81 protein-coding genes, 1 tRNA gene, 1 pseudogene and 1 riboswitch are annotated in these 98,077 nt (G+C 72.5%); of the genes and pseudogenes, 43 read left to right on the forward strand and 40 right to left on the reverse strand.

All coding sequences use genetic code 11. From position 1 onward, the window contains the following. Positions 1 to 361 precede the first annotated feature (361 nt). Positions 362 to 1,189 (forward strand): EI24 domain-containing protein, encoded by an 828-nt coding sequence (locus tag ABEE00_RS32365; RefSeq protein WP_345749340.1) that lies wholly within the window; start codon positions 362 to 364, stop codon positions 1,187 to 1,189. 81 nt (positions 1,190 to 1,270) lie between these two features. On the opposite strand, the gene ABEE00_RS32370 is transcribed toward ABEE00_RS32365, so the two are convergent. Both ABEE00_RS32370 and ABEE00_RS32375 read right to left on the reverse strand, forming a co-directional pair. Next, complete coding sequence (locus ABEE00_RS32370) at positions 1,271 to 1,723, reverse strand: acyl-CoA thioesterase (RefSeq protein WP_345749341.1); 453 nt, start codon at positions 1,721 to 1,723, stop codon at positions 1,271 to 1,273. 19 nt (positions 1,724 to 1,742) lie between these two features. Next, entirely contained in the window at positions 1,743 to 3,605 is a 1,863-nt protein-coding gene (locus tag ABEE00_RS32375; protein ID WP_345749342.1) for an endonuclease/exonuclease/phosphatase family protein, read from the reverse strand. A gap of 478 nt (positions 3,606 to 4,083) precedes the next feature. On the opposite strand from ABEE00_RS32375, the gene ABEE00_RS32380 reads away from it, so the two are divergent. Continuing rightward, the gene (locus tag ABEE00_RS32380; RefSeq protein WP_345749343.1) at positions 4,084 to 5,628 is read left to right on the forward strand and encodes a hypothetical protein; all 1,545 of its coding nucleotides are present in this window, start codon (positions 4,084 to 4,086) and stop codon (positions 5,626 to 5,628) included. Between the two features lie 272 nt (positions 5,629 to 5,900). Then, positions 5,901 to 7,343 (forward strand): alkaline phosphatase PhoX, encoded by a 1,443-nt coding sequence (locus ABEE00_RS32385; protein ID WP_345749344.1) that lies wholly within the window; start codon positions 5,901 to 5,903, stop codon positions 7,341 to 7,343. 75 nt (positions 7,344 to 7,418) lie between these two features. Here the strand turns inward: ABEE00_RS32385 and ABEE00_RS32390 are convergent, their stop codons facing one another. The 3 genes from ABEE00_RS32390 to ABEE00_RS32400 all read right to left on the reverse strand — a co-directional run bounded on the left by ABEE00_RS32390 (position 7,419) and on the right by ABEE00_RS32400 (position 10,745). Next, on the reverse strand, positions 7,419 to 7,997 hold the full coding sequence (locus ABEE00_RS32390) for a chorismate mutase (protein ID WP_345749345.1): 579 nt from the start codon (positions 7,995 to 7,997) through the stop codon (positions 7,419 to 7,421). Positions 7,998 to 8,085: 88 nt separating this feature from the next. Further along, positions 8,086 to 9,780 (reverse strand): amidohydrolase, encoded by a 1,695-nt coding sequence (locus ABEE00_RS32395; protein WP_345749346.1) that lies wholly within the window; start codon positions 9,778 to 9,780, stop codon positions 8,086 to 8,088. Between the two features lie 179 nt (positions 9,781 to 9,959). Further along, positions 9,960 to 10,745, reverse strand: coding sequence for a crotonase/enoyl-CoA hydratase family protein (locus tag ABEE00_RS32400; RefSeq protein WP_345749347.1), 786 nt, complete (start codon positions 10,743 to 10,745; stop codon positions 9,960 to 9,962). A 377-nt stretch (positions 10,746 to 11,122) separates the two neighbouring features. Between ABEE00_RS32400 and ABEE00_RS32405 the strand changes: the two genes are divergently transcribed. Beyond that, on the forward strand, positions 11,123 to 12,427 hold the full coding sequence (locus ABEE00_RS32405; protein ID WP_345749348.1) for a YeeE/YedE family protein: 1,305 nt from the start codon (positions 11,123 to 11,125) through the stop codon (positions 12,425 to 12,427). A 249-nt stretch (positions 12,428 to 12,676) separates the two neighbouring features. Here ABEE00_RS32405 and ABEE00_RS32410 read toward each other — a convergent pair whose 3' ends face one another. From ABEE00_RS32410 to ABEE00_RS32420, 3 genes are all read right to left on the reverse strand, one after another. Then, complete coding sequence (locus tag ABEE00_RS32410) at positions 12,677 to 12,946, reverse strand: hypothetical protein (protein WP_345749349.1); 270 nt, start codon at positions 12,944 to 12,946, stop codon at positions 12,677 to 12,679. Between the two features lie 4 nt (positions 12,947 to 12,950). Continuing rightward, positions 12,951 to 13,871 carry a 5-dehydro-4-deoxyglucarate dehydratase gene (kdgD, locus tag ABEE00_RS32415; protein WP_345749350.1) on the reverse strand — a complete coding sequence of 307 codons (921 nt, stop codon included), beginning with the start codon at positions 13,869 to 13,871 and terminating at the stop codon, positions 12,951 to 12,953. A gap of 112 nt (positions 13,872 to 13,983) precedes the next feature. Further along, positions 13,984 to 15,168, reverse strand: coding sequence for an L-talarate/galactarate dehydratase (locus ABEE00_RS32420; protein ID WP_345749351.1), 1,185 nt, complete (start codon positions 15,166 to 15,168; stop codon positions 13,984 to 13,986). 144 nt (positions 15,169 to 15,312) lie between these two features. Here ABEE00_RS32420 and ABEE00_RS32425 point away from each other — a divergent pair, with 144 nt between their 5' ends. Next, entirely contained in the window at positions 15,313 to 16,188 is an 876-nt protein-coding gene (locus ABEE00_RS32425; RefSeq protein ID WP_345749352.1) for a LysR substrate-binding domain-containing protein, read from the forward strand. A gap of 169 nt (positions 16,189 to 16,357) precedes the next feature. Further along, complete coding sequence (locus ABEE00_RS32430; protein WP_451918720.1) at positions 16,358 to 17,761, forward strand: MFS transporter; 1,404 nt, start codon at positions 16,358 to 16,360, stop codon at positions 17,759 to 17,761. A 46-nt stretch (positions 17,762 to 17,807) separates the two neighbouring features. Here ABEE00_RS32430 and ABEE00_RS32435 read toward each other — a convergent pair whose 3' ends face one another. The 4 genes from ABEE00_RS32435 to ABEE00_RS32450 form a co-directional block, all read right to left on the reverse strand. Beyond that, positions 17,808 to 19,190: a TerD family protein gene (locus tag ABEE00_RS32435; protein WP_345749413.1), complete on the reverse strand. Its 1,383-nt coding sequence runs from the start codon at positions 19,188 to 19,190 to the stop codon at positions 17,808 to 17,810. Between the two features lie 371 nt (positions 19,191 to 19,561). Further along, entirely contained in the window at positions 19,562 to 19,918 is a 357-nt protein-coding gene (locus ABEE00_RS32440) for a GlsB/YeaQ/YmgE family stress response membrane protein (protein ID WP_451918721.1), read from the reverse strand. 57 nt (positions 19,919 to 19,975) lie between these two features. Then, the gene (locus ABEE00_RS32445; protein ID WP_345749353.1) at positions 19,976 to 21,082 is read right to left on the reverse strand and encodes a sulfotransferase family protein; all 1,107 of its coding nucleotides are present in this window, start codon (positions 21,080 to 21,082) and stop codon (positions 19,976 to 19,978) included. A 54-nt stretch (positions 21,083 to 21,136) separates the two neighbouring features. Next, a complete protein-coding gene (locus ABEE00_RS32450) occupies positions 21,137 to 21,976 on the reverse strand; it encodes an NAD-dependent epimerase/dehydratase family protein (RefSeq protein ID WP_345749354.1) in 840 nt (279 codons plus the stop codon). A gap of 288 nt (positions 21,977 to 22,264) precedes the next feature. Here ABEE00_RS32450 and ABEE00_RS32455 point away from each other — a divergent pair, with 288 nt between their 5' ends. Continuing rightward, a complete protein-coding gene (locus tag ABEE00_RS32455) occupies positions 22,265 to 23,491 on the forward strand; it encodes a hypothetical protein (protein WP_345749415.1) in 1,227 nt (408 codons plus the stop codon). A 127-nt stretch (positions 23,492 to 23,618) separates the two neighbouring features. Here ABEE00_RS32455 and ABEE00_RS32460 read toward each other — a convergent pair whose 3' ends face one another. Further along, complete coding sequence (locus tag ABEE00_RS32460; protein WP_345749355.1) at positions 23,619 to 25,067, reverse strand: penicillin-binding transpeptidase domain-containing protein; 1,449 nt, start codon at positions 25,065 to 25,067, stop codon at positions 23,619 to 23,621. A 65-nt stretch (positions 25,068 to 25,132) separates the two neighbouring features. After that, positions 25,133 to 26,041: an alpha/beta fold hydrolase gene (locus tag ABEE00_RS32465; protein ID WP_345749356.1), complete on the reverse strand. Its 909-nt coding sequence runs from the start codon at positions 26,039 to 26,041 to the stop codon at positions 25,133 to 25,135. A 97-nt stretch (positions 26,042 to 26,138) separates the two neighbouring features. Here ABEE00_RS32465 and ABEE00_RS32470 point away from each other — a divergent pair, with 97 nt between their 5' ends. The 3 genes from ABEE00_RS32470 to ABEE00_RS32480 all read left to right on the forward strand — a co-directional run bounded on the left by ABEE00_RS32470 (position 26,139) and on the right by ABEE00_RS32480 (position 27,447). After that, the gene (locus tag ABEE00_RS32470) at positions 26,139 to 26,747 is read left to right on the forward strand and encodes a carboxymuconolactone decarboxylase family protein (RefSeq protein WP_345749357.1); all 609 of its coding nucleotides are present in this window, start codon (positions 26,139 to 26,141) and stop codon (positions 26,745 to 26,747) included. Positions 26,748 to 26,820: 73 nt separating this feature from the next. Then, the gene (locus ABEE00_RS32475; RefSeq protein ID WP_345749358.1) at positions 26,821 to 27,294 is read left to right on the forward strand and encodes a VOC family protein; all 474 of its coding nucleotides are present in this window, start codon (positions 26,821 to 26,823) and stop codon (positions 27,292 to 27,294) included. A 79-nt stretch (positions 27,295 to 27,373) separates the two neighbouring features. Continuing rightward, positions 27,374 to 27,447, forward strand: a tRNA-Met gene (locus ABEE00_RS32480). Between the two features lie 90 nt (positions 27,448 to 27,537). On the opposite strand, the gene ABEE00_RS32485 is transcribed toward ABEE00_RS32480, so the two are convergent. Then, positions 27,538 to 28,344, reverse strand: a complete 807-nt coding sequence (locus ABEE00_RS32485; protein ID WP_345749359.1) for an IclR family transcriptional regulator — start codon at positions 28,342 to 28,344, stop codon at positions 27,538 to 27,540. Positions 28,345 to 28,553: 209 nt separating this feature from the next. Here ABEE00_RS32485 and ABEE00_RS32490 point away from each other — a divergent pair, with 209 nt between their 5' ends. Then, positions 28,554 to 30,089 (forward strand): aldehyde dehydrogenase (NADP(+)), encoded by a 1,536-nt coding sequence (locus ABEE00_RS32490; RefSeq protein ID WP_345749360.1) that lies wholly within the window; start codon positions 28,554 to 28,556, stop codon positions 30,087 to 30,089. A 143-nt stretch (positions 30,090 to 30,232) separates the two neighbouring features. Continuing rightward, the gene (locus ABEE00_RS32495; RefSeq protein WP_345749361.1) at positions 30,233 to 31,294 is read left to right on the forward strand and encodes an aminotransferase class V-fold PLP-dependent enzyme; all 1,062 of its coding nucleotides are present in this window, start codon (positions 30,233 to 30,235) and stop codon (positions 31,292 to 31,294) included. A 102-nt stretch (positions 31,295 to 31,396) separates the two neighbouring features. Here ABEE00_RS32495 and thpD read toward each other — a convergent pair whose 3' ends face one another. The 4 genes from thpD to ectA form a co-directional block, all read right to left on the reverse strand. Then, complete coding sequence (gene thpD, locus ABEE00_RS32500; RefSeq protein ID WP_345749362.1) at positions 31,397 to 32,296, reverse strand: ectoine hydroxylase; 900 nt, start codon at positions 32,294 to 32,296, stop codon at positions 31,397 to 31,399. Positions 32,297 to 32,408: 112 nt separating this feature from the next. After that, entirely contained in the window at positions 32,409 to 32,813 is a 405-nt protein-coding gene (locus ABEE00_RS32505; RefSeq protein ID WP_345749363.1) for an ectoine synthase, read from the reverse strand. A 188-nt stretch (positions 32,814 to 33,001) separates the two neighbouring features. Next, positions 33,002 to 34,273, reverse strand: a complete 1,272-nt coding sequence (gene ectB, locus ABEE00_RS32510; RefSeq protein ID WP_345749364.1) for a diaminobutyrate--2-oxoglutarate transaminase — start codon at positions 34,271 to 34,273, stop codon at positions 33,002 to 33,004. A gap of 297 nt (positions 34,274 to 34,570) precedes the next feature. Continuing rightward, complete coding sequence (gene ectA / locus ABEE00_RS32515; RefSeq protein ID WP_345749365.1) at positions 34,571 to 35,083, reverse strand: diaminobutyrate acetyltransferase; 513 nt, start codon at positions 35,081 to 35,083, stop codon at positions 34,571 to 34,573. Positions 35,084 to 35,680: 597 nt separating this feature from the next. Here ectA and ABEE00_RS32520 point away from each other — a divergent pair. From ABEE00_RS32520 to ABEE00_RS32540, 5 genes are read left to right on the forward strand one after another with little or no spacing between them, the layout of a single operon-like run. Further along, the gene (locus ABEE00_RS32520) at positions 35,681 to 36,172 is read left to right on the forward strand and encodes a hypothetical protein (RefSeq protein ID WP_345749366.1); all 492 of its coding nucleotides are present in this window, start codon (positions 35,681 to 35,683) and stop codon (positions 36,170 to 36,172) included. After that, entirely contained in the window at positions 36,169 to 36,849 is a 681-nt protein-coding gene (locus tag ABEE00_RS32525) for a hypothetical protein (RefSeq protein WP_345749367.1), read from the forward strand. Before ABEE00_RS32520 ends, ABEE00_RS32525 begins: the two co-directional genes overlap by 4 nt. Then, positions 36,849 to 41,516, forward strand: a complete 4,668-nt coding sequence (locus ABEE00_RS32530) for a putative T7SS-secreted protein (RefSeq protein ID WP_345749368.1) — start codon at positions 36,849 to 36,851, stop codon at positions 41,514 to 41,516. The genes ABEE00_RS32525 and ABEE00_RS32530 overlap by 1 nt, the downstream gene beginning before the upstream one ends. Positions 41,517 to 41,528: 12 nt before the next feature. After that, entirely contained in the window at positions 41,529 to 41,915 is a 387-nt protein-coding gene (locus ABEE00_RS32535) for an Imm50 family immunity protein (RefSeq protein ID WP_345749369.1), read from the forward strand. Between the two features lie 23 nt (positions 41,916 to 41,938). Then, positions 41,939 to 43,024, forward strand: coding sequence for an amidohydrolase family protein (locus tag ABEE00_RS32540; protein ID WP_345749370.1), 1,086 nt, complete (start codon positions 41,939 to 41,941; stop codon positions 43,022 to 43,024). A gap of 85 nt (positions 43,025 to 43,109) precedes the next feature. Here the strand turns inward: ABEE00_RS32540 and ABEE00_RS32545 are convergent, their stop codons facing one another. From ABEE00_RS32545 to ABEE00_RS32585, 9 genes are all read right to left on the reverse strand, one after another. Next, entirely contained in the window at positions 43,110 to 44,450 is a 1,341-nt protein-coding gene (locus ABEE00_RS32545; protein ID WP_345749371.1) for an alpha/beta fold hydrolase, read from the reverse strand. A gap of 151 nt (positions 44,451 to 44,601) precedes the next feature. Further along, the gene (gene cobC, locus ABEE00_RS32550; protein WP_451918722.1) at positions 44,602 to 46,281 is read right to left on the reverse strand and encodes an Rv2231c family histidinol phosphate aminotransferase CobC; all 1,680 of its coding nucleotides are present in this window, start codon (positions 46,279 to 46,281) and stop codon (positions 44,602 to 44,604) included. A gap of 242 nt (positions 46,282 to 46,523) precedes the next feature. Then, a complete protein-coding gene (locus tag ABEE00_RS32555) occupies positions 46,524 to 47,939 on the reverse strand; it encodes a cobyrinic acid a,c-diamide synthase CobB (protein WP_345749372.1) in 1,416 nt (471 codons plus the stop codon). A gap of 64 nt (positions 47,940 to 48,003) precedes the next feature. Next, a complete protein-coding gene (cobO, locus tag ABEE00_RS32560; protein WP_345749373.1) occupies positions 48,004 to 48,603 on the reverse strand; it encodes a cob(I)yrinic acid a,c-diamide adenosyltransferase in 600 nt (199 codons plus the stop codon). After that, positions 48,603 to 50,810, reverse strand: a complete 2,208-nt coding sequence (locus ABEE00_RS32565; RefSeq protein WP_345749374.1) for a putative cobaltochelatase — start codon at positions 50,808 to 50,810, stop codon at positions 48,603 to 48,605. Before ABEE00_RS32565 ends, cobO begins: the two co-directional genes overlap by 1 nt. 136 nt (positions 50,811 to 50,946) lie before the next feature. After that, the gene (locus ABEE00_RS32570) at positions 50,947 to 52,566 is read right to left on the reverse strand and encodes a cobyric acid synthase (protein ID WP_345749375.1); all 1,620 of its coding nucleotides are present in this window, start codon (positions 52,564 to 52,566) and stop codon (positions 50,947 to 50,949) included. Further along, positions 52,563 to 53,519 carry a cobalamin biosynthesis protein gene (locus ABEE00_RS32575; protein ID WP_345749376.1) on the reverse strand — a complete coding sequence of 319 codons (957 nt, stop codon included), beginning with the start codon at positions 53,517 to 53,519 and terminating at the stop codon, positions 52,563 to 52,565. The genes ABEE00_RS32570 and ABEE00_RS32575 overlap by 4 nt, the downstream gene beginning before the upstream one ends. 130 nt (positions 53,520 to 53,649) lie before the next feature. Then, positions 53,650 to 53,805, reverse strand: a riboswitch (cobalamin riboswitch). A gap of 225 nt (positions 53,806 to 54,030) precedes the next feature. After that, positions 54,031 to 54,255: a hypothetical protein gene (locus tag ABEE00_RS32580; RefSeq protein ID WP_345749377.1), complete on the reverse strand. Its 225-nt coding sequence runs from the start codon at positions 54,253 to 54,255 to the stop codon at positions 54,031 to 54,033. 34 nt (positions 54,256 to 54,289) lie between these two features. Continuing rightward, on the reverse strand, positions 54,290 to 55,573 hold the full coding sequence (locus tag ABEE00_RS32585) for an inorganic phosphate transporter (protein WP_345749378.1): 1,284 nt from the start codon (positions 55,571 to 55,573) through the stop codon (positions 54,290 to 54,292). A 256-nt stretch (positions 55,574 to 55,829) separates the two neighbouring features. On the opposite strand from ABEE00_RS32585, the gene ABEE00_RS32590 reads away from it, so the two are divergent. From ABEE00_RS32590 to amaP, 11 genes are all read left to right on the forward strand, one after another. Then, positions 55,830 to 56,486, forward strand: a complete 657-nt coding sequence (locus ABEE00_RS32590; RefSeq protein ID WP_345749379.1) for a class II aldolase/adducin family protein — start codon at positions 55,830 to 55,832, stop codon at positions 56,484 to 56,486. A 242-nt stretch (positions 56,487 to 56,728) separates the two neighbouring features. Then, positions 56,729 to 57,877, forward strand: a complete 1,149-nt coding sequence (locus tag ABEE00_RS32595) for an alpha/beta hydrolase (protein WP_345749380.1) — start codon at positions 56,729 to 56,731, stop codon at positions 57,875 to 57,877. 232 nt (positions 57,878 to 58,109) lie between these two features. Beyond that, positions 58,110 to 59,483, forward strand: coding sequence for a hypothetical protein (locus tag ABEE00_RS32600; RefSeq protein WP_345749381.1), 1,374 nt, complete (start codon positions 58,110 to 58,112; stop codon positions 59,481 to 59,483). A gap of 185 nt (positions 59,484 to 59,668) precedes the next feature. After that, positions 59,669 to 61,267 (forward strand): ABC-F family ATP-binding cassette domain-containing protein, encoded by a 1,599-nt coding sequence (locus ABEE00_RS32605; protein WP_345749382.1) that lies wholly within the window; start codon positions 59,669 to 59,671, stop codon positions 61,265 to 61,267. 375 nt (positions 61,268 to 61,642) lie between these two features. After that, the gene (locus ABEE00_RS32610; RefSeq protein WP_019358282.1) at positions 61,643 to 61,864 is read left to right on the forward strand and encodes a helix-turn-helix domain-containing protein; all 222 of its coding nucleotides are present in this window, start codon (positions 61,643 to 61,645) and stop codon (positions 61,862 to 61,864) included. Positions 61,865 to 61,949: 85 nt separating this feature from the next. Further along, the gene (locus ABEE00_RS32615) at positions 61,950 to 62,738 is read left to right on the forward strand and encodes an enoyl-CoA hydratase/isomerase family protein (protein ID WP_345749383.1); all 789 of its coding nucleotides are present in this window, start codon (positions 61,950 to 61,952) and stop codon (positions 62,736 to 62,738) included. 159 nt (positions 62,739 to 62,897) lie between these two features. Continuing rightward, the gene (locus tag ABEE00_RS32620) at positions 62,898 to 63,413 is read left to right on the forward strand and encodes an Asp23/Gls24 family envelope stress response protein (RefSeq protein ID WP_345749384.1); all 516 of its coding nucleotides are present in this window, start codon (positions 62,898 to 62,900) and stop codon (positions 63,411 to 63,413) included. A gap of 49 nt (positions 63,414 to 63,462) precedes the next feature. Beyond that, positions 63,463 to 63,651 (forward strand): hypothetical protein, encoded by a 189-nt coding sequence (locus ABEE00_RS32625; protein ID WP_345749385.1) that lies wholly within the window; start codon positions 63,463 to 63,465, stop codon positions 63,649 to 63,651. Positions 63,652 to 63,654: 3 nt separating this feature from the next. Then, positions 63,655 to 64,107 (forward strand): Asp23/Gls24 family envelope stress response protein, encoded by a 453-nt coding sequence (locus ABEE00_RS32630; protein WP_345749386.1) that lies wholly within the window; start codon positions 63,655 to 63,657, stop codon positions 64,105 to 64,107. Continuing rightward, positions 64,104 to 64,808, forward strand: a complete 705-nt coding sequence (locus ABEE00_RS32635; protein WP_345749387.1) for a DUF6286 domain-containing protein — start codon at positions 64,104 to 64,106, stop codon at positions 64,806 to 64,808. The genes ABEE00_RS32630 and ABEE00_RS32635 overlap by 4 nt, the downstream gene beginning before the upstream one ends. A gap of 36 nt (positions 64,809 to 64,844) precedes the next feature. Further along, a complete protein-coding gene (gene amaP, locus ABEE00_RS32640; RefSeq protein ID WP_345749388.1) occupies positions 64,845 to 65,444 on the forward strand; it encodes an alkaline shock response membrane anchor protein AmaP in 600 nt (199 codons plus the stop codon). A gap of 110 nt (positions 65,445 to 65,554) precedes the next feature. Here the strand turns inward: amaP and ABEE00_RS32645 are convergent, their stop codons facing one another. The 3 genes and pseudogenes from ABEE00_RS32645 to ABEE00_RS32655 form a co-directional block, all read right to left on the reverse strand. Continuing rightward, positions 65,555 to 66,322 (reverse strand): SDR family oxidoreductase, encoded by a 768-nt coding sequence (locus tag ABEE00_RS32645; protein WP_345749389.1) that lies wholly within the window; start codon positions 66,320 to 66,322, stop codon positions 65,555 to 65,557. Positions 66,323 to 66,730: 408 nt separating this feature from the next. Next, positions 66,731 to 67,502, reverse strand: a pseudogene (locus tag ABEE00_RS32650) (SURF1 family cytochrome oxidase biogenesis protein); the annotation flags it as partial. Between the two features lie 44 nt (positions 67,503 to 67,546). After that, positions 67,547 to 68,638: a DEDDh family exonuclease gene (locus tag ABEE00_RS32655; protein WP_345749390.1), complete on the reverse strand. Its 1,092-nt coding sequence runs from the start codon at positions 68,636 to 68,638 to the stop codon at positions 67,547 to 67,549. Between the two features lie 288 nt (positions 68,639 to 68,926). Here ABEE00_RS32655 and ABEE00_RS32660 point away from each other — a divergent pair, with 288 nt between their 5' ends. From ABEE00_RS32660 to ABEE00_RS32680, 5 genes are all read left to right on the forward strand, one after another. Continuing rightward, positions 68,927 to 69,757 (forward strand): acetoacetate decarboxylase family protein, encoded by an 831-nt coding sequence (locus ABEE00_RS32660; RefSeq protein ID WP_345749391.1) that lies wholly within the window; start codon positions 68,927 to 68,929, stop codon positions 69,755 to 69,757. After that, on the forward strand, positions 69,757 to 70,641 hold the full coding sequence (locus ABEE00_RS32665; RefSeq protein ID WP_345749392.1) for an SDR family NAD(P)-dependent oxidoreductase: 885 nt from the start codon (positions 69,757 to 69,759) through the stop codon (positions 70,639 to 70,641). Before ABEE00_RS32660 ends, ABEE00_RS32665 begins: the two co-directional genes overlap by 1 nt. 38 nt (positions 70,642 to 70,679) lie before the next feature. Next, complete coding sequence (locus ABEE00_RS32670; protein ID WP_345749393.1) at positions 70,680 to 71,969, forward strand: amidohydrolase family protein; 1,290 nt, start codon at positions 70,680 to 70,682, stop codon at positions 71,967 to 71,969. After that, entirely contained in the window at positions 71,962 to 73,296 is a 1,335-nt protein-coding gene (locus tag ABEE00_RS32675; RefSeq protein WP_345749394.1) for an amidohydrolase family protein, read from the forward strand. The genes ABEE00_RS32670 and ABEE00_RS32675 overlap by 8 nt, the downstream gene beginning before the upstream one ends. Before the next feature lie 110 nt (positions 73,297 to 73,406). Further along, on the forward strand, positions 73,407 to 74,387 hold the full coding sequence (locus ABEE00_RS32680) for a sterol desaturase family protein (protein WP_345749395.1): 981 nt from the start codon (positions 73,407 to 73,409) through the stop codon (positions 74,385 to 74,387). A gap of 15 nt (positions 74,388 to 74,402) precedes the next feature. Here the strand turns inward: ABEE00_RS32680 and ABEE00_RS32685 are convergent, their stop codons facing one another. After that, entirely contained in the window at positions 74,403 to 75,953 is a 1,551-nt protein-coding gene (locus ABEE00_RS32685; RefSeq protein WP_345749396.1) for a S8 family peptidase, read from the reverse strand. Positions 75,954 to 76,233: 280 nt separating this feature from the next. Between ABEE00_RS32685 and ABEE00_RS32690 the strand changes: the two genes are divergently transcribed. The 3 genes from ABEE00_RS32690 to moaA all read left to right on the forward strand — a co-directional run bounded on the left by ABEE00_RS32690 (position 76,234) and on the right by moaA (position 79,420). After that, on the forward strand, positions 76,234 to 76,614 hold the full coding sequence (locus ABEE00_RS32690) for a DUF485 domain-containing protein (protein ID WP_451918723.1): 381 nt from the start codon (positions 76,234 to 76,236) through the stop codon (positions 76,612 to 76,614). Then, positions 76,611 to 78,233, forward strand: coding sequence for a solute symporter family protein (locus ABEE00_RS32695; RefSeq protein WP_345749397.1), 1,623 nt, complete (start codon positions 76,611 to 76,613; stop codon positions 78,231 to 78,233). The genes ABEE00_RS32690 and ABEE00_RS32695 overlap by 4 nt, the downstream gene beginning before the upstream one ends. Positions 78,234 to 78,430: 197 nt before the next feature. Beyond that, positions 78,431 to 79,420: a GTP 3',8-cyclase MoaA gene (gene moaA, locus ABEE00_RS32700; RefSeq protein ID WP_345749398.1), complete on the forward strand. Its 990-nt coding sequence runs from the start codon at positions 78,431 to 78,433 to the stop codon at positions 79,418 to 79,420. A gap of 59 nt (positions 79,421 to 79,479) precedes the next feature. Here moaA and ABEE00_RS32705 read toward each other — a convergent pair whose 3' ends face one another. From ABEE00_RS32705 to ABEE00_RS32725, 5 genes are all read right to left on the reverse strand, one after another. Further along, entirely contained in the window at positions 79,480 to 79,728 is a 249-nt protein-coding gene (locus ABEE00_RS32705; protein ID WP_345749418.1) for a hypothetical protein, read from the reverse strand. A 319-nt stretch (positions 79,729 to 80,047) separates the two neighbouring features. Next, a complete protein-coding gene (locus tag ABEE00_RS32710) occupies positions 80,048 to 80,422 on the reverse strand; it encodes a DUF3099 domain-containing protein (protein ID WP_345749399.1) in 375 nt (124 codons plus the stop codon). Between the two features lie 231 nt (positions 80,423 to 80,653). Then, a complete protein-coding gene (gene tyrS, locus ABEE00_RS32715; RefSeq protein ID WP_345749400.1) occupies positions 80,654 to 82,069 on the reverse strand; it encodes a tyrosine--tRNA ligase in 1,416 nt (471 codons plus the stop codon). Between the two features lie 109 nt (positions 82,070 to 82,178). Next, positions 82,179 to 83,669, reverse strand: coding sequence for a metallopeptidase TldD-related protein (locus ABEE00_RS32720; RefSeq protein WP_345749401.1), 1,491 nt, complete (start codon positions 83,667 to 83,669; stop codon positions 82,179 to 82,181). Further along, positions 83,666 to 85,219 carry a TldD/PmbA family protein gene (locus ABEE00_RS32725; RefSeq protein ID WP_345749419.1) on the reverse strand — a complete coding sequence of 518 codons (1,554 nt, stop codon included), beginning with the start codon at positions 85,217 to 85,219 and terminating at the stop codon, positions 83,666 to 83,668. Before ABEE00_RS32725 ends, ABEE00_RS32720 begins: the two co-directional genes overlap by 4 nt. Positions 85,220 to 85,526: 307 nt before the next feature. On the opposite strand from ABEE00_RS32725, the gene fabG reads away from it, so the two are divergent. Together fabG and fabI are read left to right on the forward strand one after the other, a co-directional pair. Continuing rightward, on the forward strand, positions 85,527 to 86,231 hold the full coding sequence (gene fabG / locus ABEE00_RS32730; protein WP_345749402.1) for a 3-oxoacyl-[acyl-carrier-protein] reductase: 705 nt from the start codon (positions 85,527 to 85,529) through the stop codon (positions 86,229 to 86,231). A 2-nt stretch (positions 86,232 to 86,233) separates the two neighbouring features. Then, a complete protein-coding gene (gene fabI / locus ABEE00_RS32735) occupies positions 86,234 to 87,004 on the forward strand; it encodes an enoyl-ACP reductase FabI (RefSeq protein ID WP_345749403.1) in 771 nt (256 codons plus the stop codon). A 139-nt stretch (positions 87,005 to 87,143) separates the two neighbouring features. Here fabI and ABEE00_RS32740 read toward each other — a convergent pair whose 3' ends face one another. Beyond that, on the reverse strand, positions 87,144 to 87,866 hold the full coding sequence (locus ABEE00_RS32740) for a FadR/GntR family transcriptional regulator (protein ID WP_345749404.1): 723 nt from the start codon (positions 87,864 to 87,866) through the stop codon (positions 87,144 to 87,146). A 161-nt stretch (positions 87,867 to 88,027) separates the two neighbouring features. Between ABEE00_RS32740 and ABEE00_RS32745 the strand changes: the two genes are divergently transcribed. The 4 genes from ABEE00_RS32745 to ABEE00_RS32760 all read left to right on the forward strand — a co-directional run bounded on the left by ABEE00_RS32745 (position 88,028) and on the right by ABEE00_RS32760 (position 90,870). Then, the gene (locus ABEE00_RS32745; protein WP_345749405.1) at positions 88,028 to 89,488 is read left to right on the forward strand and encodes a CynX/NimT family MFS transporter; all 1,461 of its coding nucleotides are present in this window, start codon (positions 88,028 to 88,030) and stop codon (positions 89,486 to 89,488) included. A gap of 168 nt (positions 89,489 to 89,656) precedes the next feature. Beyond that, the gene (locus tag ABEE00_RS32750; protein ID WP_345749406.1) at positions 89,657 to 89,773 is read left to right on the forward strand and encodes an SGM_5486 family transporter-associated protein; all 117 of its coding nucleotides are present in this window, start codon (positions 89,657 to 89,659) and stop codon (positions 89,771 to 89,773) included. 186 nt (positions 89,774 to 89,959) lie between these two features. After that, positions 89,960 to 90,280, forward strand: a complete 321-nt coding sequence (locus tag ABEE00_RS32755) for a hypothetical protein (RefSeq protein ID WP_345749407.1) — start codon at positions 89,960 to 89,962, stop codon at positions 90,278 to 90,280. Positions 90,281 to 90,351: 71 nt separating this feature from the next. Continuing rightward, complete coding sequence (locus tag ABEE00_RS32760) at positions 90,352 to 90,870, forward strand: SixA phosphatase family protein (RefSeq protein WP_345749408.1); 519 nt, start codon at positions 90,352 to 90,354, stop codon at positions 90,868 to 90,870. Between the two features lie 247 nt (positions 90,871 to 91,117). On the opposite strand, the gene serB is transcribed toward ABEE00_RS32760, so the two are convergent. Continuing rightward, a complete protein-coding gene (serB, locus tag ABEE00_RS32765; RefSeq protein ID WP_345749409.1) occupies positions 91,118 to 92,380 on the reverse strand; it encodes a phosphoserine phosphatase SerB in 1,263 nt (420 codons plus the stop codon). 312 nt (positions 92,381 to 92,692) lie between these two features. Next, positions 92,693 to 95,098, reverse strand: a complete 2,406-nt coding sequence (locus ABEE00_RS32770; RefSeq protein ID WP_345749410.1) for a streptophobe family protein — start codon at positions 95,096 to 95,098, stop codon at positions 92,693 to 92,695. A gap of 247 nt (positions 95,099 to 95,345) precedes the next feature. On the opposite strand from ABEE00_RS32770, the gene ABEE00_RS32775 reads away from it, so the two are divergent. Beyond that, entirely contained in the window at positions 95,346 to 97,961 is a 2,616-nt protein-coding gene (locus tag ABEE00_RS32775) for an ABC transporter ATP-binding protein/permease (protein ID WP_345749411.1), read from the forward strand. The last annotated feature ends 116 nt before the right edge of the window (positions 97,962 to 98,077 follow it).

The following is a 98,077-nucleotide window of genomic DNA, read 5'->3' on the forward strand; positions in this document are numbered from 1 at the left end:
CGCTTCCCCTCCCCGTACGGGGCTGTGGGCTGCGGTCCGTGTCCTCGCTTGCGAGGTTATGGGCAGTCGTTCCGTCGGGGCGGAACGGGGGGGGCACAACCGGACTTGCGCCCCCCCGGCCTCCCGCAACCACGTTGTCAACGGGGCCCGGGGCGCAGCCCCGTGAACGCTCGCGGCGAGCGCGGGACTTGGGTGCGTGGGGGACGGGGCCTCGCGGCTGGCGGTTCCGGTGTGCCCGCCCGTTCCGCCCCAGCGGAACGCACGCCCACACCTCAGTGGGGAGGGCTCGCGGCGCGCAGCGAGCAAAGCGGCCACGTGCATCGGCCGTACTTGAGCGGGGAGGGCCGACTAGGCTGCGGGTATGGGTGATCTTGTTGCTGGGGTGGGGTACTTCGGGCGAGGGCAACGGTGGGTGTTCTCGCATACGCGGTGGTTCGGGTTCGGGCTGTTGCCCGCGCTGCTGACACTCGTGCTGTATGCCGCCGCCTTCACCACCCTCGGCTTCTTCACCGGCGACCTCGCCGCCTGGGCCGAGTCGCTGGCCCGCGGCTGGGGCCTGCCCCTGGAGACCGCGTTCGGCGTCCTCTTCGCCGTACTGCTGTGGGCCGCCGCGCTCGCCCTCGCGGTCGTCGCCTTCGCCGCGATCACGCTGCTGATCGGCGACCCCTTCTACGAGAAGCTCTCCGAGGAGGTCGAGAAGGCGGAGGGGCATTGCCCCGAGGGCCCGGACCTGCCGCTGTGGCGCGAGCTGTGGAACGCGGTGCGCGACAGCCTCTTCGTGCTCTCGCGGATGCTGCTGTTCACGGTGCCGCTGTTCCTCCTCGGCTTCGTCCCCGTGATCGGCCAGAGCGTGATCCCCGCCCTCGGCTTCTGCGTCGCCGGCTTCTTCCTCACCCTGGAACTGAGCTCCGTAGCCCTGCAACGGCGCGGCATCCCCGTACGGGAGCGCCTGCGGATGCTGCGTGCGCGGAAGGGCCTCGGCATCGGCTTCGGGCTGCCGCTGGTGGTGTTCCCGCCGCTGATGGTGCTCCTGATGCCCGGCGCGGTGGCAGGCGCCGCGCTCCTCGCCCGCGACCTGGTGGGTGCGGGTGAGGAGCGCGACGCGGGCGCGGGCGACGAACGGCAGCCCGCGCAAGGGGAGTTCAGGACTCCCGGGGGAAGTCCTCCGTGGACAGCTCGAAACCCATGAGGGTCTTGGTCATGTCGACGGGGTGGCCGAAGACGACGGTTGCCGTAGTGACCCGCCGCGCGCCGCGGGTCCGTACGCGGCTCACTCCGCCCGTACGCCCATCAGCCCCGGCCGCGTCGCGTACTTGCGCCACACCGACGCGGGGTCGGGGACCAGGCGGCGGGACTCGAGGTCGAGGATGCCGCCCACGCTGGCGACCGTAGCGCAGAGCTCGCCGTCGGAGGTGCGGCGGAGCTCCTGCTCCACGCGGGAGGTCTTGCCCTCGCCGTAGTGGAAGACGCAGGAGATCTCGATCTCCTCGCCCGCGCGCAGCTCGCGGTGGAAGCGGACCGTGGTCTCCAGGTTGACCGGGCCGAGCCGCGCGGCCGCGAGCTCGTCGGTGGAGATGCCGGCCTCCCGTACGCACTCCCACCGCGCCTGGTCCGCGTACTCCACGTAGGCCGAACCGCGCACATGGCCGTTGGTGTCCTCGTCGGTGCTGCGCATGGTGAGACGGGTGCGGAACGGGCCGTCTTCTGGGGCGTGTTGGGACATGGGTGACATGCTACGGCCCTCAGTGCAGCCTGGTGCGGGTGACCGACGGGTCGTGGTCGCTGGACTGGTCGTGGAACTCGGCGTTGATGTGCACGATGTCGTACTCCACGCGGCCCGTACCCGGGCTGGTGAGGATGTGGTCGAGGGTCTGCGAGTTGCCCTGGAAGACATAGCCGTAGCGCTCGGCGGCCGGCAGCTCGTTCATGGGGCTGGTCAGCGCGTTGCCGGAGCGCAGCGTCTTGAGCGCGGGCGAGAAGGCGAAGTCGTTGAAGTCGCCAGCGGCGAAGACCGCGGCCTTCGGGTCGGCCGAACGCAGCTCCCGCGCGAAGGAGTTGACCAGCTTCGCCTGCTCGACGCGCTGCGGCTCGGAGTGGCGGGCCGGCGGCTGGTGCACGCCGTCCATCGGCTGGTCGCCGTCCAGGTCGCCGCCGCCCTTGGAGCTGAAGTGGTTGGCGATCACGAAGAACGGGCGGCCGCGGAAGCGGAATTCGCCGGCCAGCGGCTTGCGGCTGGCCTTCCATGCCTCGTCCTGCGGGGCGATCCGGCCGGGGTTCGCGGAGAGCGCGGGCTTGCCGCCGCGCTTCTCGACCTTGACCGGGGTGGTGGCGTCGCCGCCCTTGCGGTCGGCGAAGGAGACGCGCTCCGGGTTGTAGAGGAAGGCGACCCGGATGTTGCCGCCGGGCTGGCCGCCGTCCGCGCCGTCCTCGGGGCTGATCTGCCGGTACGCGTAGCGCGGCCCGCCCGCCTTGGCGACCGCGTCGGTGAGCTGCTTGAGCGTCTTGTCCGCGCCGACCGTTCCGTCGTCCGCCGGGCCCGAGTCGTCCTGCACCTCCTCGACGGCGACGACGTCGGGCGAGGCCAGGTTGTGCACCAACGCCTCGGCGAGGCGCTCGAACTTGGCGGGCTCGCTCTTGGGGGAGAGGTTCTCCACGTTGTACGTGGCCACGGACAGCTCGTCGCCGCGCGCCTTGCGGGTCTTCTCGCGCGCGAGCTTGTTGTCCTCGTGCGCGCCCAGGGCGGTCGCCCGGACCGCGTACCCGCCGAAGTTGTCGTAGTCCAGCGGGCCCTCGGTGGTGCCGCGCAGCTCGTCGCCGACGTTCGCCTCGGGGAACTTCCGCTCCTCGAAGGGGATGAGCGAGGAGACCTTCACGCGCGCACCGTTCTGGTGGGAGTACGCGTCGTACAGGGTGCCGCCGCGCGGGGTGGGCCGCTGCTTCGGGTCGGTGGTGACCCACAGGTCGTGGTACTTCGAGGTGGGGCCGGTGACCCGCGCGTCCCGCACCGAGGTGCGCATGCCCTCCAGGGACTCGTAGGCGTCGAGCGCGTACGAGGAGGGGCGCAGCTTCCTGTCCTCGATGCTCTTGCCGCCCACGTCCGGCGCGTACGTCTCCGGTATTCGGTCGGGAGTGAGGCGCACCGCGCGGGGCAGCGGGCGGTTCTTCGCGACGGTCTTCCAGGTGGCGCCGGTGAGCTGGGTGACGGACTGGAAGCCGCCCTTCTGGCCGCCCGGGTAGAACTCGGCGACCTTGCCGGTGACCCGCACCTCGTCGCCCGCCTTGACCTGCGGCGTCTTCTCGCCGGTGAAAACGAAGATCCCCTCACTGGTCGACGGGTCGCCGTCCGGTGAGGGGTCCTGGAACCAGAAGCCGCGTGCCGAGCCGAAGCCGCGTATCGCGGTCACGACGCCGGGCACCTCGGCGACCTGTCTCCCGGCGAGCGGGGAGACCCTGGTGGTGCCCTGGATGTCGTGGATGCGCTGGCCGGTGAGCGCGGCCTGCGCGGCGGGCGTCGCCGAGGACACGGCGGGCAGCAGGAGCAGCGAGGAGCAGAGCGCCGCCGCGGTGAGCGCGGTGGTGCGGGCGAGACGGGAGCGGGTCGGCAACGGGGCCTCCGGTGGGGGTGGGGAAGGTGTCGCACGTGCTCGGTGTACGTGGTCTGTGCGGTGTACGCGGTGTACGTGCCGTTCGTGGTGCGTCGGGCGCGCGACGTTGACGGCGGAGGCCGCCGGGCGCTCCGCGGGGCACCCCGCGCCCTCTGCGCCACAGGTCTGCGCGGCACATTTTCTACGCGGGTAAAGCCTGGCGGGGAAACGGCGGTTGTCAAGGAGTTTGCTGGATCAAGTCGGCTCGTGGTGCGGCGAGTTGGACGCGCGGGCGCGGCAGTGGTGCAGTGGTGCGCACAGAGCGGCGCGGTACGGAGCACGACCGCCGTCCCGGGGGCGCCGGGGCGTGCACGCGGTGCGGCTCCGGTGCCAAGCACACGATTCGGGCAGCGCGGTACACATCCCGTCTACGCTGGGGCCTGCACCGTCCGCCCCGGTAGGTCGCACCCCGTAGGACCAGTAGGAGATGAACGCGCAGATGTCCGGAGACGACCGTCCCACCATGCCGCCCGTGCGGCTGCCGTCCGAAGCCGAGCTGGCCAGGGACGCGCTCGCCGCGCCGCTGTTCACCCGGGCCGCGAAGCTGGCGCGGTGGTCGGGCGAGGGCGCCGGCGTCCCGGTCGGCGCCGGGGGCGAACTCCTCGCCCCCCAGCTCAAGGAGGCCGTCGAGCGTCTCGGCCTGGGCGAGGACGAGAACGGCCCGGTGTACGCGGCCGAGGCGTGGAACCTCGCCGTGGAGACCGGCCTGCTGGAGGTCGAGGAGCACGAGGAGGAGGCCGGAGGGGACGGGGACTCCGGGCCGGAGAACGACGAGCCGGTGGGCGCGGCCACCCCCGGCGAGGAGCTGGAGCGGCTGACCGGCAGCCCCTCCGACGTGCTGGGCGTGTGGCAGGACGGTCTTGAGACGGTCCTGATGGACGCGGCGACGCCCAGCTTCGAGGACCTGCTCGGCGACCTGGAGGGCGCGGTCGGCGAGGACGGGCAGATCGACCCGGACTCCATCGACCTGGACGCGCTGGACTGGAACCCGGAGCAGGAGTCGGAGTTCCTCGACGGCGCCCTCGGCAACCTGTATCTGCTCTCCGTCACGGACGGCGCCGTCGGCAACGAGGAGAGCGTGCCGCTCCCGATGCTGGCCGCCTCCATGGTGGTGCCGGACGAGATGGAGCAGCCGGACGCCGAGGTGCTGGAGCAGGTGTCCTCGGTGCTGATGCGGCTCGACGACATGTTCCGGGTGCTGGAGCCCACCGGGCTGATCGAATACCACCCCGTGGACGAGGCGTTGATGGTCGACGTCGACGACGCGGAGGCCGCCGGGCTGCCGGAGCTGCCCGAGGGCGAGGAGGAGGACATCACCCGGTACGGGATGGTGCGCCTGACCACGCTCGGCCTGTACGGGGTACGGGAGCGGATGCTCTCCGCCGGTGTGGACGCGCCGCGGGTCGGCGACCTGGCCGGGGCGGGGGCCGACAAGCTGCTGGCCGCGCTGCCCTCGTACTCCGAGCCCAACGCGCAGACCGAGGTGGAGGGCTGGCTCGCGGGCCGGGACACCGTGGACGCGGCGCGGCAGCTCCTGGCGGCGGCGCGCGGCGCGGACGACAGCGCGCCGATGCGGCGGCTGGCCTGCCAGCAGGCGCTCGCGGTGGCGGGTCCTGAGGCCGAGCCGGCGCTGCGCGAGGTGCTGGACGACCGCGAACTGGGCGGTCTCGCCCGGGTGTGGCTCGCCGAGCGCGGCGCGCAGGACGTGCCGCAGCCCGACGAGGACATGGTGTTCTGGCTGACCATCGACACGATCGCCGCGCACCTGGGGCAGGCGGGGGACGAGCCGGAGGACGCGGAGCACGACGAACTGCGGGGTCTCGTCGAGAGCCTGGTGGGGCAGCACACGGGGTTCTTCGACAAGGCGTGGCGCGCGGACCACCCGGCGACCGGCGACGTGCTGGAGGCCATGGGGCGGGTCCACCCGGACAAGGGGGCGGCCAAGGAGGCGCGGAAGGCGGCGTTCAAGGCGCGGAGCCGCTGACGCGGCGGATGTGCGCGGGGGCCCAGCCCCCGTTGCCTTTGGGAGCGGGGAGCTTTTGGCTTCCCGCTCCCTTTGTGTGTGGGGTTGCGATATCGGGGCTTCGCCCCGAGCCCCGGGCCTGATGCGCTTTTACCGCCGGGCCGTCGGCCTGGGGGCGCTTTCCGCTGCGGCGGATTCTCTCTCCGGTTTTCGTCTGGTGTTCAGCGGGGGTTCCCCGTTGGGCGGCAGGGTGTGGTGCGCCTGATACGGCGTATGCCAGCTAGGAGTTGACCATGTCGCGCAGTCCGCTCAGCCGGAGAGACTTCGCCAAGCGTTCCGCCGTCGCCGGTGCCGGGGTCGCGCTCGTCGGGAGCGCGGGGGTGCTGACCACGGCTCCCGGCGGGCTGACCGGCGCGTCCGCCGGGGTTCCCGCGGGCGGTCCCGGGTACGGGCCGCTGGTGCCCGACCCCGAGGGACTGCTCGCGCTCCCCGAGGGGTTCACCTACCGGGTCCTCACGCACAGCGGCAGGACCAAGCTGGAGTCGGGCGAGCCCACCCCCTCCAACCACGACGGCACCGCCGCCTTCGCCGGGCCGCGCGGCAGCACGCTGCTGGTCAACAACCACGAGCTCAAGGGCCCCAGGAGCAAGTGGGAGCATCCGGTGCCGCTCGCCGAGGGGCTGGTGTACGACCCGGCGGCCTCCGGCGGGTGCACCGTCGTCGAGGTCTCGGGCGGCGAGGGCGAGCACGTCGCCGAGTGGGTCGGCATCGCCGGCACCTCCACCAACTGCGCGGGCGGCGCGACCCCCTGGGGTACGTGGCTGACCTGCGAGGAGAACACCGACAAGGCCGGCCAGAACGGCATGACCAAGGACCACGGCTACGTCTTCGAGGTGGACCCGCACGACAAGCGGGCCAACCGGAACCCGAAGCCGGTGAAGGCGCTGGGGCGGTTCGACCACGAGGCCGTGGTGGTGGATCCGCGGCGCGGGCATCTGTATCTGACCGAGGACGCCTCCAAGCCCAACGGCCTCTTCTACCGCTGGACCCCGCCGCGCGGCTTCACCCACGGCCGCGGAAAGCTGCGCACGCTGGCCGGCGACGCGGGGGTGCTCCAGGCCATGAAGTGCTACGACGCGGGCGGGAAGTTCGTGGACGACCTCGCGCGCGCCGCGAAGCCCGGCACGGTGTACGGGGTGGACTGGATCGAGGTGCCGGAGCGCGACGCGCAGGAGAAGCCGGTGCGGCAGCAGTTCGGCGCGCAGGACGTGACCCGCGGGCGGAAGCTGGAGGGCATGTGGTGGGCCGACGGGGGCGCGTACGTGGTGTCCTCGTACGCGCACGAGGGCGACAGCCCCGGCACTCCGCACGACGGGCAGGTCTGGTTCTACGATCCGCGGCACCGCACCCTGACGCTCAAGGTGCTCCTCGGCGTGAACAGGGACCCGGACAAGCCGGACACCCTCGACGGCCCCGACAACATCACGGTGTCCCCGCACGGCGGGCTGATCCTCGCGGAGGACGGCGAGGGGCTGCAGCACCTGTTCGGGGTGACGGAGAAGGGGGTCACGTACCCGCTGGTCCGCAACCAGCTCAACAACGGGACCGGGGACGAGCCCGAGTACAGCGAGTTCACCGGCGTGTGCTTCTCCGCCGACGGCGGCACGCTGTTCGCCAACATCCAGGAGCCGGGCATCATGTTCGCGATCACCGGCCCCTGGCGCCGCGAGGGCTGAGCGGGGCGGCGTACGGGTGCTGTCTGTGTACGGGGAGGTCGGCGCTGGTCAGCGGCGCCTGCGTACGGCTGCCGCTCAGTGCCGGTCCGCGCACACCGAGCGCACGGCGCGTTCCAGGCCCGCGGCGTGCAGCGCGTCGAAGTGGTGCGCGTGCGCGGTGCGCAGCGTGCCGTGGGCGACGCGCGCCGTGCACGTGGGGCTGTGCCGGGCCTCCTCGGTGCCGCGGAGCGCGGCGAGCAGGCGGTCGGTGAGGCGGTCCAGCGCGGGGCGCACCTCCTTGGCCAGGTCGGGGCGGCGGTCGGGGCGCTCGTCCGGGTGCGCGTCCCACCGCGCGAACAGGCCGCGCTGCACCTTCTTGTTGGCCTCGATCTGGTCGCGGAAGACGGCGGTCGCCTCGTCCGGGTCGAGGCCCATGCCGGCGGACCTCTGGGCCACGTCCTCCAGCAGCGCCTGTTCGCGCGCCGGGTCGTCGATGGGCTTGTCCGTGCCCCATTTCGCGGCGGCTACTTTGTCGGCCAACTCCACGCGCTGAGCGGAGAGTTCGGCGATGCCCGGTGTACGGGGAGAGGGCGCGGCGGCCGCGGGGGAGGCGGCGAGCATTCCCACGGCGGCGACGGTGAGGAGGGGGAGCGCGAGGCGGCGGGAGAGCGGCATGCCGTAGATCTACCGCACGCCGCCCCGCCGCACACGGCTCATGTCGCTCCCAGGGCGGGCATTCCCCCTCACGGGGCCCGCCGGGTTCCTACTTCTGGGGCTCCAGTTCCGGGCCCAGGGAGGAGAACTTCTCGCGGCTCACCACCCGGTGCGGGGGCCAGGTGATGTTGTCCGGCGGCCACTTCTGCTTCGTCTTCTCCAGGAACCAGGCGGGCGGCTCGTACATCGGCGGCTCGTAGCCCTCGGGGAGCGAGGTCTTCCAGTCCACGCCCTTGCGCCGCTCCTCGAACTCCTTCCTGATCGCCTTGAGCCGCTCCGGCTGGGTGATCAGGTCGACGGCGGTCGCCGCGAGGTACTTGGCCGCCGACAGCAGTGCCGCGTGGCCCGGCGCCGCGGCGGTGCAGGCGGCGGTCGACCACGTGTGCATCTTGGTGCCGACGGGGGCCAGCGCGGTGCCCATGGACACGGTCGGCACCTGCCAGCTTATGTCGGCCACATCCGTCGAACCGCCGCCCAGGAAGAGCGGGTTGGGCGGCTTGAGCGGGGTGAGGTCCTTCTGCAGGCCCTTCTCCGGGAGACCGAGCGACTTCTGCAGGTCCTTGGCGAGCTGCTGCGCCTCGGCGGAGAACTTCGGCGGACCGATCCGCCGCATGTTCTCGTGCATGAGCTCGGCGAAGGAGCGGGAGGGGAGCTGGTTCCAGCAGGCCGAGGTGATGCGGTGCGAGACGGTGGTGCGGCTCGCCTTGGCCGCCGCCTCGGAGACCGCGATCACCTTCTCCAGCAGCGACTGCACCCGCTCGGGGCTGCCCTCGCGCACGTAGTACGCGATCTGCGCGATCTCCGGCGTGACGTTGGGGATGTCCCCGCCGTTGCTGATCACCCAGTGCAGCCGCGCCGAGGGCGCCATGCTCTCCTCGCGCAGGAACTCCGACATGGTCGCCATCATCACGGCCGCGTCGCTCGCGCTCTTGTTGCCCAGCGGGGTGCCGCCGTGGCCCGCCACCCCGAGGAAGGTGAAGGTCACCGCCGTCATGGCGTTGGTGGTCTCCCAGCCGGTCGCGTTGCCGGTGGAGGGGTGCCAGTCGAGGAAGGCGTCGAGGCCGTCGTACACGCCCTTGCTGACCGCGTAGGTCTTGCCGATGATCTGCTCCTCGGCGGTCGAGCCGAAGAACTTCACCGTGACGTCCAGCCTGTGCCGCTCGGCCGCGCGGGCGACCGCCGCCGCGGCTGCCGCTGCCGCCGTGCCGAGCGCCGCGTGGCCGCAGCCGTGTCCGGCGCCGTAGCCGGGGTGGAAGGGGTCGTGCTCGTAGACCAGCGGGTCGTGGTGGCCGACGCCCTTCTTCTGGGAGAGCCCCGGCAGCGCGTCGTACTCGCCGCTGAAGCCGAGCACCGGGCCGCCCGAGCCGCGGGTGAAGGTCGCGGTGAACGCGGTGGGGAAGCCGGCGGTGCCGAACTCCACATGGAATCCCGCGCGTTCCAGGAATTCCGCCTGGGCGAGCGAGGACTTCCACTCCTTGAGGCTGAGTTCCGCGTTCTCCCAGATCTCGTCGTTGAGACCGAGGATGGATTCCTCCTGCTGCTGAATCCACGCGAGCGCCGACTTCTTCGCCGCCGAGTCCTCGGCGAGCCCGTGCGGCGGCTTGTAGTCGTCCCCCGCCTCCATGCCCGCGGGTTCCGTCGCGGCCGCGGCCACCGCCGGATCCGCACCGGCGACGGCTCCACCGGCGGCCGTCGTGGCCACTCCCGCTGCGCCGAGCATCTGCATGATCTGACGTCTGCTCATGCCGCTTCGGGCTATCGCTTCGTGTGAATGCTCATTGTGGTCATGCAGATCGCACACGGGCGCCTCCGGAGTTCGTGGGCCGTACACGCACAGTCGTCCGAGCGGCAACCCTCGCCCGTGGTCGTGGTCACGTCAATAGTTGTGATCAACGCCGTGTGCTGCGGTGTGCACGCGCCGCGTCAGGGCGCTCCGTGCCGCCCCGCACCCTCGGCGAACCGGGCCGCGCCCTCCAGTGCCTCCTCCAACGAGGCGGCCCCGTACCGCAGTTCGGCCTCCATCGCCTCCCGCTCGGGCAGCCCCTCCTGCGCGCGCAGCGAGGCGAGATCCCCGCGCAGGCAGGTCTGCGGGAAGCGGGCCAGCTCGGCGGCCAGCTCCTCCGCTGCCTTGCGCGCGGTGCCCGGCGGTACGAGGCGATTGGCGAGCCCCATGTCGTACGCCTCGCCGGCCCGCACGGTGCGCCCTGTGAGGATCATGTCGGCCGCGCGGCCCGAGCCCACGACGCGCGGCAGCCGCACCGTGCCGCCGTCGATCAGCGGCACGCCCCAGCGCCGGCAGTACACGCCGAACACGGCGGACTCCTCCACCACCCGCAGGTCGCACCAGAGCGCCAGCTCCAGGCCGCCCGCGACGGCGTGCCCGGCGACCGCGGCGATCACGGGTTTGGACAGCCGCATGCGGGTCGGGCCCATCGGCCCGTCGCCGTCCTCGGCGACCCGGTTCGCGCGGTCCGTGCCCAGGGCCTTCAGATCGGCGCCCGCGCAGAACGTGCCGCCCTCGCCCCACAGCACCGCGGCCCGCGTCTCCGGGTCGGCCTCGATCTCCCGGAAGGCGCCGGCCAGCGCCGCGGCGGTCGGCCCGTCCACGGCGTTCCTGGACTCGGGGCGCGCGAGCACGACGGTGGCCACCTGGCCCGCGCGCTCGACGCGCACGGTGGGTCCTGCGCCGGCATGAGACGTGGGGGTCAACTGCGGCCTCCTGTGGGGGAGTTCGGCGGGTCCGGGCAACCTACGCGCGCTGCGCCCGGCCGGTCCAGGGTCCCGCCACGCGCACATCCGTCCCCCATTCGCCCCTCCTCCGTCTCACGCCCGTGTCTCGCAAAATGAGACATTCTGCCGTGTGCATGCCTCGCTGCCTTACCGTGGCACGCATGTTCGGACCCGCACGCGAGCTCGCGCTCACGCTCTTCGCGGCCACCGCGTGGAGCGTCGACGACGCACTCTGTCTCCGCTGAGACCCCTTTCCCGGAACTCCCGGGGCTCCCCACGCCCGTTCCGTGCCCTCCCCGCGCCCCGTTCCGGGCCCCCGCATCCGAACCCCCACCTGCTCTTCTCCGGAGACACCTGTGACCTCCGCCCCTCCCGCCCCCTCCGGGACCGGATCCCCTGAGACGGCGGCGCCCCGCCGCTCCCTGCTCACGCCCTCGCCGACCAGCTCGCCCGCGCCGGAACCCGCTCCGCTGCCCGCGGTGCGCCGGGTGCCGCTCGCCGTCGCGGGGGTGCTCGGGGCCGGGCTCACCGCGTACGTGTGGAGCGCGCACGGCGCCAAGCCCGGCGTCCTGCTGCTGCTCGGCATCGGCCTGGGCATCGGCCTCTTCCACTCGCGCTTCGGCTTCACCTCCGCCTGGCGGCAGTTGATCGCCGTCGGCAACGGGACCGGGCTGCGCGCCCACACCCTGCTGCTCGGCACCACGGCCACGCTGTTCGCGCTCGTGATCGGCACCGGCACGGGCCTCTTCGGCTCGGCACCCGAACCCAGCGCGGGCCCGCTCGGCATCGCGCTGCTGGTCGGCGCCTTCCTGTTCGCGATCGGGATGCAGCTCGGCGGCGCCTGCGCCTCGGGCACGCTCTTCGCGGTCGGCTCGGGGCAGAGCGCGATCGTGCTGACCCTCGGCGGCTTCGTCCTCGGGTCGACGCTCGCCGCCTGGCAGTTCTCCCTCTGGAACGGGCTGCCCGCGCTCGACCCCGTACTCCTCTCCGACCACGTCGGCTGGTTCGGCTCCTGGGCGGTCACGATCGCCGCGCTCGCCCTCGTGTACGTGATCGCCCGGCGCGTGCAGGCCCGCCGCAACCCGCCGCCGGTCGGCGCACCGCCCTCCGCGCGCGGCGCGGCGGCCCGGGTGCTGCGCGGCTCCTGGCCGCTGGCCGCCGGCGCGATCGTGCTCGCCGTGCTCGGCGCGGGCGTGCTCCTGGTGTCCGGCGGCGCATGGGGTGTGACCAGCGCCTTCGCGCTCTGGGGGAGCAAGCTGGTGGGCGTGCTCGGCGGTTCGCCCGAGACCTGGGCCTTCTGGAAGCAGCCCGAGAACGCGGCGCAGTTCTCGGGCCCGGTGCTCGCGGACAAGACCAGCCTCACGAACCTCGGCATCATGATCGGCGCCGCCGTGGCCGCCGCCGCTGGCGGTGTGTGGACGCTGCACCGCGGCATCCCGTGGCGCACCGCCGTGGCCGCCGTGCTCGGCGGCGTACTGATGGGCATCGGCGCCCGGATGGCCGGGGGCTGCAACATCGGCGCGTACCTCGCGGGCATCGCCTCCGGCAGCCTGCACGGCTGGATCTGGGGCGCGGTCGCGCTGCTGGGCACCTGGGCCGGGCTCAGGCTGCGGCCGCTGTTCGGCCTGGGCAACCCCAAGCCGGGCGACGGCGTCTGCTGAGGGCGGCCGTACGGAGAGGTCGTACGGCGAGGTCGTACGGGGAGATCCGTACGCGGGGATTCGTCAGCAGGAATCCGTACGGAATGGGGGAGGGGGCGGAGGGGCGTCCGGAAGTTCTCATTGGAGATTAAGCCGAGGCCCCTGCCGCCCCGTTCGTTCTCTGCCACAATGGTGAGCCGGGCCCCGCTGCTCCCCCGTCGGCGGGGCCCTCTTAGTGCCCTGACGCTGTTGTGCTGCTGTTTCCGCAGGTCAGGAGGGTTCTGGTCCGTCTCCCGCGACCTGTACGGGGCCGAAGCCCGAGCCCTGGATGAGGACCGAGCCCTCGCGCCCGTCCGGCAGCCGGATCCTCGCGGTGTCGCCCTCCAGCTCCACCCAGAGCGGTGTCTCGGGGTCGACGGACCGCAGGGTCCCCGACCAGGTGGACTCCGGGCCCCTGTCGTGCGTGTAGAGGGCGGCCTCGACCGGGATGCGGACTCCCTCGCTGATCAGCGTCGCTTCTCCGCGGTAGATGCTCGACATGCGATCAGTGTGGCAGCGAGGCGAGGAGAGTGCCGAGTTCCCCGCGCTCTTCCGGGGTCAGATCGGTCAGCGGCGGCCGCACCGGGCCCGCGTGGTGCCCCGTCGCGGTCATCCCGGCCTTCACGATGCTCACCGCGTAGCCGGGGCGGCGCGCGCGGATCGCGGTGTAGGGGAGCACGAAGCCGTTGAGCATCCGCCGCACGTCCTCGTGCCGCCGCTCCCGTACCGCCTCGTAGAAGGCGAGGGCGAACTCCGGCAGGAAGTTGAAGATCGCCGAGGAGTAGGTGGTGACGCCCAGCTCCAGATACGGCAGCGCGTAGGTCTCCGCCGTGGGCAGCCCGCCGATGTACGTGAGCCGGTCGCCGAGCCTGGCGTGGATGCGGGTCATGGCGTCGATGTCGCCCGCGCCGTCCTTGTACCCGATGAGGTTGGGGCAGGACTCGGCGAGGCGGGCCAGGGTCACGTCCGTGTAGACCGCGTTGGCCCGGCTGTAGACGACGACGCCCAGCGAGGTGGCGCGGCAGACCGCCTCCACGTGCCGGGCGAGGCCCTCCTGGCTCGCCTCGGTGAGGTACGGCGGGAAGAGCAGCACGCCGTCGGCGCCCGCCCGTTCGGCCTCGGCGGCGAACTCGGCGGCCATCGCGGTGCCGTAGCCGGCCGGCGCCACGATCGGGGTGCCCTCGGGGGCGCTCCGCACGGCCGCGGCGACGACCTCGCGCACCTCCGCGGGCGTGAGCGAGAAGAACTCGCCGGTGCCGCCCGCCGCGAAGAGCCCGCCGACGTCGTGTTTGGAGAGCCGGGCGATGTTCTCGCGGTACGCGGGCCCGTCGAAGGAGAGGTCGTCGTCCTTGAAGTGGGTGACCGGGAAGGACAGCAGCCCTGAGCCGAGGCGGCGCCCGAGTTCTGCCGGGGTGAGGGAGGCCATGCGGTGTCTGCTCCTGGGGGTCGTGAGGTCAACGTACGCCGTGGCTGTGACAGTTGAGCGGGTGCGGGCGTGAGCGCGTGCGGGTGTCCCGGTGTGTGCGGGCGCGTGCGCGTTACGGGCGTGCCCCCTCCTCGTGGGTGGCGACCGTCCAGGCGCGCGCCTGCTCGCTGAGGGTGAAGCCGAGTCCTGGGCGCGCCGGTACCAGCATGCGCCCGCCCTCCGTTTCCAGCCGCTCCTCGAAGAGCGGATTCAGCCAGTCGAAGTGCTCGACCCACGTCTCGCTCGGGTAGGCCGCCGCCAGGTGCAGGTGGATCTCCATCGCGAAGTGCGGGGCCAGTTGCAGGTGGTGGTGCTCGGCGAGCGCCGCGAGCTTGAGGAACTGCGTGATGCCGCCGATGCGGGGCGCGTCGGGCTGGAGCACGTCGGCCGCGCCGTGCCGGATCAGCTCGGCGTGCTCGGCCACGCTCGCCAGCATCTCGCCGGTGGCGATGGGGGTGTCGAGGGAGGCGGCGAGCGCCGCGTGCCCCTGCGCGTCGTACGCGTCGAGCGGCTCCTCCAGCCACACGAGCCCGAACTCCTCCATCGCCCGGCCCATGCGGCGCGCCGTCGGCCGGTCCCACTGCTGGTTGGCGTCGGCCATCAGCGGTACGCCGTCTCCTATGCGCTCGCGCACCGCGGCCAGCCGCTCCAGGTCACGCGCGCCCTCCGGGTGCCCCACCTTGATCTTCACGCCGCCGATGCCCTCGGCGAGCGCGGCCTCCGCGTTGTCCAGCACCTCTTCGGTGGGCGTGTGCAGGAAGCCGCCCGAGGTGTTGTAGCAGCGCACCGCGTCGCGGTGGGCGCCGAGCAGCTTGGCGAGGGGGAGCCCGGCGCGCTTGGCCTTCAGATCCCACAGGGCCACGTCGAAGGCGGCGATCGCCTGGGTGGCCAGCCCGCTGCGGCCCACCGAGGCGCCGGCCCAGACGAGCTTCGTCCAGAGCTTCCCGATGTCGCTGGGGTCCTCGCCGATCACCGCCTCGGCGATCTCCTTGGCGTGCGCGAACTGCCCCGGGCCTCCCGCGCGCTTGGAGTAGCCGAAGCCGACGCCCTCGTACCCCTGCTCGGTGGCGATCTCCACGAAGAGGAACGCCACCTCCGTCATGGGCTTCTGACGTCCCGTCAGCACCTTGGCGTCGCTGACCGGGACGGCCAGCGGGAGGAGTACGGAGGAGAGGCGGAGCCGGCGGATCATGTCGGACGCGGTCCCCCTCGCGGAGTCGGCGGAGTGTGCGGCCCTGAGCGTGTGCGTCGTGGTCATCGCATCTGTCCCTGAAGTGAGGCGGTGTGCGGAGGCGCGGCGGTGCTGCGCAAGGGGTCGCCGTTCGCTTCTGGGGACGCTACGGTCGCCGATTGATCCACGTCCAACATAGATTTTGCATTCACGGATACCGGAAGAGCATCGATGTTCACCTTGGCTCAGCTCACGAGCTTCGTCGCCGTCGCGGAGGAACTGCACTTCACCCGCGCCGCCGAACGGCTCAGCATGACCCAGCCGCCCCTGAGCCGCCAGATACAGCTCCTGGAGAACGAGTTGCGGGTGCAGTTGCTGGACCGCACCAACCGCTCCGTGCGGCTCACCCCCGCGGGCCGCGCCTTCCTCTCCGAGGCGCGCCGGATCCTGCGCCAGACCGAGGACGCCACCCTCGCCGTGCGCCGCGTGTCCACCGGGGAGGCGGGGGCGATCGCGCTCGGGTTCACCGCGGCGGGCGCCTACTCCGCGCTCGGGGACCTGCTGGGGACCGCGCGCTCGGCGGCGCCCGATGTGGAGATCATGCTCCATGAGCTGGTCACCCGGGACCAGTTGGAGGCGCTCGGCGAAGGGGCGCTCGATCTGGGGCTGATACGGCCCTCCGCGATCAGCGCCGAGCTGACCACCCGGCCCGCCGTGCGCGAGGGGCTGGTCGCCGCGCTCCCCGAGGGGCACCGGCTGGCCGCGTGCGAAGGGCCGCTCGGGGTGGGGGACCTCGACGGGGAGAGCCTGCTGATGTACTCGCCGATCGAGGCCAGGTACTTCCACGAGCTGCTGATCGGGATCTTCCGCGCGGCGCACGTGCGGCCCGTGTTCACCCAGTACCTGAGCCAGATCCACAGCATGCTCGCGCTCGTGGACACCGGCTGGGCCGCGGCCCTGGTCCCCGAGTCGGCCACCCGCATCCGGTACGGCGGCCTCGTCTACCGCGCCTTGGACCTGCCCGACCCCCGCCCTGTCGAACTCGACCTGGTCTGGCGGAGGAACAACGACAACCCGGCGCTGGACGCGCTGCTGCGGCACCTGTGAGGCGTACCGCCCCTCCCGGGACGTCCGGTGATGCCCAACGCGCATCACAACCAACAAAATTCGACATGGACGCGCATCGGAACGGTCCCTACGGTCAACGCAGCCACCGGCGATGTGGCCCGGACCACACGCGGCAGTGCCGCCGCCCCCAGTTCCAGGGAGACCGAACGTGTCCGACACCGACAGGCAGGACGAGCCCGCGACCACCACCGCCCCGCATCCACCGCGTACCCCGCGCGAAAAGGCCGCAGCGCACGCCGGGCGGCTGCGCTATCTGATCCTGGCGATGCTCTTCGCCGTCACCACGGTCAACTACGCCGACCGCTCCACGCTCTCCATCGCGGGCGACGCGATGCAGCGCGAATTGCACATCAGCTCCGCCGAGTTGGGGCTGCTCTTCTCCGCCTTCTCCTGGTCGTACCTGGTGGCGCAGATACCCGGCGGCTGGCTGCTGGACCGGTACGGATCGAAGCGGGTGTACGGGGCCGCGATCTTCCTGTGGTCGCTGTTCACCATGCTGCAGGGGGCCATCGGCTTCTTCGCGGGCGCGGCCGTCGTGCTGCTCTTCGCGCTGCGCTTCGCCGTCGGCGTCGCGGAGGCGCCCTCGTTCCCCGGCAACTCCCGCATCGTGGCGGCCTGGTTCCCCACGAGGGAGCGGGGCTTCGCCTCGGCGCTCTTCAACTCGGCGCAGTACTTCGCCACCGTCGCCTTCGCGCCGCTGATGGGCTGGCTGGTCACCGCGCTGGGCTGGCAGCACGTGTTCACCGTGGTCGGGGGCGTCGGCGTCGTACTGGCCCTGGTGTGGACGCGGGTCATCCACCCGCCGCGCAGCCATCCGCGGCTGGGCGAGGGCGAGTTGCGGCACCTCCAGGACGGGGGCGCGCTCGTGGACCTGGACGCGCCCACCGCGGAGGAGGACGCCCGCGCGAAGGCTGTCACCGCGGGCCGGGAGAACCTGCGGCACATGGCCTTCCTGCTGCGGAACCGCACGACGCTGGGCACCTTCGTGGGCCAGTACTTCATCAACACGATCACGTGGTTCTTCCTGACCTGGTTCCCCGTCTACCTGGTGCAGGAGCGCGGCATGGACATCCTGGAGGCGGGCTTCGTCTCCTCGCTGCCCGCGCTGTGCGGCTTCGTGGGCGGGGTGCTCGGAGGGTACGTCTCCGACCGGCTGGCGCGCGGCGGGCTGAGCGTCACCGCAGCGCGCAAGATCCCGATCGTCGCCGGGCTGCTGCTGTCCACCGGCATCATCGTGTGCAACTACGTGACGTCGTCCTGGCTCGTCGTCGTGATCATGTCGCTGGCCTTCTTCGGCAAGGGCATGGGCGCGCTGGGCTGGGCCGTGATGTCCGATGTCGCGCCGAAGGAGATCGCGGGGCTCGCCGGCGGACTGTTCAACACCTTCGGCGCGCTGGCCGGCATCGTGACGCCGCTGGTCATCGGCTATCTGCTGGACGCCACCGGCTCCTTCGACCTGGCGCTCGCCTTCGTCAGCGTGTGCGCGGCGCTGGCCGTGGTCAGCTATCTGGTGATCGTGAAGGACATCCGGCGCATCGAGCTGGGGGCGTGAGGAGGGCGGCCGCGCCTCCTGACGGTTGGGGGCGCGGCCGCGTGGGTCACAGCGCGGCGGCTCCCGGCTTGACCATGCCGCGTACGGTGCGCGAGTCCACGTACTCCCCGAGTGCGGTCATCTCCCACTCGCCGGAGAACTGGCGGATCATCTTGCACATCAGCACGCCCGTGCGCGGCTCGGCGTTGGTGAGATCGAAGCGGACGAGCTCGTTGCCCGCGCCGTCCAGCAGGCGGCAGTACGCCTTGGCGACGTCGGTGAACTTCTGGCCGGAGAAGGAGTTCACCGTGAAGACCAGGCCCGTGACCTGCGGGGGCAGGTCGCCGAGGTGGACGGTGATGCTCTCGTCGTCGCCCGCGCCCTCGCCGGTGAGGTTGTCCCCTGAGTGCTGGATGACGCCGCGCAGGATGGCGAGCTTGCCGAAATAGCAGGCGTCGATCTTCTTGCGGTTGGCGTCGTACGCGATGACCGAGGCGTCCAGGTCGATGTCCTTGGCGCGCTTGCCCGCGCGGAACACCGGCTCCCAGCCCAGGCCCATGCGCACCGAGGTGAGCATGGGCTGACCGCCCTTGGTGAGCGAGACCGTCTGGTTCTTCTGGAGGCTGACCCGGCCCTTGTCCAGATTGATCTTCCCGCCGCCGGCGGGTGCGGGCGCCTGCGGGGGAGCGGGCGCGGCGGGCGGCTGCGGTGCGGCGGGGGCCTGCGGAGTCTGGGGCGGCTGCGGTGCCTGCGGGGGCTGGGGCGCTTGCGGGGGTTGGGGCGCCTGCGGGGGTTGGGGCGCCTGCGGCATCTGCGGGGCCGCGGGCGCCTGGGGCGGGGCCGGTGACTGCGGCGGAGCGGGGGCCTGCGGAGGCTGGGGTGCCTGGGGCGCGGCGGGCGCCTGCGGTGCGGCCGGGGGCTGGGGCGGCTGGGGCGCCTGCGGGGGCTCGGGTGCGGCGGCGGGCTCCTCGACGTTCACGCCGAAGTCGGAGGCGATGCCGCCGAGGCCGTTCGCATAACCCTGGCCCACGGCGCGCACCTTCCACGCGCCGCCCCTGCGGTACACCTCGACCACCACCAGGGCGGTCTCCTGACCGAGCTGCGGCGGGGTGAAGGTGGCGATGACGGCCCGGGTCTGCGCGTCGCGGACGGTGGCCGTCGGCTCCGTGCCCGCGAAGGTGGCGCCGGGGGCGTCCAGGCTGGCGGTGACGACCACCTTGTCCACCTCGGCGGGCACCGCGGCGGTGTCCACCGTGATGGTGTCCGCGCTGCCCCCGCCGCTGTGGGTCACCCCGGGACCCGAGGGCTGGTTGTAGAAGACGAAGTCCTCGTCGGAGCGGACCTTGCCGCCCTCGGTGAGGAGCAGTCCCGACACGTCGAGCCGGGTCGGAGCAGTGACCTCCACCGCCACGCGGGCCGCGGTCAGCGGGAGGTTGGAGCCAGGAGTCATCGCGGTCATGCCGAAGCTAACGACTGGCCGAGCTTTGCAGTTCCTTTGCGAGGGCCGCGGCGGGTGGTCCGCCACGGCCCCTCGTACGGGAGGGGCACTCGGCCGCGTGCGAGCGCTGCGAAGGGGCGCGCTGCCCCTGGGCGTCGGCGCCGGGCAGCCGCTTGCTGCGCCGGTCCCGCTAGCGCCGGGGCGCGCGTTCGCACCCTGACCGCTGTGCGTGTCCGGCCCCGCTTGCGGCTCCGGAGCGGCCCCGCTGTCACCGCCGGCCGCTGCCGCTGTACGCGCGTCCCGCTGCGGCGGGAGAGGGGTGGAGCCGCTTCACCCGGCCGCGGCCGCCAGGGGTGTCGTGCGGCGGCGCAGCGCAGCGCTCCTCACCTGTGCCGCTCTCGCGAGTGGCCGAAGAAGATGCGGTAGAGGACCAGGAGCACCAGGGAACCCGCTATCGCGGAGATCCACAGTGCGGGGTCGACGACGTTGTTCTCTATCGGCCTGTCCAGGAACGTCGCGGAGAGCCAGCCGCCCACGAACGCGCCCGCGATGCCGGTCAGCGCCGTGCCCAGGATCCCGCCGGGGTCGCGGCCCGGCAGGATCACCTTGGCGATCGTGCCGGCGACCAGCCCCAGGATGATCCAGCTGACGATCCCCGAGTGCAGCAGTCCTGACAGGTCGACACCTCCCGAATCGGCGTCCGACTGGGCGGCGAGCTGCAGGAAGTGGGCGGTGTGCATGGCGGGTTGGTCCTCCCCGGGTGTGCATGGCGATGATCGGTTGCGACCCCATCATGTCTACGGGGACGCCTGTGCACCGGCCCCTGGTTGTCCCGTACGCAACACCCGCATCCCTGGTGCGCAGCTCTCCCGCAGCGCCTCCAGCTCCCCGGCGGGCAGCCGCAGCGCCGCGCCGGCGCGGCCGGAGTCCAGGAGGCGCTCGCCCGCATCGAGCCAGCCGGGCAGCGGTTCCACCCCCACGAAGCGGGCCAACCGGGAGAGTTCGCCGCGCGGATCGCCCAGCAGCTCCTCGTACGAGAGCGTCGTACGGATCTCCTGCGGCAGCTCTTCCAGGTACCCGGCGCCCTCGGCGACGAGTTCGGACCACAGCGCGCCGAACCGTTCGGCGGCCAGCGGGCGTTCCATCACCAGCGCGCGGTCGAAGCGCTCGCCGAGCAGCCCGGCGAGGTCCGGCGGCAGCGCGGCGACCTGCTCGGGCGTGAGCTGCGCGAGGGCGCCGGGCGACCGGCCGGCGCCGCAGCGCTCGGCGATCTCGCGCAGCAGCAGGATCATGCGGTAACCGGGGTGCCGGCTCATCGACAGCGCGCAGTCGGGGCCGTCCCGGAAGAGGTGCACGAAGCGCGCCCGCGGGAACATGCGGCGCAGCAGCGGAACATGGTGCAACGAGTACCCGGAGCGCTCCACCGCGGCGCGCGCCCCTCCGCAGCGCCGGGCCAGCGCCTCGAAGAACGCCTCCCACTGCTGCGGAGCGGGCCGCGTCGGCCAGCCGCGCACCTCGGGCTCCAGCGAGTCGAGCAACGCGTCGGGCGCGTCCGAGAGATGGGGCAGCGGCATGAGGCTCACGGCGGGGATGCCGTCCTTCTCGGCCGAGTACCGCCACTCCGGGTGCCGGTTGTAGAGGAACTCGGGAAGCGGCGCCCCGCTGCGGATCATGGTGTCGAAGACGTGGTTGGGCGCGGTGAGCAGCGCCCAGAACTCCCGCCCGTCCAGGGCCTCCTCGCTCATCGCCGCGTTCTGCACGCAGGCGAACAGCTCGTTCAGGCTGAGCACGTCGGGGTGCAGCCGGAGGATGCGGGAGAGCGCCGTCGAACCGCTGCGGCCCGTGCCGACGACGAAGGTCAGGTTCCGGGAGGCGTCCCGGGAGGTCGGATTGGGGGAGGTCACCGCCGCCACCTTCCCCGGCGCGCGGACGCGCAACCCCTGCCCTCAGCCCCGCGCTCAGTGCGGCCAGATGGGCGGGTCCGTGCAGAACCTGCCGCCCAGCCAGCGCGCGTCCGGGCTCTCCGGGTCCAGGTCCCCGTGCTCGGCGATGAGCTTGGCCGCGTACTCCTCCGAGTCGTCGCGCGGCGCGTACCCCAGCGCGCGGGCCGTGGTCAGGTCCCAGTTCAGGCGGGTGTTGTCGGACGAGCCGTAGACGACGGTGTGCCCGACGTCCTCCGCGGTCAGCGCCGCGTGCAGCAGCCGCGCGCCGTCCTCGGGGCTGAGCCAGATGGACAGCATGCGTACGGAAGAAGGCTCGGGGAAGCAGGAGCCGATCCGCACCGAGACGGTCTCGATGCCGTGCCGGTCCCAGTAGAGCTGCGCCAGGTCCTCGCCGAAGCCCTTGGAGAGCCCGTAGAAGGTGTCGGGGCGGTGCGGGGTGCCGGCCGGGATCGGGGTTCCGTCAGGGTCCGGTACGGGGGTGAAGCCCACCGCGTGGTTGGAGGAGGCGAACACCACGCGCCGCACGCCCGCCTCGCGCGCCGCCTCGTACAGCCGGTACGTGCCCTCGATGTTGGCGCGCAGGATCTTCTCGAAGGTGGACTCCAGGGAGATCCCCGCGAGATGGACGATCGCGTCCACGCCGCGGACGGCCTCGCGCAGGGTGTCCGCGCACGCCGGGTCGCCGATCTCGGCGGTGAACGTCTCCTCGGCGCCGGTCCCGTCACCCTCCACTTCCGGCACCGGCCGCTGGTCCAGAAGCCGCAGCCGGTACCCGTACGGGGGCAGCAGCCTGCGCATCAGGGTGCCCACGCCACCGGCGGCGCCGGTGAGCAGAACGGTGCGGGGAGCGGGCATCGGCGGTCTCCATCCGTGGACGGTGTTCAGATATGGGGCGATCGACGGGGCGGCCCGGCACGACGCTAGGGAGGCCGCGTGGGGGCGTCAAGGCGCCGTGCCCGCGCGTGACTTGGGCGGAACGCGCGCGTACGCATGTGTTGACCGGCGCGAGAGCGCGGCCATAGCGTGACGCGGCTTCACGGTCGTGGACAGCCGCGGCTCCCCGCCCCGACGCGCCGCCCGTACGAGGAGTCCGTCATGCCGAACCCCCAGCCGTCTCCGGGAGGCCCCCTACGGGCCGGTCCCCTGCGGGCCGCGGCCTTCCTCTACCCCTGGGACGTGATCGGCGATCCGGAGGCCGCGCCGCGCCTCGCCGGACTCGGGATCGGGCAGGTCACCCTCGCCTCCGCGTACCACTCCACCCGCGCGCTCACCCCGCGCCACCCGGCGCACCGCGTCGTCACCGCCCGGCACTCCGCCGTGCTCTACCCGCCGGAGGCGCGGCACTGGCAGGGCCGGGCGCTGCGGCCGTGCGGGCAGCAGGACTGGGCGGTCAGCGGGCATCCGGGCGGCGCGTTCGGCGAGGCGGCCGAGGCGCTGGCGGAGGCCGGGCTGCGGGTGCACTCCTGGGCGGTGCTGGCGCACGACTCCCGGCTGGGCGGCGAGTTCCCGCAGCTCACGGTGGAGAACGCGTATGGCGACCGGTATCCGTGGGCGCCGTGCGTCGCGCAGCCGCGGGTGCGCGAGTACCTGGTCGCGCTCGCGGCGGAGGCCGGGGCGCGCCCCGGCGCGGAGGGCACCGAGCTGGAGTCCTGCGGCTGGTACGGCTTCGCCCACCTGCACGCGCACGACAAGACGCGCGGCGTGGAGCTGGGCGGCGCGGGCGAGTACGCGATGTCGCTCTGCTTCTGCGAGCACTGCCGCGCGGGGTACGAGGGCGAGGGCGCCGACCCGGAGCGGCTGCGCACGGAGGTGCGCCGGGCACTCGCGCCGCTGTGGCGCGGCGAGCGCCCGGAGATGACCGCGCCCGGCGCCTCGCGGGCCCGCGAACGGGAGCTGATCGGCGAGCTGTTGGGGGAGTACGCGGAGGCGGTGGCGCGCTGGCGGGGCGCGGCCGCGCGGAGGCTGCGCCGCGAGGCGGTCGCCGCGGTGCGCGAACGGGCGGCCCGGGAGGGCGCCGGGCAGTTCAGGGTGCTGCTGCACGCCGACCCGGCGGCGCACCGCACGGGCGCCAACGCGGGCACGGACCCGGCCGAGGCGCGCGAGGACGCCGACGGCGTGGTGGTCCCGTGCGCCGGGGGAGCGGAGGAACGGACCGAGGCACTGACCCCCTTCGCCGCCGCAGGCCGGGGCGCCGGCACCCTGGCGGCCAACTTCCCCATCGTGTCGGGGATGGGCGGCAGCCCGGAGAGCCTGGCGGCAGACGCCGCGCACGCCGCCGACCTGGGCGCGACCGAGCTGCGGCTGTATCACGCGGGCTTGGCCTCGGACGCGGATCTGGAGCACGTGCGGCGCTGCCCCTTCGCCACATAGCCCGCACACATCACAGGCACACATCACAGGCGCGCAAAGCGAAGACCCCGCGCCGGAGTCACCGGCCGGCGCGGGGCCTTCGCGGAATCGGGGGACGGAGCCTGGGGGTGCGCTCCGGCCCCACGTCTCAGCCGAGCGACGCCTGCATCATGGCCTTGGCCACGGGCCCCGCGAGACCGCTGCCGCTGATCTCGGCGCGCTTCGCGTCCGAGTCCTCGACCACCACGGCCACGGCCAGCTTCTTGCCCTGGCTGTTCTCCGCCCAGGAGGTGAACCAGGCGTACGGCGTGCCGGAGTTGTCCACGCCGTGCTGCGCGGTACCGGTCTTGCCGCCCACGGTCATGCCGGGGATCTTCGCGTTCGTCCCCGTACCGGAGTCGACCACCGTCTTCATGGCGGACTTGAGCTGCGTCGCCGCGCCCTCGCTCATGACCCGCTTGCTGTCGCCCCCGTACGTCTGGAGCGCGGTGCCGCCGCTGTCCTGCACCTGGGAGACCATGTGCGGGTCGGTGAGCTCGCCGCCGTTCGACACGGCCTGCGAGACCATCGCCATCTGGAGCGGCGTCGCGGTCACCTCGTACTGCCCGATGCCCGAGAGCCCGGTCTGCGCGTCGTCCATCTTCTTCGGGTAGATGCTCTTGTACGCGCGGACCGGGATGTCCTGCTTGTCGTTGTTGAAGCCGAACTTCTCGGCCTGCGCGCGCACCTTGTCGGCGCCCAGGTCGGCGGCCATCTTCGCGAAGACGGTGTTGCAGGAGTACTTGAGCGCCGTGCGGATCGTCGCGTTCTCGCAGGGCGCGCTCTTGTTCTCGTTGTCCAGCGGGGTCTGCGAGCCCTTGAGGGTGTACGGGTCCGGGCTGTGGGTCTTCTCGTCCACCGAGGAGTAGAGCCCGTCCTCCAGCGCGGCCGCGGCGACCACCACCTTGAAGGTGGAACCGGGCGGGACCGGCTGCCGCAGTGCCCTGTTGAGCATCGGCTGGTTCTTGTCCTTGCTCAGCTTGTTCCAGGCGGCGGCGTCCTTGTCCCCGCTCCCGCTGATCTTGGACGGGCCGAAGGAGGGGGTGCTGACCATGCCCTCGATCTTCCCGCTGGACGGGTCGATCGCGACGGCAGCGCCCTTCTTCTTGCCGAGCGTCTTGTAACCGGCCTGCTGGACCTTGGGGTCGATGGTCGTGATCACGTTCCCCGGCTTCGCGTGCCCGCCGGTGATCGCGTCCATCGGGTCCTTGAGCCGGTCGTCCTTGCCGTCCAGGACGTCCTGGTAGATCCCCTCCAGTTGCGTCGCACCGCGCGCCTGCGACTGGTAACCGGTCACGGCGGAGTACAGGTCGCCCTGCGAATAGGTGCGCTTGTACTTGAAGTCCCCGCTGTTGACCTCCTTCGACCCGGTGACCGGCTTGCCGCCCACGATGATGTCCCCGAACGGACTCCCGTACTGCTCGATGGTCGTCCGCCGGTTGTCGTCGTCCTCCGCGAGCGCCTGGCCCTCGACCACCTGCATCCAGGTCGCCCGCACCAGCAGGGCGAGCACCAGAGCGAGGATCACGACGGAGGCGCGCCTGACTGTCCTGTTCATCTCCGGGGGAAAACGCGGGAACCGGGACAGGCGGTTCCGGTACGGGGCCGATTCTCAGCGAACATTCATCTCCGGTCGTCCCCCGAGCCGGGAGAACGACCGTTCTCCAGGAAGGCGCGCAGCTCAGCGACGAGCCGGGCCGGCTGGTCCCGGGGGATCAGCGCGTAGCTGTCCGGGATCTCGGCGTACGAGGAACGCGGCAGCAGCGCGGCGAGCCGGCGCCCGTGCTCGGGCGGCATCACCCTGTCCTCGGCGGCCCACGCCACCAGCGCCGGGCGGTCGAACCCGCGCAGCGCCTCCGACCAGCGCGCCAGCTCGGCGGGCTGCGGCACCCCGCGCAGGTACTTGTGCAGGTCGCGGCGGACCCCGGCGCTCGTGCGCAGCGGCCGGAACCACGCGTCCACCAGCTCGGGCGGCAGCGGCCGCTTCGCCATCCAGCCCCAGGTCATGGGCAGACGCTGCGCGGGCCGCAGCCGCATCGCGTACGCCGCGAGCCCCAGGCCCGCGCCGCGCGGGATCTTCCCCAGCAGCCCGAGATTGCGGCCCGGCAGCCCGGGCGGGTAGTTGGTGAACGCCTCGCAGGAGGTGAGGACCAGCCGCCCGACGCGCTCGTCGCGCCCCTCGGCGACCAGCGCCTGGGCGCCGCCCCAGTCGTTCAGCACCAGCGTCACGTCCCGCAGGTCCAGCGACTCCAGGAACTCCGCGACCAGCAGCGCCACACCCCGTACCGACAGATCCGCGTCCGGGCGCATCGGCCGGGCGTGGCCGCCCAGCGGCAGCGTCGGCACCACGCACCGGTACGCAGCACTCAGCCCCTCGGTGCCCTCGCCGCCCCCCGCGCCCGGCTCCCCGTAGACGACCCGGTCCCACAGTGAACCGTCCATCGCGACCCCGTGCAGCAGGACGACGACGGTGCCCTCGCCCCCGGTGTCCTCGTACGTGACGGTCCCCGCGCTCAGGCGAACCTCGGGCATGAAACGGGCCTCCCCGGTACTCGGTGTCACATCGGCGTGCTCGAACCCGTCGTCAGGGTGTCAGAGGCCGATCCGATCCGGAACGGAGTGACCGGACATGCCCCGCATCTCGCTCAACCCGCCCAGAACGCTGCTGCTGCGCCTCGTCGAGTGGTACTCGCGGCGCACGTACGGCGAAGTGCTGGAGCCGCTGCGCGCCACGGCGCACAACATGCCCGTGCTGATGGCCACCGCCCGCTTCGAGCAGCGCGTCGCCAAGTGGAAGGCCCTGGACCCGGGCCTCAAGCACCTCGCCGAGATGGTCACGGCCGTGCGTATCGGCTGCTCCTGGTGCGTGGACTTCGGCCACTGGCTGGCCGAGGAGCACGGGCTGCCCATGGAGAAGATCCAGTACGTGCCGGAGTGGCGCGAGCACCGCGAGCTGTTCACCCTGACCGAGCTGCGGGTCATGGAGTTCGCCAAGGCCATGACCGAGACCGAGCCGGCGGTCACCGACGAGCTGGCCGAGCCGCTGGTGCGGGAGCTGGGGGAGCGCGCGTTCGTCGAGCTCGTGGCCATGATCGCGGTGGAGAACCAGCGTTCTCGCACCAACGCGGCGCTCGGCATGACGGGCCAGGGCTTCTCCGACCGGTGTGAGGTGCCGCTGCGGACCGGCGCCGCCGCGCGCGGCGGTACCGGGGCGCGGGACGGCGCCGCCGGGCGATGAATCCCGTCCGCGCCGGCGGTCTCTCCTGTGTGGCGCTCCCGCGCGAGGGGCGCAGGGACCCGAGGAGGGCACCATGCAGAAGATCACCCCCACTCTGTGGTTCGACGGGAAGGCCGAGGAGGCGGCGCAGTTCTACACGTCCGTCTTCGACAACTCCCGGATCACCGATGTGCAGCGGTACGGCAAGGCGGGCCCCGGTGAGGAGGGCTCGGTCATGCTCGTGGTCTTCGAGCTCGACGGGCTGCGGTACCAGGCGCTGAACGGCGGCCCGGAGTTCACCTTCAACGAGGCCGTCTCGCTCAGCGTGGACTGCGCCTCGCAGGAGGAGGTCGACCGGCTGTGGTCCACCCTCACGGCGGACGGCGGACAGGAGGGCCCGTGCGGGTGGCTCAAGGACAAGTACGGGCTGTCCTGGCAGATCGTCCCGAGGGAGCTGATGACGCTGATGGCAGACCCGGACCCGGACGTCTCGGCGCGGGTCGCGGGCGAGCTGTTCCGCATGAAGAAGATCGACGTCGCGGCGCTCAGGGAGGCCGCGCGCGGCTGACGCGCTGACACCCCGCGGCGGGCCCGTGAGAAGCGATTTCCGTTCACCGGGTCTCGTGTCGTAGAGTTGTGCACATCGCCGCGGGGTGGAGCAGCTCGGTAGCTCGCTGGGCTCATAACCCAGAGGTCGCAGGTTCAAATCCTGTCCCCGCTACTGATGAGAAAGAGGGCCGGTGCACTGCACCGGCCCTCTTCTTCTTGTGCGCGCGCTGTCTTGCGCCCGCCCGGAAGGGGGCCCGCGGCCTCAGAGCCGCCGCGTCGCCAGGGCCAGCCTGTCGCGGGCGTCGAACAGGGCGTCCTTGATGCGCTGTTCGTGGTCCGGGGTGAGCCGCGCCGCCGGCACCGAGCAGCTCACCGCGTCGCGGGCCGGGCTGCGGTACGGGATGGCGACGCCGAAGCAGCGCAGGCCCAGCGTGTTCTCCTCGCGGTCGATCGCGTACCCCTGCTCGCGCACCGCGCGCAGCTCCTCGATGAGGCGCTCGCGGTCGGTGAGGGTGTGCTCGGTGAGCGCGGGCAGCGTCTCGGGGAGCATCTTGCGCACCTGCTCGTCGTCGTACGTGGCGAGCAGCGCCTTGCCCAGCGAGGTCGAGTGCGCGGGCAGCCGGCGCCCGACGCGGGTGAACGGGCGCAGATAGTGCTGCGACTGGCGGGTCGCCAGATAGACGACGCTGGTGCCGTCCAGGCGCGCCAGGTGGATGGTCTCGGTGGTGTCGTCGGACAGCTGGTCCAGGGTCGGGCGGGCCGCAGCGACGACCTCGTCTCCGTCGATGTACGACGTGCCGACCAGCAGCGCGCGTACGCCGATGCCGTACCGCGTGCCCGTGGAGTCCGTTTCCACCCAGCCGAGTTCGACCAGGGTGCGCAGCAGCATGTAGAGGCTGGACTTGGGGTACCCGACGGCCTCCTGGACCGCGGCGAGGGAGTGCATGCCGGGCCGTCCGGCGAAGTACTCCAGCAACTCCACCGTGCGCACGGCGGACTTGACCTGGGAACCCTGCGCCGCGGCCGGGCCCTGGGCCGCGGCCTGCGCGCCCGTCTCGCCAGTTGACATGGAACCTTGACCCCCTTGTGACGGCGCTCATAGAGTCCCGAGCCGGTGCATTCACTGACTGGGACGCCGTTCAGCATATCGAACAGGACCTCCCGCTCAAGGGCACCGGCGGCCGGTCCCGCGGCCCGGAGCGCGTGATGTTCCGGGCGCCAACTCGACCGAGGGGCCCGGCGGTTCATCCCGAAGGCAGCCTGCGAAAGGAACGCGCGGTGGCGGCAGAACCAGTGTGGAGCGTTGACCCCCGGACCGGAAAGCAGCGCGAGCAGGCGGCGACCGAGGCCACGGCCGGTGACGTGGACGCCGCGGTGCGCGCGGCGCACGCGCAGCGTGACGCCCTGCGCGACCGCACCGTCCGCGCGGCCTTCCTGCGCGCTGCGGCCGGCCGTCTGGACGCGGCGCGGGACGAACTCGTGCGCACGGCCGACGCGGAGACCGCGCTCGGCGAGACCCGGCTGACCGGCGAGGTCGGCCGCACCACGGGGCAGCTTCGGGCCTTCGCCGACGAGGTGGAGGACGGCGGCTACCTGGACGTGATCATCGACCACGCCGCGCCGGACGCCACCCCGCCCCGGCCCGATCTGCGCCGATACAAGGTGCCGCTGGGCGTCGTCGCGGTGTACGCCGCCTCCAACTTCCCGCTGGCGTTCTCCGTTCCCGGCGGCGACACGGCGAGCGCCCTCGCCGCGGGCTGCCCCGTCGTCGTGAAGGCGCACCCCGGGCACCCGGCCACCTCCGAGCTGTGCGCGCGCGAACTGCGCGCCGCCGCCGAGGACTCGGGGCTTCCCGCCGATGTGTTCGCGGTGGTGCACGGCTTCGAGGCGGGCGTGGAGCTGGTGAAGCACCCGCTGGTGGAGGCCGCGGGATTCACCGGTTCGGTACGGGGCGGACGCGCGCTGCACGACGCGGCCGCCGCACGCCCGCGCCCCATCCCCTTCCACGGCGAACTGGGCTCCCTCAACCCGGTGGTGGTCACCGAGGCCGCCGCCGAGGAGCGCGCCGAGGCCGTCGGCGCGGGGCTCGCCGCCTCCATGACGCAGGGCACCGGGCAGTTCTGCACCAAGCCCGGCTTCGTCCTCGTACCCCAGGGGCCGTCGGGGGACCGGCTGGTCAAGTCGCTGACCGAGACGGTCGGTTCGGCCGCGCAGGGGCCGCTGCTGGACACCCGCATGCGCGAGGCCTTCATCGACGGCATCGCCGAACGGGCCCGGCTCGAGGGCGTGGAGTCCCCGGTCACCGCGGGGGCGGGCGAGGGCACCGGGGTCACGCCCGGCTTCCTCACGGTGGACGCGGAACGGCTCGCCGCGGGCGGCACCCACGACCTGCTGCTGGAGGAGTGCTTCGGGCCCGTGACCGTCGTGGCGCGGTACCGGGACGAGGACGAGATCGCCGCCGTGCTCGGCAGGATGCACGGCAACCTCACCGCGACCGTGCAGCTCTCCACCGAGGAGGCCGCGGGCGACGGGCGCGCCGCCGATCTGCTCCAGCGGCTCACCCCGCTCGCCGGCCGCGTCCTGGTCAACGGCTGGCCCACCGGGGTCGCCGTGGTCCCCGCGATGCAGCACGGCGGCCCGTACCCGGCGACCACCTCCACCTCCACCTCGGTCGGCGCGACCGCCATCGAACGCTGGCTGCGCCCCGTGGCCTACCAGGACGCGCCCGAGGTGCTGCTCCCCGCCGAGCTGCACGAGGACAACCCGCTGGGGCTGCCGCGCAGGGTGGACGGGCGCAGGGAGAGCACGCGCTGACGTACACGTCGCTGACGCGCCGTCAGGAACGGGCAGGCAACGAGCAGTAAGTGGGCGGGCCCGGGGCGCAGGTCCCGGGCCCGCCGCGCGCCCGGCGGGGAATTCGCGTGGACGCGGGGCCCTGAGTCGGTGAGACTCGCGGCATGCCCGTGACGCAGAGCCTGATCCGTACGGAGTTCTCGCCCGAAGCCACCTACCTCAACACCGCCTCGCACGGCCTCCTTCCCGCGCGCACCGCCGAGGCGCTGCACTCCCTCATGCGGGACATGACCGCGGGGCGCATCGACATGCCCGCGTACTTCGCCGTGGAGGACGAGGCGCGCGCCGCGTTCGCACGGCTGGCCGGGGTGCCCGCGTCCCGCGTCGCCACCGGCAACGCGGTGTCCGTGCACACCGGCCTGGTCGCCGCCTCGCTGCCGCAGGGCGCGGAAGTCCTCGCGGCCGAGGGCGACTTCGTGTCGGTGCTGAACCCGTTCGCCGAGCGGCCCGATCTGAAGCTGCGCACCGTTCCGCTGGAGCGGCTGCTCTCCTCGGTGGAGGAGAGCACCGCGCTGGTCACGGTCAGCGCCGTGCAGTCGGCCGACGGGCGGACCGCCGATCTCGCCGCGCTCCGCGAGGCCACCCGCGCCGTGGGCGCGCGCCTGCTCGTGGACGCCAGTCAGGCCATGGGCTGGCTCCCGGTGGACGCCGCCGACCTCGACTTCATGGTGTGCGCCGGATACAAGTGGCTGCTCGGCCCGCGCGGCGTCTCGTACCTGACCGTCTCGGAAGAGGCACAGCGCAGCGGCGCACTGCTGCCGCTGCACGCCGGGTTCACCGCATCGGAGCGGCCCTGGGACGACTGCTACGGCACGCTCGCCCATCCCGCGCGCGACGCCCGGCGGTTCGACGAGAGCACCGGCTTCTTCGCGTACGTAGGGGCCGCGCGGTCGCTCTCGCTGCTGGAGGAGATCGGGCCCGAGGCGATCGGCGCACACGACCGCGCCCTCGCGGCGCGCTTCCGCGAAGGTCTCGCGCGGCTGGGCCACGAACCGGTGCCGGGCGACGCGGCGATCGTCTCGGTGCCGGGTCTTGACGGCGTAGCGGGCCGGCTCGCCGAGGCGGGCGTCGTGGTGTCCGCCCGGGACGGCAATCTGCGCGCCGCCTTCCACCTCTACAACACGGAGGACGACGTGGACCGGCTGCTCAACGCGCTGGAGGGATAGGGGAGTCGGGCTCAGGCAAGACCAGGGGCGAGGCCGTCATGCGGCCTCGCCCCTGATCCAGTGGGCCCGTCGCGCGGACGGCGCGGGTCACGTCACCGCCGGTTACCTCACCGGTGTGAAGTCCCGTGCCCCGATGAACTCGGGACGCCGCACCGGCGCCGCGAAGGGCTCTACCGCCGTGTTCTCCACGCTGTTGAAGACGATGAAGACATTGCTCCGCGGATACGGAGTGATGTTGTCACCGCTCCCATGCATGCAGTTGCAGTCGAACCAGGTCGCCGAGCCGGCCTCGCCGGTGAACAGCTTGATGCCGTGCGCGTCGGCGAACTTCTCCAGCGCCTCGTCGGAGGGGGTGCCGGCGTCCTGCATCTGCAGCGACTTCTTGTAGTTGTCCTTCGGCGTCTCGCCCGCGCAGCCGAGGAAGGTCTTGTGCGACCCCGGCATGATCATGAGCCCGCCGTTGGTGTCGTAGTTGCGGGTCAGCGCGATCGAGACCGAGACGGTGCGCATGTTGGGCAGGCCGTCCTCGGCGTGCCAGGTCTCGAAGTCGGAGTGCCAGTAGAAGCCCGTGGCGCCGAAGCCCGGCTTCACGTTGATCCGGGACTGGTGGACGTAGACGTCCGAGCCCAGGATCTGACGGGCGCGGCCCACTACACGCGGGTCCCTCACCAGTTCGGCGAAGACCTCGCTGATCTTGTGCACCTCGAACACGGACCGGATCTCCTGCGACTTGGGCTCGACGATGGAGCGCTCGTCGGCGCGGATCACCGGATCCGAGGTGAGCCGTTCCAGCTCCCGGCGGAGCTTGTCGACCTCATCGGAGGTGATGAGGGACGGCTGCGCCAGAAACCCGTCCCGCTCGAAGTCCGCCAGTTCCGTGGCCTGGAAGGGCCCCGGAGCACCCGGCTCGGACCACACCACGGGGTCCATGCGCGGAGTGGCCACCTCGGTGGCGCCGCGCGTCGGGTACAGGTCGGCGGAACGCTCGGGTGCGGTGGTCATGGTGTTGCCTTCCTCTCCTCTCGTACGACCCTTTCTCTGGGCGGACGGCCGAAGGATCGGCCCACTGCGCCGTGTGCGGGGGCGGTTGTCGCCGCCCCCGCACACTTGGCGTTCAGCTGTCTTCGGGCTCGGTGAGCAGCGGGTAGACGCCGTTCTCGTCGTGGTCCTCGCGACCGGTAACCGGCGGGTTGAAGACGCAAACACACCGGAAGTCCGTCTTGGGACGCATGGTGTGCTTCTCGTGCCCGTTCAGCAGGTACATCGTCCCCGGGCTGATCCAGTGCTTCTCGCCGGTCTCGTCATTGGTGAGTTCGGCCTCTCCCTCCACACACAGCACGGCCTCGATGTGGTTCGCGTACCACATAGAGGTCTCGGTACCCGCGTACAGGGTGGTCTCGTGCAGTGAGAAGCCCACGCGCTCCTTGGCGAGCACGATCCGCTTGCTCTCCCAGGTGCCCGAGGCCGCCTTGACGTGGCGGTCGGTGTTCTCGATGTCCTTGAACGAACGAACGATCACGGTGGCGTTCAGCCCTTTCTCTGATGGTACGGGGGGTGCGGATGACCGGCACGGCCGCGGCGCGGCGGCCCCACCGGTCCCACGGGGCGACCCGCCCCGGCAGGGCCGGAGCGGGTCGGGTACTTCGGTACCGGACGTTACGCGGTGATACGGGACTTACGGGGTCTCGCGCACCGCACACACGCGACTTACGCGGTTTCGCGTACCGCGCGGGCCAGGATGCGCAGGCCCTCGTCCAGCTCCTCCGGCGTGATGGTCAGCGAGGGCAGCAGCTTCACCGTCTCGCTCTGCGGACCGCAGTCCTCCAGCAGCATGCCCAGCTCGAAGGCGCGCGCGCAGACCTTGCCCGCGCGGTCCTTGTCGTGGAACTCCAGGCCCCAGGCCAGGCCGCGGCCGCGCACGCCGGCGACGACGTCCGCGCCGTGCTCGGCCTCGATGGCCTTGAGCGCGCGCTCGACCTGCTCGCCGCGGTCCAGCGTCTGCTTCTCCATCTGCGCGTCGTTCCAGTACGTCTGGATGGCGGCGGTCGCGGTGACGAAGGCCGGGTTGTTGCCGCGGAAGGTGCCGTTGTGCTCGCCCGGCGCCCACACGTCCAGCTCCGGCTTGAAGAGGGTGAGCGCCAGCGGCAGGCCGTAGCCGCCGATCGACTTGGACACCGTGATGATGTCCGGGGTGATCCCGGCGTCCTCGAAGGAGAAGAAGCCGCCGGTGCGGCCGCAGCCCATCTGGATGTCGTCGACGATCAGCAGCATGTCGTGCCGGCGGCACAGGTCCTCGAGGTTGCGCAGCCACTGGGCGCTGGCGACGTTGATGCCGCCCTCGCCCTGCACGGTCTCCACGATGACCGCTGCGGGCTTGTTCAGGCCCGAGCCCTGGTCCTCCAGGAGGCGCTCGAACCACACGAAGTCGTCGGTGGCGCCGTCCAAGTAGTCGTCGAAGGGCATCGGGGTGCCGTGCACCAGCGGGATGCCCGCGCCGGCCCGCTTGAAGGCGTTGCCGGTCACCGCGAGCGAGCCCAGCGACATGCCGTGGAAGGCGTTGGTGAAGGACACGATCGACTCGCGGCCCTTGACCTTGCGGGCCAGCTTCAGCGCGGCCTCCACGGCGTTGGTGCCGGTCGGGCCCGGGAACATGACCTTGTGGTTGAGCCCGCGCGGCTCCAGGATCGTGCTCTTGAAGGTCTCCAGGAACGCACGCTTGGCCGAGGTGGACATGTCCAGCCCGTGCGTGACGCCGTCCCGCTCGATGTAGTCGATCAGGGCGCGTTTCAGCACGGGGTTGTTGTGGCCGTAGTTGAGCGTCCCGGCCCCGGCGAAGAAGTCGAGGTAGGTGTGGCCGTCCTCGTCGTACATGTGCGCGCCCTGCGCACGGTCGAACACGGTCGGCCAGCCGCGGCAGTAGCTGCGGACCTCCGACTCGACGGTCTCGAAGACGCTCAGGTCCGGCTGGGTGATGGTCACAGCAATACTCCTGGGAGTGAGTCGCGAGAAGAAGAAAGTCTGGGGGCGTGCTTGCTTGCCTGGTCGGGGGGTGTCCGCTGCGCGGGCGGTGCGGTGCGGCGGTGCACCGTGCGCCACGCTGCGGGCCTCAGGCCAACCCGCGCGGTCCGACGCCGGGTTGAACGCGAAGCAGTCGTCTGGGGTGCTGGCGCTGTCGGTTGTGCTTGATGTGCGGTTGCGCGGCCGGATCGTCCGGTGCGCCGCGCCGCGCGGGGGCACGCCGTTGACACCCTGCGCGGCGGCGCGGTACGGCGTACGTCAGCGCGAGGCGCCTGGGTACGCCACCGGGCCTATCCGGTACAGCACTTCGGGCTCGTGGCCGGCCTCCGGGAACACATCGGCGTCGAACAGGACCTCCTTGGCGACGGGCGCTCCGTGCCGCTCCGCGTAGGAGGTGAACAGCCGGTTGGACGGGACGTTGTCCGGGGTGACCGTGGTCTCGATCGCCTCGATTCCGTGCGTCTCCGCGACCCGGACGGACAGCCCGTCCAGCATCGCCGCGGCGAGGCCGCGCCCGCGCGCCGCCTCGTCTACTGCCACCTGCCACACCAGGAGGGTCCCGGGGGCCGAGGGACGGAGATAGCCGGTGATGAAGCCGACCGGCTCGCCAGACTCGGCCCGGGCCACAGCGGAGGTGTCGGCGAAGTCGCGACACCACAGGAGGTAGCTGTAGGAGGAGTTCAGATCGAGCGTCCTGGAGTCGCGGGCGATGCGCCACAGCGCCGCCCCGTCTTCCATACGAGGAGCGTCGAGCTTCAGTCCCTCCGGCATTTCCAGGAAATCGCTATGGGCACGTGCATGGTCTGCTTGTGCGGCGGTCATGCAGATTGAATTTACCCAGCAGAATCGCAAAACGCACGGGGAGGCGGGGTTACGCAAGAGGGCCCTCATGTGTTATCGCGCGGGGGCGCGCAGGGGCGCGAGCCCCCCGAATCCTGGGTGGTCAAGTCCCGTTTTAACCGGACGAACCGGACGCTCTGTGGGGTCGGTCACATTGCCGCAACACGATGGAGACGCGCCCGGAATAGCCGGGTTGGCGGCTACGAAATCTTGGCGTTTAAGCCTGCGGAGAGCGGGCATAAGAATACGGGACGCTACGCTCGAAAAGCGCAAGGAAATGCGCCCCCATTATGCACGCGGGCCGCATGATGCGGCAGCCCCTCGCGTAATTCCAAACGAATGAGTGAGGGTGCGCGCACGGAGAGCACCGACGGCGTTCACGCGATGTTCTCCCGCTTCCCCCTTTCGATCTTCTTTCCCGCTCTCCCGTGACAGCGGAGTCACGGTGTGCTGCCGCGCGTTGCCGCGCTGTCAGTGGCCCCGGTTACGGTGGCGGCGAAGCGGGACACGGGGAGCCGGGGAGGACGCGTGGAGGGGTACGGGGCCGGAAGTGGGGCCGGTAGCGGGGCTGCGAGCCCGGAGCTGGCCGAGCACTTCGGGGCGATGCGGGAGGGGCGGGGCGATCCCGCCGCCATGCTGGGCGAGTTCCGGCGCACGGCGGTGCTGGTGCCGCTGGAGGAGGGCAGGCCCCTCGCCGGTGAGTACGGCGGCGTGCGCTGGATCCACACCTTCACCGACGAGCAGCAGCTCGGTCTCTTCCTCCGCGCGCAGGGCCGGGTCGCCTCCGGGGCCTCTGGAGCCTCCGGGGAGTACGAGTACGCCGCGGTGCTGGGCGCGCGGCTCCTCGACGTCCTCATACCCGAGCAGGGAGTGCCGACCGGCATAGCCGTCGACGCGGCGGACGAGGAGCACGGCATGCTGCTCCCGCCGGTGCGGGGGATCGTGCCGGACGAGGTGGCGCTGGAGCTGGACGAGGAGGCGCCGGGCGAGGGGGCGCCGGTTGAGGGGGTCGCGCCGTGACCGGGGGCGGGAATGGCGGGGATCTCCACATCAGCAAGGAGGCCCTGGCCGATGTGACCAAGGGCCTGAACGCGGCGATGGACGAGCTGGGGCAGGTCGGTTCCGCGAGCGGCGCTTCGCGGGGTTCGGGCTTCGCCGATCTGGAGCTGTCGCAACTGGAGGCCGGCACCTGGGAGTTGAACAAGGCCTTCGAGGGGTTCTGCGACCGCTGGGAGTGGGGCGTGCGCGCGCTGATCGAGGACGCGAACGCGCTGGCCGAGCGGTTGGACCTGGCGGCCGGCGAGGTGTGGCGCGAGGACGAGTACCAGCAGGGGACCTTCAAGTACGTGGTCAACTCCGGGATCGGCAACCCGCACCTGGACGAGGACACGGTCACCGACCGGCGCATGGGCTACGGCGACATCATGGCGCAGTGGACCTCGGGCGATGAGCGGTCGAGCGAGGAAGTGCGCCAGGACATCACCCAGCCGTGGAAGGAGGCGGGCGCCGTCGGCTGGAGCAAGGACAGCGCCACCGGCGGCCCGCTCGATCAGTACCTGGAGGCGGGCGGCCTCTCGGACGAGCAGCGCGATGGGATGCGCGAGCACATGGAGAAGCAGGCGGAGGCGGGCCGCGAGGCGCAGGCGGACCGCGACGCCGAGCACCAGCGCCGGGTGTGGAACGGGGGCGAGGACTGATGGCCTGGTGGAACGACATCGTGCCCGACCAGGTGAGCGACGCGCTGGACGAGGCCGGGCAGAAGGTCGGCGGGGCGATCGAGGACGGCGCCGACGCGACCGCCGACTGGATGGACCGGCACGACTGGTCCAAGGGCGCGTCCAACTGGGTGCGGGAGAAGGGCGATTCGGCGGGCAGCGCGCTGGGCGCCGAGGTGGACGAGGAGGAGCTGGGGCAGAGCGAGGACCCGGCCAAGCTGATCCACGGCAGCCCGGAGAAGCTGCGCTCGACCGCCACCCACCTGAAGGAGTTCCAGAAGGCGTTCACGCAGGTCGCGCGCGGTCTCAAGGGGATGGACTCGGAGCACCTGCGGGGCAGGGCGGCCGACGCCTTCCGCGAGAAGGTGTCCATCCAGCCGGGCCGTTGGCACAAGGCGGCCGAGGCGTGCGGCAAGGCGGCAGGCGCGCTGGAGGACTTCGCGGGCACGGTGGCCTGGGCGCAGAAGCAGGCCAAGGAGGCCATCGCCCGCTACAAGCAGGGGCAGTCCGCCTCCTCCGCGCACGAGGAGGCCGCCTCCCGCTACCGCGAGGCGGTGGAGAAGGCGGCCAAGGCCGGGAAGTCGGCGCGCGCGGCGGCCAAGGACCCGCACATGCCCGACAAGCCAGCCGACTCCGACCCCGGCGACGCGCACCGCAAGGCGGCCAGGGAGATCCTGCGCGAGGCACGGCGGCAGCGCGACGAGGCCTCGGACCGAGCGGTGCGGGCGGTGTCGGCGGCGCGGGAAGAGGCCCCGCCCAAGCCGGAGTTCGGCGACCGGTATGTCTCCGGGCTGCACGGACTGAGGCTGGCCTCCGACCACTTCGCCGCGGGCGTGTTCAAGGGCGCCGCCGGCACGCTGGCCTTCGTCCGCAGCGTCGTCCCGTACGACCCGTACAACCTGACCCACCCCACCGAGTACGCCACCTCCCTCAACTCCACGCTGGCCGGCCTGGTGCAGTCGGGCAGCGACCCGGTGGGCACGGGCAAGCAGATGTGGGCGGACTTCAAGAAGGACCCCGATGAGGGGTTCGGCCGCCTGCTCCCCGACGCCATCGGCGCCAAGGGCCTGGGCCGGCTGAAGGGGATCGCCCGGGCGGGGAGGGCGGTGGAGAAGCACGTGCCCGAGCCCCATAAGCGGCCGGGCCACGAGCAGTTGGAGAACGACGGGCCGGAGCAGCACAGGGACCCTGACCGTCAGCGCGATTGCGACGGGACCGACCCGGTCGATTTCGCGACGGGCCGGATGTTCCTGCCGCAGACGGATGTGGAGCTGCCGGGCGCGCTGCCGCTGGTCTTCCGGCGCCGGGTGGAGTCCGGTTACCGGGCCGGCCGGTGGTTCGGCCCCTCCTGGGCGAGCACCGTGGACCAGCGGCTGGAGATATCCGCCGCGGGCATCGTGCTGGTCACCGACGGTGGGCTGCTGTTGAAGTACCCGCACCCGGCCCCCGGCCTGCCGACCCTTCCCGTCACCGGACCGCGCTGGCCCCTGGAGCGCACGCCCGAGGGCGACTACACCCTCGACCACACCGACTCCGGACAGACCTGGCACTTCACCGGCCCTGCGGGCGGCGGCGACGGCGAGGCGCCGCTCGCGGAGATCGAGGACGGCAACGGCGCCCGGCTGACCTTCGAGTACGACGCCCAGGGCGCGCCGCGCGCGATCGTGCACTCGGGCGGCTACCACCTGAAGGTGGCCACGGCCGGCGGCCGGGTGGCCGCGCTCTCCCTGGCCGGCGCGGCCGAGGACGGCGGGGACCAGGAGCTGTGCCGGTACGGCTACGACGAGAGCGGCAACCTCACCGGGGTGCGCGGCGCCGCGGGCGGGGTGCTGGGCTTCGCCTACGACGACCAGCGCCGGATCACGGCGTGGGTGGACTCCAACGACCGCCGCTACGAGTACGCCTACGACGAGCGGCACCGCTGCATCGCCGAAGGCAGCCCCGAGGGGCACGTCGCGCTGCGCATCGACCACGACGGCCACGACGCCGAGACCGGCCACCGCGTGGTGACCGCCACCACCGGCGAGGGGCACGTCACCCGCCGCCTGGTCGACGCCGCGTACAAGGTCCGCGCTGTCACCGACCCGCTGGGCCACACCACCCGCAGCGCGTACAACGGCCACGGTGCGCTGGCCGCGCGTACCGACGCCCTGGGCCGCACCGTCGGCTTCGGTTACGACGAGGCCGGGCGCCTGGCCTCCGTCACCCGGCCCGACGACAGCCGCATCACGGTCGGCCGCAACGACATCGGCCTGCCCACGGAGGTCGTGGAGGCGGACGGCTCGGTGTGGCGCTACGCCTACGACGACCGCGGCAACCGCACCTCCGCGACCGACCCCTCAGGCGCCACGACCTCCTACACCTACGACGCCTCCGGCCACCTCACCTCCGTCACCGACGCGTTGGGCGCGGTCACGCGGGTGCGGTGTGACGCGGCCGGGCTCCCCGTGGAGATCACCGACGCGGGCGGCGGGGTGACCTCGTACGCGCGCGACGCCTTCGGGCGGCCGACGGCGATCGTCGATCCGCTCGGTTCCGTCACCCGCCTCGTGTGGACGCTCGAGGGCAGGCTCGCGCGCCGAATACGGCCCGGCGGGGCGGAGGAGGCGTGGGAATACGACGGCGAGGGCAACTGCGTCACGTATGTGGACGCGGCGGGCGGCGTCACGCGCTATGAGTACGGCCACTTCGACCTGCTCACGGCGCAGACCGGGCCTGACGGCGTGCGGTACGCCTTCACCCACGACGCTGAGCTGCGCCTGACCCGGGTCACCAACCCCCAGGGCCTGACCTGGGATTACGCCTACGACCCGGCCGGCCGTCTGGTCTCCGAGACGGACTTCGACGACCGTACGGTGCGGTACGAGCACGATGCGGCGGGGCAGCTTCGTACGCGTACGACCGCGCTGGGCGAGACCATCGCCTTCGAACGCGACGCGCTCGGCCGCATCGTGCGCAAGGACGCGGCGGGCGCGGTCACCGACTTCGCATACGACCCGGCGGGGCGGCTGCTGTCCGCCTCCGGGCCGGACGCTGAGGTCGTCTACCAGCGCGACAAGCTCGGCCGCGTCAAGACCGAGCTGGTCAACGGGCGGGCGCTGGCGCACGGTTACGACGCGCTGGGGCGCCCGACGCGGCGGGTGACGCCGACCGGGGCGGTGACGACGTACGCGTACGACGCGGCGGGCAACCGCACGGAGGTGACCGCGGGCGGCCGGTCGCTGAGCTTCGAGCACGACGCGCTCGGGCGGGAGACGGGGCGGCGGGTCGGTGACGCGGTGGGCCTGTCCCAACTGTGGGACCCGGCGGGACGGTTGTCGGAGCTGACCGTGACCGGGGTCGGCGCGGGGACGGTCCAGCACCGTTCCTACACCTACCGGCCCGATGGCTATCTGACCGGCATCGATGATGCGTTGAACGGCCCGAGCCGCTTCACCCTCGACCCGGCCGGCCGGGTCACGGCGGTCGAGGCGCGCCGCTGGCAGGAGTCGTACGCGTACGACGCGGCGGGGAACCAGACGCGGGCGAGCTGGCCCGAGAAGCACGCGTCGGCGGAGGCGCGGGGTGAGCGGGTGTATGCGGGCACCCGTATCCGCTCGGCTGGGGGTGTCCGTTACGAGCACGACGCGGGCGGGCGCATGGTGCTGCGCCAGAAGTCCCGTCTGTCGAAGAAGCCGGATACGTGGCGCTATGAGTGGGACGCCGAGGACCGGTTGGTGGCGTGCACGACGCCGGACGGGACGGTCTGGCGCTATCGCTACGACCCTCTCGGCCGCCGCATAGCGAAGCAGCGCATGAACGGCGACTCGATCGCCGAGCAGATCGACTTCACCTGGGACGGCCCCACCCTCATCGAACAGACCACGACCGGCCCCGAGTTGCCCGACCCGGTCACCCTGACCTGGGACCACAACGGCCTCCAGCCCCTGTCCCAGACGGAACGCCGCCTGGATTCCGCCACCCAGGACGAAATCGACTCCCGCTTCTACGCGATAGTCACGGACTTGGTAGGCACCCCCACGGAACTCCTCGACGAACAGGGCGAGATCGCCTGGCGCACCCGCAAAACCCTGTGGGGCACCACGGTATGGAACAAGAACGCCACGGCCCACACCCCCCTACGCTTCCCGGGTCAATACCACGACCCGGAAACGGGCCTCCATTACAACGTCCACCGGCATTATGATCCGGAGACGGCGCGGTATGTCAGTCCGGATCCGCTGGGCCTTGAGCCGGCGCCGAATCCCGCCAGCTACGTCGACAATCCGCACACGTGGAGCGACCCGCTTGGTCTCGCCCCCGAGGGCTGCCCGCCGCACAAGACTTTCCCCAGTCGCAGTGCCGCGTTTCGTGGCGCGAAGCGCGACCTGGGTATTCCCATGGGGCAGCAGGCGGACGAAGTGAGCCATGTGCCGATGACTGACAAGTGGGGGAAGCCCGTCCTTGATGAGAACAAGCAGCCCATCCAGACCCGGGAGTACTCGTTCACCAGGGGAGATGGCAGCAAGGTCGTCATCCAGGATCACGGTGCCGGGCATCAGTACCATGAAGGCGGCGTGGGCGACCAAGGCCCGCACTTCAACGTCAGGCCGTCGGAGAACATCAGGACGGGCAAGGTTCCCGGCACCGCACAGCATTATGAGTATTGAGGGGATGTAGCGATGTCTTGGGTCTCCGCGCTTGCGGACGCCACGCCGATCCTGAAGGTCTTCGACGGTTCACCGCCGGCGTTGCACGGAGTCCGGGTCCATGAGGTCACCGTTCAGGCAAACGGCCCCCAGTTGCTGTTGCGGGTCGACTTGGCGGAATTTCCGGATTCGCCACCCCCGAAGTGGCGGATGCAGGGGTTCAACACCGTGCAGGTGGAGATTAATTTGGTCGGGGCGCGTGATCTTCGCCTGGAAGGGTTCGGACGGGATCTCGTCGTGGATGTCGAGCTGGAAAAGGAAGAACTCGTGCATCTCTCGGTGGATTCGCCGGACTTCCGGCTCAGCGCTGTAGCCGATGCTGTGCTGCTCGCCAAGGTTTCCGCGTACGCGAACGCTTGAGCAACTCTCGTAAGGTGCCACCCATGACCAACGTGTTGCGTATCCAAGGCCCCGTCCTCACCGGTCCCCGTGAAGACGACATCCGGGACGGGATGTGGGTCGTGGATGGGCGGGTCACCTTTGAGCGGCCCGGAGAGGAGACGGGCAGCCTCGAAGGGTGGGTGCTTCCCGGGCTTGTGGATGCTCACTGTCATGTGGGGCTCGACGCGCATGGGCCCGTCGACGAAACGACCGCCGAGAAGCAGGCGTTGACCGACCGGGACGCGGGGGCCCTGCTCCTGCGGGACGCGGGGTCGCCCTCGGACACGCGGTGGATCGACGAGCGGGAGGAGCTGCCGCGGATCATCCGCGCGGGGCAGCACATCGCCCGCACGAAGCGCTACATCCGCAACTACGCGCACGAGATCGAACCGGGGGATCTCGCCGCCTACGTACGGCGCGAGGCCCGCCGCGGGGACGGATGGGTCAAGGTCGTGGGCGACTGGATCGACCGCGGCGAGGGGGACCTGACCGCCTGCTGGCCGCGGTGGGCGATCGAGGAGGCGGTGGCCGCCGCGCACGAGGAGGGCGCGCGCATGACCGCCCACTGCTTCGCCGAGGACTCGCTGCGCGACCTCGTGGAGGCCGGCATCGACTGCATCGAGCACGCCACGGGGCTGACCGAGGACACCATCCCGCTGTTCGCGGAGCGCGGCGTGGCGATCGTGCCGACGCTGGTGAACATCGCGACGTTCCCCGATCTGGCAAGGGGAGGGGAGCAGAAGTACCCGGCGTGGTCGGCCCACATGCGCAGGCTCCACGAGCGCCGCTACGACACGGTTCGCGCGGCGTACGACGCGGGGATCCCCGTGTTCACCGGCACCGACGCCGGCGGTTCGCTCGCGCACGGGCTGGTCGGCGACGAGGTCGCCGAGCTGGTGAAGGCGGGCATCCCGGTCACCGACGCGCTCTCGGCGGCGACCTGGGGCGCGCGGGAATGGCTGGGGCGCCCCGGACTTGAGGAGGGGGAGTCGGCGGACTTCGTGGTGTACGGGGCCGACCCCCGAGAGGACGTCGGGGTGCTCAACCACCCGCGCGCCGTGGTGATGCGCGGCCGCGTCGTGAGCTGACCACTGCGCATGGTCGCCCGGCACCAGCGACGCCCGCACAAGAGGCGCCCCGCACAAGAGGCCCCCTGCACCAGCGGCGCCCCACCTACCGCTCGCCCCGACTCATCCCCAGCAACCGGTCCAGCACCCGCCCGCCGCTGACCCGCAGCGCGTCGTGCTCCCACTCGTTCGTGATCCAGGTGCGGACGCAGGGGACCTGTCCTGCCGTGGTGAGGGAGTGGTCGCGGTCCACGTACATGTCGTCGTGATAGACGGCCGCGTGGACCGGGACCTCGTTGGCGGCGAGGCGTGCGGGGGAGTAGAGGTCCGGCCAGTCGGTGCGCTCGGCGAGCAGTCCTGCGGTCTCGGCGAGCGGCTGGAGCGCCGGATCGGCCTCGACCGTCCAGGGGTAGATCATCTCGCCGGTGAACAGGACCGGCTGATCACCCTGCAGGGCCCGCTGCGCGTCGAACTCGGGGTACTCGGCGCGCACCCGCTGCGCCGCCCACCTGGTCCCTTCGGGCGACACCGACCGCTGGGCGTAGATCGGCTCGTGGAGCAGCGCGAAGAGCGGATTGCCCGCGAAGGAGAGCTGCTGGTGGGCGGCGGAGAGGAACGCGTCGGAGAGCACGGGCCCGCCCGGCCCCGGTACCCAGGCGTCCTCCAGCAGGTAGTGCAGCCGGTCCGAGCCGTGGCCCTCGCCCAGCATGAGCCCCAGCGACTGGAAGCGTTCGACGGTGAGCGGGCTGCGGTCGGGAAGGCGCACATCGTGTTCGCCGAGGTGTTCGGCGATGCGCCGGACGGTGGTCGCGTCCTGCGGGTGGCGGGCGTAGTGCGCGTGGTTCTTGCGCGCGACGCGGGGGTACGCGGCCCGGTACACCTCGTCGGCCGTGGCGTGCAGGGACGGCGTACCGCCGGTGACGAGGGCCTCGCGCACGCCCTCGGGCGCGAGCGAGAGGTACGTGAACGCGCAGAAGCCCCCGAAGCTCTGGCCCAGGATCGTCCACGGGGTCTCCGGTCCGAGGATCTGCGCCCGCAGGATCTCGGCGTCCCGCACGATCGAGTCGGCCCTGAAGTGGGCGAGGTAGTCGGCCTGTTCGACAGGGTTTCCCCGTAGGGGGAGGGTCTGCCGGGTCGCCGGGGTGGAGCGTCCCGTACCGCGCTGGTCGAGGAGGACGACCCGGTACTCCTGCAACGCGCGGGCCAGCCAGGTGTCCGCGCCGAGCGGGCGCGGGGAGCGGCCGCCCGGACCGCCCTGGAGGAAGAGCAGCGCGGGGAGGCTCTCAGGGGCCGACCCTGAGGGGTGCAGCGCCGAAGGGGAGACCAGCTCGCGGGCGTACACCTCGATGTGCGGCGCGTCCCGGCCGGGCGCCGCGTGGTCCAGGGGGACGCGTACGACGTGGTCGCGGGTCGCGAGGCCGGGCGTACGGGTCGTCCAGCGGGTCACGGGCGGGCTCCCTTCGGGTGGGGTGTGCGGTGCGGTGAGCGCATCGCGCGGTTCCGCGCTGTGCGGTGGCGGTGGCGCGCGTGCGGGCCGGTGCACGCCCAGTCTGCGCCGTGCGCACACCGCGCGCTTCCTCGCGCTGGGGGGGGGACCGCTAGAGGACCTTCCCGAGCGCCGCCAGCAGCCCCTCCGTGATCTCCGGACCCCGTACGGCCACCCGGAGCCACTCGGGGTCGAGTCCGGGGAAGGTGTCGCCGCGGCGCAGCGCGTAGCCCAGGGTGCGCAGCTCCTCGCGTATCCGGGCCGCCTCGGGGTGGTGGACCAGCAGGAACGGGCCCTCGGGCGGCGTCACGCAGCTCAGTCCGCTGCCGCCGAACTCGGCCAGCCCGCCCAGGAGATGCGCGCGGTCCTCGGCGATCTGCCGGGCCGCGGCCTCCGCCTCGGCGAGCGCCCGCTGCTCGCAGCAGGCCCGCGCCGCCACCAGCGCGGGAGCGGAGACCGGCCACAGCGGCTGCTGCGCCGCGAGCAGCCGCACGGTGTCCGGGTCGGAGAGTACGTAGCCGATGCGCAGGCCCGCGAGGCCCCAGGTCTTGGTCAGGGAGCGCAGCACCAGGACCCGCCCGGGGAGCGTGCCCGAGGCCAGCGCGGGGACCAGGGACGCGCGTTCGCCCGGCACCGCGTCGATGAACGCCTCGTCGACGATCAGGGAGCGCCCGGGGCGTGCGAGCGCGCGCAGGGTCTCCTCGGGGTGGAGCACGGAGGTGGGGTTGGTGGGGTTGCCGATCACCACGAGGTCGGCGGACTCCGGGATGTCCCTGTCGGGGTTCCCGGGGTCGAGGCGGAAGCCGTCCTCCGCGCGCAGCAGCACCCTGCGCACCGCGTGCCCCGCGTCCCGCAGCGCCGCCTCCGGCTCGGTGAACTGCGGGTGCACCACTACGGGTTCGGCGGCGCCCAGCGCGCGGGCAAGCAGCACGAACGCCTCGGCGGCGCCCGCGGTGAGCAGCACGCCCTCCTCGGGCATCCCGTGGCGCTCGGCGACCGCGCGGCGCGCGGGACCCCCGTCCGGGTAGGCGGCGAGGGTGTCGAGCGATTCGGCGATGCGGGAGCGCAGCCACGCGGGCGGCGTACCGGTGCGCACGTTGACCGCGAGGTCGGTCAACTCCGCGCCCACGCCGCGCACTTCGGCGTCGCCGTGATGCCGCAGGTCATGAGTGTCCTGCCGGGGCTCATCCACGCTGCGCGTGGGCTCATCCATGGTGGTCTCCGCGCTCATCCTCGTACCCGCGTCCCTCGTTCCGCCGCCGCCCGGGAAGTCCGCGGACGGCGGCGGTCCGCTCCCCGTGCCGCGCCGGGCCACGGCGACCGTGGCCAGCACCGGGCTCCGGGCGGCGCCCGCCGCGCCACCGGTGCTTCCGGTGTCGGCAGAGCCGCCCGACTTGGCCTTGGGGACGACGAGTTCGACGCCCTCAGAACCGCTCCGCGCCGCCTCGCTCAGCGCGGCGGCCTCGGCGACCGAGGGCGTGCCGACGAGGGCGCGCACGCGGTCCGAGGGGTGGGGTACGTCGACGGCGCACAGGGTCTCGGCGGGATAGGTGCGCAGCGGTACGCCGAGCCGCCCGGCCGCGGAGATCAGCCCCGGCTCGTTCGCCTTGGCGTCCACGGTGGCCAGCGCGGTGAGGGAGCGGACCGACAACCCCGCGTCGTCCAGGGTCTGTTCGAGAAGCTCCAGCACCGCGTCGGCGGGGACGCCGCGTACCGCGCCCACCCCTGCGACCAGCGACGGAGGCCGCAGCACGGCCTCGTCGGGGCCGAGCGGCACGACCGCGTCGGTCACCCACAGGGCCGGACCGTCGCAGGAGCCCGCGCTCTCGTCCTCGTCGTGGGCACCCGCCTCAGCGGCGACGTTGGCTGGCAGCCCGACGACCGCGAGCTCCCTCGCCCACCGCGCGTCGGCGCGCAGCGCGACCCGTTCGCCGTCCCGCACGCGGCGTACGAGCGCGTCGACCGCGCCCTCGGCGGGCCAGCCGAGCGCGTCGAGCTGGGGAATTCCCGTACGGGGCAGGGGAGGGGTGGCGGTCAACGGGCCGCCCCCTCACCGGAATCGGCACCCTCGTGAAGCCGTGCACGCCCCGCGAACCGCGCCGCGAGACCGGGCGAGCCCGCCCAGTGGACGTGCAGGTACGAGGCGTGCACCCCGCCCCGTACGAAGCCCTCGACGCGGCGCTGGGGCCGCACCATCCCCCACGCCGGCTCGGGGTCGCCGGCCGCGGGCTCTATCGCGGTGCGGTGGAACTCATGGCCCCTTACACGCGTACCCGCTGCCGCCAGGGAGCTGTCGCCGAGCGCGACGGCCTCCCGGTAGCCGAGCGTGAGGCGCTCGGTCATCCGGGCCGCGGCGTCCAGCACCCCGCACATGGGCCTGCCGTCCAACTCCCGCGCCAGGTAGAGCAGTCCGGCGCACTCGGCGGCCACCGGCGCGCCGGAGGCGGCGAGTCCGGCGACCTCCTTGCGCAGCGGCTCGTTCGCCGACAGCTCGGGCGCGTACATCTCGGGGAAGCCGCCGCCGACGACCAGCCCGGCGGTGTTCCCGGGCAGCGCCTCGTCGCGCAGCGGGTCGAAGGGCACGACCTGGGCGCCCGCCGCGCGCAGCAGCTCGGCGTGCTCCGCGTAGGAGAAGGTGAACGCGGCGCCCCCGGCCACGGCGATCACGGGGCCCGGGCCCTCGGGCACGGGCGCGCTGCCGGAGGCCTCGGCGATCGCCGCCACCGGATCCCACGGCGCCGTGTCCAGCGCCGGCGCCGAACGCGCCAGCGCCATCAGCCCGTCCAGGTCGCAGCCCGCACGCGCGCGCTCCGCCAACTCCCGTACGGAGTCGACCGCTTCGGCGCGGCGCTCGGCCGCTGGCACCAGGCCCAGGTGCCGGGACGGCGTGCTCACCGGCGCGGCCCTGCGCAGCACCCCGAGCACCGGTACCCCGGCGCCCTCCTCCAGCGCCTCGCGCAGCATCGCCTCGTGCCGGTCGGAGGCGACCTTGTTGAGGATCACCCCGGCGACCCGCACCTCCGGGTCCCAGGACGCGAAGCCGTGCACCAGCGCGGCCACCGACCTGGACTGCGAGGAGGCGTCGACGACCAGCACCACGGGCGCGCGCAGCAGCTTCGCCACATGTGCGGTCGAAGACATCTCGCCCTGTCCCGCGGCGCCGTCGTACAGCCCCATCACGCCCTCGACCAGCGCGAGTTCGGCACCGGCCGCGCCGTGTGCGAAGAGCGGGGCGACCATGTCGGGCCCGCACATGTACGGGTCGAGGTTCCGCCCGGGGCGTCCCGTGGCGAGCGCGTGATAGCCGGGGTCGATGTAGTCGGGGCCCACCTTGTGCGGGGACACCGCGACGCCGCGCTCGGCGAAGGCGGCCATCAGCCCGGTGGCCACGGTCGTCTTGCCGCTGCCCGAGGAGGGCGCGGCGATGACCAGGCGGGGGATGTCCGTCACGGGAGAGCCACCTCCGGAGCGCCCGCCGGCACCGGGGCGCTGACCGGCACCAGGAAACCGGCCCTCACCACTCGATGCCCCGCTGGCCCTTCTGCCCCGCGTCCATCGGGTGCTTGACCTTGGTCATCTCGGTGACCAGGTCGGCGGACTCCATGAGCTTCTCGGGCGCGTTCCTGCCGGTGATCACGACGTGCTGGAAGCCGGGGCGCTCGCGCAGCGTCGCGATCACCTCGTCCACGTCGATCCAGCCCCAGTGCATCGGGTATGCGAACTCGTCCAGCACGTACAGCTTGTAGGTCTCGGCCGCCAGGTCGCGCTTGACCTGCTCCCAGCCCTCGCGCGCCGCCTCCTCGTTGGAGAACTGCGCGTCGCGCTGCACCCAGGACCAGCCCTCGCCCATCTTGTTCCAGGTGACGGTGCCGCCCTCGCCGGTGCCGCCGAGCACCCGCAGCGCGCGCTCCTCGCCGACCTTCCACTTGGCCGACTTCACGAACTGGAACACCCCGATCGGCCAGCCCTGGTTCCAGGCGCGCAGCGCCATGCCGAACGCGGCCGTCGACTTCCCCTTGCCGGGGCCCGTGTGCACCGCGACCAGCGGCCTGTTGCGGCGCTGGCGCGTGGTCAGCCCGTCGTCCGGAATCGTCTCCGGCTGTCCCTTCGGCATCAGACGGCCCTCCTCTGGGCGTTGCTGTGTGCGGTGGTCTGTGTGTGGTCGCGGCCGCCCGCCGCGGCCCGGTGCGCGTTCCCCGCCGCCTGCGTGTTCCCGGTGGCCGCGTGGACGAGGTCCGTGACCGCGTCCGCGCGCAGCTCGTCCAGCGTCACGGCCGGGCCGCCCAGGTCGCGGGCCAGCTCGGCCGCGAGGCCGAGGCGCACGGGGCCCGACTCGCAGTCCACCACGACCGAGGCGGTGCCCTCCGAGTTCAGCAGCCGCGCAGCGCGCCGCGAGCGGTCGACCGGGTCGGGCCCTCCGGTGGCGCGCCCGTCGGTGACGGCGACCAGCAGCGGACGGCGCGCGGAGTCCCGCAGCTTCTCCACGCGCAGCACCTCGCGCGCCTTGAGCAGCCCCTCGGACAGCGGCGTACGGCCACCGGTCGGCAGGGTCTCCAGGCGGGCGGCCGCAGCGTCCACGGAGGAGGTCGGCGGCAGCGCCACCTCGGCCCCCGACCTGCGGAAAGTGACAAGACCGACCTTGTCGCGCCGCTGGTACGCGTCGAGCAGCAGTGACAGTACGGCGCCCTTCACCGCGCCCATCCGCTTGCGCGCCGCCATCGAGCCCGAGGCGTCCACCACGAACAGCACGAGGTTGCCCTCGCGGCCCTCCTTGACGGCCTCGCGGAAATCGTCCCTGCGGACCACGAGCCCGGGGCCGCGGCGCCCGCGCGCGTGCTGGTGCGGCGCGGCGGCCTGCATCGTCGCGGGCAGGTGCAGCCTGCCGAGCGAGCCTTGGGGCCGGCGCGAACCCATGGTCCGGCCGTGCGTCGTACGCGCGCGAGACCGGCGTCCCGCGGCGCCCTCGCCCAGGCCCGGCACCGACAGGGTGCGCGCCTTGAACGGTTCGCCCGCGGAGGCCGGGCCCTGCTCGCGGCTCTGCGCGGAGGCGGGGTCGCCCGACTCCTCGCTCTGCTCACCGGAGGCGGGCTGCTGCTGCGGCTCGGAGGACTCTGAGGGCTCCGACTGCTCGGGCACCTGCGGCTGTTGCTGCTGCTCCTGCTGCCCGTCCTGCGGGGACTCGGGCTGCTCGGACTGCTCGGGCGGCCGCCCGTCCTGCGGACCGTCCTGCGGCGGCTGCCCGCCTCCCCCGCCCTCCGGGCCGCCGTCGGGGTCGTCGTCCCCGTCCTCGTCCTGGCCCGCGTCGTCCTCCCCCGCGTTCTGCTCCAGCGTCTCGTCGAGTTTGTCCTCGTCAAGGCCCGGCGAGTCGAAGGGGTTGCGCCGCCTGCGGTGCGGCAGCGCGAGCAGGGCCGCCTGCCGCACGTCCTCCTCCAGGACGTCCGTGCGGCCCGCCCACGCGGCCAGGGTCGCGGCGGTGCGGGCCATCACGATGTCCGCGCGCATGCCGTCCACCTCGAACGCGGCGCAGGTCGCCGCGATCTGCCGGAGCGCCTTGTCGCCGAGCTTCACCCGCGGCAGCAGCTCACGCGCGGCCGCGATCCGTTCGCGCAGCTCCTGCTCGTCGCCGGCCCAGCGCGCCGCGTACCCCTCGGGGTCGTCGTCGTACGCCATCCGCCGCCGTACGACCTCGACGCGCTCGTCCGTGTCGCGGGACGCGGCGACCTCCACGGTCAGGCCGAACCGGTCGAGGAGCTGCGGGCGCAGCTCGCCCTCCTCCGGGTTCATGGTGCCGACCAGCAGGAAGCGCGCCGCGTGCCGCACCGAGACGCCCTCGCGCTCGATGTGCGAGACGCCCATGGCGGCCGCGTCCAGCAGCGAGTCGATGAGGAAGTCCTGGAGGAGGTTGACCTCGTCGACGTACAGGACACCGCGGTGCGCCTCGGCGAGCAGGCCGCTCTCGAACGCCTTCACGCCCTCGGACAGGGCGCGCTCCACGTCCAGCGAGCCGACGAGCCGGTCCTCGGAGGCGCCGACGGGCAGCTCCACGAGCCGCGCGTCCCTGCGCGCGCCGGGCGACTCCTCGTGCGGGCCGTCCGGGCACTGCGGGTCCGGGGCCGCCGGATCACAGGAGAACCGGCACCCGGGTACGACGTCGAGCTGCGGCAGCAGCGAGGCCAGCGACCGCACGGCGGTGCTCTTGGCCGTGCCCTTCTCGCCGCGCACGAGCACGCCGCCGATCGCGGGGTTGACGGCGTTCAGCAGCAGCCCGAGCTGCATGTCCCGCATCCCCACGAGTGCGGTGAACGGGTACGGCGTGCTCATGTGCGGTCCTCCCAAGTCCCGGCGGACGGCGCGTCCCCGGGCGGTACGTGTGCGAACTCGTGGTGCGGGCCGCCGCGTACGACGGCCCTGACCGTCCTGCCGTACGCGGCGGCCCCGTCTCGGTGCCCGCCCCCGTTCACGATGGCTCCCCGGCCCGCGCCGTCGCAGTCGTCGCCTTCGCCGCCGTTTCCGGTGCCACCGGTGTCTCCGGCGCCCCCGGCGGCACGAACGGCAGCCCCGCCGGCGGCCCCTGCTCGATCAGCCGCAGCAGCGCGCCGGTGTCGGCGTGCTCCTCGATCAGGTCGCCGAGCCGGTCGAGCTGCTCCTCGCGGAGCGCGCCGAAGCTGGTGTCCGGCGCCGGCAGGAAGCCGTGGCGGCCCGCCGCGTCCGCGACCCGACGCAGGAAGGCCCGGCGGAAGCCGTCCGACTCCAGCGAACCGTGCCAGTGGGTGCCCCACACCGCGCCGACCCGGCAGCCGTCCACGGCGCGGCCGTGCGCGTCCGCCATGAACGCGTCGTCGCCGCCCAGCACTTCGGCCACCCCGTGGTGGATCTCGTACCCCTCCACATGCCGGCCGAGAGCGGTGCCTGAGGGCCGCGCGAGGGTCTTCTCGCGCGCGAACCGCACCCGCACGGGCAGCAGTCCGAGCCCGTCCACGGTCCCGGCCTTCGACTCGACCTCGTCCTCGATGCGCTCGCCCAGTAGCTGGTAGCCGCCGCAGATGCCCAGCACCGGGCGCTCCTCGGCGGCGCGGCGTGCCAGCGCCTGCGCGAGGCCGCGCTCCCGCAGCCAGTGCAGCGCGCGCACCGTGCCGCGGGTGCCGGGCACCACCACGAGGTCGGCGTCGGCCAGCTCCTCGGGCCTGTCGGTGAAGCGGACGACCACGCCCGGCTCGGCGGCCAGCGCGTCCACGTCCGTGAAGTTGGACATCAGCGGCACCGGCAGCACCGCGACCCGCAGCACGTCGCTGCCGTGCGGGGGCGCCGCGCTGGACTCCCGTACGGTGCCGCGCAGCGACACCCGCAGGCCGTCCTCCTCGTCGATGCCGAGCCCGTGCTGATGCGGAAGCACGCCCAGCGTCTGCCGCCCGGTGAGGTCGCGGAGCTGCGCGAGCCCCGGCTCCAGCAGCGAGACGTCGCCGCGGAACTTGTTCACCAGATAGCCCGCCAGCAGCTCCTGGTCCCCGGCCGACATCAGCGCCGTCGTGCCGAAGAACTGGGCGAACACCCCGCCGCGGTCGATGTCCCCGACGACCACGACGGGGAGGCGTGCGGCCCGGGCCAGGCCCATGTTCACGATGTCGGTGCGCCGCAGGTTGATCTCGGCGGGGCTGCCCGCGCCCTCGCAGATCACCGCGTCGTGGGTGCCGCGCAGCTCCTCCAGGCACCCGTTGACGGTCTCGGCCAACTGCCCCTGCCGCCCGGCGTGGTAGCCGCGCGCACTCAGCTCGCCCACCGGCTTGCCCATCAGCACGACCTGGCTGGTGCGGTCGCCGCCTGGCTTGAGCAGCACGGGGTTCATCAGCGCGCTGGGCTCGGTGCGCGCCGCCGCGGCCTGCATCGCCTGGGCCCGGCCGATCTCGGCGCCGTCGAGTGTGACGAACGAGTTCAGCGACATGTTCTGCGCCTTGAACGGCGCCACCTTGAGGCCCTTGCGCGCCAGCCACCGGCAGATGCCCGCGGTGACCACGCTCTTGCCGGCGTCCGAGGTCGTCCCCGCGACCAGCAGCCCGCCTCCGGTACGGCTCGTGCTCACACCCTCCCCTTCCTGCGCCGCGCGGCCAGGTGCCCCGCGGCGGTGACGGCCAGCGCCAGCGCGCCGACGCGCCGCGAGAGCCGCACGGCCCGCGCGATGTCGCCGGAACGCACAGGGCGCCCGCCGGAGTTCAGCGCGGGACGGTGCTCGGTCCGGCCGCCGTACGAGAGCGTGCCCCCCAAGCGCACGCCCAGTGCCCCCGCGAACGAGGCTTCCACGGGGCCCGCGTTGGGGCTGGGGTGCCGGCCCGCGTCCGCGCGCCAGGCGCGCGCCGCGCCGCGCGGGTCGCCGCCGCCCGCCACCGCGAGCAGCGCCGTGAGCCGGGCGCCCGGCCACCCCGCGACGTCGTCCAGCCGCGCCGCCGCCCAGCCGAACTTCGCGTAACGGGGCGAACGGTGACCCACCATCGCGTCCAGCGTGTTCACGGCACGGAACCCCGCGAGCCCGGGCACACCGCCCAGCGCGCCCCACACCAGGGCGCCCACGACCGCGTCCGAGGTGTTCTCCGCGACCGACTCCACGACGGCTCGCGCGATGCCGTCGGCGTCCAGCGCCTGCGGGTCGCGGCCGCACAGATGGGGCAGCCGCTCGCGCGCGCCGTCCACGTCGCCGCGCTCCAGCGCCTCTCCGATGGCCTTCGCCTCTGCACACAGCGAGGCCCCGCCGACCACGGCCCAGACGGCGGCGGCGGTGAGGGCCGTACGGGGCACGGGCCGCGGCAGTACGCGGGTGAGCAGCGCGGCGGCGGCGACGGTCCCCCCTGCGCACAGCGCGGTGTGCGCGACACCCGCGGCGCGGCGGTCCTGGTAGAGAGCCCGCTCCAGCGCTCCGGCCGCGCGCCCGAACGCGGCGACGGGGTGGGCGCGGCGCGGGTCGCCGACGGCGAGGTCCAGCGCGTAGCCGAGGACGGCGCCGGTCACATGGGCGGCCGCCGTGCGATCCACACTCGGCATGCCGTCAGCGCGCGAAGACGCCACGTACGTGCCCTCGTACGCGCGGAAGATACGGATATGACGCTGTGCCAGGCATGGCGGTGTGTCCTCACTCAGGGTCCTCGCCCTGGCTCGACGTGTCCGGCGGCGAGAGTCTCCTGGCTCCCGGATCGGCGCTCGCTGCGGTGCCTGCGCACCAACCCCCTTGCCTTCCAGCCCGGTTCAGCACCTGGGCCGTGGCCTGTTGATGGGGGAGCGCTCCCCGGTGACAGTGGCGGGACCGCGCCGGATTCTCACCGGCTTCCTCTCCTGCCGCCGCTGGGCAACGTGAAGTCCACCATGCGGGGGAACCCCCGTCAACTTCGCCTTGACCTGGGACGTCGGACTGTGAGCGATACCACCGCGCGGAGTGCGGCGGTTCGGTGAGGGGGAGTGCGGCGGTTCTCCGCGGGGGAGTACGGAGGTCCCGTACGGCAGCAGAAATCCCCCGGGCGCCGGGCCCGGGGGAACGCTGCGACAAGCCGGCGGGCGCCTACTTGCCGCCCGCCGCGATGATCCAGATGCCGAACGCCACCGCGGCCGCGCACACCGCGAAGCACGCCACGGCGCCGGTCCGTGCGAGCGCCGGAGCGCCGCCGCCCTGCCCGCGCGGTGCGGAGGAGCCCACGATGCCGAGCGTGAAGACGCCCACGAGTCCGACCGTCGCCACCAGCGTGACGCCGAAGACCTCGCCGAGTGCGGCCCAGTCGATGTCCATAACCCTGCTTCTTTCTCTCTCGGCCGTCGCGGCCTCAGGAAACGCCGGCCGTGTGCTGCCTGGCCGGAGCGGCAGGACCCTCGGCCCCGACGCCGGCGACGGGCTTGTCCCCGTCCGCCGTCGCCGCCGCTGCAGCGGGCGGCGGGCTGACCGCGCGCACCGCGGCGGTCACCACGCCCTGCGGCTCCCCGGCGTCCTCGGCGGCGGGGGAGACCTGCGCGTCGTTGACGTTGGTGTGGTCGATCGGCTCGCGGCGCGCGGCCGCCCAGATGGCGAGGCAGATCGCCAGGGCCAGCACGCCGACCGTGACCACGCCCCAGGTGCCCTGCTTGGCCAGCAGCGCCGAACCACCGGCCACGAGGCCCGCGGCGGGCAGCGTGAGCGCCCAGCCCACGACCATCCGTCCGGCGGTCGACCAGCGCACCACGCCGCCCTTCTTGCCGAGCCCCGAGCCCATGATCGCGCCGGAGCAGACGTGGGTGGTGGAGAGCGAGAAGCCGATGTGCGAGGAGGCCAGGATGGTGGCCGCCGCACCGGTCTGCGCCGCGAAGCCCTGCGGCGGCTGGATGTCGGTGATGCCCTTGCCCATGGTGCGGATGATGCGCCAGCCGCCCAGGTAGGTGCCGAGCGCGATGGCCAGGCCCGCGGAGGCGATGACCCACAGCGGCGGATCGGCGTCCGGCGCCAGCGCGCCGCCCGCGATCAGTGCCAGGGTGATGACGCCCATGGTCTTCTGCGCGTCGTTGGTGCCGTGGGCCAGCGAGACCAGTCCCGCCGAGGTGATCTGACCGGCGCGGTAGCCCTTCGCGGTCTGCTCCTCGCCCGCCTTGTGCGCCAGCCGGTAGGTCAGCCGGGTCGCCAGCATCGCGGCGATGCCCGCGACCAGCGGGGCCGCTATGGCCGGGATGAGGACCTTCATGACGACGACGTCGCCGTTCACCGCGCCGAATCCGACGGAGGCGATGGTCGCGCCCATCAGGCCGCCCATCAGCGCGTGCGAGGAGCTGGAGGGCAGACCGGCGAGCCAGGTCAGCAGATTCCAGATGATGGCGCCGACGAGAGCGGCGAAGATGACTTCGGGCTTGATGCCCGATTCATTGTCAATGAGCCCCGAGGAGATGGTCTTTGCGACCTCGACGGAGATGAAAGCGCCGACGAGGTTGAGGGCCGCCGACATCGCCACCGCGGTCTTGGGCTTGAGTGCCCCGGTGGAGATGGTGGTGGCCATGGCGTTGGCCGTGTCGTGGAAGCCGTTCGTAAAGTCGAACACCAAGGCCGTGACGATCACGATCCCGATGAGAAGCGTGATGTGTTCCATTCACCCAGGCACAATCAGTTCGAAGGTTAATGACTCGGTGAACGTAGGTACGGCGAGTGAACGGAAGGTGAACTGCGGCGGGCGCCGCGATGTCGCTCCCCGACGCCTGTTGTGTGCTGTGGATCACACGCCTGGAGGCCCCTCGCGACGCCGTGAACTGCCCGGCACATGCCCGGACTTCACCGCCCCGTCCAGGGTGCCCGGAACGGCCATTGGCCAGGGCAACGAGTAGGGTCCGGTCCCGGAGGTAAGGCATATGCAGCTGCAGGACGCCTGGCAGAAGCTGGTGGACACCGCCCGCAGGACCGTCGAGGACGGCCTCGTCGTCGGCACCTCGGGCAACGTCTCGGTGCGCGTCGGCGACACCGTGCTCGTCACCCCGACGGGGGTCCCCTACGACCGGCTGGGCCCCGAGGACCTGTGCGCGGTCGAGCTCGACGGGCGGCCGGCCGACGACGGCCCGCGACCGACCAGCGAGCTGCCGATGCACCTCGCCGTGTACCGCAACACCGACGCGCAGGCCGTGGTGCACACCCACGCCGTGCACGCCACCGCCGTCTCCACTCTCGTCGAGGAGCTGCCGCCGATCCACTACATGGCGGCGGCGCTGGGCGGTCCCGTACGCGTCGCCCCGTACGCCACCTACGGCAGCGACGAGCTCGCCGACCACATGCTCGACGCCCTTCGCGACCGCAACGCCTGCCTGCTGCAGAACCACGGCACGATGGCCTACGGCGCCACCCTCGACCAGGCCTACGACCGCACCGCGCAGCTTGAATGGATGTGCCGCGTGTGGCTCACCGCCTCCGGGCTGCCCGGACGCGAGCCCTCGCTGATCCCGCCGGACGAACTCGACCGCGTGGCGCGGAAGTTGCGCGGCTACGGCCAGCGCCCCGCGCCCGAGGAGCGCTGACGGCGGCCCGCCGCGCTCGCAGAGCCTGTGTCATGTCCCCGGCCGGGCGTGCGCCGCCTGGCACGCACGCTCGCGGCGTTGCCGAAAGGCCCTGGTAGCTCCGCTACAAGGACCTTCCGGCGCCTTGCGATCGCACGCACCAGACGCCGCACGCTGATCCGACCGAGGACATGACACAGGCTCTCACCCACCCGGCACCGCCCACTGGCAGCACGGCTCCCGGCGGGCCGACACTGTCGGGCATGCGTACGCGTACCACGGCGGCCCTGGCCGCAGCCTCCGCACTCGGTGCCGGCGCGGCCGCGCTCGCGGCCGGACGGTACGCGGCGGGCGCCGCGCTCCGGCCCGCGCGCCACCGCTCCGAGCGCGCCCCGCTGCCCGCGGGCTTCGAGGGCCGCCGCGCCCTCATCGTGCACGACGCGGACCCCTCCAGGGTCGTGCTCACCCGCTCCCTGTCGGCCGGCCTCCCCGGCACGTACGGGCTGGTCGGACGCGGCACGCACGCCGTGATCGGTCCCGTGCTGGAGGAGGACTCCTCGGCCGACACCGTCGTACGGAGGCTGGAGCGGGTCACCCACGGCGGGCTGCACCCGGGCGACAAGGTGCGGCTCACCCCGCAGGTGCACGTGGGCGACCCGCGCGACGCGCTCGGGCTGCACTGCGCCGACGTCGAGGTCCCGGGCGAACTCGGCGCGCTGCCCGCCTGGTTCGTGCCCGGCGAGCGGGACGTGTGGGTCATCACCGTGCACGGCCTCGGCGCCACCCGCGAGCAGCCGCTCTGCGTGCTGCCCTTCCTCGCCGGGCTCCGGCTCCCCGTCCTCGCCCTCGCCTACCGCGGCGACCCCGGCGCGCCCCCGCCCTCCGACGGCGTCGGCCACCTCGGCGACGCGGAGTGGCGCGACCTGGACGCCGCGATCCGGTACGCGGTACGGCACGGGGCCCGCGGCGTCATCCTGCACGGCTGGTCCACCGGCGCCTCCATGGCGCTGCACGCCTCGGCGAGTTCGGCGCTGCGGGACCGGGTGGCGGGCCTCGTACTGGACTCCCCTGTGCTGGAGTGGCAGTCCGCGCTGCGCGCCCTCGCCGCCGCCCGGCACCTGCCGCGCCCGCTGCTGCCGCTCGCCGTGCGCGCGGCCGAGGGGCGTACGGGGCTGCACGCGGAGCGCCTCGCGGAGGCAGCCGACCCCTCCCGCGTCGCCGTGCCGACCCTGATCCTGCACGGCCCCGACGACACGGTGGCCCCCTTCGCGAACTCCCAGGACCTGGCCGCGGCCCGCCCCGACCTGGTGACCCTCCACCAGGTCGACAAGGCCCCGCACGCGGCGATGTGGAACGCGGCCCCCGGACACTACGAGGAGACCCTGCGCCGCTTCCTGGTCCCGCTGATGTGAGCGCCGGCCCCCGGAAGACAAGCGCCGACCCCCGGAGGACAGGGGCCGGAGGCCCAAATTCCGCTCCCTGTTTGGGTTTTGCCGGTACAGCATGAAGACTGCTCCTGTGACGCAGTCCCGTACACCGCGAGACAACCGCCTCCGTCTGGTCCAACGCCGTCCCGTAGCCGCCGCCCGCCGCACCGTGTCGGCGCCGCGCAGCCCGCGTTCGGCGCCGAGACCCCCGGAGGGCATGCCGCCGCGCGAGCAGCTCGCCCGCCAGGCGCGCGCCGCTCTCGCCGAGGCCGTACGGCTCGCACGCTGGGCCGAGCGGCAGGGCGCCGTACCCGACGCGGGCCCCGAGGCCGAACGCGCCGCCGCCGCGCTGCGCCTGACGGCACCCCAGGTCCGCACCCAGTGGGACAGAGCCCGCCTCGCCGGGCTCGTCGAGCTGCACGACGGCACCACCCGCGCCGGGTGGCGGCTGCGCGCCTGGGACCGCGACGACGGCGCGGTACTGCGCGGCTGGGTCGCCCTCTTCGACGGCTGGTCCCTCGCCTTCCCCGCACCGGCGCCTGCCGACCCGTCCCTGGTGTCCGAAGTCGTCGAAGCCGTGCCGCAGTTCCTCTCCGTGCTGCACCTCTCCGCGGGTCCCGTGACCTTCCACGACCTGCACGACCTGCTGGCCCGCAGGATCGCCGAGCTGCGCGCCGAGCGCGGCGCACACCAGGCGGGCCAGGCCCGGACCCCGCAGGAAGCGCCCGCGCAGCCCGAGGCCGCCGCGCAGCCCGAGGCCCCCGCGCAGGGCGAAGCCGCCGCGCAGGGCGAGGAGGCCCTGGCCGGCGCGCTGCCCGCGCTGCTCGACTGGGCCCTGGACGGCCTCGCCGCCGTCGGCGCCCTCACCCGCTGCCCCGACGAGACCGCGACCGGGGCGGCCGCCGGGCCGAACGGAGCCGTACGCCGCGGCTCGGCCGTCCTCACCCCGCTCGGCAACTGGGCGGTATGGACCAAGCTGGAGCAGATCTGCGTCGCGGCGCAGAGCCCCGCGGGCAACATCGAGCAGTCCGCCGAGGACATGCTGCGCGGCTGCGCCCGCCTCACCCCGGGCCCGGCACGCGACGAGTACCGCGCCTGGCTCGCGGCCCGCCCCACGGGCCCCGCCGTCGCCGAGCTGCTGGAGGCCGCGCGGGGCGAGGACGCGCTGATCCGCGGGCTGGCCTTCGAGGCGCTGCGCACGGTGGGCGGCCCGGCCGAGCAGTCCGTACGGCAGGCGTCCGAGGAGCAGACGCTGCGCCCCTACGCGCTGCTGTGGCTCGCCGAGCTGGACGGCGCGGACCCCGAGGACCTGGCGGGCGGAGCACCCGGCGTGCTCTCCCGCGAGGAGGCCACCTGGCTGTGGGTGGACACCGCGGCAGCCGTGGCCGACCACGGCGAACAGCGGCTGCTCGTGGACCACTTGGAGACCGCCGTGCAGAGCTCGGTGCCCGCGCTGCTGGAGGAGGTGCGCGCCACGGGGCACCCGCGCACCGTGCAGGTGCTGGTCGCGCTCGCGGCGGCGCACCCCGACCCCGCGCTGGCCAAGGCGGTGCGCCGGGCGGCCTTCCAGGTCCACAAGGGCGGCGCCTGAGACGGGGGCCGAGGCGGTGGCCGTCGCCGTCCCGCAGTGTGTCGACGGCCACTGACAGTCGCCGGATATTCGTTTGCCGACCGCCGTTAGACTGGTGGTCATGGATTCCCTCCTCGTGCATTAGCAGGCGTACGAACGCCCTCAGCCGTCCGTACGTCCGTCCCTCATGCCTGGAGAAGTCCTCCGTGATCACCGTTTCCGGCCTCGAACTGCGCGTTGGTGCGCGTGTACTGATCGAATCCGCCTCCTTCCGCGTCGCCCAGGGCGACCGCATCGGCCTCGTCGGGCGCAACGGCGCCGGTAAGACCACGATGACGAAGTGCCTCGCCGGAGAGGCCCAGCCCACCGCCGGCACCATCAGCCGCGGCGGCGAGGTCGGCTACCTCCCGCAGGACCCGCGCACCGGCGACCTGGACGTGCTGGCCCGCGACCGCATCCTCTCCGCGCGCGGCCTGGACACCGTCATCCGCAAGATGCGCGAGAACGAGGACCGCATCGCGAACGGCCAGGGCGCCACCCGCGAGAAGGCGATGAAGAAGTACGAGCGCCTGGAGACCGAATTCCTGACCAAGGGCGGGTACGCGGCCGAGTCCGAGGCCGCCACCATCGCGGCCAGCCTCAATCTGCCGGACCGCATCCTCGGCCAGCCGCTGCACACCCTCTCCGGCGGCCAGCGGCGCCGCGTCGAGCTGGCCCGCATCCTCTTCTCGGACGCCGACACCCTGCTCCTGGACGAGCCCACCAACCACCTCGACGCCGACTCGGTGGTCTGGCTGCGCGACTTCCTGAAGAACTACCGCGGCGGCCTGATCGTGATCTCCCACGACGAGGCGCTGATCGAGACCGTGGTGAACAAGGTGTTCTACCTGGACGCCAACCGCTCGGCGATCGACATCTACAACATGAGCTGGAAGCAGTACCTCACCCAGCGCAAGGACGACGAGAAGCGCCGCAAGCGCGAGCGCGCCAACGCCGAGAAGAAGGCCACGGCGCTCTCCGCGCAGGCCGCCAAGATGGGCGCCAAGGCCACCAAGGCCGTCGCCGCCAAGAACATGGCGCGCCGCGCCGAGAAGCTGATGTCCGGCCTGGAGGCCGAGCGGCAGAGCGACAAGGTCGCCAAGCTCCGCTTCCCCGAGCCCGCGCCCTGCGGCAAGACCCCGCTCATGGCGGAGGACCTCTCGAAGTCGTACGGCTCGCTGGAGATCTTCTCCGGCGTCGACCTGGCCGTCGACAAGGGCTCACGCGTGGTCATCCTCGGCCTCAACGGCGCGGGCAAGACGACCCTGCTCCGCCTCCTGGGCGGCGTCGAGGAGCCGGACACCGGCAAGGTCGTCGAGGGTCACGGCCTCAAGCTCGGCTATTACGCGCAGGAGCACGAGACCCTCGACCCGGACCGCACGGTGCTGGAGAACATGCGCTCCTCGGCCCCCGACATGGACCTGGTCGAGATCCGCAAGACGCTGGGCTCCTTCCTCTTCTCCGGCGACGACGTGGACAAGCCGGCCGGGGTGCTCTCCGGCGGCGAGAAGACCCGCCTCGCGCTGGCCACCCTGGTGGTCTCAGCGGCGAACGTGCTGCTCCTCGACGAGCCCACCAACAACCTCGACCCGGCCAGCCGCGAGGAGATCCTCGGCGCGCTGCACACCTTCACCGGCGCCGTCGTCCTGGTCACCCACGACGAGGGCGCGGTCGAGGCGCTCCAGCCGGAGCGGATCATCCTGCTCCCGGACGGCGTCGAGGACCTGTGGGGCGACGAGTACGCGGAGCTGGTCGCCCTCGCCTGACGCCCCGCGCACGCGCGGGATGACGCCGCCGGATCGCATGATCACCGGCTTCTGGATCATTCGGCCGACCGGTGATCCTTCATCTGAGTGAGGGCGGCTCGTACTCCGGCGTGGCCGTACGCCGGGCGCACGGGCATCGGCTATGCGCCGCCTGTGTGCGGGCCGCGCACCCCCGTCGCATTGCTGACCAGCCGGTTCGCCGAGGGGCCCCGCGCTGCCCAGGGGAAGCACCGCACGGAATCGCGTATTCCGGCGGAATATCGCGCCCGCGGCCCGTCCCCGGGTCTTCGACGGACCTTGCCGAATGGGTGGCCAGAAGTGGGGGGAGGGGTGATCATGAGAGTCACAGAGCGCACTTCCCACGAGGAGGCACGGGTGGCCGAGACTCTGAAGAAGGGCAGCCGGGTAACCGGCGCCGCGCGCGAAAAGCTCGCGGCAGACCTCAAGAAGAAGTACGACTCCGGTGCGAGCATCCGGGCGCTGGCCGAAGAGACGGGCCGCTCCTACGGGTTCGTCCACCGGATGCTCAGCGAGTCCGGCGTGACCCTGCGCGGTCGCGGCGGAGCGACACGAGGCAAGAAGTCGTCCTCGTCCTGACCTGGGGCAGGGCTTCCAAGCGTGCTGCTCCGGTGGTTACTCTTCGGTTAACTTAGCCGCGGAGCAACCACCGGAGGAGTGTCGGATGACCTCGCAGCCCCTGCTGGACCAGCACGGCGTACGGCTGACCACGGAGGGCGAGGTGGCCACGGTCACCCTCGCCAATCCGGACAAGCGGAACGCCCAGTCGCCGGCCCTGTGGCGGGCGCTGGCCAAAGCGGGGCGCGAGCTCCCGGGCGACGTGCGTGCCGTGGTGCTGCGGGCCGAGGGCAAGTCCTTCTCCGCCGGCCTGGACCGGCAGGCGTTCACGCCCGAGGGCTTCGAGGGCGAGCCGTCCTTCCTGGACATGGCGCGCGGCCCGGAGAGCGAGCTGGACGCGATCATCGCCGAGTACCAGGAGGCGTTCACCTGGTGGCGGCGCAATGACGTGATCACCGTCGCCGCGGTGCAGGGGCACGCGGTCGGTGCGGGCTTCCAGCTCGCGCTGGCCTGCGACCTGCGGGTGTGCGCCGATGACGTCCAGTTCTCCATGAAGGAGACCAGCCTGGGTCTGGTGCCGGATCTGACCGGCACCCACCCGCTGGTCCATCTCGTCGGTTACGCCCGGGCGCTGGAGATCTGCGCGACCGGGCGCTTCGTGCACGGCGACGAGGCCGAGCGCACCGGGCTGGCCAATCTCGTGGTGCCGCGCGAGGAGCTGGACGGCGCGGTGGGCGACCTGGCGGCCGCGCTGCTGGCGGCGCCGCGCGACGCGGTGATCGAGACGAAGGCCCTGCTGGCGGGCGCCGTCTCGCGCACGTACGAGGAGCAGCGGAGCGCCGAGCGCGCGGCGCAGGGGCGGCGGCTGCGGGACCTGGCGGGGCTCGCCGACTGAGGCTGACCCCGCGTACGACGGCCGTCGGCCCTTTCTCGGACGGGGGCACGTGTGCTCACTCGTTCGGCCGTTCGCGCAGGGGGCGGGGCGCGGGGGCCGCGCTTACCGTGGGCTGCGGAGCGGCAGGCCGCTCCGTCCCTCGGAAAGGGTGTGAAGGCCATGTCGGACAGCACTGCCGGTAACCGCCCCGAGCCCTCGGGTTCCTCCGGATCCTCCGGTCCCTCCGGCGCGCAGGCCTCGGGCAAGGGCTCCTCGGGGGCCGCGCTGCCCGAGCCCGCCGAGCGCGGGCGTACCACCATCGCCGACGGAGTGGTCGAGAAGATCGCGGGGATGGCCGCACGCGATGTCGTCGGCGTCCACGCGATGGGCGGCGGGCTCTCACGTACGTTCGGCGCCGTGCGGGACCGGGTGCCCGGCGGCGGGAAGTCGGTGACCCGCGGCGTCAAGGCCGAGGTCGGCGAGGTGCAGACCGCGCTCGATCTGGAGATCGTCGTCGAGTACGGGGTCGACATCGCCAAGGTGGCGCGCACGGTGCGGGCCAATGTCATCGGTGCCGTCGAGCAGATGGCGGGACTCGAGGTCGTCGAGGTCAACATCGCGGTGAGCGATGTGAAGCTGCCCGACGAGGACGAGGACTCCGACGAGGAAGAACCGGAGAAGCCCCGCTTGAAGTAGCGGGTCCCCTAGTGCGGCGCGGTGCGCTGCCGCAGCGAAGGAGCGCGGGATGAGCATGGCCGGAATCGGCATGATCGCCGGAATGGCACTGGGCTTCGCCGGATTCTTCGGCGGCTTCGGAGCCTTCGTCCTGGTCGCGGCCCTGGGCGCGATCGGCTTCGTGGCCGGGAGGTTCCTCGAGGGGGACCTGGAGATGGGGGACTTCTTCCGCAGGCGCGACAGCGGCCGGCGGGGCTGAGCGGTGAACGGGGCGGAGGGCGCGCCCTCGGGCGGAGCGACCGCCGTCGCCGACGGGGCCCGTGACGGGGCGCGCGGCGCACCGGAGGGCACCGGAGGCACCGAGGCGGCGGAGCGCGGTTCGACGCGGATCGCCGACCGGGTGCTCGCCAAGATCGCGGCGCAGGCCGCGCGCGAGGCGCTGCGCGCAGAGCGCGGCACGGGTCCGCCCGCGCCGCTCCGCGGCCGTCAGGGACCCCGCGCGACGGTCTCCGTGCAGGGCGAGAAGGCGCGGGTGCGGGTGGTCGTCGAGCTGGGCTATCCGTCCGACATCGGGGCGCAGTGCGCCGCGGTGCGCCGGCAGGTGGCCGCGCGGGTGGGCGAGTTGGCCGGGACCGAGGTGCGGGAGGTCGCCGTGGAGGTCGAGCGGCTGCACTCCCCGTACCTCGGAGGCGAGGCCCTCGGGAGGGTCCGGTGAGCGAAGAGGAGCGTACGGAGGGTACGGCGGGAGGCGCGGGGAGCGCCGAGAGCACCCAGCGCCTTCCGACCCTGGAGAAGGGACCGGCTCAGGAGAAGGGGCCGAGCCTGGAGAAGGAACCCGCGCCGGGGCCCGAGCGGGAGCCGGAAGCGGGCGGTCGGGCGCACCGCTTCTGGTCCGCGCGGCGGGTGCCCGCGGCGCTGGTGGCGCTGGTGCTGCTGGCCGCGGTCGGGGTGCTGCTGTACGACGTGGCCTCGGTGCGCGGCGGCCGTACGGCGATGCCCTGGCGGCGGACGCTGGCCGAGGACCTGGCGACGACCCGGCTGGACAGCACGGTGGTGATCGCCGGCGCCGCGGTGGCCGCGGTGCTCGGGCTCTGGCTGATCGTGCTGGCCCTGACGCCGGGGCTGCGCGGCGTGCTGCCGATGCGCAGGGAGGGCCCTGAGGTGCGCGCGGGCCTGGAGCGGAGCGCCGCGGCCCTGGTGCTGCGGGACCGGGCCATGGCGGTGTCCGGGGTGCAGTCGGTGCGGGTCGGCGTGGGGCGGCGCAAGGTCAAGGCGCGGGTGCAGTCGCACTTCCGCGACCTGGACGAGGTGCGCTCCGACCTGGACGCCGTACTGGCCGACGGCGTACGGGAGCTGGGGCTCGCCCGGCGGATGCGGGTGAAGGCGCGGGTGCGGCGGCCTGCCGCGAAGGGCTGATGCGCGCCGCCGCGGCGGCGAGGCTGAGGAGGACGGATGCTGCGGACCGTGAACCGGGTGCTGCTCGGTCTGGTCGGGCTGGTGCTGCTGGGCGCCGGGCTGGCCGCGCTGGCGGGCGGGCTCGACCTGTTCAAGCGAGGGAAGGTCTCCGTGCCCGGCTGGTGGCCGTGGGCCCGGCCCGGCGATGTGCTGCTGACCGCGCACGACAGGACGCAGTGGCGGGCCGAGGGCTGGTGGTGGCCGGTGGTGTTCGTGGTGCTCGGCGTGCTGGTGGTGCTGTTCCTGTGGTGGCTGCTGGCGCAGTCCCGGCGGCGGAGGCTGAACGAGGTGCTGGTCGACTCGGGGGACGGCGCCGGCGCGCTCGTACGGGGGCGGGCGCTGGAGGACGTGGTGGCGGCCGAGGCCGAGTCGATGAAGGGCGTGGGCCGGGCGCGGGTCTCCCTGGTGGGCAGGAAGCGGACGCGTCCGCGCGCGCGGGTGGGCCTGCTGCTGGAGCCGCACGCGGAACCGGCCGCCGCGGTGGCGGGATTGCGCGGCACGGCGCTGGAGCACGCGCGGGCGTCGGCGGGACTGGACCGGCTGCCCGCAGAGGTGCGGCTGCGGTGTGCGAGGCACCGGGCCGAGCGGGTGAGTTGAGGGCGCGGCGCGTGCTGTGAGTGCGCGGCTCGTGCGGTGAGTGCGCGGTCCGCCCCGGAGGAGGGCGGACCGCGGGAACCCCGTACGGCCGCGGCTCAGGGGCTGTGCTCTCAGAGGCTGTGCCGGGAGCCGCCGTCCACCGGGACCGTGATGCCGGTCAGGTAGGAGGCGGCGGGGGAGAGGAGGAAGGCCGCGGTGCGGCCGAACTCCTCGGGGGTGCCGTAGCGGCGCAGCGGGATGCCCTGCTCGTTGCGGGAGCGGGCCGCCTCGCCGTCGCCCTTGCCCGCGACGGAGTCGAGGTACTGCATCCGCTCGGTGCCGATCCGGCCCGGCGCCAGGCCGATGACGCGGATGCCGCGCGGGCCCAGCTCGTTGGCCAGGGTCTTCGCGAAGCCGTTCAGTCCGGGGCGCAGGCCGTTGGAGATCGTGAGCCCGGGGATCGGCTCGTACACCGACATGGACAGCACGAAGCCGATCACGCCGCCGTCGCCGAGCTCGGCCGCGGCGGTGCGGGCGAGGCGTACGGCGCCCAGGAAGACCGACTCGAAGGAGTCGCGCCACTGCTCGTCGGAGATGCTGTCGGCCGGGACGCCGGCGGGCGGGCCGCCGACGCTGACCAGCACGCCGTCGACGCGGCCGAAGCGGCGGCGCGCGGCCTCGATGAGCCGGGGCGCGGCGTCCTCCGCCGCGTTGTCGGCGGCGACGCCCTCGGCCGAGTCCGTGCCGAGGCTGTCGGCCGCCGCGCCGGCCGACTCGTCGTCGCGGCCGGAGACGATCACCTTGGCGCCCTCGGCCACGAGCTGCTGCGCGGTGGCGAAGCCGAGCCCGCGGGTGCCGCCGGTGACGATGTAGACGCGGTCCTTGAGTCCGAGATCCATGCCGCTCAGTGTGCCTTGCCGGTCAGCGCGAGGTGTTCTTCGGGGGGTTGGGCCTGCCGGGGCGCCCGCCGCGCTGCGGAGGCCGGCCGCCGCGCGAGGGGCCGCCGGTCCTGGTGAGGGAGGTCAGGTCCGCCATGCTGAGGCGCTCCGCGGGGGCGGGGGCGTCGTCCTGCGCGGGCTGCTCTGTCTGCTCCTGCCCTGTCTGCTCCTGTGCGGGCTGTTCCTGCTCGGGCTGCTGCTCCGGGGTGGGCTGCTCCTGTGCGGGCTGCTGCTCCCGGGGCTCCTCGGCGGGCTCTGCTTCCGGGGCCTGTACGGGGTCGGCGTTCTCTCCCGAGGCGGGTTCCGGTACGAGGCCCGGCGTCGAGCTCTCCGGAGCGGGCGAGCCCCCCGCACCGTCCCCGGCCGACTCCGCGCCGCGTGCCGCCGCCTCCAGCCGGTCGCGGCGTTCGCGGCGTGCGAGGACGACCCAGCCGACCGGGACCGCGGCGGCGAACAGCCACCACTGGACCGCGTACGCCATGTGCGGGCCGATGCTGTCGTGTTCGGGCTCGGGAACCTTCTCCGGCTGCTTGCCCTGCGGCTTCGGCGAGGTGTCGGTGAGCTGGACGTAGCCGCCGACGACGTCGCGGTGCAGCATCCTCGTCTGCTGCTTGCTGTTGATCAGCATCACCTGGCGGGGCGGCAGGTCGCCCTTGTCCTTGATGCCGCTCTGCGCGCTGGTCTCGTCGGCCATCATCCGGCCGGTGACGGTGACCTCGCCCTTGGGCGGCGCCGGGGTCTTGGGGAACTTCGTCAGATCGCCGTCCGCCTCGATCCAGCCCCGGTTGACCAGCACCGCGGTTCCGTCCTTCTGGATGAGCGGGGTCAGCACGTAGTACCCGATGGTCTGCTCGTCGGCGGCGGTGCGCTGCCTGACCACGGACTCGTGCGCGGTGTCGTACCTGCCGGTGGCCGACACGGTGCGGAACTGGTCGTCGTCCTTCGGCTCGCGGCCCACCCCGGACAGCCTGGTGACCGGCTCGGGGGGCGCGTTGATGCTGGAGGCGATGAGCTGGTTGTGGGCGACCTTGGCCTCGTGCCGGTGCAGCTGCCAGAAGCCCAGCTTGATCATCACGGGGATGAGCACGAGGGTGATGAGGGTGAGGATCACCCACTGCCGGGTCAACAGGAAGCGGTACACGTCTCCTGACGTTACCCGGCGCGGATTCGGGGTCCTGGCCCGGGTCAGCCCTGCGGGGTGGCGGGGACCACGTCCTGCAGGAGCTGGCTGAAGGCGGCCTCGTCGATGACCGGGGTGCCGAAGGAGCGGGCCTTCTCCACCTTGGAGGTGGCCGCGTCCGGGTCGTTGGTCACCAGCACGCTGGTCAGCCGGGAGACGCTGCTCGCGATGTGCAGCCCCGCCTCGATGGCGCGGTCCTCCAGCAGCTCGCGGTCCACGGTGGTGTCGCCGGAGATGGCGACCCGCATGCCCTGCTTCAGACGGCCGCCGGGATCGAACCTGCCGGGGTTGGGATAGGGGCACTTGGGGCGCTTGCGGGAGGGGCGCCAGGTGCCGGAGGCGGGGCGGCGCGCATACCCGCCGCCGTAACTCCCGCCATGACCCCCGCCCTGCGGGCCGTCCGCGCGTCCGCCGCCCGCCGGGCTGTCCGACCACTCGGTGAGCGGGCGGCAGGCCAGCAGCGGGAGCCGCACCCCGCGCTCGACGGCCGCGCGCAGGCTGGGCCGGAACGCCTCGGCCAGCACCCGCGCGTCGTCCAGCGCGTGGTGGGCGCGCTGCTGCTCGACGCCATAGTGCGCGGCGAGGGACTCCAGCTTGTGGTTGGGCAGCGGGAGCGAGAGCTCCTTGGCGAGCGCGATGGTGCACAGCCGCTGGCGCACGGGCGCGGTGCGCTCGGCCCGCGCATACTCGCGGGCGATCATCGACCAGTCGAAGAGCGCGTTGTGCGCGACCAGCACGCGGCCCTCCAGGCGCGCGGCGAACTCCTCGGCGATGTCGGTGAACAGCGGCGCGTCCGCGAGGTCTTCGGCGGTCAGCCCGTGGATCCACACCGGGCCGGGGTCGCGCTGCGGATTGACCGGCGAATACCAGTGGTCCTCGACCTCGCCGCGGGCGTCCAGGCGATAGACGGCGGCGGAGACGATGCGGTCCTCGCGCGCGAGTCCGGTGGTCTCGACGTCGACCACCGCATAGCCAGCGGGATAGCCGTCCGGCCAGCCGCCGCGGTCCGCGGGAAGCGGCGCGCCTGTGCCGGCGGCGGACTGCGCGTGCGGCTGCGCGGGGAGTTGCGGAGCGGCTGCCGTCTGGTCTTCGAGCATGGTCCCAGAGAATACGGGGCGGCACTGACAGCGCAGGAAGCGCCGCGGACGGCACCGCGTACGGAGCGGGCGAATCGGGCGAAATGCCCAGTGGTTCGTCCCCTTGTCCTTGTGCGTGTTCCCGTGCCTGCTCACGCGCCCCTTCCCGCACCCCCGCCGCACCCCGTCCGCGCCCGGCCCTTCACCCTTCGCGCCTTCTGAGGTAACGGTGTGTCAGATACCGCGACGGGGGCGCCGTACGGGGGCGGGCGGCGCGGCGAGGGCAGTCGACGAGAAGGGCGGTGCGCCATGGCGCGCGTACGGTACGGCCCGCGTGGCGAGGAGGAGATCGCGCGTGCGCGGGCGGCGGGTTCGCGGCTCCCCGACATCTGGTCCACCGGCGTGGTGGCGGTGTGGGAGACCGATCCGGAGGCAGCGGCCGCTGTGCTGCCGCCTCCGCTGAAGGCCGCCGACCAGCCCCTGGTGCGGGCGAACATCAGCTCCGTACAGCTCCCCGGCTACCCGCTCGGCGCGGGCTCCTTCGCGGTGGCCGCGCGGCACGGGGACGTGGCCGGCTGGTATCCGCTGGTGATGCCCATGACGCACGAGCGGGCGCTGACCGGCGGGCGCGAGGTGTTCGGCGAGCCCAAGAAGCTCGGCGAGGTGGAGGTCGAGCGGGACGCGGACACCGGGGCGGTCCGGGCGCGGATGGGCAGGCAGGGCGTGGACTTCGTCGAGGTGCGCGGCACCGTGCGCGGCCCGCTGCCGCTGCCGCCCGACCCGGACGGCGTACCGGAGGACGGGCCGGCGGGCAGGGTGGACTTCTACTTCAAGTTCCTTCCCGCGGTGGACGGTTCGGGGCTGGACGGTGATCCGCTCCTGGTGCACTGCACGCGTCGGGAGAAGGTGCGCTCGCTGGAGGCGGTGGACGGCGAGGTGCTGCTGCGCGAGTCGGCGTACGACCCGGTGGCCGACCTCCCGGTGCGGCGCCTGGTGGAGATCACCATCGGCGAGAAGACCAGCGAGCAGCGCGGCCGGGTGGTCGAACGGGTCAGCGCCCAGGCCCTGTTGCCCTATGTGCACCAGCGCTACGACGACGCGGCCCAGGTGCACGACGGGCCTCCCGAGGAGGGTGCGTGATGGAGATACGCGAGGGACAGACCGCCGTCGTCACCGGCGCGGCCAGCGGCGTCGGGCTCGCCATGGCTCGCCGTTTCGCCGCCGAGGGGCTGCGCGTGGTGCTCGCCGACGTGGAGGAGGGCGCGCTGGACAAGGCCGCGGGCCTGCTGCGCGAGGAGGGGGCGCGGGTGCTGCCCCACGTCGTGGACGTGAGTGAGCCGGAGCAGGTGGAGGAGCTGGCCGAGGCGGCGTACGCGGAGTTCGGCGCCGTGCATGTGCTGTGCAACAACGCGGGCGTGGGCTCCGGCGCCGAGGGGCGCATGTGGGAGCACGAACTCAACGACTGGCGCTGGGCGTTCGCCGTCAACGTGTGGGGCGTATACCACGGCGTCCGCAGCTTCGTACCGCGGATGCTCGCGGGCGGCGAGCCCGGGCACGTGGTCAACACCTCCTCGGCCGACGGCGGGATCGCCCCGCTGCCGACGGCCTCGGTGTACGCGGTGACCAAGGCGGCCGTGGTGACCATGACCGAGTCGCTCTACGCCCAACTGCACGACGAGGGCGCGCGGGTGGGCTGCTCGGTCCTCTTCCCGGGCCCGCACATGCTGCGCACCGGGCTCTGGGAGTCGTACCGCAACAGGCCCGAGCGGTACGCCAAGACGCGGCCGCGCAAGACCCCGTACCGCTCGCTGGCGCAGTTCGAGGCGGCGATGCGGGAGGCCGGGCGCGAGGTGACGTTCACGCCGGTGGAGGAGGTGGCGGACTTCGTGCTGGACGGCGTGCGGGAGGGCCGCTTCTGGCTGCTGCCGGAGGGCGGGAGCAGCGACCGGCAGATCAAGGCCCGCGCGCAGTCGATGCTCGACCGCGCGGACCCGGGCTACTTGGAGAGCTTCATTCTCGACTGATCGACTGATCGACTGATCGACTGAGGGGTGTGCGCAGCATGACCGCACAGGACGACCCGTACCTGATCATCTCCTCCGACTGCCACGCCGGGCTGCCCACCGAGCGGTACCGGCCCTATCTGGAATCGCGCTTCCACCGGGACTTCGACGACTTCCTGGCCCAGCGGGACGCGCGGATCGCCGAGTCCACCCGGCTCGGCATCCGCAACGAGGACTTCGCGCGCAAGTGGTTCGAGGACAACGAGGAGGGCCTGCGCGGCGGTTGGGACGCGGCGCAGCGCATCAAGGAACTGGACGGCGACGGCGTCGCGGCCGAGGTCGTCTTCCCCGACGCCGACGCGGTGGACAGCGGCACGGCCGCGCCCTTCGGCGTGGGCCTCGGCCTCTCCGGCGACCAGGACCCGCGGCTCGGCATGGCGGGCGCGAAGGCGCACAACAGGTGGCTCGCCGAATTCGTCGCCGAGCACCCCGAACGGCACTGCGGCGTGGCCCTGCTGCCGGTCACCGGCGAGCCCGACGAGGTCGTCGCGGAGATCCACCGCGCGAAGGAGTCCGGGCTCGGCGCGCTGATGATCCCCGCGATGTGGGTGGACAAGGAGCCGTACCACGACCGCCGTTACGACCCGGTGTGGGCGGCGGCGGCCGAGACCCGGATGCCGGTGGTCACCCATTCGGGAGCGGCGCCGCGCCACGAGTACGGCGACCACCTGGGCATCTACGTGAGCGAGGTGACCTGGTGGCCGTCGAGGCCGCTGTGGTTCCTGCTGTGGTCCGGGGTGTTCGAGCGGCACCCGGGGCTCAAGTTCGGCGTGGCCGAGTCGGGCTGCTGGTGGCTGCCCAACCTGCTGTGGTTCATGGACCGGCTCTACCTCGGCGCGCACGGCGGCAAGAAGCTCTCGCCCTTCGCCGAGCTCAAGCGCGCGCCGCACGAGTACCTGGACCGCCAGGTCTTCATCTGCGCCACCAACACCAAGCGCCGCGAGCTGGCGCAGCGGTACGAGATCGGCGTGGACAACATCCTGTGGGGCAGCGACTTCCCGCACCCCGAGGGCACCTGGCCCAACACCGCGGAGTGGCTGCGCAAGACCTTCCACGACATCCCGGTGGGGGAGACCCGGCGCATGCTGGGCGAGTCGGCCGCCGAGGTCTTCGGCTTCGACACCGCGGCGCTCGCCCCCGTGGCGCAGCGCATCGGGCCCACGCCCGACGACCTGGGCCAGCCCGCCAACCAGGCGCCGGTGGAGTCCTCCTGGCGCCGGTCCCGCGAGACCGGACGGCACTGGCTGACCGGCTTCGACTTCCCGTACGTGGGGGTGGGCGATGACTGAGACATCCGCGACCGACACAGCCGGGACCCGGACCTCGGGACAGGGCCTGGCCACGACCGCCGACGGGCTGGTCACGGACGCGGAGGGTCGGCGGCGCTACACGGTCGTCTCCGCCGACTGCCACGCCGGCGCCGACCTCCTGGACTACCGCCCGTACCTGGAGAAACGGCACCACGACGCCTTCGACGCCTGGGCGGCCACGTACGTCAATCCGTACGAGGACCTGCTGGCCGACAGCGCCGACCGGAACTGGAACTCCGCGCGCAGGCTCGCCGAACTGGAAGAGGACGGCGTCGTCGCCGAGGTCGTCTACCCCAACACCATCCCGCCCTTCTTCCCCAGCGCCTCGCTGATGGCCCCGGCGCCGACCCGCGAGGAGTTCGAACAGCGCTGGGCGGGGCTGCGGGCGCACAACAGGTGGCTCGCCGACTTCTGCGCCGACGCTCCGGGGCGCCGGGCCGGGGTGGCGCAGATCCTGCTGAACGACGTGGAGGAGGCGGTCAAGGAGGTCCGCTGGGCGCACGAAGCGGGCCTGACAGGCGGCGTCCTGCTCCCCGGCACCCCGCCCGGATGCGGTGTGCCCGAGCTGTACTCCGAGGTGTACGACCCGCTGTGGGCCGTGTGCGAGGAGCTGGGCGTTCCCGTGAACCACCACGGCGGGTCGGCGTCTCCGCCGCTCGGCGAGGAGCCCGCGGCGCGCGCGGTGTTCATGGTGGAGACCACGTGGTTCTCCCACCGGGCGCTGTGGCACCTGGTGTTCGGCGGCGCCTTCCGTCGGCACCCGGGGCTGCGCCTCGTCCTCACCGAGCAGGGCTCGGGCTGGATTCCCGGCGTGCTGGAGATGCTGGACTACTACCACGGGCGCCTGGTGGCCGCGGCCTCCAAGGCGGGTACCAACGCCTCCGGTACAGCCGAGTCCAAGTTCGGCGCGGGGCTCGCCGAGTCCATGGGCAAGGGGCCGAGCGAGGTGTGGCGGGACAACTGCTTCGTGGGCGCGAGCTTCATGCGCCCGCACGAGGTGCCGCTGCGCGACCGCATCGGCCTCGACAAGATCATGTGGGGCAGCGACTACCCGCACGACGAGGGCACCCACCCCTACACCCGCGAGGGCCTGCGGGTCGCCTACGCCGGGCTGCGCGAGGAGGAGATCGCCGCGATGGCGGGCGGCAACGCGGCCCGGGTGTACGGCTTCGACCTGGAAGCCCTCGCCCCGGTGGCCGCCCGCTGCGGGCCCACCGTCGACGAGATCGCCCGGCCCTTGGAGAAGGTCCCGGAGGGCGCGACCAGTCCCGCCTTCGCGCCGGAGGGGCGGGTGCGGGTGTGGTGAGGGAGCGCTGAGCGGCTTGTCCCGGGGTGCGAGGGAAGTCCGTGAACTTGACGGATACTTGGGGGTAACAACCCCTGTCCTCGCGCCCCGCGCGGCCCTACCTTGTTGACATGCCGTCCAACCTGCCCGACGTCGTGCTCTGGTCCGTGCCCGCCTTCGTGCTGCTCACCGTGGTCGAAATGGTCAGCTACCGGCTGCATCCCGACGAGGACGCGGCCGGATACGAGACCAAGGACGCCGCCACCAGCATCGCCATGGGCCTCGGCAGTCTCGTCTTCGACGCCCTGTGGAAGATACCGATCGTCGCGATCTACGCGGGGATCTACGAACTGACGCCGCTGCGCATCCCGTTGCTGTGGTGGACGCTGCCGCTGATGCTGCTCGCGCAGGACTTCTTCTACTACTGGTCGCACCGCGGCCACCACGTGATCCGCGTCCTGTGGGCCTGCCACGTGGTGCACCACTCCAGCGAGAAGTTCAACTTCACCACCGCGCTGCGGCAGCCCTGGACCACCTGGACCGTGTGGCCCTTCTACGTACCGATGATCGCGCTCGGGGTGCACCCGGCCGCGGTCGCGTTCTGCTCCTCGGCGAACCTCGTCTATCAGTTCTGGATCCACACCGAGCGGATCGGAAAGCTGCCGCGGCCCATCGAGTTCGTCTTCAACACGCCCTCGCACCACCGCGTGCACCACGCGTCCCAGGGCGGCTATCTGGACCGGAACTTCGCGGGCATCCTGATCGTCTGGGATCGGATGTTCGGCACCTTCGTGCCGGAGACCGAGCCCTGCGTCTTCGGCCTCACCAAGAACATCCACACCTTCAACCCGCTGCGCGTCGCCACACACGAGTACGCGGCGATCGGCCGCGATCTGCGTGCGGCGGGCTCCTGGCGTGAGCGCGCGGGCCGGGTCTTCCGGGGCCCGGGATGGCAGCCGGGGGTCGCGTACACCGACACACCTGCGTACGCCGACCCGGCCTCGTACGACGGCGAACCCGGGTACGCGGAAGGGGCCGGACCCTCGGTGCGGCCCGGCCCCTCGGGTGATCCCTCCGAGCCCGGCGAGCGGGCCCAGAAGGTCACCTCGTAGTGCTTGCGGTGCGCGTTACTTGGTGACCGCCTTCAGCGCGTCCACCAGCCCGAAGCCGTAGAAGCTGTTGTTGCCGGGGCCGCCGGTGCAGGTCGCCGCGTAGGTGCCCTTGCCGTCGGGGTCGTACTTCGCGGGGCACTTGACGTCCTGCGCCTGCGCCTTGAGCATCCAGCCGAGCTCCTGCGGAGTGCTGCGCGGGTGCTTGCTCTTCAGCAGCGCGGCCACCCCGGCGACCTGCGGCCCCGCCATCGAGGTGCCCTGGAGGTAGGCGTACTCGCCCTCCGGCATCGTGGACAGGACCCCGCCGCTCTTGGCCGGCGGCTCGGGGGTCTGGTAGCGGGAGTCGCCGCCGGGGCCCGCGACGTCGATCACGCCGGCGCCGTAGTTGGAGTAGTACGACTTCAGGTTGGCCGCGGGGCCCGTGGCGGAGACCGTGGTCACTCCGGGCAGCATGGACGGGATGTCCGGGCACTTGGCCGGGTCCACGGTGCGGGTCACCGGCGTGGAGTCGTTCGGGCTGGTCTCGTCCTTGATGGCCTTGGACGCCAGGTCGTGCGAGGAGTTGCCCGCCGAGGCGACGTGCGCGACACCCTTGTTCGTCGCGTACTTCACGGCCCGGGTCACGGCGTCGACCAGGGCGCCCTGGTCCTTGTCGTCGCGGCAGTTGTAGAGCCACGGGTCCGTGTAATAGCTGTTGTTGGTGACGTCCACCCCGTGGTCGGCGGCGAACACCATCGCGCACACCACGGCCTCGGTGTAGAAGAGCGAGGTGTCCTTCTCGCTCACCTTGATCGAGGAGACCTTCACGCCGGGCGCGGTGCCCGCGATGCCCACGCCGTTGCGCGGGGCGGCGATGATGCCCGCGACATGCGTGCCGTGGTAGTCGTTCGCCGGGTCGAAGGGGCGCCAGGCGCCGGGCTTGGTGTCGGCCTTGCCGCCCACGCAGCTCGCGGACTGCCCGGCCGAGAAGTTGGCCTTGAGGTCCGGGTGCGTGTCGTCCACGCCGGTGTCGATGACGCCGACGGTCACCTTGCGGCTGCCCTCGCTGATCTTGTGGGCCTCTTCCGCCTTGATGGCGCGCTTGTCCCACTGCAGGGACTCCAGGGGCTCTTCGCCCTTGTCCCCCGCGAGCTTGGCGGACTTGGCCTGGGCCGCGCTCACGTACTGCGGCTTGCCCACGTCCGTGGTCGCCGCGGACTTCAGCGGTGCGGTACGGGTGGCGCCCGCCGAGTCGACCCCTCGCACCGCGCGCATCTCGTCACCGAACTCCGGGTTCGCCGAGTGGGCGACGATCACGCCGATCCTGGGGTAGGCCGTGACGACACTGCCGTCGGCCTTGGATATCTCCTTCTTCACCCGCGCCACCGTGCCGGCGTCCGCCGTGGTGTTGACGACGTAGCTGAGCTTCTTGCCGTCGTCCTGGGCGGCCGCCGCGCCCCGGTCCGCGCTCCGCGCCGAGTCCTGGGAGGCGGCGACCGCCGCACCGCCCAGGCCGAGCGACGCGGTGAGGGCGAGTCCCAGCGGCAGCGCGAGAGCACGCCTCCGTCTGGAAGGTCGTGAATCCATGGGGTCTCCATGTCGTGTCGAAGTTGACCACAAGCGAGGGCAGTTAACGCCAGAAAGTGAAGCCGAGCAATGGATTCTGTAAGAAAGACCGAATGTTTCGATCACATGGCGCGCCGGACGCGGCAGAGTTCTGACGGCCGCCGGAATGTACGGAGTTCAAGCACTGTCGTGCCGTTCGCGGAAGATCTACGATGCGCGCACCGTCCGGGACCCCGGGACCGGCGAGCACTTCTCCCATCCACAAGTACACCTGTAAGCACTTGCGTTGACTGGAGTCACAGTGGCCACCGCGTCAGACCACACCAGTCCGGTTCCGCCGGACGGTATCGACTATCAGGAGGTGCAGCGTAGCCAGGAGTTCTCCGAACTGCGCCGCGCCCACAGATCGTTCGCCTTTCCGCTCACCGTCGCGTTCGTCCTGTGGTATCTGCTCTATGTTCTCCTCTCGAACTACGCGGGCGGATTCATGGGCACCAAGGTCGTCGGCAACATCAATGTGGCCTTCGTCCTCGGACTCGCGCAGTTCCTGACCACCTTCCTGATCGCCTGGTGGTACTCCCAGCATGCCGCGAAGTCCCTCGACCCCAGGGCCGAGGCCATCAAGTCCCGCCTGGAGGGCGGGGAGCCCCGCGACGGGCAGCACCGCGAGGGGGACGCATGAGCGGGATGCAGCAGCTCGCGGCCGAGGGCGCGACCCAGCACCGGCCGCTGATCATCACCCTGTTCGCGGCGTTCGTCGTGGTGACCCTGGGCATCACCGTGTGGGCGGGCCGGAAGACCAAGGACGCCACCGACTTCTACGCGGGCGGGCGGCAGTTCAGCGGATTCCAGAACGGGCTCGCCATCTCCGGCGACTACATGTCGGCCGCCTCCTTCCTCGGCATCGCGGGGGCGATCGCGCTCTCCGGATACGACGGATTCCTCTACTCCATCGGCTTTCTGGTGGCCTGGCTGGTGGCATTGCTGCTGGTCGCCGAGCCGCTGCGGAATTCCGGGCGCTACACGATGGGCGACGTCCTCGCCTACCGGATGCGGCAGCGCCCCGTGCGCACCGCCGCCGGCGTCTCCACCATCGTGGTCTCGATCTTCTATCTGCTGGCCCAGATGGTCGGCGCCGGCGCCCTGGTGGCCCTCCTGCTCGGGATCACCGGGACGGTCGGCAAGAACCTGATCGTGGTGTTCGTCGGGATCGCCATGATCCTTTACGTGACGATCGGCGGAATGAAGGGCACCACCTGGGTGCAGATGATCAAGGCGTGCCTGCTGATCGGCGGCACCCTGGTCATCACCTTCCTGGTGTTCCAGAAGTTCGACTTCAACGTGTCCTCGCTGCTCGGCGCCGCCGCGGAGAACAGCGGGAAGGGCGCCTCCTTCCTGGAGCCGGGCCTGAAGTACGGGGAGACCGCCACCTCGAAGGTCGACTTCATCTCGCTCGGCATCGCGCTGGTGCTCGGCACCGCGGGGCTGCCGCACATCCTGATCCGCTTCTACACCGTTCCCACGGCCAAGGCGGCACGGAAGTCGGTCAACTGGGCGATCGGCATCATCGGCGTCTTCTACCTGATGACCATCGCGCTCGGCTTCGGCGCAGCGGCGCTGCTCTCCCAGAAGGAGATCCTCGCCTCGGACGCGGCGGGCAACACGGCCGCGCCCCTGCTGGCCCAGGAGATCGGCGGCGGCGCCGACTCGACGGGCGGCGCGATCCTGCTGGCGATGATCTCCGCGGTGGCCTTCGCCACCATCCTCGCGGTGGTCGCGGGCCTGACGCTGGCCTCGTCCTCGTCGTTCGCGCACGACCTGTACGCCAATGTCATCCGCAAGGGGCAGGCGACGGAGAAGGAGGAGGTCTCCGCCGCCCGCGTCTCCGCGGTCATCATCGGCGCCGTCGCGATCGGACTCGGCATCTTCGCCGGGAAGCTCAACGTGGCCGGGCTGGTCGCGCTCGCCTTCGCGGTCGCCGCCTCGGCGAACCTGCCCACGATCCTCTACAGCCTCTTCTGGAAGCGCTTCACCACCCGCGGGGCGCTGTGGTCGATCTACGGCGGGCTGATCTCCTCGGTGCTGCTGGTGTTCTTCTCGCCGGTGGTCACGGGCAAGCCCACGTCGATGTTCCCGGACGCGGACTTCGCCTGGTTCCCGCTGGAGAACCCCGGCCTCGTCTCCATCCCGCTGGGCTTCCTGCTCGGCTGGCTGGGCACGCTGTTCTCCCGCGAGGAGGCCGACGAGGCCAAGTACGCCGAGCTGGAGGTCCGTTCACTGACCGGCACCGGCGCGCACTGACCGTGCCGTAGGCCGCCGCGCCCCTGGGGACCGAGAGCCCCGGGGGCGCTCGCCTGCGCGGATTCCCTCCGGCACCCTGGGGAACCCGCGTACACACCGTGCACGCCCCACAACATCAACGAACTGTTGAATGTCAGAGGCGTCGCGTACGCTGCTGAACAGTTGAGAGTTGAGGCAACCGTGGGAGGGCCGCCGGCATGCTGCTCGACACCTATGGCCGCGTAGCCACCGATCTGCGCGTATCACTGACCGACCGCTGCAATCTGCGCTGCACCTATTGCATGCCGGAAGAGGGTCTCCAGTGGCTGGCCAAGCCCGAGCTGCTGACCGACGACGAGATCGTCCGGCTGGTGCGCATCGCGGTCACCGAGCTCGGCGTGCGCGAGGTGCGCTTCACCGGCGGCGAGCCGATGCTGCGCCCGGGGCTGACCGGCATCGTGGAGCGCTGCGCCGCGCTGGAGCCGCGCCCCCAGCTCTCGCTGACCACCAACGGCATCGGCCTGGAGCGCACCGCGGTCGCGCTGCGCGACGCCGGCCTGGACCGGGTCAACGTCTCCCTGGACACCCTCGACCCCGAGGTCTTCCAGCGGCTCACCCGGCGCAAGCGGCACGCGGACGTGCTGCGCGGCCTGGAGGCGGCACGCGAGGCGGGCCTCACCCCGGTCAAGGTCAACGCGGTCCTGATGCCGGGGATGAACGAGACGGAGGCCCCAGACCTGCTCGCCTGGGCCGTCGAGCACGACTACGAGCTGCGCTTCATCGAGCAGATGCCGCTGGACGCGCAGCACGGCTGGCAGCGCGAGGGCATGATCACCGCGGGGGACATCCTGGAGTCCCTGCGCACCCGCTTCGCGCTCACGCCCGAGGGCGAGGAGGAGCGCGGTTCGGCGCCGGCCGAGCGCTGGCTCGTGGACGGCGGCCCGCACACGGTGGGCGTGATCGCCTCGGTGACCCGCCCCTTCTGCCGCACCTGCGACCGCACCCGGCTGACCGCCGACGGCCAGGTGCGCACCTGCCTGTTCGCGACCGAGGAGACCGATCTGCGCGGGGCCATGCGGGACGGCGCCCCGGACGAGGAGGTCGCGCGGCGCTGGAAGACGGCGATGTGGGGCAAGAAGGCGGGCGCGGGCATCGACGACCCGTCCTTCGTCCAGCCGGACCGCCCGATGTCGGCGATCGGCGGCTGAGGCACGTGATCAGGGGCTGACCTGCGCGGGGGAGCGGCGGGACCGCGCCCAGGGGCCGCTCAGCCCTCCGGGGTCTCCCGGCGCTCCCACTCCTCCAGGCCCACGGTCTCCTTGAGGAAGCCGCGCATGTTCAGGAACTGCGCCAGGTGCTCGCGGTGCTCCTCGCAGGCGAGCCACGTCTTGCGGCGGTCCGGGGTGTGCAGCTTGGGGTTGTTCCACGCCAGCACCCACACCGCGGATGCGCGGCAGCCCTTCGCGGAGCAGATCGGGGTCTCGGGGCCTTCGGCGCCATCGGGAGCAGGAAACATCACGCCCCCATCCAACCACTGCACCCCGCGCACCCGGAAAAGGCATCGCCCCCGGTCAGCGCGCACGCGCGGCCGACGGCCCAACTGCCGTACGGAAAAGGGGAGATGAACGGAAGCCGGTGTGTGAACCGGTGCGGGAAAAGAAGCGACGCCGGGCAGCCACGGGGGGAGCCGCCCGGCGTCGGTCTGTCGCCCCGACGGGGGATGCGGAGCGCTTCTGAAGTATGGCACGTATGACCCTGCCCAGTGCACCGGATCGGCAGGATTGAGCTGAGCTTTTCTTGAGCTTTGCGCCGTGGGCCGCCGTGTGCGGCCCGGGTCAATTGCCCCCGGCCTGCGGCTCGTTGGGGCCGGGCTCCTCGGTGCGACCCTCCGGCGCGGGTTCCGTGGACGGGTGCCGCTCCTCCAGTGCGGGGCGCGTGGGGCCCGCGTAATAGGTGTCCGGCAGCGAAGGGGCGTTCTCCCGCCCCGCGTTGGCGATCACCACGGCCACGTACGGCATGATCAGGCCGAGCACCAGCGTCACCGCGGCCAGCGGCCTGCTGACGTTCCACAGCACGACGGTCAGCAGGACCGACACGGTGCGCACCAGCATGGAGATCACATACCGCCGCTGCCTGCCGCGTACATCCTCGTCCAGGCCCTGCCTGGCCCCCGTGATCCGGAAGACCTCGGGGCTGCGCTGCTTCCGCATCACGTTCCACCACCTGCTCACCGTGCCGGAACCAGGCCGGCACACGAGGTTCCCGGGCACTCCTTACGGTACGCCCGCGCTCATCCCCGTTCGAGACCGGGGCGCTGGCCCGGGGGAGCCGGTAGTGCTGCGCCTCTTCCCGTACGGCATGTCACCGCACCCGGCGCAGGGCGGCTCCCCCGGGCTCGTCCCTCCAAGTGAGCGCCGCATGGCGCCCCTTGCAGCCGCTGGTCACAGCCCCCGGATCTCGGCGATCTTGCGGCCCGCCTTGAGGTAGACGGTGCCGCGCGCGCCGGCCGCCGCCAGCTTCTCGGCGACGGCCTCGCCGAGCGGGCGCAGCGCCTCCTGCTCGGAGAGCACCAGGGTGAGCTGCTCGCCGCCGTCCTCGGGTTCGACGACGAGCTTGAGCCCGTTCTGCTTGGCCACGCGGCGGGCCGCCGAGGCGCTGGGCTGGAACTCCAGCACCTTCGCGAGCACCGTGGCGATGCCCTCGGCGCCGTGCTCGGCGGCGTCGACCGAGGGCAGGGACTCCACGTCGGCGAAGGACTTCTTGGAGAACTGCGCGACGAAGCCGGCGCGCGCCGCCATCGCCGCCTCCACCCCGTACAGCGCGGTGACGACCTCGCCCGCGAGGACCTTCTTCAGGTCCATCGGGTGCAGGGTCTTCGCCTCGATGCGGGCCTCGGCCTGGGCGATCTCGGCGTCGGTCCACTCGGTCCAGGCCCGCAGGTACGGGGCCATCAGCCGGTCGGGGATCGACATGATCTTGCCGAAGACGTCCTCGGCGGTGCTGGTCAGGCCGACGTAGTTGCCCTTGGACTTGGACATCTTGGCGCCCGAGCCGTCGGTGCCCTCGATCAGCGGCATGGTGACCACGAGCTGCGGCTTCTGCTCGCGCAGCTCCATGAGCTTGCGGCCCATCTGGAGGTTGAGGAGCTGGTCGGAGCCGCCGATCTCCACGTCGCAGTCCAGCGCCACCGAGTCCAGCCCCTGCGCGATCGGGTAGAGCAGCTCGGACATGGTGATGCCGGAGCCGTCCTGGAGCCTGTTGCGGAAGTCCTCGCGCTGGAGCAGCGAGGAGGCGGGCACCTGGGAGAGGAGCTGGAGCAGCTCGGGGAAGGTGTACGGGGCGAGCCACTCGCCGTTGTGCCGGAAGCTGACCTTGTCGAAGTCGACGAAGGGGCGGACCTGGTCGCGGTAGCCCGCGAGGTTGTTCGCGATGTCCTCGTCGGTCAGCGGCGGGCGCTCGGCCGTGCGGCCCGAGGGGTCGCCGATCTTCGCGGTGAAGTCGCCGATGAGCAGGGTCACGTCGTGGCCCATCCGCTGGAAGCGGTTGAGCACGATGATCGGCACCGCGTGGCCCAGGTGCACGTCGGTCGCCGTCGGGTCGATGCCCAGCTTGATGTGCAGGCCCCTGCCCTGCCCGGCGCGCTCCTCGATGCGCCCGGCGAGCTGCTCCTCGGAGGGCAGCAGGTCCACCGCGCGCGAGGCGATCAGCGCGGCCTGGTCCTCCGCCGGGAGATCGGTCAGGTCCAGATAGCGCCGCGAGCCCGTCTCCGCGAGCAGCCGCTCGACGGTCTTGTCGGAGGAGAGGTCCTGCGCCAGCAGCTCGCTGGCGCGCTGCACGGAGTCGCCGAGGCGTGTCACGTATCTGTCCTGAGTGTCGTGGGCTTGTGGATACCGGGCGCCCCGTCCGCGTACGCGCCGCGAGGCGCGGGACGCGGGGACACGAGGCGCCCGGCAAAGTCTAAGCCGCTCACACTCCCGGGCTCACAGAGCTCATGTTGAAGTCCGGCACGCGCAGCGCGGGCATCGCCGCGCGCGTGAAGTAGTCCGACCACTCGCGGGGGAGGGTGCGCTCGGTGCGGGAGGCCGCCGTGGCGCGCCCCAGCAGGTCGACGGGGGACTCGTTGAAGCGGAAGTTGTTGACCGCGCCGGTCACCTCGCCCCGCTCCACCAGGTACACGCCGTCCCTGGTCAGGCCCGTGAGCAGCAGCGTCGCGGGGTCCACCTCGCGGATGTACCAGAGGCAGGTGAGCAGCAGGCAGGGTCCGTCGTGACCGCTGTCCGCGACCATCTGCTCCAGCGAACGGTCCTCGCCGCCCTCCAGCACGAGGTTGTCCACCGGCGGCGCCACCGGCAGCCCGGTGAGCGCCGCGCTGTGCCGGGAGGTGGGCAGCCGGGTCAGCTCGCCGTCCCTGATCCAGTCCGTGGGCCCGAGCGGCAGCCCGTTGTCGAACACGGACATGTCCTCGCCCGACGCGTAGGCCAGCACGAAGGGTGCCGCCTCCAGGCCGCCCTCGTACGGGTCGCTGCGCAGGGAGAGGGGCAGGCCGCACAGGCGCTCGCCCACACGCGTCCCGTTTCCGGAGCCGCCGGAACCGCCGGAGCCTTCCGCGCGGTGCCCGCCGTCGCGCGCGCTGAACACCGAGCGCCCCTCCGCCGCGTTCCGCGCCCCCGAGGACCAGAGCTGGTAGATCAGCAGGTCGGCGACCGCGGTGGGCGGCAGCAGCGTCTCGTACCGGCCCGCGGGCAGCTCGACCCTGCGGGACGCCCACGCGAGGCGCTGCTCCAGCTCGGCGTCCACGGCGGCCACGTCCACGTCCAGGAAGTCCCGGGTGGAGCGTCCGGCCCACGCCGAGCGCTCGTGGTCGGCGGACTTGGCGTTCATCTCCAGGGTGCCCGTGGGCTGGTCGTGCCGGAGGCGCAGCCCCGTCGAGCTGCCCAGGTAGCTGGAGACCACGCCGTGCTGCGCGAAGCCGTACAGCTCGCGGCCCGCCGCGCGCGCCCGCGCGAAGGACTCGCCCAGCGCGGGTGCGAGGCGCGCGAACACCTCGGCCGAGGTCTCGTCCGGCGGCGCGGTGAAGTCGGGGAGGGCCGCGAAGTCCGGTGCCTCGGGCCCCCGTTCGGCCGGGGTGACCAGGGGCTGCGCGTCCTCGGCCGGCTCCGCCTCGCGGGCCGCCGCCTCGGCGGCCCGCACCAGGGGTTCCAGCTCCTCGCCGCGTACCGCCGACCTGGACACGACCCCCGAGGCCGTGCCCCGCGCGCCGTCCACCGTGGCGATCACCGTGAGGGTGCGGCCGCGGGTGACCCCGTTCGTGGTCAGCGCGTTGCCGGCCCAGCGGAGGTTCGCCGAGGACGACTCGTCGGCGATGACCACGCAGCCGTCGGCGCGGGACAGCTCCAACGCGCGCTCGACCGTCTCGTGCGGGTGCCGGTCGCCCGATGACCTCTGCTCGCCGCTCAACGTCCCGCCTCCTGCGTCGTGTTGAGGATGTTCACGCCGCGGAACAGCGCGGCCGGGCAGCCGTGCGAGACGGCCGCGATCTGCCCCGGCTGCGCCTTTCCGCAGTTGAAGGCGCCGCCCAGTACGTAGGTCTGCGGACCGCCCACGGCCTCCAGCGCGCCCCAGAACTCGGGGGTGGTCGCCTGGTACGCGACGTCACGGAGCTGCCCCGTGAGCCGCCCGTTCTCGATCAGGAAGAAGCGCTGCCCGGTGAACTGGAAGTTGTACCGCTGCTGGTCGATGCTCCAGGACCGGTCGCCCACCACGTAGATCCCGCGCTCCACCCCGCCGATCAGCTCCTGCGTCGAGGGTCCTTCCGGCGCGGCCGCGAGGGACACGTTCGCCATCCGCTGCACCGGTACGTGCGCCGGCGAGTCCGCGAAGGCGCAGCCGTTGGAGCGGCCCATGCCGGTGCGCCGCGCGATGCGCCGGTCGAGCTGATAGCCGACCAGTACGCCGTCCTTGACCAGGTCCCAGGACTGCGCGGCCACGCCCTCGTCGTCGTACCCGACGGTGGCGAGCCCGTGTTCGGCCGTGCGGTCGCCGGTCACGTGCATCGCCTCGGAGCCGTAGCGCAGCGAGCCCAGGCCGTCGGGGGTGGCGAAGGAGGTGCCCGCGTACGCCGCCTCGTACCCCAGTGCGCGGTCCAGCTCGGTGGCGTGGCCGACGGACTCGTGGATGGTCAGCCACAGGTTGGACGGGTCCACGACCAGGTCGTACGCGCCGGGCCTGACGCTCGGCGCGCGCAGCTTGGCCGCCAGCAGGTCCGGGATGCGGGCCAGCTCGCCCGCCCAGTCCCAGGCGCCGCCGGCGGAGCCGTCACCGGGGCCCTCGGCTGACCGGCCCGTGCCGCCCACGAGGTACTCCCACCCGCGCCCCACAGGCGGCGCCAGCGTGCGCATCGAGTCGAAGTCCCCGCCGTCGGTCACCGCGACCGCGGTCAACTGCGGGTGCAGCCGCACGCGTTGCTGGGTGGTCACGGTCCCGGCGAGGTCGGCGTAGAACTTGTTCTCCTGCACGGTGAGCAGCCCCGCCTCGGTGTGGCTCACCCCGTCGGCGCGCAGCAGCCCCGCGCTCCACTCGGCCAGCAGGCCGGTCTTCTCCGCGTCCGGCACATCGAAGGGGTTCACCTCGTACGAGGACACCCACACTCTCTCGCCGTGCACCGGCTCGTCGGCGAGCTCCACCGCGTCGCGGCCGCCCGCCGCGTCCGCGACCTGCGATGACAGCTCGGCCATCCGTACGGCGCGCTCGGCGACCCTGGCCGCCTCGGCGGGATCCGGCTCGACGCCCGCGGCGAAGCCCCAGGCCCCGTGGTGCACCACCCGCACCGCGTACCCGGTGTCCGTGGTGTCGGATGACCCGGCGGGCCGCGCGTCGCGCAGCCGCCACCCGGCGCTGCGCACCCGCTCGTACCGGAAGTCGGCGTGGTCGGCGCCCAGCTCGCGCGCACGCGAGAGCGCGGCGTCGGCGAGGGTGCGCAGGGGCAGGGCGAGGAAGCTCTCGTCGATCGGTGCGGTGCCGCTCGGTGCGCTGGACCGGCCTGGTGCGGCGGTCCCACCCGGTGCGGCGGACCGCCCGGTGGAGCGGTCGGGTGCTGCGGGCACGGTGACCTCCCGTCGTCTCGGGGTCCGATCGTGCCTTGTCCTGCCCGCTTTCTGTAGGGAATCCACAGCACGTCACGCGACCCCCTGTCGCCGCCCGAGTCCGCGACGCCCCCGGTGAGCCGATAGTTTTCGTACGGACAGGACAGATCCCGTCCGCGGCTGCACTGCCCGCGGAAGCTGTCACGCGGAAACCAGAAAGGGTGGTCCCACCTTGAGCCGCTCGGTACTCGTCACCGGAGGCAATCGCGGCATCGGCCTCGCCATCGCCCGCGCCTTCGCCGACGCAGGCGACAAGGTCGCCGTCACTTACCGCTCGGGAGAGCCCCCGGAGGGCTTCCTCGCGGTCAAGTGCGACATCACAGAGCCGGAGCAGGTGGAGCAGGCCTACAAGGAGATCGAGGAGAAGCAGGGCGCCGTCGAGGTGCTGGTCGCCAACGCCGGGGTCACCCGCGACCAGCTCCTGCTGCGGATGTCCGAGGACGACTTCACCTCGGTGCTGGAGACCAACCTGACCGGCACCTTCCGCGTGGTGAAGCGCGCGACCAAGGGCATGCTGCGGGCGCGCAAGGGGCGCGTCGTGCTGATCTCCTCGGTCGTCGGCATGCTCGGCTCGGCGGGACAGGCCAACTACGCCGCGTCCAAGGCGGGACTCGTCGGCTTCGCCCGCTCGCTCGCCCGCGAGCTGGGCTCCCGCAACATCACCTGCAACGTCGTCGCGCCGGGCTTCGTCGACACCGACATGACCCAGGCGCTCTCCGACGAGCAGCGCGAGGGCATCGTGTCGCAGGTGCCGCTGGGCCGTTACGCCCGGCCCGAGGAGATCGCTTCCTCCGTCCGCTTCCTGGCTTCCGACGAGGCCGCGTACATCACCGGAGCCGTCGTTCCCGTCGACGGCGGATTGGGCATGGGTCACTGAGCATGAGTGGAATCCTCGCTGGAAAGCGCATCCTCGTCACCGGCGTGCTGACCGATCACTCGATCGCCTTCCACGCCGCCAAGGTGGCGCAGGAGGAGGGCGCCGAGGTCGTGCTGACCGGCTTCGGCCGGCTGTCGCTGGTCGAGCGCATCGCCAAGCGGCTGCCGAAGGAGGCCCCGGTCATCGAGCTGGACGTGACCAACCAGGAGCACCTGGACGGTCTCGCCGGCAAGGTCAACGAGCACTTCGGCGACGAGTCGGGCATCGACGGCGTCGTGCACTCGATCGCCTTCGGCCCCCAGGGCGCCTTCACCTTCATGGACGCGAGCTGGGAGGACGTCGGCACCGCCGTGCACGTCTCCGCGTACTCGCTGAAGGCACTGACCACCGCCTGCCTGCCGCTGCTGCCGCGCGGCGGCTCGGTCGTCGGCCTCACCTTCGACGCGCAGTTCGCGTGGCCGAAGTACGACTGGATGGGCGTGGCCAAGGCCGCGCTGGAGTCCACCAGCCGCTACCTGGCCCGCGACCTGGGCCAGAAGAACATCCGCTGCAACCTGGTCTCGGCAGGACCCATCAAGTCGATGGCCGCCAAGTCCATCCCGGGCTTCGAGGAGCTGGCCGACGTGTGGAACCACCGCGCGCCGATCGGCTGGGAGCTCACCGACCCGGAGCCCGCGGGCCGCGGCATCGTGGGCCTGCTCTCGGACTTCTTCCCGAAGACCACGGGCGAGATCGTCCACGTGGACGGCGGCGTCCACATGATGGGTGCCTGAGGCGTACGCCTGAGACGCGCGCCTGAGGTGCGCTCCTGAGCGCGCCGGCGCGAGGAGGACCGGCGGCCGGACGCAACTGCGCCCGGCCGCCGGTCCTTTGTGTACGCACGCCCGCGAACGGGCCCCGGCGCAACGCCCGTTACGCGCCCGCCCCGCTCTTCGCCGGCGCGGGCCCCGCGGCCTCCTCGCGCCGCGTCCCGCAGCTCCACTCCCGCGTGTAGGAGAGCGCCTCGCGCTCCGCGCCGTCCGCGTCGCCCTCCCTGATCGCCTCCAGCAGCCGCCCGTGGTCCATGTGCGCCTCGGGGGCCAGCTCGTCGCCCACGTCGTGCCGCAGGAAGTCCCGCAGTACGTCGCCGAGGTCCGCGTACACGGCGGTCAGCACCTCGTTGTGCGAGGCCGCCACGATGCCCAGGTGCATCCCGGCGTCCGCGGCGACGAAGCGCTCCACGACCCCCGAATCCCAGGCCGCCTCGCGCCGCTCCAACAGCGATTCGAGCTGCTCCAGGTCCTGCTCCGTACGCCGCTGCGCCGCCAGCCGCGCGCCCGACGCCTCCAGCGCGGCGCGCAGCTCCGCCACGTGCCGCGGGTCGGCGTCCGCGAACCTGCGCTGCATCACACCGGCCAGCTCGCTGGTCGCCACCACATAGGTGCCCGAACCCTGCCGGATGTCCAGCAGCCCGTTGTGGGCCAGCGCCCGCACCGCCTCGCGGACCGTGTTGCGCGCGACGCCGAGCTGCTCCACGAGCTCGGGCTCGGTCGGGATGCGGGAGCCCACAGGCCATTCCCCCGAGGCGATCTGGCTGCGCAGCGCGGAGATCACTTGGTCGGACAGCGCGGCGCGCTGCGGCGAGGACAGGGTCATGGCTCTGGCTCTCCCGTGAGTGGAGCGGATCGGATCGACCGGACCGGGGACCGGACCGGTCGCGGGACGGCTTCTGGCTGGTCGGAGGGTATCGGCAAGCTGCCACGAGCTATCGATAAGCAGTTCGCTTTAATTCGTCCCATCATTCTATGATGGCGAGCATGCCATTGACGGACGACCACCTGAAGCAGTCATCTGCACAGCACGGCCAGGACGGCGCGGCCCGCGGCAAACCGGCGCGCGGCACGCCCGGGAGCGCCGCGCGTCCGTCCGTCAGGCCCTGGACCCTGCGCCTCGTCGTGGTGGGCATGGTGCTCGCCGCGCTCAACCTGCGCCCCGCGATATCCGGCCTCGGCCCGCTGCTCAAGGAGGTGCAGACCGCGCTCGGCATGAGCGGCACCGTCGCCGGGCTGCTCACCTCCGTGCCGCCGCTGTGCTTCGCCGTTTTCGGCGGGCTCGCGCCGCGGCTGGCCCGCAGGTTCGGGCCCGCCGCCGTGGTGCTCACCGGCATGATCGCGGTCGCCGCCGGGCTGGTGCTGCGGCCGTTCGCCGCGGGCACCGCGACCTTCCTCGCGGCCACGGCCCTCGCCCTCGCGGGCATCGCGGTCAGCAACGTCCTGATGCCGGTCGTCGTGAAGCACTGGTTCCCCGACCGCGTCGGCACCATGACCGGCCTCTACTCCATGGCCCTGTCCCTGGGCACCTCGCTCGCCGCCGCCGTCACGGTCCCCATGACCGAGGCGCTGGGCGGCAGTTGGCAGATCGGCATCGGCGCCTGGGCGGTGCTCGGCGTGCTCGCCGCCGTCCCGTGGGCCGGCGTCGTGCTGGGGGAGAGGGGGCCGCGCCGCGACCCCCGCGCCGCCGAGGAGGCGGTCCCGGAGCAGAGCGAGGAGGCCGAGCGGTACGAGGCCGAGCGGTACGAATCCGGGCGGTACGAGGCTGAGCGGTACGAGGCCGAGCGCGGCTCGGCGGAGCGTGGCCCGGCGGAGCAGCGTGACGGTGCGCTGGCCGGTGAGCAGGGCGCGCGTGAGGGCGCGGCGGCTGCGCCGCGGGTCGCCAAGTCCCCGACCGCGTGGGCGCTGGCGGTCTTCTTCGGGCTCCAGGCGTCCGCCGCGTACATCGTCATGGGCTGGCTGCCGCAGATCCTCCGCGACGCGGGCGTCTCGGCCGGCGCCGCCGGGGTGATGCTCGCGGTCACCATGGGCATGGGCGTACCGCTCTCCTTCGTCCTCCCGAAGCTGGCGACCCGGATGCGCCACCAGGGCCTGCTGGCGCTGGTGCTCGCGCTGTTCGGCCTGGTCGGCTACGCGGGGCTGTGGTTCGCGCCGCAGGCGGGCGCCTGGGTCTGGGCGCTGATCCTGGGCGTCGCCAACTGCGCCTTCCCGCTGGCCCTCACCATGATCGGGCTGCGCGCCCGTACGGGTCCCGGCGTCGCCAAGCTCTCCGCCTTCGCTCAGAGCACCGGCTACCTCATCTCCATCCCCGGCCCGCTGCTGGTCGGCGCGCTGCACGACGCCAGCGGCGGCTGGCACGTGCCGCTGCTGCTGATGACCGGGCTGCTGCTGGCCCAGATCGTCGCGGGCCTGCTGGCCGGGCGGGACCGGGTCATCGAGGACGAGTGAGCGTGCGCCGCTCTTCGCTGGTCCGCTGACGGGTATCTCCTGCGCGGTGCTTCGCGGCCCTTCGTGGTCCTGCGCGGTCCTTCGCGGGACGCAGCGCGCCGTGGGCCCCTGAGGACGCCGCGGGCCCCTGAGGACGGGGTCCGCGGCGCGAGTGGGAGACTTGCGCACATGCCAGTCCTCGAACCGAACCCGCAGAACGGCCAGCGGAAGCTGCTGCTGGTCCTGGCCGCCATCTTCGCGATCCTGGTGGTCATCGGCGTGATCGCCAGCATCGCCGCACCCTGAGCCCCCGGCCCGCCGCCTCCCGCGACGGGCCGTGGTGGGGCTGACCCCCCTAACCCCTAGGGGGAAAGAGTCAGGGATATATGGGTGGAACCCCGGATGGGAAGAAGCGCACCCTCTGCGTACGTTCGTAGTGACGCGGAGGCAACTGCCGCGCGGCGCAAGGAAACCCACCGGGAGGCGAGCCCCATGGCGGCACCAGCGCACACCACGGCCGTCCGCACCGCGGCGCGCTCCACCACTCCGAGCCCCACCACGACGAGCCGCACGACCACGAGCCGCACCACCCCGCTCCGCGGCGCTCCCGCGAAGAGCCCGCGGCTCCCGTGGTGGGCGCTGCTGCTCCCCGCCGCCGCGTTCGTGCTGCTGCTGTCCCTGATAGCCGGGGGAGGGGGCGCGGAGGCCGCCGAGTCACCGCATGCCCGACAGTCGGTCACGGAGCCGGTGCAGGCGGTGGCCGCCGTGTTCGGGGAGCTGTGGGGACAGGCCGAGCGCGCCCTGCTCGGCTGACATCACCCTTGCCGGGCGAGCAGTCCCAACACCCTGCGCCGGACAGGCCCTTTCGTGCGAAGCTGGGACTCATGAGCGTCGATGTGCCCCGCAGTATCGTCCTTCTCCGACACGCAAAGGCCGACTGGCCACAGGTGGCCGACCACGACCGCCCGCTCGCGGACCGGGGCCGCAAGGATGCCCCGACGGTGGGTGAGTGGCTCACCTCGCACGGCATCTCCCCCGGACTGACCCTCTGCTCCACGGCGGCCCGCACCCGGGAGACCTGGAAGCTGATCGCGCCCCAACTCCCGCAGCGCCCCAAGACGGTCTATGAGGAGCGGTTGTACGAGGCGGCCCCCGGCCAGATCATCGAGCTGGTCAATGAGATCTCCGACGAGGTCAGGGACCTGCTCGTGGTCGGGCACAACCCCGGCATCCAGGGTGTGGCCGAGGTGCTGGCGGGCGATGCGGAGGGGGACAGCATGGAGCGGATGTCGCGCAGCGGCTTCCCCACGGCGGCGCTTGCCGTGCTCCGCATCCCCGGCTCCTGGAAGTCCGTCGAGCCCGCGTCCGGCACGCTCACCGACTACTGGGCACCGCACGAGTAAGCAGCCCGCGGACAAGGTGCCCCGGACGACGGGGCTCCGAGCGATGGGGCTCCGGGCGACGGAGCTTCGGACAACGGAGCTTCGGACGACGGAGCTTCGGACGACGGAACTCCGGACGACGGTGCTCCGACCAACCGCATGCGGGGTGCCGTGACGCTGTCCGCAGCGCCATGGCACCCCGCCGATCAGAGGCCCGATCAGACGGCCGGAATCAGGTCCGGCCCCGGAGAGTTCCTAGGGCCCGCGGTCAGAGGCCCGCGGTGAGCCCCGGTTCCTCGGGGCCGGCGATCAGGTCGCCGTCGGCCGCCTCCACCTCTTCCCTGGTGATCCCCAGCAGATAGAGGACGGTGTCGAGGAACGGCACATTGACGGCGGTGTGCGCGGCCTCCCGTACGACCGGCTTGGCGTTGAAGGCGACGCCCAGGCCCGCGGCGTTGAGCATGTCGAGGTCGTTCGCGCCGTCCCCGATGGCGACGGTCTGCTCCAGCGGCACCCCGGCCTGTTCGGCGAAGCGGCGCAGCAGGCGGGCCTTGCCCTCCCGGTCGACGATCTCCCCGGTGACCCTGCCGGTGAACTTCCCGTCCTCCGCCTCCAGGGTGTTGGCCTGCGCGAAGTCGAGGCCCAGTTCCTCCTGGAGCGCGTCGGTGATCTGGGTGAAGCCGCCGGAGACGACGCCGACCTGGTAGCCGAGCCGCTTGAGGGTACGGACCAGGGTGCGGGCGCCCGGGGTGAGCCTCACCTCCTGGCGGACCTTGTCCACCACCGACTCGTCGAGCCCGGCGAGGAGTTCGACGCGGGCGTGCAGGGACTGCTCGAAGTCCAGTTCGCCGCGCATGGCGCGGGCCGTGACCTCGGCGACCTCGTCCTCGCAGCCCGCGTGTGCGGCGAAGAGCTCGATCACCTCGTCCTGGATCAGGGTGGAGTCCACGTCCATCACGACCAGCCGCTGCGCCCGGCGCTGGAGCCCCGAGGAGACCACGGCGACGTCCACGCCGTGCCGTGCGGCCTGCATGGCGAGCGAGGTGCGCAGCTCCGGGGTGCCGGTGCCCGACACGTCGAACTCGACGGCGATCACGGGGTACTTGGCGAGCCGGAAGATGCGGTCGATGTTGCCGCCGGTCGAGGTGATGCTGGCCGCTATGGCGGCCGTGGACTCGGCGGTCAGCGGGTGACCGAGCACGGTCACATGCGAACGTCCCGTTCCGCGCGGGCGGTTGTCGCCCGTGCCCGAGATGATCTCGGCCTCCATGTGCATGGACTCGGCCCAGCTGTGCACGGTGGCGCGCAGTTCACCCTCGGTGGCGTCGCCGCTGCTCGGGGCGGTGACCAGTGCGCAGAGGGTGATGCGGCCTCGGGTGACGAGCTGTTCGATGTCGATGACCTCGACGGCGAACGCGGCGAGGGTGTCGAAGAGCCCGGCGGTGATGCCGGGCCTGTCCTTGCCGAAGATCTTGACGAGAAGCGTGGGGGTGTCGGCGTACGAGGGCGATGTGGCCAGCGAAGTGGTCATGGTTCTCTTACGTTAGCCGCTGCGGCGCACGGGTCTCGCCCGGGGGCGCACGGTGATCTTGCACACGCCCCCTGACCAGCGCGGACACCACGCACATCCACCTCACTCCGCAGCCGCACCCCCTTCCGGGACCCCGACGACCCACCCGCGCGCGACTCCCGAGACTCCCGCCCGTGCCTCCGGCGAGGGGCTCTGCGGCCCCCGAGACTCCCGCCCGCACCCCTGGCGACCTGCCCCGCGGCCCCGAGGCTCTTGCCCGCGGCACTCCGGCGACCTGCCCTGCGGCTTCCGTACGGCACCCGCGGCCCATCCTCATCGCTGTCCCGGCCCTGGCCCCGGCCCCCGCCGCCGGTCTCCGCGGTCGTCCGGCCGCGGCCTGGGCCCCGGCGGAGGAGGCTGGGGCCACCTCGACCGAGGCCCGCCCCCGATGGTCGGCGCCGACCACGGCTGCCCGGCGCCACCACCGGCACCGCCATCACCGGAACGGCCACCACCAGCATCGCCACCGCCGCTGCCGCCACCGGAACGGCCACCGGCGCCGCCACCGCCGGCTCCGCTGCCGCCACTACCGGCACTGCCGCTGCCACCAGCGCGATCACCAGCACCGCCACTGCCAGCGCTGTCACCACCAGCATCGCGACCACCGGAACGGCCATCGGCACCGCTACCGCTGGAACGGCCACCACCAGGATGGCGACCACTGGCATCGCGATCGCCGGTACCGCCGCTGCCACCAGCGCGACCGCCAGCACTGCCGTTGCCAGCACTGTCACCACCGACATCGCGACTACCCGCACCGCCGCTGCCAGCGCCGCCACTGCCGGAGCGCCCACCACCAGGACCGCGACCACCGGCATCGCGCCCACCGGCACCGCCGCTGCCAGCACTGCTACCGCTGGAACGCCCACCACCAGGACCGCGCCCACCGGCCCCGCCCCCGCCGGCACCGCCGCTGCCACCAGCGCGACCACCGCCGCCACCGGTACGGCCGCCACCGCCACCGGAACGGCCACCGTCACGGCCGTCACGAGACCCCCCACCGCCGGCCCCGCCCCCAAACCAGCCGCCCGCCCCGCTCTCCTCCCCACCCCGCGGCGGCGACTGCTCCCGGTACGGGTTGGGCTCCCTCGGTGGTGGGCCGGGGCGTGGACGGTACGGGCCGCGTTCGTACGCGGCGTCCGGGTAGGCGGGCGGGTGCTCGTACACCGCGCCCGGGCCGCGGGGAGCGGCCCCGGAGCCGACAGCGGAACCGGCGCCTGACCCCGCCTCCTCGCGGTCCCCGGGACCACCCCGGGGACCGCTCCGTACGCCCTTGATCAGCACCGCCGCCCGCGTACCCGCCGTCCCCGAGGCGTACGTGAGGAGCCCGCCGAGCAGGCCCGCGGCCGCGCCCCACACCACCCCGAGCAGCAGCGCGCCCCCGGTGCTGCCGTGCAGCTTCACCCCGGCGCCCACCGCGTCGAAGCCGAGCACGCTCAGGCCGGCGTTCGCGGACACCCCGGTGCCCGCCACCAGCATCGGCAGGGCCAGCCCCGTGGCCAGGCCGAGCCACAGCGCGCAGCGCCCGGCGAAGCGGAAGGGGCTCGCCCCGCGTACCGGCGTGCGGGCCCCCGTGAGCAGCCCGGCCGCCAGCAGCATCACCGCGACCGCGGCGCTGAGCAGCCATAACCGGCTGTCCTGCTGGGCCAGTCGGGACATGGTGAGGGTCTTGTCGCCCCCGCCGCCCAGGAGTTCGCCGAGCGGATCGGGCAGCAGCCCCGTGAGCTGCCCGGTGACCTGGCCGTGCCAGGTCACGAACAGCCCCAACGGGACCGCCAGCCACGCCCCGTTGGGGGCGCCGAGCAGCGCGGCGCCCGCCACCCGCTTCGGATCGCCGCCCGCGAGCGCCCCGTACACCGCAGCGGCGAGGGCGGCGAGCACGGCGGTCAGCAGCATCGCGACCAGCGCGGACACGGCGGGCCGCACCAGCCGCTGCACCGCGTCGCCCAGCCGTCCGGCCGGCAGCGCGGTGCGGCGTGAGACGGCGAGCGCGGCCAGCAGCGTGATCAGCGCGAAGAGGACGGCGGCCAGCAGGGTCGGCGCGGTCTCCACACGGAAGCCGACGGCGAGCTTGGCGTCGGCGAACTTGTCGACGCGGCCCAGCAGTCCGCCGCCGATATCACCGATGGTGTCGCCGAACCGCTGCTCGAGCGCGTCCTGCGCACTGCCGCGCGCCTTGTCGAGGCCCAGCGAACCGCCGTCGATGGTGACCGTGGAATGCCCGGCCCAGGAGAGTCCTCCGAGCAGTGCGGTGAAAAGGAGAACCACCGTGCCGCCGCGTGCCGCAATCCGGGCACCCGAAGGCACGCCGTGCGTCGCACGGAGAGACCGCAGAAAGACGTACGCGAGAAGCAGCGCACCGACCAAAGAGACACCCAACGGGACAATGTCGACCGCGGCCTTGGCTTCCGCACCCTTCAGGCCGAAGATCTCCACATTTCCGTCGGGGACGACCTTCCCGCCGACCGCCATCGCCACGGCGGCGGCCGTGAGAGGGGCCAGCGACCCGGCCGCGTCGGCGCCCAGCAGATGCAGCCCCAGGGCCGCCGTACCCGCCATGCCCAGGAAGGACCAGCCCACCGCCGCCAGCGCGGAGAGCAGGATGTCCAGGGCGCCGTCCCGCCGGGGCAGCGCTCCGCCCCGGCGGGACAATCGGTCGTGCCGTGCGGAGTCGACCATCGCGGTGCCCCCGATCGGTACCCGGTTGTCCGCATCAGTTGTGATCAGTCGTGATCAATGCGGAAACGGGAGAGGTATCCACTCTCGGAGCACCTTCGGCGCGCGTCAACTGCCCCCGGGGCCACTCGGGGACGGGCCTGATCTGCAGCCCGGCTTTCTGTACGGGCTGCGCGCCTGAAATAGTTCCCCACGATGTTCGCCATCCCTAGACTCCCTCTCACTGGGGGAGTTGTTCGGGGGACAACTTTTGGGGCATGGAGTGCCGGAACTCGTACTGGAATTGAACGGACAGACCTGGACGCTCGATCCGTCCAGGGCCTACAACCTCGGTCGTGACCCGCAGGGTGACATCGTCATCGAGGACGCCAGGGTCTCCTGGCGGCACGCCACCGTCCGCTGGGGCGGGCGCAGTTGGGTCATCGAGGACCAGGGCAGCACGAACGGCACGTACGTGCGGGGGCAGCGCGTCCAGCAGATGGAGCTCGGCCCCGGCATGAGCGTGCACCTGGGCAACGCGACCGACGGCCCGCTGCTCAACCTCACCGCGGGCGCCGGCGCGGGGGCGCAGCCCGCCGACGTCTACAGCGCGCAGACGGTCGCGCCCGAGGGTCAGGCCGCACAGCAGGCCGTACAGGCGCCGCCGCAGCAGCCGCAGGCACCGCAGCAGCCGCCGCAACAGGCCCAGCAGCCGCAGGCTCAGCACCCGCAGGCCCAGCAGGCCCCGCCGCACCAGGGCTGGCCGCAGCCCTCGCACGGCGTGCAGCAGCCGCCGCAGGCGGGCTACCCGCAGCACGGGGGAGTGCCTCCGCAGGGCGGCGCGCAGGGGCAGCACGCGGGGGACCGCAGCCCCACCACGTTCCACCAGCTCGCCCTCGGCCGGGTGATGCGGATCGGCCGTGCGCTGGAGAACGAACTGGTCGTCTCCGACCTCCAGGTCTCCCGGCACCACGCGGAGTTCCGCTCCTCGCCCGACGGCCGCTTCGAGATCCGCGACCTGGGCAGCCACAACGGCACGTACGTGAACGGCATGCCGCTGCCCAAGTCCGGGTCCGCGGTGATCACTCCGCAGGACACCGTCGGCGTCGGCCACTCCAGCTTCCGGGTGGTCGGCGACCGCCTGGAGGAGTTCGTCGACACCGGCGAGGTCTCCTTCAGCGCGCGCCAGCTCACCGTGAAGGTCGACAACGGCAAGGTCATCCTCAACAACGTGACCTTCGGCGTCCCGGAGAAGTCGCTGATCGGCGTGATCGGCCCGTCCGGGTCCGGCAAGTCCACGCTGCTGCGCGCCCTCACCGGCTACCGCCCGGCGGACGTCGGCGAGGTGCTCTACGACAACAGGAACCTCTACAAGCAGTTCGCCGAGCTCCGCCAGCGCATCGGCCTGGTGCCGCAGGACGACATCCTGCACAAGGAGCTCAAGGTGCGGACCGCGCTGCGCTACGCGGCCCGGCTCCGCTTCCCCGGCGACGTCGCTGAGGCCGAGCGCAACGCGCGCGTGGAGGAGGTCCTCGCCGAGCTCAAGCTCGACATCCACGCGGACAAGAAGGTCACCTCGCTCTCCGGCGGCCAGCGCAAGCGCGTCTCGGTCGCCCTTGAGCTGCTCACCAAGCCCTCGCTGATCTTCCTGGACGAGCCCACCTCGGGCCTCGACCCGGGCATGGACCGCGACGTCATGCAGCTCCTGCGCGGCCTCGCCGACGACGGCCGTACGGTGCTGGTGGTCACCCACTCCGTGGCCGAACTCCAGCTCTGCGACAAGCTGTTGGTGATGGCGCCGGGTGGCGGCGTTGCCTACTTCGGCCCGCCCGAGGAGGCGCTGAACTTCTTCGGCTACGACACGTGGGCCGACGTCTTCTCCGCGTTCGAGAACTACCGCGACTACGACTGGATGGGCCGCTGGCAGGGCTCGCAGCACTACCAGATGTACGCGGCCGAGCTCGACAACGCGCCGCCGATGCAGGAGATGCCGCAGCCGCAGGGCCCCTCGGCCTCGCCGCCGGCGAAGCTGCAGAAGCCGCAGAGCTGGGGCTCGCAGTTCTTCACGCTGGTCAAGCGGTATCTGTCGGTGATCGCCTCGGACCGCGGCTTCATGGCCCTGATGGTCATCCTGCCCGCGATCCTCGGCGTGGTCAGCACGGTGATCCCGTCCGACTTCGGGCTCCAGAAGAACCCCTCGAAGACCGGCTTCAACCAGGACGCCGGGACGATCCTGCTGATCCTCGCGGTCGGCATGTGCTTCTCCGGCGCCGCCAACTCGGTCCGTGAGCTGATCAAGGAACGGGTCATCTACGAGCGCGAACGGGCCACCGGCCTCTCGCGCTCCGCGTACCTGATGTCCAAGGTCTTCGTCCTCGGACTGATCACCGCCGTGCAGGGCGTCATCATCACCGCCATCGGCCTCTTCCCGCGCGAGGTGCCGGCCGAGGGCAACCTCATGCCGGTGCCCGCCGAGATCTGCGTCGGCATCATCGCGCTCGGCTTCACCTCGATGATGTTCGGCCTGGTCATCTCCTCGCTGGTGAAGACCTCAGAGAAGACCATGCCGCTGCTGGTGATGTTCGCGATCGTCCAGGTGGTCTTCACCGGCGTGCTGTTCAAGATCTTCAGCTCGCCCGGCGTCGAGCAGGTCTCCTGGCTGATGCCGTCGCGCTGGGCGATCGGCGCGATGGGCTCCACCGTCGACCTCGCGCACACCATGGCCCCCTGGGACCGCAAGGACCCGACCAACCTCGACCCGCTGTGGGAGCACTCCACCGCGATCTGGTCGCTCGACATGGGCGTGCTGCTGCTGATCGGCGTCGTCTGCGGCTTCGCCGTGGCCCGCCTGCTGCGCCGCCACGAGCCCGAGGTCATGCGCAACTGACCTCGTACGGCACCTGATCTCGTACGTACGACGAAGGGCGGCTGCACCCCGGCGCCGGGGGGGAGCCCCCCGTCGGTTGGGCTGGGCAGGGGGGCGGGGGGCCGGGCCGCAAACGG

It is taken from the genome of Streptomyces odontomachicola (assembly GCF_039605595.1).
In the GTDB taxonomy this organism is placed as follows: domain Bacteria; phylum Actinomycetota; class Actinomycetes; order Streptomycetales; family Streptomycetaceae; genus Streptomyces.

Excerpts from the sequence above, each read along its gene's own strand:
- ABEE00_RS32365 (WP_345749340.1), top strand. The coding sequence starts at position 362 with ATGGGTGATCTTGTTGCTGGGGTGGGGTACTTCGGGCGAGGGCAACGG.
- ABEE00_RS32370 (WP_345749341.1), bottom strand. The coding sequence starts at position 1,723 with ATGTCCCAACACGCCCCAGAAGACGGCCCGTTCCGCACCCGTCTCACC.
- ABEE00_RS32380 (WP_345749343.1), top strand. The coding sequence starts at position 4,084 with ATGTCCGGAGACGACCGTCCCACCATGCCGCCCGTGCGGCTGCCGTCC.
- ABEE00_RS32385 (WP_345749344.1), top strand. The coding sequence starts at position 5,901 with ATGTCGCGCAGTCCGCTCAGCCGGAGAGACTTCGCCAAGCGTTCCGCC.
- ABEE00_RS32390 (WP_345749345.1), bottom strand. The coding sequence starts at position 7,997 with ATGCCGCTCTCCCGCCGCCTCGCGCTCCCCCTCCTCACCGTCGCCGCC.
- ABEE00_RS32395 (WP_345749346.1), bottom strand. The coding sequence starts at position 9,780 with ATGAGCAGACGTCAGATCATGCAGATGCTCGGCGCAGCGGGAGTGGCC.
- ABEE00_RS32410 (WP_345749349.1), bottom strand. The coding sequence starts at position 12,946 with ATGTCGAGCATCTACCGCGGAGAAGCGACGCTGATCAGCGAGGGAGTC.
- kdgD (WP_345749350.1), bottom strand. The coding sequence starts at position 13,871 with ATGGCCTCCCTCACCCCGGCAGAACTCGGGCGCCGCCTCGGCTCAGGG.
- ABEE00_RS32420 (WP_345749351.1), bottom strand. The coding sequence starts at position 15,168 with ATGACCACGACGCACACGCTCAGGGCCGCACACTCCGCCGACTCCGCG.
- ABEE00_RS32425 (WP_345749352.1), top strand. The coding sequence starts at position 15,313 with ATGTTCACCTTGGCTCAGCTCACGAGCTTCGTCGCCGTCGCGGAGGAA.
- ABEE00_RS32435 (WP_345749413.1), bottom strand. The coding sequence starts at position 19,190 with ATGACTCCTGGCTCCAACCTCCCGCTGACCGCGGCCCGCGTGGCGGTG.
- ABEE00_RS32440 (WP_451918721.1), bottom strand. The coding sequence starts at position 19,918 with ATGCACACCGCCCACTTCCTGCAGCTCGCCGCCCAGTCGGACGCCGAT.
- ABEE00_RS32450 (WP_345749354.1), bottom strand. The coding sequence starts at position 21,976 with ATGCCCGCTCCCCGCACCGTTCTGCTCACCGGCGCCGCCGGTGGCGTG.
- ABEE00_RS32460 (WP_345749355.1), bottom strand. The coding sequence starts at position 25,067 with ATGAACAGGACAGTCAGGCGCGCCTCCGTCGTGATCCTCGCTCTGGTG.
- ABEE00_RS32465 (WP_345749356.1), bottom strand. The coding sequence starts at position 26,041 with ATGCCCGAGGTTCGCCTGAGCGCGGGGACCGTCACGTACGAGGACACC.
- ABEE00_RS32470 (WP_345749357.1), top strand. The coding sequence starts at position 26,139 with ATGCCCCGCATCTCGCTCAACCCGCCCAGAACGCTGCTGCTGCGCCTC.
- ABEE00_RS32475 (WP_345749358.1), top strand. The coding sequence starts at position 26,821 with ATGCAGAAGATCACCCCCACTCTGTGGTTCGACGGGAAGGCCGAGGAG.
- ABEE00_RS32485 (WP_345749359.1), bottom strand. The coding sequence starts at position 28,344 with ATGTCAACTGGCGAGACGGGCGCGCAGGCCGCGGCCCAGGGCCCGGCC.
- ABEE00_RS32495 (WP_345749361.1), top strand. The coding sequence starts at position 30,233 with ATGCCCGTGACGCAGAGCCTGATCCGTACGGAGTTCTCGCCCGAAGCC.
- thpD (WP_345749362.1), bottom strand. The coding sequence starts at position 32,296 with ATGACCACCGCACCCGAGCGTTCCGCCGACCTGTACCCGACGCGCGGC.
- ectA (WP_345749365.1), bottom strand. The coding sequence starts at position 35,083 with ATGCCGGAGGGACTGAAGCTCGACGCTCCTCGTATGGAAGACGGGGCG.
- ABEE00_RS32530 (WP_345749368.1), top strand. The coding sequence starts at position 36,849 with ATGGCCTGGTGGAACGACATCGTGCCCGACCAGGTGAGCGACGCGCTG.
- ABEE00_RS32535 (WP_345749369.1), top strand. The coding sequence starts at position 41,529 with ATGTCTTGGGTCTCCGCGCTTGCGGACGCCACGCCGATCCTGAAGGTC.
- ABEE00_RS32540 (WP_345749370.1), top strand. The coding sequence starts at position 41,939 with ATGACCAACGTGTTGCGTATCCAAGGCCCCGTCCTCACCGGTCCCCGT.
- cobO (WP_345749373.1), bottom strand. The coding sequence starts at position 48,603 with ATGCCGAAGGGACAGCCGGAGACGATTCCGGACGACGGGCTGACCACG.
- ABEE00_RS32565 (WP_345749374.1), bottom strand. The coding sequence starts at position 50,810 with ATGAGCACGCCGTACCCGTTCACCGCACTCGTGGGGATGCGGGACATG.
- ABEE00_RS32575 (WP_345749376.1), bottom strand. The coding sequence starts at position 53,519 with ATGCCGAGTGTGGATCGCACGGCGGCCGCCCATGTGACCGGCGCCGTC.
- ABEE00_RS32580 (WP_345749377.1), bottom strand. The coding sequence starts at position 54,255 with ATGGACATCGACTGGGCCGCACTCGGCGAGGTCTTCGGCGTCACGCTG.
- ABEE00_RS32585 (WP_345749378.1), bottom strand. The coding sequence starts at position 55,573 with ATGGAACACATCACGCTTCTCATCGGGATCGTGATCGTCACGGCCTTG.
- ABEE00_RS32590 (WP_345749379.1), top strand. The coding sequence starts at position 55,830 with ATGCAGCTGCAGGACGCCTGGCAGAAGCTGGTGGACACCGCCCGCAGG.
- ABEE00_RS32595 (WP_345749380.1), top strand. The coding sequence starts at position 56,729 with ATGCGTACGCGTACCACGGCGGCCCTGGCCGCAGCCTCCGCACTCGGT.
- ABEE00_RS32600 (WP_345749381.1), top strand. The coding sequence starts at position 58,110 with ATGCCGCCGCGCGAGCAGCTCGCCCGCCAGGCGCGCGCCGCTCTCGCC.
- ABEE00_RS32615 (WP_345749383.1), top strand. The coding sequence starts at position 61,950 with ATGACCTCGCAGCCCCTGCTGGACCAGCACGGCGTACGGCTGACCACG.
- ABEE00_RS32620 (WP_345749384.1), top strand. The coding sequence starts at position 62,898 with ATGTCGGACAGCACTGCCGGTAACCGCCCCGAGCCCTCGGGTTCCTCC.
- ABEE00_RS32625 (WP_345749385.1), top strand. The coding sequence starts at position 63,463 with ATGAGCATGGCCGGAATCGGCATGATCGCCGGAATGGCACTGGGCTTC.
- amaP (WP_345749388.1), top strand. The coding sequence starts at position 64,845 with ATGCTGCGGACCGTGAACCGGGTGCTGCTCGGTCTGGTCGGGCTGGTG.
- ABEE00_RS32645 (WP_345749389.1), bottom strand. The coding sequence starts at position 66,322 with ATGGATCTCGGACTCAAGGACCGCGTCTACATCGTCACCGGCGGCACC.
- ABEE00_RS32655 (WP_345749390.1), bottom strand. The coding sequence starts at position 68,638 with ATGCTCGAAGACCAGACGGCAGCCGCTCCGCAACTCCCCGCGCAGCCG.
- ABEE00_RS32660 (WP_345749391.1), top strand. The coding sequence starts at position 68,927 with ATGGCGCGCGTACGGTACGGCCCGCGTGGCGAGGAGGAGATCGCGCGT.
- ABEE00_RS32665 (WP_345749392.1), top strand. The coding sequence starts at position 69,757 with ATGGAGATACGCGAGGGACAGACCGCCGTCGTCACCGGCGCGGCCAGC.
- ABEE00_RS32670 (WP_345749393.1), top strand. The coding sequence starts at position 70,680 with ATGACCGCACAGGACGACCCGTACCTGATCATCTCCTCCGACTGCCAC.
- ABEE00_RS32675 (WP_345749394.1), top strand. The coding sequence starts at position 71,962 with ATGACTGAGACATCCGCGACCGACACAGCCGGGACCCGGACCTCGGGA.
- ABEE00_RS32680 (WP_345749395.1), top strand. The coding sequence starts at position 73,407 with ATGCCGTCCAACCTGCCCGACGTCGTGCTCTGGTCCGTGCCCGCCTTC.
- ABEE00_RS32685 (WP_345749396.1), bottom strand. The coding sequence starts at position 75,953 with ATGGATTCACGACCTTCCAGACGGAGGCGTGCTCTCGCGCTGCCGCTG.
- ABEE00_RS32695 (WP_345749397.1), top strand. The coding sequence starts at position 76,611 with ATGAGCGGGATGCAGCAGCTCGCGGCCGAGGGCGCGACCCAGCACCGG.
- moaA (WP_345749398.1), top strand. The coding sequence starts at position 78,431 with ATGCTGCTCGACACCTATGGCCGCGTAGCCACCGATCTGCGCGTATCA.
- ABEE00_RS32705 (WP_345749418.1), bottom strand. The coding sequence starts at position 79,728 with ATGTTTCCTGCTCCCGATGGCGCCGAAGGCCCCGAGACCCCGATCTGC.
- ABEE00_RS32710 (WP_345749399.1), bottom strand. The coding sequence starts at position 80,422 with ATGCGGAAGCAGCGCAGCCCCGAGGTCTTCCGGATCACGGGGGCCAGG.
- fabI (WP_345749403.1), top strand. The coding sequence starts at position 86,234 with ATGAGTGGAATCCTCGCTGGAAAGCGCATCCTCGTCACCGGCGTGCTG.
- ABEE00_RS32740 (WP_345749404.1), bottom strand. The coding sequence starts at position 87,866 with ATGACCCTGTCCTCGCCGCAGCGCGCCGCGCTGTCCGACCAAGTGATC.
- ABEE00_RS32745 (WP_345749405.1), top strand. The coding sequence starts at position 88,028 with ATGCCATTGACGGACGACCACCTGAAGCAGTCATCTGCACAGCACGGC.
- ABEE00_RS32750 (WP_345749406.1), top strand. The coding sequence starts at position 89,657 with ATGCCAGTCCTCGAACCGAACCCGCAGAACGGCCAGCGGAAGCTGCTG.
- ABEE00_RS32755 (WP_345749407.1), top strand. The coding sequence starts at position 89,960 with ATGGCGGCACCAGCGCACACCACGGCCGTCCGCACCGCGGCGCGCTCC.
- ABEE00_RS32760 (WP_345749408.1), top strand. The coding sequence starts at position 90,352 with ATGAGCGTCGATGTGCCCCGCAGTATCGTCCTTCTCCGACACGCAAAG.
- serB (WP_345749409.1), bottom strand. The coding sequence starts at position 92,380 with ATGACCACTTCGCTGGCCACATCGCCCTCGTACGCCGACACCCCCACG.
- ABEE00_RS32770 (WP_345749410.1), bottom strand. The coding sequence starts at position 95,098 with ATGGTCGACTCCGCACGGCACGACCGATTGTCCCGCCGGGGCGGAGCG.